This window comes from Nonomuraea sp. NPDC023979 (genome assembly GCF_040639085.1).
Taxonomy (GTDB): domain Bacteria; phylum Actinomycetota; class Actinomycetes; order Streptosporangiales; family Streptosporangiaceae; genus Nonomuraea; species Nonomuraea ceibae.
The window spans coordinates 1-110879 of record NZ_JBEZZG010000012.1 but is presented as its reverse complement, the minus strand read 5'-3'; the positions used below and the strand labels follow the sequence as shown (position 1 = coordinate 110879).

The 110879-nt window shown below is 72.4% G+C and carries 107 protein-coding genes and 1 pseudogene (1 of these 108 running past the window's edge); 45 read left to right on the top strand and 63 right to left on the bottom strand.

All coding sequences use genetic code 11. The annotated features are described in order from the left end of the window. Positions 1–571, bottom strand: the 5' portion of a protein-coding gene (locus AB0G11_RS22260) for an aminotransferase class V-fold PLP-dependent enzyme (protein WP_357587862.1). The gene continues 545 nt to the left of window position 1, outside the view; 571 of the gene's 1116 nt are visible here — the first part of the coding sequence; the start codon lies at positions 569–571; its stop codon lies off the left edge, out of view. 168 nt (positions 572–739) lie between these two features. On the opposite strand from AB0G11_RS22260, the gene AB0G11_RS22255 reads away from it, so the two are divergent. Beyond that, positions 740–1555 (top strand): IclR family transcriptional regulator C-terminal domain-containing protein, encoded by an 816-nt coding sequence (locus AB0G11_RS22255; RefSeq protein WP_357587860.1) that lies wholly within the window; start codon positions 740–742, stop codon positions 1553–1555. Between the two features lie 26 nt (positions 1556–1581). On the opposite strand, the gene AB0G11_RS22250 is transcribed toward AB0G11_RS22255, so the two are convergent. Next, a complete protein-coding gene (locus AB0G11_RS22250) occupies positions 1582–2568 on the bottom strand; it encodes a transketolase C-terminal domain-containing protein (protein ID WP_357587858.1) in 987 nt (328 codons plus the stop codon). Then, the gene (locus tag AB0G11_RS22245) at positions 2561–3523 is read right to left on the bottom strand and encodes a thiamine pyrophosphate-dependent dehydrogenase E1 component subunit alpha (protein ID WP_357587856.1); all 963 of its coding nucleotides are present in this window, start codon (positions 3521–3523) and stop codon (positions 2561–2563) included. Before AB0G11_RS22245 ends, AB0G11_RS22250 begins: the two co-directional genes overlap by 8 nt. Before the next feature lie 125 nt (positions 3524–3648). On the opposite strand from AB0G11_RS22245, the gene AB0G11_RS22240 reads away from it, so the two are divergent. From AB0G11_RS22240 to AB0G11_RS22220, 5 genes and pseudogenes are all read left to right on the top strand, one after another. Then, positions 3649–4842, top strand: coding sequence for a winged helix DNA-binding domain-containing protein (locus AB0G11_RS22240; RefSeq protein WP_357587854.1), 1194 nt, complete (start codon positions 3649–3651; stop codon positions 4840–4842). Between the two features lie 102 nt (positions 4843–4944). Next, entirely contained in the window at positions 4945–6276 is a 1332-nt protein-coding gene (locus AB0G11_RS22235; RefSeq protein WP_357588034.1) for an MFS transporter, read from the top strand. Between the two features lie 76 nt (positions 6277–6352). After that, complete coding sequence (locus AB0G11_RS22230) at positions 6353–7129, top strand: helix-turn-helix transcriptional regulator (protein WP_357587852.1); 777 nt, start codon at positions 6353–6355, stop codon at positions 7127–7129. A gap of 95 nt (positions 7130–7224) precedes the next feature. Continuing rightward, positions 7225–8415, top strand: a complete 1191-nt coding sequence (locus AB0G11_RS22225) for an MFS transporter (RefSeq protein WP_357587850.1) — start codon at positions 7225–7227, stop codon at positions 8413–8415. Between the two features lie 31 nt (positions 8416–8446). Next, positions 8447–9270: pseudogene (locus AB0G11_RS22220) on the top strand (aldo/keto reductase). Between the two features lie 48 nt (positions 9271–9318). Here the strand turns inward: AB0G11_RS22220 and AB0G11_RS22215 are convergent. Next, positions 9319–9741, bottom strand: coding sequence for a DUF6463 family protein (locus AB0G11_RS22215; protein ID WP_357587848.1), 423 nt, complete (start codon positions 9739–9741; stop codon positions 9319–9321). Positions 9742–9861: 120 nt separating this feature from the next. Next, entirely contained in the window at positions 9862–10134 is a 273-nt protein-coding gene (locus AB0G11_RS22210) for a hypothetical protein (RefSeq protein WP_357587847.1), read from the bottom strand. A gap of 187 nt (positions 10135–10321) precedes the next feature. On the opposite strand from AB0G11_RS22210, the gene AB0G11_RS22205 reads away from it, so the two are divergent. Continuing rightward, positions 10322–11272 (top strand): AraC family transcriptional regulator ligand-binding domain-containing protein, encoded by a 951-nt coding sequence (locus tag AB0G11_RS22205; protein WP_357587845.1) that lies wholly within the window; start codon positions 10322–10324, stop codon positions 11270–11272. Between the two features lie 65 nt (positions 11273–11337). After that, positions 11338–12495 carry an alpha/beta fold hydrolase gene (locus tag AB0G11_RS22200; protein ID WP_357587843.1) on the top strand — a complete coding sequence of 386 codons (1158 nt, stop codon included), beginning with the start codon at positions 11338–11340 and terminating at the stop codon, positions 12493–12495. Positions 12496–12516: 21 nt separating this feature from the next. Here the strand turns inward: AB0G11_RS22200 and AB0G11_RS22195 are convergent, their stop codons facing one another. Continuing rightward, a complete protein-coding gene (locus AB0G11_RS22195) occupies positions 12517–13092 on the bottom strand; it encodes a DUF2867 domain-containing protein (RefSeq protein ID WP_219513023.1) in 576 nt (191 codons plus the stop codon). Beyond that, the gene (locus tag AB0G11_RS22190; RefSeq protein ID WP_357587842.1) at positions 13089–15014 is read right to left on the bottom strand and encodes a fumarylacetoacetate hydrolase family protein; all 1926 of its coding nucleotides are present in this window, start codon (positions 15012–15014) and stop codon (positions 13089–13091) included. The genes AB0G11_RS22195 and AB0G11_RS22190 overlap by 4 nt, the downstream gene beginning before the upstream one ends. 57 nt (positions 15015–15071) lie before the next feature. Between AB0G11_RS22190 and AB0G11_RS22185 the strand changes: the two genes are divergently transcribed. After that, positions 15072–15644: a TetR/AcrR family transcriptional regulator gene (locus AB0G11_RS22185; RefSeq protein WP_357587840.1), complete on the top strand. Its 573-nt coding sequence runs from the start codon at positions 15072–15074 to the stop codon at positions 15642–15644. Between the two features lie 35 nt (positions 15645–15679). On the opposite strand, the gene AB0G11_RS22180 is transcribed toward AB0G11_RS22185, so the two are convergent. The 4 genes from AB0G11_RS22180 to AB0G11_RS22165 form a co-directional block, all read right to left on the bottom strand. Next, positions 15680–16960, bottom strand: coding sequence for a glycosyltransferase (locus tag AB0G11_RS22180; protein WP_219513034.1), 1281 nt, complete (start codon positions 16958–16960; stop codon positions 15680–15682). Then, positions 16953–17555, bottom strand: coding sequence for a TetR/AcrR family transcriptional regulator (locus AB0G11_RS22175; RefSeq protein WP_357587838.1), 603 nt, complete (start codon positions 17553–17555; stop codon positions 16953–16955). The genes AB0G11_RS22180 and AB0G11_RS22175 overlap by 8 nt, the downstream gene beginning before the upstream one ends. 88 nt (positions 17556–17643) lie before the next feature. Next, entirely contained in the window at positions 17644–18216 is a 573-nt protein-coding gene (locus AB0G11_RS22170; protein ID WP_357587837.1) for a hypothetical protein, read from the bottom strand. A gap of 263 nt (positions 18217–18479) precedes the next feature. Beyond that, the gene (locus tag AB0G11_RS22165) at positions 18480–19436 is read right to left on the bottom strand and encodes a LysR family transcriptional regulator (protein WP_357587835.1); all 957 of its coding nucleotides are present in this window, start codon (positions 19434–19436) and stop codon (positions 18480–18482) included. Positions 19437–19528: 92 nt separating this feature from the next. Between AB0G11_RS22165 and AB0G11_RS22160 the strand changes: the two genes are divergently transcribed. The 3 genes from AB0G11_RS22160 to AB0G11_RS22150 all read left to right on the top strand — a co-directional run bounded on the left by AB0G11_RS22160 (position 19529) and on the right by AB0G11_RS22150 (position 22119). Continuing rightward, a complete protein-coding gene (locus tag AB0G11_RS22160; protein ID WP_357587833.1) occupies positions 19529–20698 on the top strand; it encodes an MFS transporter in 1170 nt (389 codons plus the stop codon). Beyond that, on the top strand, positions 20695–21501 hold the full coding sequence (locus AB0G11_RS22155; protein WP_357587831.1) for an alpha/beta hydrolase: 807 nt from the start codon (positions 20695–20697) through the stop codon (positions 21499–21501). Before AB0G11_RS22160 ends, AB0G11_RS22155 begins: the two co-directional genes overlap by 4 nt. Positions 21502–21585: 84 nt before the next feature. Then, positions 21586–22119, top strand: a complete 534-nt coding sequence (locus AB0G11_RS22150) for a signal peptidase II (protein WP_219513055.1) — start codon at positions 21586–21588, stop codon at positions 22117–22119. Positions 22120–22135: 16 nt separating this feature from the next. Here AB0G11_RS22150 and AB0G11_RS22145 read toward each other — a convergent pair whose 3' ends face one another. Next, complete coding sequence (locus AB0G11_RS22145; protein ID WP_357587829.1) at positions 22136–22765, bottom strand: TetR family transcriptional regulator C-terminal domain-containing protein; 630 nt, start codon at positions 22763–22765, stop codon at positions 22136–22138. 66 nt (positions 22766–22831) lie between these two features. Here AB0G11_RS22145 and AB0G11_RS22140 point away from each other — a divergent pair, with 66 nt between their 5' ends. Then, complete coding sequence (locus AB0G11_RS22140; RefSeq protein WP_357587827.1) at positions 22832–23341, top strand: hypothetical protein; 510 nt, start codon at positions 22832–22834, stop codon at positions 23339–23341. Positions 23342–23381: 40 nt separating this feature from the next. Here AB0G11_RS22140 and AB0G11_RS22135 read toward each other — a convergent pair whose 3' ends face one another. Further along, on the bottom strand, positions 23382–23777 hold the full coding sequence (locus AB0G11_RS22135) for a VOC family protein (protein WP_357587825.1): 396 nt from the start codon (positions 23775–23777) through the stop codon (positions 23382–23384). After that, positions 23774–24610, bottom strand: coding sequence for a helix-turn-helix domain-containing protein (locus AB0G11_RS22130; RefSeq protein ID WP_357587823.1), 837 nt, complete (start codon positions 24608–24610; stop codon positions 23774–23776). Before AB0G11_RS22130 ends, AB0G11_RS22135 begins: the two co-directional genes overlap by 4 nt. A gap of 72 nt (positions 24611–24682) precedes the next feature. Between AB0G11_RS22130 and AB0G11_RS22125 the strand changes: the two genes are divergently transcribed. Next, positions 24683–25546 (top strand): alpha/beta hydrolase, encoded by an 864-nt coding sequence (locus tag AB0G11_RS22125; RefSeq protein ID WP_219513086.1) that lies wholly within the window; start codon positions 24683–24685, stop codon positions 25544–25546. A 46-nt stretch (positions 25547–25592) separates the two neighbouring features. Next, a complete protein-coding gene (locus tag AB0G11_RS22120) occupies positions 25593–25847 on the top strand; it encodes a hypothetical protein (RefSeq protein ID WP_357587821.1) in 255 nt (84 codons plus the stop codon). Between the two features lie 3 nt (positions 25848–25850). Here AB0G11_RS22120 and AB0G11_RS22115 read toward each other — a convergent pair whose 3' ends face one another. Further along, the gene (locus AB0G11_RS22115; RefSeq protein ID WP_219513096.1) at positions 25851–26285 is read right to left on the bottom strand and encodes a helix-turn-helix domain-containing protein; all 435 of its coding nucleotides are present in this window, start codon (positions 26283–26285) and stop codon (positions 25851–25853) included. A gap of 84 nt (positions 26286–26369) precedes the next feature. On the opposite strand from AB0G11_RS22115, the gene AB0G11_RS22110 reads away from it, so the two are divergent. Then, a complete protein-coding gene (locus tag AB0G11_RS22110) occupies positions 26370–27527 on the top strand; it encodes an MFS transporter (RefSeq protein WP_357587819.1) in 1158 nt (385 codons plus the stop codon). Between the two features lie 18 nt (positions 27528–27545). Here the strand turns inward: AB0G11_RS22110 and AB0G11_RS22105 are convergent, their stop codons facing one another. Beyond that, positions 27546–29036: a carboxylesterase family protein gene (locus AB0G11_RS22105; protein ID WP_357587817.1), complete on the bottom strand. Its 1491-nt coding sequence runs from the start codon at positions 29034–29036 to the stop codon at positions 27546–27548. A gap of 89 nt (positions 29037–29125) precedes the next feature. Here AB0G11_RS22105 and AB0G11_RS22100 point away from each other — a divergent pair, with 89 nt between their 5' ends. After that, positions 29126–29725 carry a TetR family transcriptional regulator C-terminal domain-containing protein gene (locus AB0G11_RS22100; protein ID WP_357587815.1) on the top strand — a complete coding sequence of 200 codons (600 nt, stop codon included), beginning with the start codon at positions 29126–29128 and terminating at the stop codon, positions 29723–29725. A gap of 33 nt (positions 29726–29758) precedes the next feature. Here the strand turns inward: AB0G11_RS22100 and AB0G11_RS22095 are convergent, their stop codons facing one another. Beyond that, complete coding sequence (locus AB0G11_RS22095) at positions 29759–30112, bottom strand: VOC family protein (RefSeq protein ID WP_219513124.1); 354 nt, start codon at positions 30110–30112, stop codon at positions 29759–29761. A gap of 99 nt (positions 30113–30211) precedes the next feature. Between AB0G11_RS22095 and AB0G11_RS22090 the strand changes: the two genes are divergently transcribed. Next, positions 30212–31069, top strand: a complete 858-nt coding sequence (locus AB0G11_RS22090; protein ID WP_357587813.1) for a cupin domain-containing protein — start codon at positions 30212–30214, stop codon at positions 31067–31069. On the opposite strand, the gene AB0G11_RS22085 is transcribed toward AB0G11_RS22090, so the two are convergent. The 4 genes from AB0G11_RS22085 to AB0G11_RS22070 are packed head-to-tail and all read right to left on the bottom strand — an operon-like array spanning position 31066 to position 36969. Next, positions 31066–31647 (bottom strand): TetR/AcrR family transcriptional regulator, encoded by a 582-nt coding sequence (locus AB0G11_RS22085; RefSeq protein ID WP_219513136.1) that lies wholly within the window; start codon positions 31645–31647, stop codon positions 31066–31068. The two genes, AB0G11_RS22090 and AB0G11_RS22085, sit on opposite strands and share 4 nt — an antisense overlap. Before the next feature lie 41 nt (positions 31648–31688). Next, positions 31689–32201 carry a hypothetical protein gene (locus tag AB0G11_RS22080; RefSeq protein WP_219513138.1) on the bottom strand — a complete coding sequence of 171 codons (513 nt, stop codon included), beginning with the start codon at positions 32199–32201 and terminating at the stop codon, positions 31689–31691. Then, the gene (locus AB0G11_RS22075) at positions 32198–36571 is read right to left on the bottom strand and encodes a hypothetical protein (protein WP_357587811.1); all 4374 of its coding nucleotides are present in this window, start codon (positions 36569–36571) and stop codon (positions 32198–32200) included. The genes AB0G11_RS22080 and AB0G11_RS22075 overlap by 4 nt, the downstream gene beginning before the upstream one ends. Next, the gene (locus AB0G11_RS22070) at positions 36571–36969 is read right to left on the bottom strand and encodes a YbaB/EbfC family nucleoid-associated protein (protein WP_357587809.1); all 399 of its coding nucleotides are present in this window, start codon (positions 36967–36969) and stop codon (positions 36571–36573) included. Before AB0G11_RS22070 ends, AB0G11_RS22075 begins: the two co-directional genes overlap by 1 nt. A gap of 187 nt (positions 36970–37156) precedes the next feature. Here AB0G11_RS22070 and AB0G11_RS22065 point away from each other — a divergent pair, with 187 nt between their 5' ends. Further along, positions 37157–39274, top strand: a complete 2118-nt coding sequence (locus AB0G11_RS22065) for a polyprenyl synthetase family protein (RefSeq protein WP_357587807.1) — start codon at positions 37157–37159, stop codon at positions 39272–39274. On the opposite strand, the gene AB0G11_RS22060 is transcribed toward AB0G11_RS22065, so the two are convergent. Next, a complete protein-coding gene (locus AB0G11_RS22060) occupies positions 39259–41394 on the bottom strand; it encodes an MMPL family transporter (RefSeq protein WP_357587805.1) in 2136 nt (711 codons plus the stop codon). The genes AB0G11_RS22065 and AB0G11_RS22060 overlap by 16 nt on opposite strands. Before the next feature lie 81 nt (positions 41395–41475). Between AB0G11_RS22060 and AB0G11_RS22055 the strand changes: the two genes are divergently transcribed. After that, positions 41476–42099: a hypothetical protein gene (locus AB0G11_RS22055; RefSeq protein ID WP_357587803.1), complete on the top strand. Its 624-nt coding sequence runs from the start codon at positions 41476–41478 to the stop codon at positions 42097–42099. Positions 42100–42138: 39 nt separating this feature from the next. Here AB0G11_RS22055 and AB0G11_RS22050 read toward each other — a convergent pair whose 3' ends face one another. Further along, on the bottom strand, positions 42139–42822 hold the full coding sequence (locus AB0G11_RS22050; protein WP_357587801.1) for a TioE family transcriptional regulator: 684 nt from the start codon (positions 42820–42822) through the stop codon (positions 42139–42141). Between the two features lie 91 nt (positions 42823–42913). Here AB0G11_RS22050 and AB0G11_RS22045 point away from each other — a divergent pair, with 91 nt between their 5' ends. Next, positions 42914–44080, top strand: a complete 1167-nt coding sequence (locus AB0G11_RS22045) for an erythromycin esterase family protein (protein ID WP_357587800.1) — start codon at positions 42914–42916, stop codon at positions 44078–44080. A 25-nt stretch (positions 44081–44105) separates the two neighbouring features. Here AB0G11_RS22045 and AB0G11_RS22040 read toward each other — a convergent pair whose 3' ends face one another. From AB0G11_RS22040 to trpB, 3 genes are read right to left on the bottom strand one after another with little or no spacing between them, the layout of a single operon-like run. Further along, the gene (locus tag AB0G11_RS22040; RefSeq protein WP_357587798.1) at positions 44106–44861 is read right to left on the bottom strand and encodes a GntR family transcriptional regulator; all 756 of its coding nucleotides are present in this window, start codon (positions 44859–44861) and stop codon (positions 44106–44108) included. After that, a complete protein-coding gene (gene trpA, locus AB0G11_RS22035; protein WP_357587796.1) occupies positions 44858–45673 on the bottom strand; it encodes a tryptophan synthase subunit alpha in 816 nt (271 codons plus the stop codon). Before trpA ends, AB0G11_RS22040 begins: the two co-directional genes overlap by 4 nt. Next, positions 45670–46866 carry a tryptophan synthase subunit beta gene (gene trpB, locus AB0G11_RS22030; RefSeq protein ID WP_357587794.1) on the bottom strand — a complete coding sequence of 399 codons (1197 nt, stop codon included), beginning with the start codon at positions 46864–46866 and terminating at the stop codon, positions 45670–45672. Before trpB ends, trpA begins: the two co-directional genes overlap by 4 nt. A gap of 130 nt (positions 46867–46996) precedes the next feature. Here trpB and AB0G11_RS22025 point away from each other — a divergent pair, with 130 nt between their 5' ends. Further along, the gene (locus AB0G11_RS22025) at positions 46997–47716 is read left to right on the top strand and encodes a nucleotidyltransferase domain-containing protein (protein WP_357587792.1); all 720 of its coding nucleotides are present in this window, start codon (positions 46997–46999) and stop codon (positions 47714–47716) included. Positions 47717–47797: 81 nt separating this feature from the next. Continuing rightward, positions 47798–48685, top strand: a complete 888-nt coding sequence (gene sigJ / locus AB0G11_RS22020) for an RNA polymerase sigma factor SigJ (RefSeq protein ID WP_357587790.1) — start codon at positions 47798–47800, stop codon at positions 48683–48685. Positions 48686–48710: 25 nt separating this feature from the next. Here sigJ and AB0G11_RS22015 read toward each other — a convergent pair whose 3' ends face one another. After that, complete coding sequence (locus AB0G11_RS22015; RefSeq protein ID WP_357587788.1) at positions 48711–49355, bottom strand: response regulator transcription factor; 645 nt, start codon at positions 49353–49355, stop codon at positions 48711–48713. Between the two features lie 12 nt (positions 49356–49367). After that, positions 49368–50621 carry a sensor domain-containing protein gene (locus AB0G11_RS22010; RefSeq protein WP_357587786.1) on the bottom strand — a complete coding sequence of 418 codons (1254 nt, stop codon included), beginning with the start codon at positions 50619–50621 and terminating at the stop codon, positions 49368–49370. A gap of 146 nt (positions 50622–50767) precedes the next feature. On the opposite strand from AB0G11_RS22010, the gene AB0G11_RS22005 reads away from it, so the two are divergent. Next, on the top strand, positions 50768–52213 hold the full coding sequence (locus tag AB0G11_RS22005; RefSeq protein WP_357587784.1) for an alpha/beta hydrolase: 1446 nt from the start codon (positions 50768–50770) through the stop codon (positions 52211–52213). A 33-nt stretch (positions 52214–52246) separates the two neighbouring features. Here the strand turns inward: AB0G11_RS22005 and AB0G11_RS22000 are convergent, their stop codons facing one another. Then, positions 52247–52468 carry a hypothetical protein gene (locus tag AB0G11_RS22000; protein WP_357587782.1) on the bottom strand — a complete coding sequence of 74 codons (222 nt, stop codon included), beginning with the start codon at positions 52466–52468 and terminating at the stop codon, positions 52247–52249. A gap of 182 nt (positions 52469–52650) precedes the next feature. Here AB0G11_RS22000 and AB0G11_RS21995 point away from each other — a divergent pair, with 182 nt between their 5' ends. Next, entirely contained in the window at positions 52651–53571 is a 921-nt protein-coding gene (locus AB0G11_RS21995; RefSeq protein ID WP_357587780.1) for an aminoglycoside phosphotransferase family protein, read from the top strand. A gap of 46 nt (positions 53572–53617) precedes the next feature. Here AB0G11_RS21995 and AB0G11_RS21990 read toward each other — a convergent pair whose 3' ends face one another. The 8 genes from AB0G11_RS21990 to AB0G11_RS21955 all read right to left on the bottom strand — a co-directional run bounded on the left by AB0G11_RS21990 (position 53618) and on the right by AB0G11_RS21955 (position 62259). Further along, on the bottom strand, positions 53618–54544 hold the full coding sequence (locus AB0G11_RS21990) for a hypothetical protein (protein WP_357587778.1): 927 nt from the start codon (positions 54542–54544) through the stop codon (positions 53618–53620). Beyond that, a complete protein-coding gene (locus tag AB0G11_RS21985; protein ID WP_357587776.1) occupies positions 54541–55074 on the bottom strand; it encodes a sigma-70 family RNA polymerase sigma factor in 534 nt (177 codons plus the stop codon). The genes AB0G11_RS21990 and AB0G11_RS21985 overlap by 4 nt, the downstream gene beginning before the upstream one ends. A 177-nt stretch (positions 55075–55251) precedes the next feature. Continuing rightward, positions 55252–56376, bottom strand: coding sequence for an N-acetylglucosamine-6-phosphate deacetylase (gene nagA, locus AB0G11_RS21980; RefSeq protein WP_357587774.1), 1125 nt, complete (start codon positions 56374–56376; stop codon positions 55252–55254). After that, positions 56373–57854 carry a glycoside hydrolase family 3 N-terminal domain-containing protein gene (locus AB0G11_RS21975; protein WP_357587772.1) on the bottom strand — a complete coding sequence of 494 codons (1482 nt, stop codon included), beginning with the start codon at positions 57852–57854 and terminating at the stop codon, positions 56373–56375. Before AB0G11_RS21975 ends, nagA begins: the two co-directional genes overlap by 4 nt. A 16-nt stretch (positions 57855–57870) precedes the next feature. Next, positions 57871–58713: a carbohydrate ABC transporter permease gene (locus tag AB0G11_RS21970; RefSeq protein ID WP_219507085.1), complete on the bottom strand. Its 843-nt coding sequence runs from the start codon at positions 58711–58713 to the stop codon at positions 57871–57873. Beyond that, positions 58710–59675 (bottom strand): sugar ABC transporter permease, encoded by a 966-nt coding sequence (locus AB0G11_RS21965; RefSeq protein WP_357587770.1) that lies wholly within the window; start codon positions 59673–59675, stop codon positions 58710–58712. The genes AB0G11_RS21970 and AB0G11_RS21965 overlap by 4 nt, the downstream gene beginning before the upstream one ends. Position 59676: 1 nt before the next feature. Continuing rightward, the gene (locus tag AB0G11_RS21960; RefSeq protein WP_219507088.1) at positions 59677–60990 is read right to left on the bottom strand and encodes an extracellular solute-binding protein; all 1314 of its coding nucleotides are present in this window, start codon (positions 60988–60990) and stop codon (positions 59677–59679) included. A gap of 69 nt (positions 60991–61059) precedes the next feature. Further along, on the bottom strand, positions 61060–62259 hold the full coding sequence (locus AB0G11_RS21955; protein ID WP_219507090.1) for an ROK family protein: 1200 nt from the start codon (positions 62257–62259) through the stop codon (positions 61060–61062). Positions 62260–62390: 131 nt separating this feature from the next. Between AB0G11_RS21955 and AB0G11_RS21950 the strand changes: the two genes are divergently transcribed. From AB0G11_RS21950 to AB0G11_RS21935, 4 genes are all read left to right on the top strand, one after another. Next, entirely contained in the window at positions 62391–62816 is a 426-nt protein-coding gene (locus tag AB0G11_RS21950; RefSeq protein ID WP_219507091.1) for a MarR family transcriptional regulator, read from the top strand. 259 nt (positions 62817–63075) lie between these two features. Next, positions 63076–63960, top strand: a complete 885-nt coding sequence (locus tag AB0G11_RS21945) for a LysR family transcriptional regulator (protein ID WP_357587768.1) — start codon at positions 63076–63078, stop codon at positions 63958–63960. Between the two features lie 68 nt (positions 63961–64028). After that, positions 64029–64508 carry a VOC family protein gene (locus AB0G11_RS21940; RefSeq protein WP_246645215.1) on the top strand — a complete coding sequence of 160 codons (480 nt, stop codon included), beginning with the start codon at positions 64029–64031 and terminating at the stop codon, positions 64506–64508. Positions 64509–64604: 96 nt separating this feature from the next. After that, positions 64605–65039 (top strand): PASTA domain-containing protein, encoded by a 435-nt coding sequence (locus AB0G11_RS21935; protein ID WP_357587766.1) that lies wholly within the window; start codon positions 64605–64607, stop codon positions 65037–65039. Here AB0G11_RS21935 and AB0G11_RS21930 read toward each other — a convergent pair. Beyond that, positions 65008–65652 carry a TetR/AcrR family transcriptional regulator gene (locus tag AB0G11_RS21930; protein WP_357587764.1) on the bottom strand — a complete coding sequence of 215 codons (645 nt, stop codon included), beginning with the start codon at positions 65650–65652 and terminating at the stop codon, positions 65008–65010. The two genes, AB0G11_RS21935 and AB0G11_RS21930, sit on opposite strands and share 32 nt — an antisense overlap. Positions 65653–65753: 101 nt before the next feature. On the opposite strand from AB0G11_RS21930, the gene AB0G11_RS21925 reads away from it, so the two are divergent. The 3 genes from AB0G11_RS21925 to AB0G11_RS21915 are packed head-to-tail and all read left to right on the top strand — an operon-like array spanning position 65754 to position 68164. Next, positions 65754–66719 (top strand): oxidoreductase, encoded by a 966-nt coding sequence (locus AB0G11_RS21925; protein WP_357587762.1) that lies wholly within the window; start codon positions 65754–65756, stop codon positions 66717–66719. 60 nt (positions 66720–66779) lie between these two features. Continuing rightward, the gene (locus AB0G11_RS21920) at positions 66780–67235 is read left to right on the top strand and encodes an RNA polymerase sigma factor (RefSeq protein ID WP_357588032.1); all 456 of its coding nucleotides are present in this window, start codon (positions 66780–66782) and stop codon (positions 67233–67235) included. Further along, a complete protein-coding gene (locus AB0G11_RS21915) occupies positions 67232–68164 on the top strand; it encodes a hypothetical protein (protein ID WP_357587760.1) in 933 nt (310 codons plus the stop codon). Before AB0G11_RS21920 ends, AB0G11_RS21915 begins: the two co-directional genes overlap by 4 nt. Positions 68165–68168: 4 nt before the next feature. Here the strand turns inward: AB0G11_RS21915 and AB0G11_RS21910 are convergent, their stop codons facing one another. After that, positions 68169–69362 carry an FAD-dependent oxidoreductase gene (locus tag AB0G11_RS21910; protein ID WP_357587758.1) on the bottom strand — a complete coding sequence of 398 codons (1194 nt, stop codon included), beginning with the start codon at positions 69360–69362 and terminating at the stop codon, positions 68169–68171. A gap of 1 nt (position 69363) precedes the next feature. Next, a complete protein-coding gene (locus AB0G11_RS21905) occupies positions 69364–69921 on the bottom strand; it encodes a TetR family transcriptional regulator (protein ID WP_357587756.1) in 558 nt (185 codons plus the stop codon). A 441-nt stretch (positions 69922–70362) separates the two neighbouring features. Between AB0G11_RS21905 and AB0G11_RS21900 the strand changes: the two genes are divergently transcribed. Both AB0G11_RS21900 and AB0G11_RS21895 read left to right on the top strand, forming a co-directional pair. Then, positions 70363–70902, top strand: coding sequence for a sigma-70 family RNA polymerase sigma factor (locus AB0G11_RS21900; RefSeq protein ID WP_357587754.1), 540 nt, complete (start codon positions 70363–70365; stop codon positions 70900–70902). Beyond that, complete coding sequence (locus tag AB0G11_RS21895) at positions 70899–72050, top strand: hypothetical protein (protein WP_357587752.1); 1152 nt, start codon at positions 70899–70901, stop codon at positions 72048–72050. The genes AB0G11_RS21900 and AB0G11_RS21895 overlap by 4 nt, the downstream gene beginning before the upstream one ends. Before the next feature lie 202 nt (positions 72051–72252). Here AB0G11_RS21895 and AB0G11_RS21890 read toward each other — a convergent pair whose 3' ends face one another. Further along, positions 72253–72819: a TetR/AcrR family transcriptional regulator C-terminal ligand-binding domain-containing protein gene (locus AB0G11_RS21890; protein ID WP_357587750.1), complete on the bottom strand. Its 567-nt coding sequence runs from the start codon at positions 72817–72819 to the stop codon at positions 72253–72255. Between the two features lie 192 nt (positions 72820–73011). Here AB0G11_RS21890 and AB0G11_RS21885 point away from each other — a divergent pair, with 192 nt between their 5' ends. After that, positions 73012–74184, top strand: coding sequence for an MFS transporter (locus tag AB0G11_RS21885; protein WP_357587748.1), 1173 nt, complete (start codon positions 73012–73014; stop codon positions 74182–74184). A 48-nt stretch (positions 74185–74232) separates the two neighbouring features. Then, the gene (locus AB0G11_RS21880) at positions 74233–75039 is read left to right on the top strand and encodes an alpha/beta fold hydrolase (RefSeq protein WP_357587746.1); all 807 of its coding nucleotides are present in this window, start codon (positions 74233–74235) and stop codon (positions 75037–75039) included. 256 nt (positions 75040–75295) lie between these two features. On the opposite strand, the gene AB0G11_RS21875 is transcribed toward AB0G11_RS21880, so the two are convergent. Next, on the bottom strand, positions 75296–76825 hold the full coding sequence (locus AB0G11_RS21875; protein WP_357587744.1) for an N-acyl homoserine lactonase family protein: 1530 nt from the start codon (positions 76823–76825) through the stop codon (positions 75296–75298). Between the two features lie 92 nt (positions 76826–76917). On the opposite strand from AB0G11_RS21875, the gene AB0G11_RS21870 reads away from it, so the two are divergent. Then, positions 76918–77463 carry a GrpB family protein gene (locus AB0G11_RS21870; RefSeq protein ID WP_357587742.1) on the top strand — a complete coding sequence of 182 codons (546 nt, stop codon included), beginning with the start codon at positions 76918–76920 and terminating at the stop codon, positions 77461–77463. Positions 77464–77516: 53 nt separating this feature from the next. On the opposite strand, the gene AB0G11_RS21865 is transcribed toward AB0G11_RS21870, so the two are convergent. Genes AB0G11_RS21865 through AB0G11_RS21855 form a run of 3 tightly spaced genes read right to left on the bottom strand, consistent with a single transcriptional unit; the run spans position 77517 to position 80797 of the window. Next, positions 77517–78971 (bottom strand): hypothetical protein, encoded by a 1455-nt coding sequence (locus AB0G11_RS21865; protein WP_357587740.1) that lies wholly within the window; start codon positions 78969–78971, stop codon positions 77517–77519. A gap of 36 nt (positions 78972–79007) precedes the next feature. Continuing rightward, on the bottom strand, positions 79008–79694 hold the full coding sequence (locus AB0G11_RS21860; RefSeq protein WP_357587738.1) for a response regulator transcription factor: 687 nt from the start codon (positions 79692–79694) through the stop codon (positions 79008–79010). Between the two features lie 5 nt (positions 79695–79699). Further along, positions 79700–80797 (bottom strand): histidine kinase, encoded by a 1098-nt coding sequence (locus AB0G11_RS21855; protein ID WP_357587736.1) that lies wholly within the window; start codon positions 80795–80797, stop codon positions 79700–79702. A gap of 125 nt (positions 80798–80922) precedes the next feature. Between AB0G11_RS21855 and AB0G11_RS21850 the strand changes: the two genes are divergently transcribed. Both AB0G11_RS21850 and AB0G11_RS21845 read left to right on the top strand, forming a co-directional pair. Next, the gene (locus tag AB0G11_RS21850) at positions 80923–81312 is read left to right on the top strand and encodes a hypothetical protein (protein WP_219507123.1); all 390 of its coding nucleotides are present in this window, start codon (positions 80923–80925) and stop codon (positions 81310–81312) included. A gap of 134 nt (positions 81313–81446) precedes the next feature. Next, positions 81447–82112 carry a maleylpyruvate isomerase family mycothiol-dependent enzyme gene (locus AB0G11_RS21845; protein WP_357587734.1) on the top strand — a complete coding sequence of 222 codons (666 nt, stop codon included), beginning with the start codon at positions 81447–81449 and terminating at the stop codon, positions 82110–82112. Between the two features lie 331 nt (positions 82113–82443). Here AB0G11_RS21845 and AB0G11_RS21840 read toward each other — a convergent pair whose 3' ends face one another. The 4 genes from AB0G11_RS21840 to AB0G11_RS21825 all read right to left on the bottom strand — a co-directional run bounded on the left by AB0G11_RS21840 (position 82444) and on the right by AB0G11_RS21825 (position 87111). After that, positions 82444–83226: an alpha/beta hydrolase gene (locus tag AB0G11_RS21840; protein ID WP_357587732.1), complete on the bottom strand. Its 783-nt coding sequence runs from the start codon at positions 83224–83226 to the stop codon at positions 82444–82446. Positions 83227–83297: 71 nt separating this feature from the next. Continuing rightward, the gene (locus tag AB0G11_RS21835) at positions 83298–84413 is read right to left on the bottom strand and encodes a serine hydrolase domain-containing protein (protein ID WP_357587730.1); all 1116 of its coding nucleotides are present in this window, start codon (positions 84411–84413) and stop codon (positions 83298–83300) included. 89 nt (positions 84414–84502) lie between these two features. Then, positions 84503–86011, bottom strand: a complete 1509-nt coding sequence (locus tag AB0G11_RS21830) for a serine hydrolase domain-containing protein (RefSeq protein ID WP_357587728.1) — start codon at positions 86009–86011, stop codon at positions 84503–84505. A gap of 32 nt (positions 86012–86043) precedes the next feature. Beyond that, positions 86044–87111: an FAD-dependent monooxygenase gene (locus tag AB0G11_RS21825; RefSeq protein WP_357587726.1), complete on the bottom strand. Its 1068-nt coding sequence runs from the start codon at positions 87109–87111 to the stop codon at positions 86044–86046. Here AB0G11_RS21825 and AB0G11_RS21820 point away from each other — a divergent pair. Continuing rightward, positions 87068–89971: a BTAD domain-containing putative transcriptional regulator gene (locus AB0G11_RS21820; protein WP_357587724.1), complete on the top strand. Its 2904-nt coding sequence runs from the start codon at positions 87068–87070 to the stop codon at positions 89969–89971. The genes AB0G11_RS21825 and AB0G11_RS21820 overlap by 44 nt on opposite strands. Before the next feature lie 201 nt (positions 89972–90172). Here the strand turns inward: AB0G11_RS21820 and AB0G11_RS21815 are convergent, their stop codons facing one another. Beyond that, positions 90173–90994, bottom strand: a complete 822-nt coding sequence (locus AB0G11_RS21815) for a helix-turn-helix transcriptional regulator (RefSeq protein ID WP_357587723.1) — start codon at positions 90992–90994, stop codon at positions 90173–90175. 100 nt (positions 90995–91094) lie between these two features. On the opposite strand from AB0G11_RS21815, the gene AB0G11_RS21810 reads away from it, so the two are divergent. Both AB0G11_RS21810 and AB0G11_RS21805 read left to right on the top strand, forming a co-directional pair. Next, entirely contained in the window at positions 91095–91832 is a 738-nt protein-coding gene (locus AB0G11_RS21810; RefSeq protein WP_357587721.1) for an SDR family oxidoreductase, read from the top strand. Between the two features lie 26 nt (positions 91833–91858). Next, the gene (locus AB0G11_RS21805; RefSeq protein ID WP_357587719.1) at positions 91859–92674 is read left to right on the top strand and encodes an oxidoreductase; all 816 of its coding nucleotides are present in this window, start codon (positions 91859–91861) and stop codon (positions 92672–92674) included. A gap of 129 nt (positions 92675–92803) precedes the next feature. Here the strand turns inward: AB0G11_RS21805 and AB0G11_RS21800 are convergent, their stop codons facing one another. Then, positions 92804–93730, bottom strand: coding sequence for a TIGR03564 family F420-dependent LLM class oxidoreductase (locus AB0G11_RS21800; protein ID WP_357587717.1), 927 nt, complete (start codon positions 93728–93730; stop codon positions 92804–92806). Between the two features lie 90 nt (positions 93731–93820). Here AB0G11_RS21800 and AB0G11_RS21795 point away from each other — a divergent pair, with 90 nt between their 5' ends. Further along, positions 93821–94435 (top strand): TetR/AcrR family transcriptional regulator, encoded by a 615-nt coding sequence (locus tag AB0G11_RS21795; protein WP_357587715.1) that lies wholly within the window; start codon positions 93821–93823, stop codon positions 94433–94435. Positions 94436–94567: 132 nt separating this feature from the next. Then, on the top strand, positions 94568–94807 hold the full coding sequence (locus AB0G11_RS21790) for a hypothetical protein (RefSeq protein ID WP_357587713.1): 240 nt from the start codon (positions 94568–94570) through the stop codon (positions 94805–94807). 77 nt (positions 94808–94884) lie between these two features. Here the strand turns inward: AB0G11_RS21790 and AB0G11_RS21785 are convergent, their stop codons facing one another. The 6 genes from AB0G11_RS21785 to AB0G11_RS21760 form a co-directional block, all read right to left on the bottom strand. Then, positions 94885–96507: a CotH kinase family protein gene (locus AB0G11_RS21785; RefSeq protein ID WP_357587712.1), complete on the bottom strand. Its 1623-nt coding sequence runs from the start codon at positions 96505–96507 to the stop codon at positions 94885–94887. A gap of 6 nt (positions 96508–96513) precedes the next feature. Beyond that, positions 96514–97191 carry a DUF4956 domain-containing protein gene (locus AB0G11_RS21780; protein ID WP_219507136.1) on the bottom strand — a complete coding sequence of 226 codons (678 nt, stop codon included), beginning with the start codon at positions 97189–97191 and terminating at the stop codon, positions 96514–96516. 6 nt (positions 97192–97197) lie between these two features. Next, a complete protein-coding gene (locus AB0G11_RS21775; protein WP_357587710.1) occupies positions 97198–98115 on the bottom strand; it encodes a polyphosphate polymerase domain-containing protein in 918 nt (305 codons plus the stop codon). 137 nt (positions 98116–98252) lie between these two features. After that, on the bottom strand, positions 98253–99719 hold the full coding sequence (locus tag AB0G11_RS21770; protein ID WP_357587708.1) for a HAMP domain-containing sensor histidine kinase: 1467 nt from the start codon (positions 99717–99719) through the stop codon (positions 98253–98255). Continuing rightward, positions 99716–100417 carry a response regulator transcription factor gene (locus AB0G11_RS21765; RefSeq protein ID WP_357587706.1) on the bottom strand — a complete coding sequence of 234 codons (702 nt, stop codon included), beginning with the start codon at positions 100415–100417 and terminating at the stop codon, positions 99716–99718. Before AB0G11_RS21765 ends, AB0G11_RS21770 begins: the two co-directional genes overlap by 4 nt. A gap of 567 nt (positions 100418–100984) precedes the next feature. Beyond that, the gene (locus AB0G11_RS21760) at positions 100985–101887 is read right to left on the bottom strand and encodes a LysR family transcriptional regulator (RefSeq protein WP_357587704.1); all 903 of its coding nucleotides are present in this window, start codon (positions 101885–101887) and stop codon (positions 100985–100987) included. Between the two features lie 188 nt (positions 101888–102075). Between AB0G11_RS21760 and AB0G11_RS21755 the strand changes: the two genes are divergently transcribed. Continuing rightward, on the top strand, positions 102076–102381 hold the full coding sequence (locus tag AB0G11_RS21755; protein WP_357587702.1) for a DUF1330 domain-containing protein: 306 nt from the start codon (positions 102076–102078) through the stop codon (positions 102379–102381). 313 nt (positions 102382–102694) lie between these two features. Here the strand turns inward: AB0G11_RS21755 and AB0G11_RS21750 are convergent, their stop codons facing one another. From AB0G11_RS21750 to AB0G11_RS21725, 6 genes are all read right to left on the bottom strand, one after another. After that, a complete protein-coding gene (locus AB0G11_RS21750) occupies positions 102695–103936 on the bottom strand; it encodes an FAD-dependent monooxygenase (RefSeq protein WP_357587700.1) in 1242 nt (413 codons plus the stop codon). A gap of 652 nt (positions 103937–104588) precedes the next feature. Next, positions 104589–105956, bottom strand: coding sequence for a tyrosine-type recombinase/integrase (locus AB0G11_RS21745; RefSeq protein ID WP_357587698.1), 1368 nt, complete (start codon positions 105954–105956; stop codon positions 104589–104591). 180 nt (positions 105957–106136) lie between these two features. After that, a complete protein-coding gene (locus tag AB0G11_RS21740) occupies positions 106137–106991 on the bottom strand; it encodes an alpha/beta hydrolase (RefSeq protein WP_357587696.1) in 855 nt (284 codons plus the stop codon). Between the two features lie 374 nt (positions 106992–107365). After that, on the bottom strand, positions 107366–108211 hold the full coding sequence (locus AB0G11_RS21735) for a GNAT family N-acetyltransferase (RefSeq protein WP_357588030.1): 846 nt from the start codon (positions 108209–108211) through the stop codon (positions 107366–107368). A gap of 124 nt (positions 108212–108335) precedes the next feature. After that, complete coding sequence (locus tag AB0G11_RS21730; protein ID WP_357587694.1) at positions 108336–110483, bottom strand: peptidase domain-containing ABC transporter; 2148 nt, start codon at positions 110481–110483, stop codon at positions 108336–108338. Positions 110484–110583: 100 nt separating this feature from the next. Further along, a partial coding sequence (locus AB0G11_RS21725) for a hypothetical protein (RefSeq protein ID WP_357587692.1) occupies positions 110584–110879 on the bottom strand: 296 nt, incomplete at its 5' end.

Here is a 110879-nt window from a genome sequence, read left to right as displayed (position 1 = left end):
GGTCGAGGCGGAGCGCGCCGAGCGACTGGGTCGCGTCGACGAACAGCCGCGCGCCCACGCCGTCCGCGGCCCGGCGCAGCGCGGGCAGGTCGGCGCGGTGGCCGTCGATCGACAGCACGTCGCTGACGGCGAGCAGCGCGGTGCGCGGATCGAGCGCCGCCACCAGGTCCTCGGTCCGGGTGCGGCCGTCCCGGGGCGGCACCAGCGTCACCTCGTGCCCGGCGGACTCCAGTTGCCGCCACGGGAACAGGTTGCTCCGGAACTCCTGGGCGGGCACCACGATCCGGCCGGGCGGCAGGGACTTGGCGACCGTCGCGGCGGCCTCGGCGACCGAGCCCACGACGGCGACCCGCTCCTCGGCGACACCCAGCAGGCGGGCGACCGAGCTCCTGGCGGCGCCGGAGGCGCGGTCCCACTCCTGCCAGTCGAAGTCGCCGTACAGCCATGAGTCCAGGGCCGCCTGCAGCGCGTGCGCGACCTCGAGCGCGGCGGGCGGGCTCGCCGGCGTGTCCAGCCAGACGTGGCGCTGCAACGCGGGGAAGCGCGACCGGAACTGCTCGGAGCTGAGCATGTGATCCTTCCGGGTCCGTCGGTTCTGCGGTTGGCAGTATGGCCCGCGGCCCCGCGCACCGGCCCCGGGCCGGCCCGGCCTTTTCGCTATAGTCGAAAACTCGCTTCGACGGACCCGTGACCTGCCCGCTCACGGCATAGCGTGCGGGCGACCAGCCCGGGAGCCAGCATGACCGACACCGCCCTGTCGCCATCCGCCGTCGAGGGCGACGGCAGCCTGCAAACCCTGCTGCGAGGTATCGACGTGCTGCGCGCCGTCGCCCTCGCGGACGGTCAGGCCACGGCCAAGAGCCTCAGCCGGCAGCTCGGCCTCAGCCTCGGCCGCTGCTACCACATCTTGCGCACGCTCAAGGCGGGCGGCTACGTCGTGCGGCTGCCCGGCGGGCGCATCGACGTCGGCCCGGGCGGCGCCTCCCTCGGCAGGCAACTGCGTGCCAGGTTCGAGCCCCTTCCCGAGCTGTTCGCGATCCTGGCCAGGCTGCACGCCCGGACGCGGGAGACCTCGTACGTCAGCGGCTGGCACCACGGCGTCATCACCCTGCTGCAGTTCATCGCCGGTGAGCAGGCGCTCGGCGTACGCGGCCTGGACGTCGGCTACACCGGCGACACGCACGCCCGCGCCTCCTGCAAGGCGGTGCTGGCGCACCTGCCGCACGAGCAGATCGAGATCATGTTCGGCGGGGTCGAGCTGCGGCGGCTGACCGCGCGCACCCTCGGCGACGTCGACAGCCTGACCGTGGAGCTCGGCAACATCCGCAGGCAGGGCTTCGCGCTCGACCTGGAGGAGTTCAGCGACGGCATCTGCTGCGCCTCCGCCGCGTACTTCGACCAGGACGGCGCTCCGGCGGGCTCGTACACGGTGTCGGTGCCCGCCACGCGGTTCAGGACCGCCCAGCGCGACCTGATCGCCGCCGTGCAGGAGGCCGCCGCCATCGCGACGAACCTCCTGAGCGGTCATCACCTGGCCGTGCCCGGCCGCGACTGACCGGACGCCCGCCCGTCACGTGGCCGTCACGCGGCCGTCGCGGGCGTGAACATCGAGAGCAGCCGCCCGGCCACCGTGTCACGGCCGGGGATCGCGGCCCGCTGGAGCGCGGGCGCGGCGGGGATCCGCAGGTCCTCGGTGGCGATCCGCAGCGGCGGCGCCGACAGCGGCACCCCGCGCTCGACCACCCGCGCGACGACCTCCGCGCCGAAGCCGCCGGTCAGGTTGGCCGCGTGGACCACCGCCAGGCGGCCCGTACGCGAGACGCTGTCCACGACGGTGTCCGTGTCGAACGGGTCGATCCAGCGGGCGTCGATCACCTCCACGCTGACGCCGGACGACTCCAGGACCCGGGCGGCCTCCAGCACCGTGTGCAGCATCGGCCCCCAGGTCACCACGGAGAGGTCGGACCCCGCGCGGTGGACGCGCGCGCCGCCGATCGGCGCCCGGGGCCCGTCCTGGTCGACCGGGCCCTTGAGCGAGTGGTAGAGCTCCCGGCTCTCGATGACGACGACCGGATCGTCGCAGCCGATCGCAGCCAGCAGCAGGTCGTAGGCGTCCTGCGGGGTGGCGGGCAGGCACACCCGCAGGCCGGGGACGTGCGCGAACAGCGCCTCCACGCTCTGGGAGTGCTGGGCGCAGGAACCGGGTGTCGCGCCCTGCTGGGTGCGTACGGTCATCGGCGCGGTCAGCCTGCCCCGGGAGGCGTACCGGACGTTGGCCGCCTGGTTGATCAACTGGTCGAACGCGACGAACGCGAAGTCCGCCCACATGATCTCCACGATGGGCCGCAGCCCCATCATGGCCGCGCCCACGGCCCCGCCGAGGATGGCCGACTCGGAGATGGGCGTGTCGAAGACGCGCTCGCCGAACTCCCGGCGCAGGCGGCGGGTCACGCCGTGGACCCCGCCGGGGAGCGCGACGTCCTCGCCGAACAGCAGGGTGCCCGGGTCCTCCGCGAGGGCGCGGCGCAGCGCGGCGTTGACGGCCTGGGCGTAGGTGATCTCAGCCATGCACGTGCTCCTTCACGGTGGCGGGGTCGGCCGGCGGAGCGGCGAGCGCGGTGACCGCCGCGGCCGCGATCTCGGCGCGCGCCCGGGCCTCGACCGCGGCGAGCTCCGCGTCGCCGGCCCCTGCCGCGCGCAGGGCCGAGGTCAGCACGACGATCGGCTCCGTGGCGCGGGCGGCCTCCACCTCGTCACGCGGCCGGTACGTCTGCGCGTCGCCGATGTAGTGGCCGACCAGCCGCTGGGTGTGCGCCTCGACGAGGACGGGCCCCCGGCCGGACCGGCAGGCGTCCACCGCCTCGGCGACCACGCGCCGGACGGCGCCGACGTCGTTGCCGTTCACCCACGAGCCCGGCATGCCGTACGCGGCGGCGCGCGAGACCAGGTCGTCGTCCCTGACCATCGCGGCGATCGGCGTCAGCTCGGAGTACCGGTTGTTCTCCACCACGAAGACGACCGGCAGGTCGAAGGCGCTCGCCATGTTCATGGCCTCGTGGACGGCGCCCTGGTTCATCGCCCCGTCGCCGAACACCGCGAGCGCGACCCGGCCGGAGCCGTCGTACCGGGCGGCCAGCGCGGCGCCGACGGCGATGGGGGCGTGCGCACCCACGATGGAGTTCTCGCCGTAGAAGCCGTGGCCGGGATCCGACAGGTACGCCGAGCCGGCCCGCCCGCCGTTGGTGCCCGTCTCCCGGCCCAGCAACTCGGCGAACAGCGCCGCCGGGTCGGCGCCGCAGGCCAGCGCCCAGCCGTGACCTCGGTAGGTGGCGAACACGGCGTCACGCGTCAGGTCGAGCGCGGCGCAGGCGCCCACCGGGACGGCCTCCTGGCCGATGCACAGGTGGACCGACCCGGCGATCCGCTCCTCGACCCGCAGGCGGGTGACGGTCTCCTCGAAGACCCGGATCCGCCACAGTCCGGCCAGATCCGCCAGCGCGGTTTGGGTAGGGGGATGAGGCAACGGGTCCGCCTTTCCTGGGAGTCGTGACGGCACTCACTGTGCGTCCGTCCCCCTGCCGCCTCCACCGCGCGACGGCCCGCTTTCGACTATCTGCAAATGAATCGCCCCTACGCCAGGATGGCCTCATGCGCCTCGTGACCGATGACGAGCGCCGTGCCCGGCTGGGCGTACGGCACGCTCTCGCGCCCACGGCCAAGGCGGCCTCTCCCGAGGAGGCCGCGCGTGCGGTGGTGTGCCTGCACGCCACCGACCCACCGAGCGTGCACCTGTCCTGCTGGGCACGCGTCGGCGCGCTCGACGTCGACGACGTCGAACGGGCGCTCTACGGGACGCGTTCCCTCGTCCGGCAGCAGTCGATGCGCGAGACCCTGTTCGTGTTCCCCCGTGATCTCGTGCCGGCGGTGTGGGGAAGCGCCTCGGCCCGGGTGGCCGCGATCCATCGCAACCGGCTGGTCAGGGACCTCGAACGCTGGGGCCCGGCAGCGGAGGGGCAGGGGGCCGCCTGGCTCGCGACCGCGGAGAAGGCGGTGCTGGCGCACCTGGCAGACGGCGTGCCCCGCTCCTCGAAGCAAGTACGCGAGGAGGTGCCCGAAGTCGCCGGCTTCATCGAGCAGGCCCCCGGCAAGTCCTGGGGAGGCCGGATCGCGCTCGCTCCGCGCGTGCTCACCCAGCTGAGCCTGGACGGCGTGGTGGCGCGCGCGGCCAACGCCGGAGCCTGGTACACGAGCCGCCCGACCTGGACGACGACCCGGGCGTGGTGGAGGGACGAGGTGCCCGAGGCGCTCGCGGCGCGGCAGGGCTATGCCGAGCTGGTGTCGCGGTGGCTGTGGTCCTACGGCCCCGGCACCGTCGAGGATCTCGCCTGGTGGCTCGGCGCCACCAAGTCCGCGGTCCGCACCGCGCTGGACGACATCGGAGCGCAGCGGGTTTCTCTGGCCGACGGCTCGGTGGGGTGGCTGCGCGAGGACGACCTCGCCCCGGTCGCCGCCGCCGGGCCGTGGGTCGCGCTGCTGCCGTTGCTCGACCCGACCGTGATGGGCTGGAAGGCCCGCGCCTTCTACCTCGGTGCGCACACGTCCCATTTGTTCGACAGCGCGGGCAACGCCGGGACCACCGCCTGGGTCGACGGGCGCGTCGTCGGCGCGTGGGTGCAGGATGCGGACGGCGTGGTCGAGCTGCGCCTGCTCGACGACGACGTCTCCGCGCAGGCCCGCGAGGCGTTGGCGGACGAGGCGCGGCGGCTGAGTGCGTGGCTCGACGGTCGCCGGGTGTTCGCCGTCTACCCCTCTCCGGCCATGCAGCCCGGCTTCGGGCGCTGACCCAGGCGCACATGACGTCGGCCGATGTCCTCCATGCGACATGGTCTGGCCCCGTCGCGGATTGTGGCCATCGGCGGCGGATCATAGCGTCGTCGGGTGCCGATGATCGTGTTGTGTCTTGTCCAGTTCATGCTCGTGCTCGATGACACCGTCGTGAACGTCGCTCTGCCCAGCATCCGCGATGAGCTGGGATTCAGCGCGTCCGGGTTGCCCTGGGTCGTCAACGCCTACTTCCTGGCCTTCGGCGGGCTGCTGCTGTTGTGCGGCCGGATGGCGGATCTGCTGGGCCGCCGCCGCGTCTTCCTCATCGGGGTGGCGCTGTTCGGTGTGGCCAGCCTGGCCTGCGGGCTCGCGCAGGAGCCGTGGCAGCTCGTCGTCGGGCGGTTCGTGCAGGGCGCGGGTTCTGCGATGGCCGGCCCGGCGGCCATGTCGATGATCACGTTGCTGTATCCGGGACCGGAGGAGCGCACCAGGGCGCTCGGCGTCTGGGGCGGCATCGCCGCCCTGGGCGGGACCTCGGGCCTGGTGCTGTCCGGGGCGCTGACCGACCTGCTGTCCTGGCGGGGGATCTTCCTGATCAACCTCCCCGTCGTCGCCGTGGCCCTGGTGCTGCTCCCCCGCCTGATCCCCGAGTCCCGTGCTCCGGGCCGGCGCGGCCTCGACGTTCCCGGCGCGGTCCTGGTCACCGGCGCTGCGGTGTCGCTGGTGTACGGGCTGCTGCGGGCCGGAGAGACCGGCTGGAGCGACCCGGTCGCCGTCGGCGCCGTCGTGCTCTCCGCCGCCTTGGCGGTGGCGCTCCTGGTGGCCGAGTCACGGGCGGCGGCGCCGCTGGTGCCCCGGTCGTTCCTGGCCTCGCGGACGCGGGCGGTCGCCAACGGCGCGACCCTGCTGTTCTCGATGGCGATGTACGCGATGTCGTTCCTGCTCATGATCCAGATCCAGACCGTGCTGGGCTACAGCCCGCTCCTGGCCGGAATCTCCTACCTGCCCTACGGCGCCGGCATCCTGGCGGGCATGTGGCTGTCCTCCCGCGCCTCGCTCAGGATCGGGACGCGCTGGGCGCTCCTGCTGGCGTTCCTGGTCAACATCGCCGGGCTGCTGCTGCTGTCCGGCGTGGCGGCGGGCGACACCTACGCCGCCCACGTCCTGCCCGGCATGCTCGTCCTGAGCGTGGGCAACGGGCTGAGCCTGCCCGTGCTGGCCGTGGCCGCGGTCGACGGCACCACCGAGGAGGACGCCGGTCTCGGATCGGCCCTGTTCACCTCCGTCCAGCAGATCGGCGGCGCCGTCGGGGTGGCCGCGCTGGCCGTCATGGGCTATGCGGACGGGCTCACAGCGGGCGCGGTCTGCGTGGCGCTCGGCGCGGTGCTCATCGCCGTGCTGCTGCCGTCGCGTGCCGTCAGCGGAAGCCTTCCGGCCGCCGCTCCCCGATGAGTGCCTCGCCCGAAGCGCTGGCCGCGATCCGCGATGAGGTCACACCATGTCGCCGTGGGGACATAGTCTGCAGAGCATGATCGAGGCCGGCGAATCCGCGGTCCCGGCCGCGGTGGGCGTGATCGTCGTCGGGCACTTCCCGCTGTCGTCGGGAGAGTGGATCTCCCCGCACAGCCACACGCACCACCAGCTGGCCTGGACGCGGAGCGGCGTCCTCAGCGTCGCCGTGGACGACGCGTACTGGGTCCTGCCGCCCACCCGGGCCCTGTGGCTGCCGGCGGGGGTCGTCCACCGGACCGGCGCGACCCGCGACGCGCTGCTGTGCAGCCTCTACCTCGATCCGGCGCGGTGCGCCCTGGACTGGGCGGAGCCCACCGCGGTCGGCGTCGACGGGCTGCTGGCCCACCTGATCGCCCATCTCGCCCGTGAAGACCTCGCCGATGACGCGCGGCTGCGGGCCGAGGCGGTGGTGCTGGACCTGCTGCGCCCCTTGCCTGCCCTGCCCATCGACGTTCCGCTCCCCGTGGACGAACGCGTACGCGCCGTGGCCGGCACTCTGCTCGCCGACCCCTCCGACTCCCGGAGCCTGGACGCCCATGCCCGCTCCATCGGAGTGAGCCGGCGCACCCTGACGCGGCTGTTCGTCCGTGACACGGGGATGAGCTTCGACCGCTGGCGCACGCACATGCGCCTGCGGGCCGCCCTGCCTCTCCTCGCCGAGGGCCGGCCGGTGTCGCAGGTGGCGCACACGGTGGGGTACGCGACCCCGAGCGCCTTCCTCGCGGCGTTCCGCCGGACCGTCGGCACCTCACCCGGGCGCTACCTCAACGGAGAGGCCGTTCTGGACGTTTGATCCAGCAAACTGCGTGCGTTTGCAGTTATAGCGCGTGTGCAACTATTGTTCAGGCTTGTTACATGCACAAGCAATCGTACGTAAGGGTAGCGCTCGTGCCTCTCGCACTCCTCGCCCTGGCCATCGGGGCCTTCGGGATCGGCACCACCGAATTCGTGATCATGGGCCTGCTGCCCGAGATCGCCACCGACTTCGGGGTGTCCATCCCCACCGCGGGACTCCTGGTCACCGGCTACGCGATCGGCGTCGTCATCGGCGCCCCGCTGATGACGACGCTCGGCACCAGGGTCAGCCGCAAGACGGTGCTGATCCTGCTGATGGGCCTGTTCGTGGCCGGCAACGCGCTCTCCGCGCTGGCGCCGGGCTTCGGGCTGATGCTGACCGGCCGCGTGGTGGCCTCGTTCGCCCACGGCGCGTTCTTCGGCATCGGCTCGGTGGTCGCCGCCGGCCTGGTCGCCCCGGGCAAGAAGGCCGGCGCGATCGCCACCATGTTCACCGGGCTGACCGTCGCCAACATCGTGGGCGTGCCGCTGGGCACCTTCATCGGGCAGGCGGTGGGCTGGCGTACCACCTTCGCGATCGTCGCCGCGCTCGGCGTGGCCGGGCTGCTCGGCATCGCCGCCCTGGTGCCCGCCATGCCCCAGGCCCAGGGCGCCCGCCTGCGCGGGGAGCTGCACGCGTTCCGCAACCCGCAGGTGCTGCTCGCGATGGCGATGACCGTGCTCGGCTTCGGCGGCGTCTTCGCCGCGATCACCTACATCGCGCCGATGATGACGCAGGTCGCCGGCTACTCCGGCAGCGCCATCACCTGGCTGCTGGTGCTGTTCGGCATCGGCATGTTCCTCGGCAACCTGCTCGGCGGCCGGTATGCCGACCGGGCGCTGATGCCGCTGCTGTACGCCACCCTCGGTGGGCTCGCGATCGTGCTCGCGCTGTTCACCGTGACCGCGCACAACAAGGTCCTCGCCGCGCTGTCGATCCTGCTCATCGGGGCGCTCGGCTTCGCCACCGTCCCGCCGCTGCAGAAGCGCGTGCTCGACCAGGCGCACGGCGCGCCGACGCTGGCCTCCGCGGTCAACATCGGCGCCTTCAACCTCGGCAACGCCCTGGCCGCGTGGCTGGGCGGAATCGTCATCGCCGCCGGCCTCGGCTACACGGCCCCGAACTGGGTCGGCGCCCTCCTGGCCGCCGCCGCGCTGGGTCTCGCCCTCTGGTCGGCGGCCCTGGAACGCCGCGCCCCCGCACGCGAGGCAAAGGCCGTCATGCCCGCCCCCGCCCACCACTGATCCCGTCCATCACGTAAGGAACAGAACGACCATGACCATCCCGACCGTGACGCTGAACAACGGCGTCCAGATCCCTCAGCTCGGCTTCGGCGTCTTCCAGGTCCCCGACGACGAGACCACCGCCGCCGTCACGGCCGCGCTCGAGGCCGGGTACCGCAGCATCGACACGGCCGCGATCTACGGCAACGAGACCGGTGTCGGCCGGGCGCTGGCCGCCTCGGGCCTGCCGCGCGAGGAACTGTTCATCACGACCAAGGTGTGGAACGCCGACCAGGGGTACGACGCCACCCTGGCCGCCTTCGACGCCAGCCTCGCCAAGCTCGGGCTCGACGTCGTCGACCTCTACCTGATCCACTGGCCCGCCCCCGCGCGCGCGGCCTCTACCTGGACTCCTGGCGAGCTCTGGAGCGCCTGGTCCAGGAAGGCACGATCCGCGCCGCCGGTGTCTCCAACTTCCAGGCCGCCCACCTCGAACGCCTGCTTGACGCCGGCACGATCACCCCGGCCGTCAACCAGATCGAGCTGCACCCCGGCCTGCAGCAGGCCGAGCTGCGCACCTTCCATGCCGAGCACGGGATCGTCACCGAGGCGTGGAGCCCCCTCGCCCAGGGCGCGGTCCTGGACGACCCGGCGATCACCGCGATCGCGGCCAGGCTCGGCAGGTCCCCCGCCCAGGTGGTGCTGCGCTGGCACCTGCAGCTGGGCAACGTCGTCATCCCGAAGTCGGTCACCCCCGCCCGTATCCGTCAGAACCTCGACGTGTTCGACTTCCGGCTCACGGGCGAGGACATGGCGTCGATCACCGCCGCCGACCGCGGGCTGCGCACCGGCCCGCACCCGGACGAGCTGGACTGACGGGCATGTCCGCATCCGGTGGGCCGCTGCCTTCCGGCCGCCGGGGTGTCACCGGTCCAGCCCGGCCGCCGCCTCGGTGAGCGGCCGGGCCGTGCTGGCACGGCGCGCGGCGACGAGGCCGAGCACGCCGATGGCGACCATCAGCCAGCCGCCCGTGACCGGGAACTCGATGACGCACAGCAGGGCGCCGCTGATGATCAGGTACCAGCCGACCTGGGCCGGGAAACGTCCGGTGGCGTGGGCCAGCGTCCGGGCCAGGGTGCCCAGCGCCAGGAGCAGGATGCCGGCGGCGAAGAAGTAGAGCGTGTATTCGCGCTTGTAGTAGTCGGCGGCGGCGGTGTCGGCGGCGGAGGCCCAGAAGCCGTCACCGGCCATGTCGGCCCAGGAGTTCGGCGTCGCGAGGGCGTAGGCGAAGTGCACGATCGCCAGCGCGATGATCAGGCGGGGAACCCATCGGGTCAGTGCGTTCATGTGGTGTGCTCCCACTCGTCCGGGCCAGGCGCGCAGGGTCGCGCCCGCTTACCAGGCGGACCATACCATACCGGATCGTATGGTCCTTTGCGCTGGTGAGCGGGCGCGCGCGGAGCCCGGTCAGCCCACCTGCTGGGCGCACTTGGAGAGCGCCTGCTCGGCCTCCTTGTTCCCCGTCAGGCCCTTGATGTCGTCGGCCGATTTGAGGGAGCCGTCCATGTAGCTTTGCAGGCTCTCCGCGTCACCGTATTTCAGGGCGACGTCCGCCAGGCAGGACAGGGCCGGCTCGGGCATGCCCTTCATGTCCGCCTCGGCCTTCAGCTTCTCCGTGAAGCTCGCCTTGTCCACGCCGCCGCCGCAGGAGGCGAGGCCGAGGGCGAGCGTCGTCGCCACGCATCCCAGCATGACGGAGCGTACGGTACGGGAAAAACGCATGATGCGACCTTTCTGAGGTGCGGGAAGCCACTGAATTCAAGGAGTAATTCGGCCGCCCGGGCATTTCACGGGCGGCCCCTCGTTCCTTGATCGGAAAAGGTACCATACGGAATGGTATGCCCTGCCAGGACGTACAATTCCGGCTGTGAATGGGACAATTGCGGCATCAGCGGTCAAATACGTGCTGGGCGCAAGCGAGGACCCCGAGCGGCTGGCCCGGGAGACCGGCCTGTCCGATCACGAGCTCCCCTCCCGCGTCCCCGCCGACGCCGTGGACGAGCTCTGGACACGGGCGGCGAGGCTGAACGGCGACCCGGACTTCGGGCTGACGCTCGGGCGGGCGTACCAGCCGGGCACGTTCGGCCTGCTGGACTTCCTGTTCCTGAGCTCGGACACGCTGGCGGGCGCGTTCGGCGCCGCCGTACGGAACGTGGGGGTGCTCTCCACGGGCGGGTCGTACGGCTGGAGCGAGCACGACGGGCTGGTCACGCTGAGCCGGAGCCTGCCGACGCAGAACAGGCACGCGGTCACGTTCCTGCTCGGCTGGCAGCTCGCGCTCGTCCGCGTGGCCGCCGGGAAGCCGATCACCCCGGTCCACGTCGGGCTGGCCATGCCCGCGCCGCACCGTCACGGCGACCTGGCCGAGGTCTACGGCTCCCCCGCCGTCGACTTCGGCCGGCCGGCCAACTCGCTGACCTTCCGCCGCTCCGAACTGGAGATCCCGCTGGTCGGAGCCGATCCGGTGACGGCGGCGATGCTGCGACGCCGGGCCGCGCAGCTCCTCCCCGCCGAGGAGAGCTGGCGGGACAGGGTGCGGGCCTACCAGGCGCAGCATCTCGGCGACCTGGAAGCCGCGGCCAGGCACTTCGCGATCAGCCCGCGCAGGCTCCAGGAACTGCTCAAGCGGGAGGGCACGAGCTGGCGGCGTGAGCTCGAAGCGGTCCGCGGCGACCTGGCGGTGGAGATGCTGGGCGACGGCAGCCTGCCGACGGCGGTGATCGCGCGGCGGCTGGGATATTCGGACGAGCGGGCCTTCCGCCGGGCCTTCCGCCGCACGTACGGAAGGTCGCCCCAGCAGCATCGCGGGGGCGCGTGAAAGGTCCCCCGGGCCACGCCTCCGGTCCTTACCGGCCGACGCGGCGCGGCCGTAGCTTCGCCCCCATGACGCAGAACACCACGCTGCAGCGCAGCAACGCGACCCACTATTTCTTCGGCGACCGCGACATGGACTTCATCTTCCAGTGGTCGCTGGGCGCGGCGAAGACCGGCGGGCTGGACTCCGGCGAGCTGTTCCACATCGCCTCCCGGATCGAGGACGGAGACACGGCCGGCTGGGTGGCGGAGTTCGAGGGCTTCGGCGACGCCCAGCGGGCCCTGGCCGAGCGGTGGGCCGGACAGGGCCGCAGGCGGAGCGCCGGCGAGGTCATGATGAAGGCCTACTACGCCTACCGGCAGGCGTGGCAGTTCGCCGGCCGCGGCGAGCGGTTCCTCCCGTTGATCTCCAAGTACGAGGCCGCCTTCAGGCGGGCCGTGGAGCTGCTGGCTCTCCCGATGACCTTCATCGAGGTGCCGTTCGAGGGCGCGTCGCTGCCGGGTCTGCGGATCGACGCCGGCCCCGGCACGCCCACGTTGATCGTGATCGGCGGCGGGGACACGAGCAAGGAGGACATGTACCACCTGGCCGGGCGCAACGCCTGGGAACGCGGCTACACCACGGTCATCGTCGACCTGCCGGGGCAGGGCAGCACGCCGCTGCGCGGGCTGCACCTGATGGCCGAGACCGAGCGGCCCGTCGGCGCGATCGTCGACCACCTGGTGGGGACCTACGGGCAGGACACCGCGAAGCTGGCGATCATCGGGTTCTCCGGCGGCGGCTACATGATCAGCCGGGCGCTGATGTCCGAGCGCAGGATCGCCGCCGGCGTCGCCAGCACCCCGATCCTCGACTTCGGCGCGGTGCTGCCCGTCGAGGTGGTCGAGGCGATGGCGACCGACGGGGCGATGAAGGACAGCTTCCGGATGTACCTGTGGCGCTCGGGCCTGGCCGAGCCCGTGGACTTCGCCCGTCTGCTGGCGACCTTCACCACCGACCCGGGCGAGATTCGCAGCGCGTTCCTGTCGATCGCCGGGCTGAGCGAGTCGCCGGTCCTCGTCGACCAGGCGCGGCGGTTCCACGAGGCGCTGCCGGTGGAGCGCAAGACCCTGCTGGAGTTCGACGCCGCCTCGGGCGCCGACGCGCACTGCCAGGTCAACAACCCGACCCGGCTCGCCCAGGAGGCCGTGGACTGGCTCGACGTGACACTCGGCGTACGGGCCTGACCCGGCGGGCCCCGGCGCCCGTCACGGGCTCCCGGCCCGCCAGCCCCTGCCGATCATCCGGACCAGCGCCGGGTCCACGACCAGGCGGCGGAAGGGGCGGATGACGGCCATGTACGCCCTGCCGAACAGGCCGTTCGGCTTGACCAGCACCGCCATCTGCCCCCGGTGGCCGCCCGTGCCGTCCGGGACCCAGCCGATGTGCATGACGGTGTGCACGGTGCGGTTGGCCAGCTCCGCCGCCCATTCGGCGCCGGTCAGATAGACGGAGGTGAGCGGCACCGCGCGGGGGTCCGGGCCGCGCGGGCCGTCACGCAGGTCGGCGGGCAGCCGGTGACGCAGTGACTCCACCCGCGTGCCGACGCCCGAGCCCGGCCCGTCCCAGCCGAACAGCGCGCCGAGCCTCCAGCGCAGCGCGAACAGCCACCGGCTCGGCCCGGAGAACCGGCCCGCGCCGCCCGCCATCTGGGCGACCAGCCGGTCCAGGTCGCCGGGGCCGCCGGGCGTGGGCAGCGCCCACACGTCCTCCAGCCGGAAGTCGGGTGCCACGGCGTGGATGCGCCACGGGACGGAGGTGTGGGCGGTGTCCGGAAGTCTCATGAGCGGGCGGCCTCCCATTCGGCCATCAGGGCGAACAGCGCGAACCTGTCGAGCACCGGCTGGCCGGGGCGGATCTCGCGATAGCGCTGGTAGACGTTGACCACGACCCGCTCGGCGTCCAGCCAGGCGGCGTACTGCGCCAGGTCGATCCCGAACGCCGCCTCCCGCAGGTCCAGGCCCTTGGCGTGGGCGGCGTCCGCCTGCTCGACGACGTGGCTCAGGTAGTCCCGTACGGCGCGGACGCCGGCGGCGTCGGTCACCGGGCCGTGGCCGGGCACGACGGTCGGCGCGTCCAGCGCGATCATCGTGTCGCAGGCGGCGATCCAGTTGGCGATCGGCCCGCTCCACACGATCGGCGTGCAGCCGACGAACAGCAGGTCCCCGGCGAACAGCACGCCCGCGGCGGGGACGTGCACAACCGTGTCGGCCCCGGTGTGCGCGGGGCCGAGGTCGAGCAGGCGCACCTCCCGCCCGCCCACCTCGACGCTCAGCCGCCGTTCGAAGGTCTGGTCGGGGGCGCGCAGCCGGATGCCGCCGAAGTCGTAGTCGCCGAAGCGCGCGCGCAGGTAGCGCGAGAGCGTCGGCCCGAGGTCCATCACCTGGAGGGCGGCCGTCAGCTCCGGCGGCAGCTCGGTGCGCATCTCGTGCGCGGTGCCCTCGGCGGCGATGACGCGCACCGAGCCGGCCAGCAGCTGCCCGCCGTGCGTGTGGTCGCCGTTGGCGTGGGTGAGCACGTGGTGGCTGATGGGGTGCCGGTCGGTGACGGGCCGCATGCCGTCCAGCATCGCGGCGGTGAGCCGCAGGTCGTACAGGGTGTCGACCAGCAGCGACGCGCCGTCTCCGGCGACCAGCCCGGCGTTGCTGCGGCCGTAGCCGCCGTCCGGCAGCAGCCATGCCCACACGCCGTCGCCGACCTGGTGCAGACCTTCGGTGTACGGCACGGCGGAGCGGGCCGGGTTGACCCGCGCGGGACGCGGGACGGCGGCCGGGTCGGGCCGCCGCGGCAGCGGGTGCGGGGCGGTGGCGGCGCGCACGGTCTGCCGCACCTCCCCCAGCCCGTCGGCGTGCAGCCGCACCACGTCGCCGTCCTTGAGCCAGCCGCGGAACGCGCCGAGGTCGCCGAAGTCGAGGTGTTCGAGCAGGCAGCAGCCGGGCACGGTGCCGGAGCCGAAGACGTCCCCGGGCCGGAGCTCCACGCCGCGCGAGGCGTACGAGACGACCTCGGCGAAGGACCAGTCCATGGCGTCGGTGCGGCCTTCGCCGACCACCTCGCCGTTGACCTCGGCGCGGACGCCGAGCGCGAGCCTGCCGTCCGGGCCCGTGGGCAGCTCGTCGGGGGTGACCAGCCACGGCCCGAGCGTGGTCGCCCCGTCCTTGCCCTTGGCCTGCCCGATCTTGAGCTGGCTCTCCAGCCCTTGCAGGTCGCGGGCGCTCCAGTCGCACATCAGCGTGTAGCCGGCGATGTGGCTCCCGGCCTGCTCGGGGGTCAGGTCGCGGCCCGGGGCGCCGATCACCGCGGCGATCTCCAGCTCGAAGTCGAACCAGGCGCTGCCGGGCGAGACGGGCACGTCGTCGTGCGGCCCGACGACGGTGGCGGGGTTGCCGAAGTAGAAGGCCGGGATCTCGTACCAGGTCGGTACGAGCTCGCCGGAGGCGCCCATGGCGCGCAGGCAGCCGCGCATGTGGTCGAGGAAGCACAGGCAGTCGCGGATGGACGGGGGTGTGGGGATCGGCGCCTTCAGCGTGACGCCGGCCAGCGGGACGACCTCGCCCGGCTCGGCCAGTGCCCGCTCCCTCGCCTCCCGCAGCCCGCCGGCGAGCAGACCGGCGAGCGTGACGCCGGGCGGGAGGGGGTGGACGAGGTCACCGTCGAGGACCCCGGCTCGGTCGCCGTCGGCGGTGGCATAGGTGACGAAGCGCACGATGCTCTCCTGTGTTGGCCAACATAGAATATGATTGCTAGCACACAAGGAGGGTGTGTGACAACGCGACGAGAGCAGACCAGCCACGAGAGCCGCGAACTGATCCTCACCGCGGCCGCGGAGCTGTTTGCCGAGAAGGGCTACCGGCAGACGACGTTCGTCGACGTGGCCGAGCGGTCCGGGATCAGCAGGGGCTCCATCCCCTGGCACTTCGGCAGCAAGGAGGGCCTGCTGCTGGCCGTGCTCGAACGCTCGGTGGCGGCGATCCGCGCGGGCCTCGACGCCGACGAGCCGGACCCCGGGCCGCTCTGGGAGGCGGAGGACGAGTTCGAGGCGCTGTTCACCGCGCCGACCACCAAGCTGTTCGTCACGCTCCTGGTCGAGGCGCTGGAGCCGGGCTCCCCCATCCAGAGCCGCTACGCCGAGATCCACGCCACCCTGCGCGAGCACCTCCTGCGCAGGCTGCGACGGGCGCCGCTGCCCGCCGGGGTGTCGGCGGACGCGCTGGCCGTGGTGATCGTCGGCGCGGGCATCGGCATCTTCCAGCAGTGGCTGCTGGCGCCCGACCGGGTCGACGCCGGGCAGGCGCTCGCGACGCTCCGCACGATGGTGGCCGCGCTGGTGCCCTGATCGGCGTCCCGCAGGCGTCCCGCAGGCGTCGCGGATCAGCGCCGCGACGGCCCGCCGACGGCGCGGGCCGCCAGGGACTCCAGCTCGGCCACCGCGAGGTCGGCGGCCGTCTCGGCGGCGATCTCGTCCGCCAGCCGGCGCGCCTCGCGCCGGAAGGACCCGTCGTGCAGGACCCGGCCCGCCGCGCGGGCGATCGTCCTGGCCGAGGCGCCCTTGCCCACGACCAGCCCGGCCCCGGCGTGCTCGACGCGGCGGGCGACCTCGCCCTGGTCCCGGCCGAGCGGCACGCAGACCAGGGGCACGCCCGCCGCCAGGGACTTGACGGCCGTGCCGTGCCCGGCGTGGGTGATCGTCAGCGCGGCGTGAGGCAGGACGGCGCTGTGCGGGGCCGTGGCGGTGACCAGCACGTTGCCGGGCGCGCGGACCGTCGCCGGGTCCACGGCCGGGCCGGTGGTCAGCAGCCCGCGCACGGGCAGCGTGCCGAGGGCCTGGGCGATGCGGTCGAGCAGCGCGCGCTGGTTCATGAACGTCGAGCTGAGGCTGACCAGCGCCAGCGGCGCGTCGCCCGGGGGCAGCTCCAGCTCCCCCACCCAGACGGGGTCGTCCAGCCGGGGCCCGGCGTGGCGGACGTGGTCGGGGAAGCGCCGTCCCGGGTAGTCGAGCGCGCGCGGCGACAGCACGAGGAACCGGTCGACGCGGGAGAACGCGCTGATGACCGACTCCACCGGCCGCAGCCCGTTGGCGGTGCGGGCCGCGTTGAGCGCCGGCAGGCCCTTGGCCCACGGCCTGAGCGTCATCTCCGCCACGATCCGGTCACGCAGGCGGGCCAGCGGGCCGGTGGCGGGCTTGAGGCCGGGCCCGAACGGCGGCGCCCCGGGGGTGGCGAACGGGTAGAGGGTCGTGCCGAGGGCGGCCACCGGGATCCCGGCGGCCTCACCGGCGGTGAGCGTACCCAGCAGGGAGAAGTCGGAGACCAGCACGTCGGCCGGGTGGGCGCGCAGTTCGGCCAGCGTGTCGCGGGCGAAGTCGGCCGCGGGCCCGCAGACGAGCCGGTCGCGCAGCCGGGCGAACGCGCCCATCGGCGTGCGGGCCTCGAAGTCCTTCAGCAGGTCCTGCGCCGGGTCGGTGGTGTCGCCCTGGGGCGCCGTCGTCCAGGCGACGGGCTCCGCGCCGGTGGCGGCGACCTCGTCGTGCAGCGACCTGTCCGCCAGCACCCGGACGCGGTGGCCGCGCTCGCGCAGCGCGCGGGCGACCGAGAGGGTGGGCGGCACGGCTCCGCCGCCGGACCAGGTGGCGAACAGGAAACTGCTACTCATGGTCACTCTTTCGCGGGTCGATCGAGGTCAGCAGGTCACGCATGGCGCGTTCGGCGTCGGCACGGGGCAGGCCGAGGTCGCGCCGCCACAGCTTCCACAGGCAGACGTCGGTGGCGGCGGAGTGCAGGTTCAGTGCGTGCTCGCGGGCGGGGCCGCCGGCGGGGAGCCGGTCGGCGAAGACGCGCTCCAGCCAGGCTCGGTGCTGGGCGCGGGCGTGGGCGGCGGCCCTGCCGATGGCCGGGACGCGGTCGACCTGCGCGATCCACAGCGTCACGGCGTCGCCGTCGCGCTCGTAGTCGTCGAACAGCGCCGCCACGATCGCCGCCACGTCGCCGGCCGGGGCCTGGCGGGTGTCGGAGATCCGGGCGGCGAGCCAGTCGGCGACGGCGTCGGCCAGCTCCTCCTTGCCGCCGAAGCGGTTGACGATCGTCTGCACGGACACGCCCGCCGCGTCGGCGACGTGCTGCAGCGTGACGTCGTCGTACCAGTGGCGCATCCACAGCCCCGCCGCGGCCTCCAGCACCCGCGCGCGGGTGGCCTCCACGGCGGCGGCGCGGGCTCCCATCCGGTACGGACGCCTGCTCTCGTTTTGCATGGAGTCATTACTATATTCAATTGGGTTGCCGGTCAAATGAAAAACGGGGCCCGCCGGTGACGGCGAGCCCCTTGATGCGCTCTACACCTCAGCCGAGGATGACCGTGGCGTACCGGTATCTCGTGCTGCCGTTCTCGTCACCCCAGTGCGCGCGGCCGACCATGACCTCGCCGGGGGTGCCGTGCGAGTAGTGGCTGCTCTCCTTGAGGTTCCCCGTCCACACGTGGGCCGCCAGACGCAACTGCCGCCCCTGCCAGTGGAGGGTGGCGGGCCGGTACCGCGTGCTGCCGTTCTCGTCCCCCGTGTGCCACCTGCCGGCGATCGCCTGGTCGGCGGGCGTCTCGTAGAACGAGCTGCTCTCCTTCTGCGGCTCGCTCCACGCCCCCGGCGAGACCACGGCCTGCTCCCCGTTGACGAGGACCCGGCTGCAGTAGTAGGTCGTGTAGCCGTTCTCGTCGCCGCTGTGCTTGCGCCCCGTGATCACCTCGTTGAGCGGGCAGGTGAACGCCACGCCGCTCGACTCCTTGAACGTGGAGGTGTGCTGGAGCTGGGTCGTGATCGTCACCTCCGCGCTCTGCGAGGTGGTCGCGGCCGCGGGGGCCGCAGGCAGGGCGGCCAGGGCGGCCGTCGCCGCTACAGCGGATAGCACCTTCTTGTACACGCTCTTCGTCCTCCGGTTTCGTTTCCGATGTCGTCCGGTGGGCACCGAGTGCGTGAGCTTTTCAGCGCACGCCATCCCGCGCGATCGGTGACGCCCCGTTTGTCCCGTACTGCGGGCACGGCGCCTGGAAGGCGCCGCATGGGATGGTGATCACATGCTGGCCGCTGAGGCGCCGCCGATTCGTCCGCCTGACGGGTGATCTCCGATCCGCCGCGCGGATTACCTCCCGCCGGCGCGCGCGGGAGGTCTCGATCGCGTGAGGGTCAGCCGGTGGCCGGCGTGGGCTGGCTCGCCTCGGGCTCGGGCAGCCAGGCGTCGTCGGGCGCGGCGAGCCAGTCGTGGGCGGCGGCGAGGTCGTCCACGGCCTGGTGCAGGGCGCGCAGGCCGGGATGGTCGCCGTCGGCCCGCCAGATCATCATCCACGGGAACACCGCGACCGGCTCGACCAGCGGGCGCAGCACCGCGCCGGGGATCGCGGGCTGGGTGGTCAGGGTGAGGATGGTCGCGTCACGGTCGCGGATGTGCTGGGCGAGCTCGTCGCCGCCCCGCACGTGCGGGTGCGCCATCGCCGGGTCGACCCCGAACGGCGCCAGCAACTGCAGGACGGCGTGCTCCCACCCGGGAGTCGCGTGGTCGCCGGCCCGGATGCACGGGCTGGTGCCGCGCAACGACTCCAGCGGCACGGCGGGCAGCCTGGCGAGAGGGTGCAGCTCGGGCACCAGCACCGCGATGGGCTCGTGGCGTACGGGACGCTGGCGCAGGCCCTCGAGCGCGCCCGGGCCGCGGCCGAACGTGACGTCCAGCCGCCCGTCCAGCAGCAGCGGCGACGCCGCCTCGGTGCCGTTGTGGAAGCGGGCGAAGAACTCCACCTCGGGCGCGAGCCGGCGCGCGGCGGCCAGCACCAGCGCGGGCGTGAGGCCGGAGCCGACGACGTCGACGGTGAGCGAGCGGGGTTCGCCGCGCAGCTCCAGCATGGTCGCGTCGTAGAGCCCGAGGATCTCGCGGGCTCGCGCCAGCAGGAGGCGGCCCTCCGGCGTGAGCGTCACCCGGCGGGTGGTGCGTTCCAGCAGTTTGCGGCCCACCCGGTCCTCCAGCCTGCGCACGTCGCGGCTGAGCGCCTGCTGCGCCACGAACAGGCGCTGGGCCGCCCGGCTGAAGTGCAACTCCTCGGCCACGGCCACGTAGTGGCGCAGCAGGCGGATCTCCACGTCGTCAGGCATGCCTCCTTCCTAGCCGATTGACGCATCCGGTGCGTCAATCGGCTTCGAACAGGTGTTGGACCCGGGCGGGGCGCCACCACCAGGATCGAGGCATGGCCGGACGAGGAACGATCACGCTCAGCTACGGGCTGACGGGCGTCATGAACGCGCTGTGGGGCGCCACGCTCCCGGCGACCGACGCGCGCCTGGAGCTCGGGCCGGGCCGGGTCAGCGCGCTGCTGATGGCGCTGGCCGTCGGCGCGCTCGTGGCCATGCCGGTGGCGGGCCGCCTGGCCGACCGCTGGACCGGGCGGGCCCTGCTGCGCCTCTGCGCCCCGGCGGCGGCGCTCGCGCTGACCGGGCCGGCGCTCGCGGCGGACGCGAGGACGCTGATGGCCTCGGCGGTGGTGTTCGGGATGCTGTCCGGGCTGCTCAACGTGGCGCTCAGCCTCCAGGCGGCGGCCGTCGAGCGGGCGCTCGACCGGCCGATCATGGCGGGCGTGCACGGCGCCTGGACGCTCGGCGCGGTCGCGGGCGGCGCGGTCGTCACGGCGGCCCTGCGCGCGGGCGTCGACGTGCGGGTGCTGATGGCGGCGGGCGCGCTCGCCCTGGCCGCCGCCCTGGCCGCGGTGAAGGGCGCCCCGGACGCCCCCGCGCCCCCGGCCCCGCCCGTGCCCGGCACCCGGGCGCCGGGGCGGCTGCTCCTGCTGGGCGTGATCGGCGCGGCGGCGTTCGTCAGCGAGGGCGCCGCCACCGACTGGGCCGGGCTGCACGCCACCCGCGTCCTGGGCGCGGACCCGGCCACCGGCTCGCTCGTCTACACGGTCTTCTTCGTCGCGATGACGGTCGTGCGCTTCACCGGCGACGCCCTGCGCTCGCGGCTCGGCGCCGGCCGCACGATCCGGCTGGCCGGCTCGACCGCCACCGCCGGCTACGGCCTCGTCCTGCTCGCCGGCACGCTGCCCGCAAGCGCGCGGGTGGAGTGCGCGATGGCCGGCTGGGCGCTCGCGGGCGCCGGCATGGCCGTCGTCTGGCCGGTCGTGGCCAGCCGGCTGGGCGCCGCCGACGGCGCAGCCCGCCGGCTGTCGGCCGTCACCACCATCAGCTACGGAGGTGGCCTCGTCGGCCCCGCCCTCATCGGGTACGTCGCGACGACCGCGACGCTGTCCCTCGCCCTGGTGATCCCGGCGGCGCTCGCGCTGCTCGTGGCCACCGTCGCACCACCCCTGCTGAACGCGGTCACCAGAACCGCGTCCGACACCCTGTCCAGGAGGACATCATGACCGTTTCCACGCTCCGCGTCCCGGACGCCCGCCTGCACTTCGAGGTACGCGGCCGGGGCCCGCTCGTGGCACTCGTCGGCGCGCCGATGGACGCCGACGCCTTCGCCCCGCTGGCCGGCCTGCTCGCCGCCGACCACACCGTGCTCACCGCGGACCCGCGCGGCATCAGACGCAGCGTGCTCGACGACCCCGCCCGGGACTCCACCCCCGAACTGCGCGCCGACGACCTGCACCGGCTGATCGCCCACGTGGACGCCGGACCCGCCGTGGTGTTCGGCTCCAGCGGCGGCGCCGTCACCGCGCTCGCCCACGCCCAGGCCCACCCCGGGCAGCTGCGCGGCGTCATCGCCCACGAACCACCGCTCGTCGAGCTCCTGGACGACCGCGACAAGCTGCACGCCCAGACCGACGACATGGTCGCCGCCTACCTCGGCGGCGACGTCATCGGGGCGTGGGCGGCGTTCATGGCGCAGGCGGACATCGCGCTGCCCGAGGGGGCGCTGGAGATGATGTTCGGCGGCGAACGCGATCCGCAGCACGTCGCCGACGAGCGCCGCTGGTTCGCCCACGAGCTGCGCGGCACCACCCGCTGGCGGCCCGACCTGGGCCTGCTCCGCTCCGCGCCCGGCCTGGTCGTCGGGGTCGGCGCGGAGTCGGCCGGGCAGCTCTGCGACCGCGCCTCCCGCGCGCTGGGGAACGCGCTCGGCCTCGACGCCGTCGTGTTCCCTGGCGACCACACGGGCTTCGCCGACGACCCCGCGGCGTTCGCCCCCGTCCTGCGCGCCGTCCTGGCCCGGCTCTGACAGCTCCGGGCACGTACGCATGGGTCGGCGCTTTCGATCGATACGTAAGCGAAACCGCTAGATTGGGCGGGACAAGCTCATCGGATGGCGAGGTCGAAGGTGCCGATCGGACAAGATGCCCGCAGGCCGGGACGGTACACGTGGATGCTGGCGCTGGGCGCGGTCGTGCTCGTGGTGGACCAGCTCTCCAAGTTCTGGGCGCTGTCGGCGCTGTCCGGCGGCCGGACCGTCACGGTGATCCCGGATCTGATCCGGCTGCGGCTGCTGTTCAACCCCGGCGCCGCGTTCTCCATCGGTGAGGGCGTGACGTGGGTGTTCACGCTGACGGCCGCGGCGGCCGTCGGCGGCATCCTCTACACCGGGCGGCGGCTGCGCTCGTCCGCCTGGACCGTCGTGCTCGGCGCGCTGCTGGGCGGCGCCGCCTCCCACCTGCTCGACCGGCTGTTCCGCCCGCCCGCGTTCGCGCAGGGGCACGTCGTCGACTTCATCGACTACGGCGGGCTGTTCGTCGGCAACGTGGCGGACATCGCCCTCACCGTGAGCTGCGCCCTGCTCGTGCTGCTCACTGTGCGCGGCATCCCCCTCGGCGCGGAGGCCGGGGAGCGGCCCTCCACCTGACCTCCCCGGCCGTCCCTCAGGCGCCTTCGGAGGTCAGCGCGGCCAGGTGGGCGCGGAGCACGGCGAGCATGGTGCCGGGGTCGAGCCGGTCAGGATAGAACGCGCCCTCCAGCGACAGCCCGTCGAGCAGCGCGCACAGGCGGCGGGCCTCCACCGCGACGTCCGCGCCGGGCCGCAGCCGGGCCGACCGGCGCCCGCCTTCCAGGACCTTGGTGGTGAGCGCGAGCAGCCCGTCGTACAGCTCGTCGGCGTGGGCGCGCAGCTCGGGCCGTGAGCGGGCGGCGGCGGCGAACGACAGCCAGACGACGGCCTCCGTGCGGCGCTCGTCGTCCAGCGGCAGCATCTCCGCCAGCATGCTGACGACGGTCTCGCGCCGCTCGCCCTCGCTGATCGGCGCGGCCGGGTCCAGCAGCAGCTCCGCGTGCGCGGTCAGCCGGGCCAGCAGCCGCGCGGCCATCTCCCGCATCGCGAACACCATCAGCTCGGTGTGCCCGGCGAAGTAGTGCCGCACCGAGCCGATGGCCAGCCCGGCCTCGGCGGCGACGTTGCGCAGCGAGGCCTGCTCCAGGCCGTCGCGGCAGATCACGCGGAACACGGCCTCGGCGACGGCCTGCCGCCGTTCCTCCGGGTCGACGATTTTCGGCACCCCCTCTTTATAGCACGGCCATGCTATGTTCTGATTTAGCATGGTCGTGCTATCAACGGAGGTGTCATGAGCGGAACCCTGCTCGCGGTGGTCGTCGTCGTCCTGGTCGTCGCCGTGGTGATCCGGCGGTTCCGGGGGGAGCCGCTCAACGCCCGCGACCTGTTCGTCCCGCCCGTCGCGCTCGTCGGCATCGGCACGTACACCCTGGTCGACAACGTGCGGCCGGAGGGGGCCGACCTGGCGTGGGTGGTGGCCGGAGCCGTCACGGGCCTGCTGCTGGGCGCGCTGCGCGGGCTCACCCCGCGCCTGTTCGTCCGCGACGGCCACCTCTGGCAGCGCTACACCGCCCGGACGCTGCTCGTGTGGGCCGCCTCGGTCACGGTCAACGCCGGCCTCGGCGTCCTGGCCACGGCGGCGGGCACACCCGGCCAGATGCGCCCGATGACCCTGTCCATCGGCGTCAGCCTGCTAGGCGAGGGCCTGGTCCTGGCCCTGCGCGCCCGCACCACCGGCGCCTCGTTCGCCCCCGCCAAGGACGACTCCCCCCTCGACCGGCTCACCCGCCGCCGCCCCTGACCGGCGGACCGCGGTGGGGCCGGGCAGGCGTACGGGCGGCTCAGCGCGGGTCGCCGGTGAGGATCCACAGATGGCCGAACGGGTCACGGACCCGGCCCGAGCGCTTGCCGTACGGCCGGTTCTCGATCGGCACGACCACCTCGGCGCCGTGGGCGATCATGCGCTCGCCGACGGCGTCCGGGTCGTCGACCTCGATCTCCAGGAGAACGGCGGAGCCGCCGAGGTCATCGGGTGACAGCCACCCCCACGCGGGGACGGACGGCGAGACGCGGAAGGACGACGCGCCGAGGCGGTGGTCGATCACGCTGGGCCGGCCGTCGTCCTCCCGGGGAGCGCTGAACACCTGCTCAGCGCCGAGGGCGGCCTGGTAGAACGCCGACGCGCGGTCCGGGTCGGGCACGACGAGACGGGGACGGAGACGAAGGTCGGAAGTCATGCGCCCATCGTCGGGCCGGGCGGAGGCAGGGGTATTGAAGATTTGGGAACCAGACCTTCGGCACGCAGCCACTCGGCCGGCGCGCACCCGGCCATGGCCCGCCATTCCCGGGTGAAGTGCGCCTGGTCGGCGAACCCCGACGCCGCGGCCACCGCCGCCAGGCTGACCGTCCCGGCGCGGGCGGCGGCCACGAGCCTGCCCCGGGCGGCCTCGAACCGGAGGAGCCGCTGATACTCCTTCGGCGTCACGCCCAGCCCGGCCCGGACCGTGGCGCTCAGATGACGCCGGGAGCACCCGAGCAGCCGGGCCGCCTCCTGCACCCGGCCGGTCCCGGACAGCGCCGCCAGCGTGGCCCGCAGTCCGGGGCCGCCGGTGCTCGCCCGGTGCCGGGCCAGCCCGGCGATCAGCGCGGCTTCGACCAGCGCCCGGCGGCACGGCCAGGACCGGCAGGCCGCCAGCCGCTCGGGCAGGTGCGCCATCGCCGGGGCCACGTCGGCGAGATCGGCGACCTGCCCGGCCAGCGCCGACGCCGGCACCCCCAGCAGCGCGGCGGCGCCCGGCGGGCTCAGCGTCAGCCACACGCCGCGCGTCCCGCCCTCCTGCCGCAGCTCGGCCGGGTCCAGGTGCAGCCCGGCGACCACGGCCCGGAACCGTTCGCGCGAGGCCGGCCGCCCGAGCCACGCGATCTCCAGCGCGTCCGCCTCCGGGATCGTGATCGACACCGTGGACGAGGGCAGCCCGCGATGGAGGCCGGCCGGCCCGGGGCCGAGCTCGTACGGGCTCAGCGTCGCCACGAACGGCGCCAGAGCGGCGGACCTCTGCTGAGCAGGCACGACGGTCACCCCTCCACCCTAGGGCGGCCGGGCCGCCCGTTTGGCGTGATCGCGCCGGGGAACCCACGGTGGATGTTCAACGGCTTCACTCTCGACCACGTCGACGTCGGACCGGTGACGCTGCGCGTGCGCCACGGCGGGTCGGGCCCCGCGCTCGTGCTCCTGCACGGGCATCCGCGCACCCACGCCACCTGGCACAAGGTCGCCCCCGTGCTCGCCGAGCGGTTCACCGTCGTCTGTCCCGACCTGCGCGGGTACGGCCGTTCGACCGTCCCGGCCGACGAGCCGGAGCATGCGCAGATGTCCAAGCGTGCGATGGCGGGCGACGTCGCCACCCTCATGCGAACGCTCGGGCATCAGGAGTACGCGGTCGTCGGACACGATCGCGGGTCCTACGCGGGCTTCCGGCTGACCATGGACCATCCCGGCCGGGTACGGGCCTTCGTGAACATCGGCGGCCCGCCGATCGGCGAGGTGCTCGACCGGGCCGGGGCGACCTTCGCCCGGCTCTGGTGGCACTGGTTCTTCCTCGGCCAGACCGACAAGCCCGCGGACGAGGTGATCAACCGCGACCCGGACAGATGGTACGGCGACCAGCCCGACCACGTGGCCGACGAGGCGTGGCAGGACTACCGGGCCGCCCGCCGCGACCCTCGGACCGTCCACGCCATGTGCGAGGACTACCGGGCGGGGCTCACGGTGGACCGGCGCGACGACGCGGCCGACAAGGCCGCCGGCAGGAAGATCGGCTGCCCGGTGCTCGTCGTGTGGGGCAGGCACGACGACCTGCCGGAGCTGTACGACGGCGACCCGGCCGCCCCCTGGCAGGCGTGGGCCGCCGACGTGCGGGGATGCGAGGTGGACGCGGGGCACAGCGTGCAGGAGGACAACCCCGAGGCGCTCCTGGCCGCGATCGTCCCCTTCCTGTCGCGGTAGGCAGCCCCGGCCAGCCACCCCGGAGTGGCATGCCTCGACGACGGGCATGCACCTGCCCCGGACCGGCGAGGCCCGGTTCGGCTCGGCGGAACAGGCGCTGTTCCCGCACGGGCAGAGCCGGACCGCCGACTCCCTCGTCGCGACGCTCGCCACGCGCGCCGGCATGCTCGTCCTGCCCGAACAGGAACGTGAGGCGGCGCTCGACCGGATCCGCGCCTATCTGGCGGGCAGGCCGGAGACCGCGCTCGGCGAGTTCACCCTGCCGATGCTGACCGGAGTGCTCCGCGCCAGGCGCCTGTAGAGGTCAGACCTTCCGCACCAGCGTGCTCTCGGCGTCGAGGCGGGCGCCGTCAGCCCCGGCCGGCACGATCTCCGGCACCCGGACGCCGTGCCGGTCGACCAGCGTGGAGTGGGCCTCGCCGGGCGCGAACGCGTGACGCTCCCCCCACTGCCGCAGGGTGACGATGACCGGGAAGAGGTCACGCCCGGCGTCGGTGAGCACGTACTCCTGACGACGGCCCGACGGCGCAGCACGCTGCGCGAGGAGCCCGTGGGCGACGAGCTTGCGGAGCCGGTCGGTGAGGATGTTGCGCGCGATCCCGGTGCGCCGCTGGAACTCGGTGAACGACCGCGCCCCGTCCATCGCGTCGCGGACGACGAGCAGGCTCCACCGGTCACCGACCAGGTCGAGGGTGCGGGCGACGGGGCAGGCGGGGTCGGTCCAGCCGGGGTCCTGCATCGGCGACTCCGTTCGGTTGCGGATTGAAACCATCATGCCGTACGGTCCAAACAGTTGCAATCTACTACTGATTGGGTCGATGTGATGGATGCGTGGCGGCGTGCGCTGCTGGCGGTGGTGTGCGGCGTGGCGGTGGCGAGCGTCTACGCCGCGCAGCCGGTGCTGGAGCCGATGGGGCGTGATCTCGGCGTGCCGGCCGGGCTCACCGGGTGGATCGTGGCGATCGGCCAGCTCGGCTACCTGGCGGGGCTGGTGTTGCTGGTGCCGCTCGGCGACGTGGCCGACAGGCGCCGGCTCATCGCCGCGCACCTGGCGCTCACCTCGGCGGGCGCGACCCTGACGGCCTCGGCCCCGGCCGCCTGGGCGGCGCTCGCGGGGATGGCGGTGGCCGGGGTGTTCGCGGTCGTCGTGCAGACCACCGTGGCCTACGCCGCGTCGGTCGCGCCGCCCGCCGAACGCGGCCGCACCATCGGGGTCGTCACCTCCGGCGTCGTGATCGGCATCCTGGGCTCGCGGGTCGTCACCGGCCTGCTCGCCGACGCGTGGGGCTGGCGGAGCGTCTACGCCGTGCTCGCCGTGCTGTCGCTCGGGCTCGCGGCCCTCGTCCTCCTCGCGCTGCCGGCGGAGAAGCGGCCCGCCCGGCCCGTCACGTACGGGCAGGCCGTCGCCTCGCTCGGCAGGCTGTTCACGCAGCGGACCTTCCTGACGTACGGGTTCGTGGCGTTCTTCCTGTTCGCGTCGTTTGGCGCGCTGTGGAGCGGGCTGTCGCTGCCGCTGGCGGACGCGCCGTGGCGGCTGAGCGAGAGCCAGATCGGCCTGTTCGGCGTCGCCGGGCTGGCCGGCGCGCTCGGCGCGGCACGCGCGGGACGATGGGCCGACACGGGACGGGCGGTCCCCGTCACCGGCCTCGCGCTCGCCCTGCTCATCGTCTCCTGGGCGGCTATCGCGCAACTCCCCCGGTCGCTGTGGCTGCTCGCCGCCGGGATCGTCGCCCTGGACCTCGCCGTCCAGGCCGTGCACGTGAGCAACCAGCACCTCCTCACGCTCGCGCACCCGGATCGCACGAGCGGCGTCGTCGGCGGCTACATGGTCTTCTACTCGCTCGGCTCCGCCCTCGGCGCGGCCACGACCACCGCCGTCTTCACCACCCACGGCTGGGCGGGCTCCAGCCTGCTCGGCGCCGGGTTCGCAGCCTGCGCGCTGGCCGTCTGGGCCACCGGCAGCCGCGCCCGGCCCCGATGACCGGGCACAGCCGTCCGGTTACGGGAGATCGAAGGGGGCGGGGGCGTGGCCTTCCCAGATCTGGCGGGACGCCTCTTCGGGGTAGGGCAGCGTCTCCGACTCGGTGTCCAGGACGCGGGTGAGGCGCTCGCCGGGCCGGTGGGCGGGCCAGCCCGCGTCGCCGGTGGTGACGAAGCGGACCCATGCCTCCTGGAGCTCGCGGGAGAGCGCGGCGGCCTCGGGAGTGGGCTGCTCGCCGATGAGCTGGGCGCCGACGGGGCTGTCCAGCGTGCCGAACGCCAGCGGCATGTCCAGGCTGTGGCAGGCGCCCAGGATGCCGCCGCGGACCGGCGCGGTCCAGCACAGTTCGAACAGGTACGAGGTGCCGCCGGCTGCGGCGTTCGCCTCGGCCAGCTTCTGTGACGGCATGCGGAAGAGGGCGTCGGAGTACACCGTCTCCACCAGCTCCTCCGGGCCCGCCTGCGGGAACGCGGCACGGTAGGCCCGGGCGCCGTCCGGCTGCGGGGCGAGCAGTTCCAGGGCCGCGTGGGCGTCCTCCTCGGTGAAGGCGCCGTACCGGCCGCTCATGACGCTGAAGTACCGGAACTCGTCCCGGGTGTGGCCGACGACCAGTTCGGTCCCGTCGGCGCGTGCGCCGGTCAGCGCGGGCCAGGGCGTTTCCGGGAGGACCTCGCCGTCGACGACGGGGCACAGCGCGGTGCCGGTCTCCGTGAGGCGTCCCCAGCTCTCGCGGTGCGCGTGGAGGCCGGCGTTGAAGGAGGTGAGCTCGGCGGCCAGGCGCCAGGGGGCGATGTCGCGCAGGGCCTCGGCGGTGGGGGCCGCCGCGCCGAGACGGTCCGCGAACGCGGCGGTGACCTGCCGTGCCAGCGCGGGGGTGCTGTGCAGCCCCGGCACCGAGTGGGCGATGGCCCGCCGGAACAGGCCGCGCGCGGGCTTCATCGTCAGGAGGGCGGCGACCGAGCCCGCCCCGGCGGACACCCCGCCCACGGTGACCCGGCCGGGGTCGCCCCCGAAAGCGGCGATGTTGTGCTGCACCCACTCCAGCGCCGCGATCTGGTCGAGGAACCCGCGGTTGGGCGGTGCGTCGTCGAGGAACGCGAATCCCTCCGCGCCCACGCGGCAGTTGATGGTCACCACGACGACTCCCGCCTCGGCCAGCGCCGCCGGGTCGAACATCGGGTCGCTCGACGCCGCCGAGAGGTAGCCGCCGACGGGGATCCACACCAGCACCGGCAGTCCCGCCGCGCCGGGAACCGGGGTGCCGATGTTGAGCGTCAGCCAGTCGTCGCCCTGCGGGGGCACGTCGATCGGCAGGGACAGCGGCACCACGGGGCCGAACTCGACCGCCTGCCTCGTCCCCTCCCAACGGTGCGGCGGCGCGGGCGCGGCGAAGCGGAGCGGCCCGACCGGGGGCCGGGCGTAGGGGATGCCGCGGAACACCGCGTGCCCCTGCCGCCTGCGCCCCTGCACCACGCCTTCCGTGGTCCGTACCGTCGGCTCTCCTGACATGGCGATTCCTTTCCTGGAGTGGACCCCAGGATTATGGGTCAGGTGTATTATGTCAACTGTATTGGAACAGCCCCGAGGAAGGGCCGGCGATGCCGAAACAGGTGGACCACCGCGGACGCCGCGAAGCGATCGCCCGCGCGCTGTGGCGGGTGGTGGAGCAGCGCGGCGTCACGCAGCTGACGATGCGCGTGGTGGCGCAGGAGGCGGGCATGTCACTCGGGCAGCTGCAGCACTACTTCGCCTCCCGGACCGCCATGCTCTCCTTCGCCATGGACCTCGCGTCCGAGCAGACGTCGGCACGCGTACATCAGGGGCTGGAGAAGCTCGGTGACCGTCCGCACCCCCGTGACGTGCTGCGGCTGACGCTCGCCGAAATGCTCCCCCTGCATGCCGACGCCCGCGCGACCAGCCGGATGAGCGCCGCCTACGTCCTGGAGGCGCTGCACGACGAGGCCGTGCACGAGCAGGCGCGCCGCGGCCTCGTCCAGGGGCGGGCCCTCGTCGAGCGGCTGGTCCGCCAGGCGATCGCCGACGGGCACATCGACTCCGGCCGCGACCCGGCGACCGAGACCAACCTGCTCCTCGCCCTCACCGGCTTCACCTCCCTGATCGAACTCGACGTGATCGAGCCCCAGGACGCGCTCGCCGCGATCGACGCGCATCTGGACCGGCTGTTCAGCAGTACGTGACCTGCCCCCCCCGGACACGGGGGCAGGTCACGCTCAGTGCTTCCGCTCGCCCAGGACGCAGAACTCGTTGCCCTCCGGGTCGAGGAGGGTCACCCAGTGCTGCTCGTCCTGCACGGTGTCGGCGCGCCGGGCGCCGAGGGAGAGCAGCCGGGCGACCTCGGCCTCCTGGTCGTCGGGGCGGAAGTCGGGGTGGAGCCGGTTCTTCGACGTCTTGCCCTCGGGGACAGGCACGAAGAGCAGCCCCGGCATCCGGTCCGGTTCGGGCCGGATCTCGATGATCTCCTCGGTTTCGTCGACCACGATCCAGCCGAGAGCCTGGGCCCACCAGCGTCCGAGCGCGACGGGGTCGGCGGAGTCGACGATGATTTGTTCCCATTCCAGTGCCATGGGCCTGAGCATAGACAGGCTGCTTTGACAGTGATTCGGGCGGTCTGCTAGATCTAAAACGGAATCGGAATCCGAATCCGCTTTATCGAAAGGGCCGCCATGAGCAAGGACCGCTTCTTCGTGCTGGACGCCGGGGACTCCCGGCCCGCCCGCGTGCCTCTGCCGCCGCGGGCGAGCGTCAAGGCGAGCGCCGAGGACACCCAGGGCCGCTTCTCCCTCCTGGAGCTCCGCGGCGGCGGCGACGTCCCCCCGCACGCGCACGACGACTACGACGAGTTCGTGTACGTCATCGCGGGCGAGCTCGGCGTCGACGTCGGCGGCGAATCCCGTCGCCTGACCGCGGGGATGTGCGTCCTGCTGCCGCGCGGCGTCACCCGCGCCATGCGTGACCTCGGCGGCGACGCCTCCCCCGTGCACGCGCTGCGGGTGTCGGCGCCGGGCGGCCGGGAGGGTCACCTGGAGGACGCCACCGGGGCGGACCCGCGGGACGACTGGGGCGACCCGGACCGCTGCTTCGTGCTGAAGCCGGGCGAGGCGCGTCCGGGGCGCGTCCCCGTGCCGCCCGCGTTCTCCGTCAAGGCGCGCACCGCCGACACCGGCGGGCTGTTCTCGCTGCTGGAGGTGACGGTCGCGCAGCCGGTCCCCCGGCACACCCACCTGGTCGCCGACGAGTGCGTCTACGTGCTGGACGGCGAGCTGGAGATCGAGTTCGACGGCGCGGTCCACACCGCGGGCGCGGGGCAGTTCGTCCTGCTTCCGCATGGCGTGCCCCACGCGATCCGGCCGGGCCCCACGCCGCCGCCCCGGGTCGTCCAGATCTCGTCACCCGGAGGCTGGGAGAGCGTGGTGGAGGCCCTGATCGAGCACAGGTCCGAGGTGAGCAGGGCGGGCCGGTTCGACCCGGCGGCGCTCAACCGCCACACGCGCAAGCACCACGTCGTCTACGAGGAGAGCTAGCCGGTCGGCGAGGAGGGGCGGCCGGATCGCAGCGCGTCGAGGGCGAGCCTGACGAACCGCCGCCAGTCGCCGCTGCCCGTGCGGATCACCGCCGCCAGCCCGCACACGATCATGTAGACGTCGGTCACCGTGGCGTCGTCGCGGACCGAGCCGGCCGCGCGCCCGCGGTCGAGCAGCGTGCCCGCCAGGCCCTCCAGCGCGGTCCGGCTGTCGCCCGACGGCTCGGCCGAACCCATGGCCGACTCGATCGCGCCGGACAGGCCGCGGTCCTTGGCCAGCACCTCGCCGATGCCCGTCAGCAGCAGGTCCAGCCCGACACCGGGGTCGGGCGCGGCCAGGCAGCGCTCACGGGCGAAGTCCAGGATCTCCGCGAACCGGTGCTGCGCCGCCGCCTCGACCAGCGCCTGCCGGGTGGGGAAGTGACGGTAGACGGTGCCGATGCCCACGTCGGCGGCCTTGGCCACCTCCGCCATCTGCACCTGGTCGCCGAGCTCGGCGAACAGCTCGCGGGCCACCTCCAGCACGCGTGCTCGATTCCGTTCGGCGTCGGTCCGCGACTTGCTCCGGCTGGCTGGCACGATCGCAGATTACCAGCGCCCCGGCGCTCACCCCGGCCGCGTCAGGCTCCGGCGCGGGCGTTCACGGTGATCAGTCCGGCGGTGTGCAGGCTGGTCAGGAGCGTCCAGTCGTCGGCGGGATCGAGCCACACCTGAAGGCCGGCCGGGCCGGACGGCCGAGGGAGAGGACCGGCGGGCTCGTAGAAGGCGGAGACCAGGACCAGCGGGACCGGCGCCGTCCACCGGGCGGGCGCCGGGGGCTCGTGCCGGGGGCCGAGGAGCACGGCCCGCTCCTCGTCCGTGCACGCGCCGAGCCGCCCGGCCGCGAGCTCCGCCTGCAGCCTGACCTGGAGGTCGAGGGCGAGACGGACGCGGGCGGCCGCGCGCCCGTCCTCTCCGGGCCGCTCGGCGTAGCCAGGGACGAGCATCGCGACCAGCTCGGCGGGCTCGCTCGCGTAGCCGCGGAGCCTGCCGCCCGCGTGGATCATCTCGAAGCGGTACGGCAGGCCGTCCGGTCCGACTGGTGCGGCCGGGGGCGGCTCCGCCGACGACGGGTTGGCGATGATCACGCTCATGGGGTGCCTTCCGTGGCCCAGCGGGTGGCGGCGTACAGGGCGGTGAGCTGCTCCTTGTCGGCGGCCCGCCAGAAGATCTCGTCCATCAGGCTGCGGAAGGACAGGCTCCCCGCCTCGGTGCGGTCCTGCGCCGGGTCCCGGAAGTGCCCGGCGTGGGCGCCCAGCGGGTCGGGCTCGCCCCGGTTCGGCAGGTGGTCCAGCGTCGCGTTGCGGAACGCCGCCTCGACCAGGCCGAGCGACACCTTCACCTGCGCCTGGATCACGGCGGCGTCGAGCGAGCCGTCCCACAGCCGCAGCTCGATGTGGTCCGCCGCGGAGCCCGTCATGGCCTGCATGTTCACCGCGGAATCATGACCGCTGTTGCCGTGCCGCACCGGCCCGATCTCCGCATAGCCCTCCGTGGGCACCGCGTTGGGGCGGCAGTGCTTCAGGCCCCGGTGGCTGTCCGCCTCCGGGTTGTGCGCGAGCCTGAACAGCGTGTCGGTGTGGTGACCGACGTGGACCAGCGTGCTGACGTAGTTCTCCACGATGTGGTCGAAGTCGTGCGTGCTCACGTGGACGTGCCCGCCGGTCCGGGGCCCGGCCGTGCCGCCGTGCGCCCGGATGATCTCGACGGCGGTGCGCAGGTTCGCCCAGGTCGCCGGCTCGTCGTACAGGATGGGCGAGACCAGCTCGCCCGCCACCGTGCCGTCCTGCTCCAGCGCCCACAGGCCGAGCCCGCCGTTCGCGCCCGCGCTGTAGCCCCGCTTCTTCATCGTGTGGTAGCCGTGCTGCACGGCGTCGCCGGTCAGCCCCGCCTGGTGCAGGGCGCGGGCGATGTCCTCCAGGCGCCGGGACGAGACGCCTTCCGGCAGCTCGAACTCCAGCTCCAGCCCGAACCCGCGCCCGCCCTCCCGCGCGCCCAGCGACGCCGTGGCATCGTCGAGCATGTACGGGATCACCGGCTCGCCGCTCACGGCCCGTTCCACGGCCCGGTCGTAGGCGTCACGGAACGCCGCGAAGTCCCTGGTGTACGACACTTCCGGGCGATCCGGCCAGCGCTGCCAGGCCCGGACGCGGGACTCCAAGGAGGCGACGCGCTCCCGTTCCATCGCGGCCAGCGGATCGGGGCCCGCCAGCAGGGAGCGGACGCGGCGCAGGACGGGATTCTGCTCGGGGCGCGTCTGCTGGGCCGCGTCGAGCTCGCGGCTCGCGGCCCGCAGCGCATCCCGGTGCGCCGAGGGCGGCAGGTCGTGCAGGCCGGGCGGGACGGCCGGCGGCCGGGGCGCGGCGGCTCCGGCGTCCCCGATCAGGGCGTCGAGCACCTGCTGCCGGCCGACCGGCGCGAACAGGTCGAAGCCCCGCTGCTGCACCTCGGCGGCCCGGTCCGCCAGCCGTTCGACGGAGTAGCCGAGGCCCGCGTCCACGGCCAGGCGGCGCAGCGGCTCGAACACCGGCAGCCGCGACGGCGCCTCCGAACCGGTGATCTCGGCCAGCCGGGACAGCGCCCGCGCCGCGTCGTCCGCCGGCCGCGTGACGCCGTGCTCGGCCGCGACGCGCAGCCCGTCCCACAGGTACGGGTCCCGCGTCCGGTGGGCGGTGAGCAGGTCGGCCAGCTCGCGCGGGCCGGACACCCGCGTCAGGTCGGCGCCGTGCCGGTGCGCGTCGGCGGCCAGGTGGAGCAGCTGCTCGACCGAGTCCCCCTGCCCCACCTCAGCGGCCAGCCGCTCCAGCGGCGGCGTGTCGCCCTCCTGGCGGGCGGCGAGGTCGTCCAGGAGCGCGAGCAGGCGCGCCTCCGGCTCGCTCAGGCCGGTCAGGGCGTGCCGCTCGGCCAGCAGCACGCCGTCCCACAGGGCCGGATCCTCGCGCCGGAACGCGTCCATGGCCGCCAGGAAGTCCGCCTCGCCCATCGCCCCGCGCGGGAAGTGGCCGTTCTGGTGAGCCGCGCGGAAGACCGGCAGCAGCTCCCTGATGTCGCGGATGCCGTACCGGTCGAGCACGGGCTTGGTGTAGCTCCTGACCCGGCTGGAGGTGACGGGCTCCCCCATCACGTCGATCATGATCCCGATCGTGCGCGCCTGGTCGGCGTCCGCGTCGTGGAAGGAGAACCGGAGCTGGTTCCTGAACCCCGTCCAGCGGTACGAGTCCGCCCCCATCATCCGGTCGAGCACGGCGGTCAGCGACGCGCGGTCGGTCGCGGCTTCCGGGGCCATCTCGTACCGCTGGGCGTCGCCGAACACGTCGACCAGGGCGTCGATCTCGCGATCCAGGCCGACGTCGCGGGCGAGATCCTGGACGGCGCGCGCCGGGTCCGGCCCGCCGAGGCTGCGGCTCATGTGGGCCAGGGCGCGGGCGGTCGCGTCGTCGCGCCGGGTGGTGGACAGCCGCTCGGCCAGTTGCCGGCCTTCGGCCAGGAGGACCTCGTCGGACGGGCCGCTGAGCAGCCGTTCGATCCGGTTCTGCGGGCCGGGGGTCCAGCGGTGGACGATCGCCGCGGCCTCGGCGAAGTTCCGGGGGCGGGGGTCCGCGATCGGCGAGTGAACGTCGGGCCCGTGCTGCGCCCCCGCCGGATACGCCCGATCCTGCACGGCGGTCCCGCCCGCCGCCGGTGGCGCGCCCTCGCGCACGGGGGTCGCCGGCGTGGGGGCATGATCGGCCGCGAGCATCGACGCCACCGGCCGCTCCCGCTGAGACGCCGCCCCCTCGGGCCGGTCGCGGGTGGTCGCCAGGGCCCCTGCTTCCGGGCCGGGGGCTGCCGCTTCCGGTTGGTCGCGGGGTGTGGCGGGGGCTGCCGGTTCCGGCCGGGGGGCGGGTGGGGGCGGGTTCTGGTCGCGTGCTGGTGGGGGTGCGTCCGCGCGGGGGTGTTCGGGCCGTTCCGGTCCGGGCTCGCCGCCGGTGGCGGTCTCGGGGGACGCGACGACCGTCGCCGGGATGGTGGCCGGAACCAGGGAGGCGCGCGGAAGCTCCCCCGGGCCCGCGGCATCGGCGCGGGCGGTGGTGGCCGCGCTCTGGCTGTACGGGGTCCGCTCGGCGGGAAGGCTCTGCGGGGCGCGCTCGGCCGGCAGGTTACGAGCCCGCTCCCCCGGCAGGTCCTGCGGGGCGCGCTCGGCCGGGCGGTCCTGCGGGGCCCGCTCGGCCGGGCGGGTGTGCGGGGTGCGGTCGCCGGGATGGGGCTGCGGTGCGCGGTCACCGGGCGGCTGGTGCGGGGGGCGCGTCGGCGCGGCACGATCGGCGGGGGGCAGCGGCGTGTCGTGGCGCCGGACGACCTCGCCGGCGAGGGCGCCGTTCGGGAGCACCTGCGGTCCGGCGTCGTCCGGGGCTCTGGGGGCGGGCGGCGGGGCGGTGTCGGCGTGGGCGGCCCCGGCGAGCGAGGTCTCCCCGAGGGCGGGCCGGGCGGGTGGCGGTGAATCGCCGGCCGGGTGCGCGGGGCCGCCGATCTCGCCGATGGCCGCCATCGGCAGGTAGCTCACCCGGGCCGACGCCGGGACGTCGAGCCCGCCCGCCACGCCGGAGATGAACGCGTAGCCGAGGTGCGAGGCGTCCAGCTGCCCGCTGGCCGCCAGTGCGGGGACGGCCCCGGCGGTGCCCGCCGCCCCGCCCAGCAGCGCCTGGCCGTACATGCTCTGCCCGATCGCCACGATCTTGTCGCGGACGGCCAGCTCCGCCCGGGACGCGACGTACACCATCTGCTTGCTCAGCAGGCGGGAGAGGGCGGCGTTCGCGCCGCCGAACAGCACGCCGGTGAGTGCGCCGCTGCCGGTCGACATCGCCAGCGAGGCGAGGTCGAAGTCCCCCGCCTCGCGGTCGCCCCAGAGCTGCTGGGCCACCTGCACGCCGAGGTCCAGGCCGCCCATGATCCCGGCGAACTTCAGCGTGTTCAGCAGCATGAGCCGTTTGATCGTCTGGATGCTCACCTGGGTCATCAGCGTGTGGTGCCTGATGAGCGCGAGGACGGCCGGGCCGTTGACGTAGATCCACACCAGCAGCCTGACGATCATCACGCCGAGCAGCGCCAGCGCCGCGTAGATCATCCACTCGGCGTGCTGCATCCGCACGCCGTGCGTGCGCAGGGCCTCCGCCTCGTCGCGCAGCGCCCGCTCCAGCACGTCGAGCACCGCTTCGCCGGAGACGGAGCCGGCCTCGCCGCCGAGGGACTCGAAGGCCTTCTCGAACGCCTCCTTGGCGACGCCCTCCCATTCCCCGCTGCGTAACAGCCGGGTGACCGCGCCGGCGTCCTCGGCCTTGATCCCGGCCAGCAGGTCCGCCAGCCGCTCCAGCGCCTGCGCCTCGGCGAGGAGCCCGCCGACGTCGGCCCCGGGGAACGCGCCGCCGGTCAACGGCTTGGCCAGCGGCTTGACCACGTCGGGCACCAGGCTGAGGTCCAGCCCCATCAGCGCGCGTCCCCCCGCGGCTGCGCCGGGCCGGCACCGGGGAGGAACGCGTCGAGGTCCGTGCCCTCGCCGAACAGGTCCTCGAACGGGAGGTCCGGCACGAACGGCGCCATCAGCTCCTTCATCTCGCCGGACACCTGCGTGGTCGCCCGCCCGATCTGCTCGACGAGCACGGCGGACAGCTCCGAGGGCGACAGCCTGCGGTAGACGCGGGGGTCGAACTCGATGGACCGGACCTCGCCGCGCGGGCCGACGGTCACGGTGACCAGGCCGTCCTTCGACGTGGCCGTGGCCGACAGCTCCCGGGCCCGCTCGCGCATCCTGCCGAGCTGTTCGGTTTGCTGGTTGACCTCCTGGACGAGTTGCTCCAGCAGCCGCCACGGCTCGTCTGTCGGCATGTGTATCCCTCATGTCCCCTCTGCAACATCAGTCCCACAATTACCATCGTTTCCCCGGTTTTGTGGGATTTGTCGAGTACGGGCGCGGACCGGGCCGATCCGGTGGCAGCGACGGCATGGCATCCCTCATCATGACGGTGAGCGACGGTACGCATGCGTATCGTCACCGACCTGAAGGGTGGACGCCGTGGGGGTTGAGCCGATCGTCGAGACGGGCACGCAGACGCTTCCCGGCCCCGGTCTCGATCACGAGGAGTGGCGCTTCGCCGCCGTGCTGCGTGACGAGGGCGGGGTCGAGCACCGGCTGGCGGCCGGCTTCCAGGTCCGGCGCGCCACCCGCCCCGGCGGCGGCCCGCTGGTCGCCCACGGGTGCGACTGGGCGACGTGCGTGCCTGGGCAGCCCGCGTACCGGGCCTTCACCTGGTGCGACGACGGCGGGGTCGAGCTGACGCGACAGGAGGCGGCCGACGGGTGGGACCCGCGCATCGGCGAGGCCGTCCGCGAGGCGTGCGCGGGCGGGCGGCCGATCCTTCCCGCCCGGCTGCTGCCCGGCCCGGCCCGCGTGGCGGCCGGCCGCACCGGACTCGACTTCGGCGGCGTCGCCGAGCTGCGGGCGGCCGGGGACTACGGCTGCCGCGTCGTGCTGCGCGGCGACGGCGACGAGTGGGAGCTGACCGCGCGCCCGCTCAAGCCGGCCGTGGCGGCGTCCGGCGCGGAGCTCGTCACCCGCCTCGCGGTCGAGGCGACCTGGCGGCGGCCGGAGCACCCACCGGTCCCGCTGACCGGGATCGCCCTGTACCGGCACGGGCCCGCCCCGGCGCGGGATGGCCACGCGCGGATCGCCGTGCACCTGGACAACGGGTGGGACGTGGTGGCCGCCGACGGCGGGCTGCTGCTGGTTTCGCCCGACGGCACCCGCGCCGGCAGCCCCGTCACGCTGGTCCCCGGCGAGAGCTGGATCTCCACGACGACGCTGCACGCCTACCCGGTCGTCTGGCGGATCGAGGCGCCCGGCGCCGGCCTGTCGCTGCGGGTGACCGCCTGCTTCCCGGAGCAGGAGCGCCAGGCGGCGGTCGGGCTGGGCGCCCTGTTCGACGCCGCCGTCACGGCCGACGGCGAGCTGGGCGGCGAGCCGGTGCACGGCGCCGGCTGGCTGGAGATCCAGCCCGACCACCGCATCACCGACTTCGAAGGGCACGTCGAACGGCTGCGCGACATCACCCACGCCGAGGTCGTACGCCTGTATCCCGACGAGCCCGACCCGGACGCCATCGCCACGCTGGCCGGCCTCTCCCCCGCCGGCTCCTGGCCGGTCGAGGCCGTCGCCGGGCCGCTGCACCGCGCGCTGGTCGCGCCCGTCCGCCACCTGGCCGACGCGATGGGCAAGGGCTGGCGCAGCTACGCCGCGCTCGCCGCGATGGAGATGCAGGGCGTCGACAGCCGCCACTACCGGGCGCTGGCGGCGCTCGTCGAGCTGATGCACACCGCCAGCCTCATGGTGGACGACGTCGAGGACAACGCGCCGACGCGGCGCGGCAGGCCCGCCGTCCACACGGTGTTCGGGCAGGCCACCGCCATCAACACCGGCACCCACACCTATCTGGTCTTCGACCAGGTAGCACGCCATCTGCTGCCCGGCGACCCGGACCGGCGGCTGCGGCTCTACCAGGCGTACCTCGACGGCATGCGGCGCAACCACGCCGGTCAGGCACTCGACATCGCCGGGCACCACGACGTGATGGAGCTCGCCGTGGCCACCGGTGACGCCGCCGCCGTGCTGGAGCGGGTGCGGACCACGCACCGGCTCAAGACGGGCGGGATGGTGCGCGGCGTGGGCGAGTTCGGCGCGATCCTCGGCGGCGCCCGGGGCGAGCTGCTGGACGCCGTCAGCGCGTACTTCGAGGCCGTGGGGCTGGCGTACCAGATCACCGACGACGTGGCCGACCTGCGGGCGGTGCTGGTCGCGGACGGCCGTCCTGGCGCACGCGTCGCCAAGCTCCCCGGCGAGGACATCCGCGAGGGCAAGGTCACCTACCCGCTCGCCCACGCGGTCGCGAGGCTGCCGCGCGACCGGCTGCGGGAGGTGTGGGAGATCGTCCGGGCGGGCGGCGCCGACCCGGTCGCGGCGGCCGAGGTCGCCCGCGCCGTGGACCGCTGCGGCGCCACCGGGGCGAGCCTGGCCGACGCGCGCACGGCCGTCGACCAGGCGTGGCGTCCGCTGCAGGCCCTGCTGCCGGTCAACCACCACACGGTCATGATCCGGGCTCTCGGCCTGTACGCGGCCAGCCGTCACCTGGACGAGTGACGCGCGAACGGCAGCCACCAGTTGCGGTCGCCGAACAGCCGCATGAGCGCCGGTACGAGGACCAGCCGGATGACGGTCGCGTCGATCACGATCGCGACCGCGACCGTGAGCCCGAGCTGCACCAGATGGCGGCTGTCGGCCGTGAGCAGCGCCGCGAACGTGGCGACCATGCAGGCGGCGGCCACGGTGATCGGCCTGGCGGTGTGCGTCAGGCCGTCGGCCACGGCGGCGGTGTTGTCGCCGTGGGCCTGGTAGTGCTCGGCGACGCGATGGATGAGGAAGATCTCGTAGTCGATCGACAGGCCGAACACCAGCGTGAACGCCAGCAGCGGGACCAGCGTGTCGACCTCGGCGCCGACCAGGCCGGGAAGGTGGCGGGTGGCCAGGGTCAGCAGGCCGAACGCGGCGAGGACGGCCAGCAGGTTCATCACGACGGCCTTGACCGGCAGCACGACGCTGCGGAACGTCACCAGCAGGAACACCAGCGAGCAGCCCAGCACCAGCGGGATCACGGTGCCGAGCTGGGCGGCGGTCTCGTCCATGAGATCGGCGAAGATCACCGTGGGCCCGGTCACGTACACCCGCTGGCCGGGCGGCAGCGTCGCGGGCGCGAGCCGCCCGGTGATCTGCCGGGCCAGCTCGGTGGTGGCCGGGTCGTCGAGGCTGGTCCGGGTGAAGACGGTCACCACGGTGAGGTCGCGGCCGTTGTCGACCGAGGTGGCCAGCGACACCCTGGCGTCGTCCTTGAGCGCGGCGACCAGCGCGAAGGCGTCGACCGGCGGCGTGCCGGCGGGGTGCGGCAGCACGACGGCCAGGCCCGAGGCGATGCCGTCGGCCTCCATGTGCGCCAGGCCGCGCGCGAAGTCGCTGCCCGCGAGCGCCGGCCGGTCCAGGTCGAAGCCGAGACGCACCCCGGTCAGCGGGGCGGCGGCCAGCAGCAGCGCCCCGGAGCAGGCCAGCGTGTAGGCGACGGGACGGCGCATGAGGTGCCGGGCCCAGCGCGCCCAGCCGTCACCGCCCGCCGGAGCGGCGGCGCGGCGGCGGAGCAGCCACCTGTCGGCGGCCACGAGCAGGGCCGGTAGCAGCGTGACGGCGACCGCGGCCGCCACCACGGCCGTCACGCTGACCGCCACCGCCATGGTGCGGATCATGGGCGTGCGGACGACCAGCAGCGCCGCCGACGTGAGCGCCACCCCTAGCGCGCACCAGGCCGCCGTGCGCCCGGCGGTGGCCACCGCGGCCCCGGCCGCGTCATGCCGGTCGTGCCCGGCGGCCCGCGACTGGCGGTAGCGCAGCAGGATCAGCAGCGCGTAGTCGAGGCCGAGCCCCAGCCCGACGGTGGCCGCCACGGCGAGCATGAACGTGTTGACGGTCACGCCCAGCAGGCTCGCCGCGCCCAGCAGGCCGAGGCACGTCACGGTCACCGCCCCGGCCACCGCCAGCACCGCCACGGCCGCCCCGACCGCGCCCAGCCCGGCCGCCAGCGTCAGCAGCGACAGCGGCACGGCCAGCAGCTCGGCCCGCCGGAGGTCGGCCAGGTCGGCCTGCTTGACCACGGTCAGCAGCGCGCCCTCGGCCACCACGTGCACCTCGACGCGCCCTCCGGAGGCCCGCCCGGCCGCGTCACCGGCCGCGCGCAGCAGCGACGGCAGCGCCTCTTGCCTGGCCCGCTGGTCGCCGTTGACGCCGAGGAGCGCGTACACGCGCCGCCGGTCCTGCCCCGGCACGGCGGGCAGCAGCCGGACCCCGCCCACCAGGGGCCGGGCGGCCACGGCGCGCGTAGCGTCGTGGAGGGCCCGCTGGTAGGGGCCGTCGGCGTCGGTGAGCGTCGCGGAGGCGAACACCATCAGCATCTGCTCGCCGCCGAGCTGCGGAAAGCCCTGCTGCAACAGCCGCGCGGCGTCGGCCGAGCCCGACCCCTCGACCCGGACGGCGGGCGCGGCCGAGCGTTCGACGAGGCCGGGGACCAGCACCGCCGACCCGGCCACGAGCGCCAGCCACGCGGCGAGGATCACCCGGCGGCGGCGCGCGGCCAGCACGCCCAGCCGCCACCAGAGCGAGCGACGCTCCCGGCGCTCGGCGGCCGACTCGCCGGCCGACGCGTGTGAGGACACCACCACGATGCCGCCTCCTGGTAAGCGGAGCCAAAAGCGTGTTACAAAGAGTAGTCAATCAGCTCCAGATAGTTATTGGGAGGATGCGTGTCCCAGTCACGTCCCGGCCGCGTTCGCGGTCTCGCCGTCGCGGTCGTCGTCGCCGGTCTCGCGGTGCCGTTCCTGGCCTCCACCGGCTCCGCCGAGACCGTCGCCCGGCAGGTGGCCCGGCAGGTGGCCCGCCCGGTGGCGCAACCGGCGGCGGCAGCCGCGGCCGTGCTGAAGTGCGACGTGCGCACCGCGCCCAAGCACCCCATCGTCTTCACCCCCGCGCTGCGCGACGCGGCGGCGCGGCACACCGAGGGGCAGGGCGTCCTCCTCCTGGAGAACTGCACCTCGCCTTCGGGCACGATCACCGACATCAAGTCGGGGCGGCTGGAGGTGAGCGGCAGCGCCACCGCGAGCTGCCGCGGCGTCGCCGACCTGACCGCGACCGGCACCGCCACCTGGCGCAACGGCCAGGGCACGAGCGTGGGCACCTCCACGCTCACCGCCTCGCACCCGGGCAGCGCCACCCTGGCCGACAACCTGCTGAGCGGCACCGTCGCCTCCGGCCGGCTCAAGGGCCGCACCTTCAGCGGCAGCGGCACCATGACCTCCGACCTGAACCAGTGCACGACCGCCGCCGGATTCACCCAGCTCACCGGCACGGGCCAGATCTCCTTCACCTGACCCCGGCGACCGGCCTGCTCGTCCGCCGCCCCGCCCGGGTCAGGCTTCCCGGGCGCGGAGGTAGGCGTCCAGTGCGGTGGCGGCGCTAAGCATGGCCCGGCCCCGCGCTGACAGGCGGGCCTGCCACTCGCGCAGCGTCGACTCCAGCGGGGCGACGCCTCCGGCGGCGCGGACCTGCGCGATCAGCGGGGCGATCTGTTCCAGCAGGTAGCCGCCCCGCCTGAGCTGGTGGGCCAGCCGCACGTCCCGTACGTCGGCCGCGCCGTAGACCCGGTAGCCCGTCAGCGGGTCGCGGCGCGGCCGGACGATCCCGGCCTTCTCCCACTTGCGCAGCGTGGCGGGCCGCAGGCCGAGCTTCCTGGCCAGCGGGCCGATGAACGTGTCGCCGCGCTCCTGCGGCACGGGCGCCAGATCCCGCAGCGCCGCCTCGACGGCCTGGAGCGTGCGGCGGTCGTCGAGAAGCAGCCCGTGGCTCTCGTCCACGAGCAGCAGCGCGTCCTCGACGGCCCCCCGGTTGACCGCCTGCATGATCGACGTGGCCGTCTGGTGGCCGTGCCCCGGCACGAGGGCGAGGAACGCGCGCAGCGCCTCGGCGTGCAGCGGCGTGTATGCGCGGTAGCCGTGGGCGGTGCGCCCGGCGGCGGGCAGGATGCCGGCGTCCTCGTAGTTTCTGATCGCCTGCGTGGACAGGCCGTGCTCGCGCGCCAGGTCCACCGGCCTCATGGATGCATCACCGTTTGAAGGTCCATCCCGCACAGGTCCCGGAATTTCGCGCGAAAGTTTACACCGGCTGTTCAACGATACCGTCGAAGGCATGGATTTCAAGGACATGGCCCGGCCGCTCGACGGCGCGGGCGTCTCGGCGTTCCTCCGTTCGCTGCCCGCCCCGCCCCTGCTGCTGGGGCTGGGCGAGGCCAGGCATTTCGTGAACGAGCTGGGCGAGGCGCGCAACGAGATCTTCCGGCATCTGGTGGAGCACGAGGGCTACCGGGGGTTCGCCCTGGAGAGCGACTGCCTCATGGGCCTGCTCGTCGACGACTACGTCACCACGGGCGCGGGCACGCTCGACGACGTCATGGAGCGCGGCTTCAGCCACCGGTTCGGCACGGTCCCGGCCAACCGCGAGCTCGTCCGCTGGATGCGCGCCTACAACGAGGAGCACGACGAGAAGGTGCGGTTCTTCGGCTTCGACGGCCCCCTGGAGTACTGGGCGGCGAGCCCCCGGCAGGCCCTCACCGGCCTGCACGCCCTCCTGGACGGCCCGCTCCCCTGCACCGCGGAGACCCTCGACGCGCTGCTGGGCGCGGACGAGCGGTGGTCGGACGAGGCCGCGGCCATGGACCCGTCCCGGTCGATCGGCCAGTCCGCCGAGGCCCACCGGCTACGGGTGATCGCCGACGACCTGGTGGCGCTGCTCGCCACCCAGGCGCCGGCGCTGAGCGCCGCCGACCGGGAGCTGGCGGCCCTGTACGGGCGCACCGCCGTCGGCCTGCTCCGCTACCACCACTGGATGGCCGACACGGCGCCGACCCGGTGGGCCCGGCTGTCGGCCCTGCGGGACGCGATGATGGCCGACAACCTGCGCGCCATCGCCGCCCGGGGCCCGGTCCTCGTCTACTCCAGCAATTTGCACCTGCAGCGACACAAGAGCCTCATGTCCTTCGGCGACCACGAGCTGCAATGGTGGAGCGCGGGCGCGCTCGCCGCGACGGATCTGGGCGACCGCTACGCGTTCCTGGCCACGGCCTTCGGCACGGTCGGCGACGACACCCCGTCCCCGGACACCGTGGAGGGGCTGCTGTCCACGCTCCCGTGGGAGCACGCCCTCGTCGACGCCCGCCGCTTCGCCGGGGCCGTCCCAGCCCCGGACAAGCGCGTCTCCCGCGATTTCGCCTATTTCTCCCTCGACCCGGCCCACCTCGGCCTGATCGACGGCATCGTCTTCCTCAAGAAGGCCGTGGACCTCCAGGTCCTCGACTGACCAGGCTCCCCCGGCCGGACGCCGGTCAGCTCGCGGGGCCCCAGGTGAGGGAGAGGCCGGTGGCGGCCCGTTCGGTGCGGATCTCCATCATGCTGCCGAGGATGGTGGCGTGGTCGGCCACCACGGGCGTGCCGTCGAGCGTGAACGTGACGCGGGTGCTGACGAGCACCGGGCTGCCCTCCGGCTCGTGCAGGTGGCGGGCGGCGGCGGGGTCGAGCACGCCGGGCCGCACCACCTCCGACGCCCGCGCGACCGTCACCCCGGCGTCGGCGAGCGCCGTGTAGAGGGAGACGGCGGTGAAGTCGCGGTCGCGGATCCCGTCGGCCACCGGCCGCCGCACCCATGACACCTGGTGCACGGCCGGGCGCCCGGCGAACTCGCGGACCCGCTCCAGCCGCAGCGCCGAGTCGCCGGGCCGCAGCCGCAGCTCGGCGGCGACGTGGGCGGGGGCCCGGCGCACCGCCCGCCCGGCCACCGAGGTGCGTACGTCGTGACCCTGTTTGCGCAGGTCGTCGGCCAGGCTGCGGAGCGAGTCGAGCTGGTATCCCAGGTGGGGCGGGGCGACGAACGTGCCCTTGCCGGGCTGCTGCACGATCAGCCGCTCGTCGCTCAGCTCACGCAACGCCTGGCGCAGCGTCATGAGGGTCACCCCGTAGGAGGCGCTCAGCTCCCGTTGCGGCGGCAGGGCCGTGCCGGGGGCGTAGTGTCCCGACCGGATCTTCGCGGCGAGGTCGGCGGCGATGGCGCGGTATCTCGCCTCGTGCCCGGCGTCGGGGGTCATCGGGGTCGGTCACACTCCTGGTCGAGGGCTTGCCGCAGGCTCGTGAGGAAGGCCCGCAGGTCGTCCGGCCCGGCCCCGTCGAGCACCCGTCGCATGACGGCGGCGCCGACCACCACGCCGTCGGCGTGCCGGCGGGCCTCGCGTGCCTGGTCCGGGGTGGAGATGCCAAAGCCTAGCAAGACCGGCCGGTCGCTGACGTGCCTGATCCGCGCGGTGAGCCCGGCCGCCGAGGCGGCCAGGGCCGCCCGTTCACCGGTGGTGCCCATCAGCGACACGGCGTAGACGAAGCCGCGGCTGCGCTCGCAGATCCGCGCCAGCCGTGGCCGCGGGGTTGTCGGGGATGCCAGCAGGGCCAGCTCGATCCCGGCGTCGGCGGCCACGTCCGTCAGCTCGTCCGCCTCGTGCACCGGCAGGTCGGGCACGATCAGGCCGCTGACGCCGGCCCGGCGCAGCGCGGCGCAGAACGCCTCGGGGCCGTCGTTGAGCACCAGGTTGTAGTAGGTGCTGGCGACCAGCGGCACGCCCAGGTCGCGCACCTCGGCCAGGTCGGCGAGGATGCGGCGCGTGCTCGCCCCGCGGGCCAGCGCCGCGTCGCTCGCCTGCTGGATGGTGGCGCCGTCCAGCGTGGGGTCGGAGAACGGCAGGCCCAGCTCGATCGCGTCCGCCCCGGCGTCGGCGAACGCCCGCAGGTAGCCGGTCCAGCCGGGCGTGATCCCGCCCGTGACGTACGGCATGAGCAGGCCGCGGCCGGTGGCGCGGCGGGCTCTCAGGTGGCGCTCGACCGCTCCGGCGGCCAGGGTCGGGTTCGTCACAGCAGCTCCTTCAGGGTGGAGACGTCCTTGTCGCCACGGCCGGACAGCGTCATCAGCACCGTCGAGCCCGGGGCCAGCTCGCCGTCCGCCGCCGCGCGGATCACCCAGGCGAGGGCGTGCGCCGACTCGAGCGCCGGGAGAATGCCCTCCGTACGCGCCAGCCGCACCGCCGCCGCGACGGCCTCGTCGTCGGTCACCGTGACGTAGCGGGCCCGGCCCAGGTCGCGCAGGTGGGCGTGCTCGGGGCCGACGCCCGGGTAGTCGAGCCCGGCGGCGATGGAGTGCGGCTCGACGATCTGCCCGTCGCCGTCCTGGAGGAACAGCGAGCGGCAGCCGTGCAGGACGCCGAGCCGGCCGTGGCTCGCCCCGGCGCCGCCGTCCGCCTCGACCCCGACCAGCCGCGCCGAGGTGCCGGAGAAGCCGGCGAACGTGCCGGCCGCGTTCGAGCCGCCGCCGACGCACGCGACCACGTGATCCGGCACGCCGGCCGGCAGCTCGGCCGCGCACTGCGCGCGCGCCTCGTCGCCGATGACCCGCTGGAACTCCCTGACCATCCACGGGTACGGGTCCGGCCCGACGACCGAGCCGATGCAGTAGTGGGAGTCGCCGGTCGCGCCCACCCAGTGGCGCATGGCCTCGCTGGTCGCGTCCTTGAGGGTGCGGCTGCCCGAGGTCACCGGGACGACCTCGGCGCCCAGCATGCGCATGCGGAACACGTTGAGCGCCTGGCGTTCGATGTCGCGTTCGCCCATGAAGACCGTGGCCCGGAGGCCGAGGAGCGCGGCGGCGGTCGCGGTGGCCACGCCGTGCTGCCCGGCGCCGGTCTCGGCGATCAGCCTGCGCCGTCCCATCCGGGTGGCGAGCAGGGCCTGGCCCAGCACATTGTTGATCTTGTGTGACCCGGTGTGGGTGAGGTCCTCGCGCTTCAGGTACAGCTCCACCCCCAGCGCCTCCGACAGCCGACGGGCCGGGGTGAGCGGCGTCGGCCGCCCGGCGTGCACGGCGAGCAGCCGCGCCAGCAGGCCCCGGAACCCGGGATCCGCCCACGCCTCCCGGAACGCCTCGTCCACCTCGCGGCACGCCTCCACCAGGGACTCGGGCGCGTAGCGCCCGCCGTACGCGCCGAACCGCCCCCGGGCGTCCGTCGTCGCGCCCTGCGGGACCGGCTCGCGCCAGGGCAGCAGATCACGCATGTCTAGCTCCGATCGTTCTATAACTCTTCAGTGAGTTCTAGAACAGTGTGACACCGATCGCCCTGGGACGCCACCACGGCCCCGTTAACCGGTTGCCGTCGTCGCGCCCGAGGTGCTGGAGTGGCCCTCGATGAGCACGAACAGCGGCACGGCGCCGCCCGCTCCCCGCCTCGCCGGCATCCGGTCCCGCTGGCTCACCGCCGCGACCGCGGGGCTCCGCGACGATCCCGCGGTGGCCGGGGCCGCCCTGGTCGGGTCGCTCGGCGCGGGCCGGGCCGACGACTGGAGCGACGTCGACCTGCTCGTGGTCGTCGACGATCCGCTCCTCGACGACTACGCGCTGCCCGGCCGCCTCCCTACCGGCCCCGGGACCATGACGGCCGCCTTCGACGCCCGGCAGAACGGGCCGCGCGGCACCAGGGCGTTCAGCGCGTACCAGATCATCGACGGACTCCCGCTCTGCGTCGACTGGCACATCCACCCGAGTTCGCGGGCCGGCTGGCCCGCCGACAGCACGGTCGTCCTCGACCGGCGCGGCTTCGACCGGCTCCCCGCCGCCTTCGCCGACCTGCTCGCCGCAGGCGAGCGAGAGACCCCCACGCCCAAGCGGCCGGTCGACCACCAGGTGGCGCGGCTGGTGATGATCCCGATCGCGGGCAAGCGGATCGCCCGCCGCTCGCCCGGGACCGCTCAGCTGATCGAGTTCCTCGGCGGTTCGCCGGGGGCCTCGTGGCGGGACCACCTCGCCGCGCTGCGCCGGCTGCTGGACGGCTTCACGCCGCTCGACCGGCCCGGCGACCTCGCCGCCGGGCACGCCTACCTCGACCTCGTGGAGGACACGCTGGACTGACGCCGAGGCGTACGCGGTCACCTTTCGCTGGTTGGATACGTCACCTGTTGTGATGTGACTGAGACGAGAGGAACGCGACCGATGACCTCCCCTGACTTCCTGGCCGACCAGTTCCAGGGACACCGCCCCCATTTGAAGGCCGTCGCCTACCGCATGCTGGGCTCGCTGAGCGAGGCCGAGGACGCGGTGCAGGAGGCGTGGCTGCGGCTGGCGCGTTCGGACTCGGGTGACATCGACAACCTGGGCGGCTGGCTGACCACCGTGGTCGGCCGGGTGTGCCTGGACATGCTCCGCACCCGCAAGTCCCGGCGCGAGGAGTCCTTGGAGGAGCGCCTGCCCGACCCGGTGATCAGCAGCACGGACGCCACCGACCCGGAGCAGGAAGTGCTGCTCGCCGACTCGGTCGGCCTGGCGCTGCTGGTCGTGCTGGAGTCGCTGAGCCCCGCCGAACGGCTGGCGTTCGTGCTGCACGACATGTTCGGCCTGCCGTTCGAGCAGATCGCGCCCATCGTCGACCGCACCCCCGTGGCGGCCAAGAAGCTCGCCAGCCGCGCCCGCCAGCGCGTCCGCGGCGCGGCCCCGAACCCCGACCCCGACCTGAACAGCCAGCGCCGGGTCGTCGACGCCTTCCTCACCGCCGCCCGCGGTGGCGACTTCGCCGCCCTGGTCTCCATCCTCGACCCCGACGTGGTCCTGCGCGCCGACGGCGGCGTGCTCACCGGCGGCATGAAGGTCATCCGCGGCGTCGCCGCCGTGGCCGGCCAGCTCGCCACCTTCCAGCGCATGGCCACCACCAGCACCACCCACCCGGCACTCGTCAACGGCCTGGCCGGCCTGGTCAACACCGTCGACGACCAGCTCATCTCCGTCATGAGCTTCACCATCTCCGACGGCAAGCTCGCCACGATCGACATCCTGTCCGACCCCGACCGCCTCGCCCGCCTCGACCTCACCCGCCTGGAGCCATGACTCCCGGGGCCGGCGTGGGTGCGGGTCAGGCCTGCAGGTAGTGCAGGACGGCAAGGACCCGGCGGTGGTCGTTGTCCGACGGGGACAGGCCGAGCTTGGTGAAGATCTGCGTGACGTGCTTCTCCACCGAGCCGTACGACAGGAACAGCGCGGCGGCGATGGAGCTGTTGGAACGCCCCTCGGCCATCATGGCGAGCACCTCGCGTTCCCTTGGGGTGAGCGTGCCCAGGGCCTCCGCGCGGCGGCTGGCGCCCATGATCTGGGTGACGACCTCGGGATCGAGGACGGTCTGCCCGGCCGCGATCTGGTCGAGCGCGGCCAGGAAGTCCTTGATGTCGGCGACGCGCTCCTTCAGCAGGTATCCCACGCCGTGGGCGCCACCGGCGAGCAGCCGGGCGGCGTAGCGCGTCTCGATGTACTGGGAGAACACCAGGACGCCCACCTCGGGGTGATCATGACGGATCCGGATCGCGGCTCGCAGGCCCTCGTCGGTGTGGGTAGGCGGCATGCGCACGTCGACCACGGCGACGTCGGGACCGTGCTCCGTCACGGCGGCCAGGAGCGCGTCGCCGTCGCCCACGGCGGCCACCACCTCGTGGTCGCGGGAGGTGAGCAGCATGCACAGGCCCTCCCGGAGCATCACGGCGTCCTCGGCGATCACGATGCGCATGCGCTGCTCCGTTCAGATGTGCAGGGGAAGCTCGACGGTGATCACCGTAGGTCCTCCGGCCGGGCTGTGGATGTCGATCGTGCCGTCCAACGTCCGGACCCGGGTGGCCAGTCCGCGCAAGCCGGATCCGGCGCCGATCGCCGCGCCGCCGGCGCCGTCGTCGCGCACCCGCAGGGTCAGCAGGCCGTCACGTGCCCGTACCTCGACGAGGGCGTGCCTGGCGCCGCTGTGCCTGACCACGTTGGCCAGCAGCTCCGTCGTGCAGAAGTAGGCGATGGCATCGATGGCCGGAGCCGGCCGCTCGGGCAGGTCGGCTTCGAACCGGGCCGGGATCGGGCTCCGCGCGGTGAGCGTGGACAGGGCGGTCTCCAGCCCTTGGTCGAGTGCCGGCGGGTGGATGCCGCGGATCAGGTCGCGCAGCTCGGCCACGGTCTCCTTGGTGCTGCGGTGCGCGCTGTCGACGAGGACGCGGGCGCGCTGGAGCCGTTCGGGCCGGTCGGCCCGCTCGAGCTCGTCCTGGGCCATGCCCAGGCTCATGGCCAGCGTCACCAGCCGTGCCGCGGTCCCGTCGTGCAGGTCTCGCTCGATCCGGCGGAGCCTGGCGACCGCGTCCTCCTCGGCCAGCGCCCGTGCCTGCTCCAGCCGCCGGATCCGGGTGTCGCCCGGCGCGGGCCCGAGCAGCGTACGGGCGAGCAGCCGCTCCGGAGCCAGCGCGAGATGGACGCCCCACGGGGCGAGGAGCAGCAGCGCCAGCCCGGCGACGCTCACCAGAACCGCGACCGGCCGGCCGGGAGACAGGTGCGCCAAGGCGGAGAAGTGCCCCCACAGGGGGCAACCGAGCAGGAACAGGCCACCTCCCCACAGCCCGGCGGCGGCCGCGCAGGCGGCCACGGCCGCCGGCAGCCGGAGCAGACCGTGGATGACGGCACGCCATCCCGTCACGTCACCGAGCGCCGCGCCGAGCCGGTTCAGCAGGCCCGACCCGGCACGGAACGGAGCGGGATCGGCAATCCGCACCCCGGCCCACGCCCGGGCCAGACGTCGATTGGCCGTGCCGAGCCGTCTGGCGGCCACCACGCTCACGGCCAGCATCGGCAATCCGACGAGATTCGCCGCCAGCATGACGCTCAGCAGCACGAGAACGAGATGAACCAGGCCGGCGCCGACCATGAACGGCAACAGCACCGTGTAGGCGAGCTCACGCCGCGACCGCTCCCGCACCGGGGCGGCGATCAGCACACGCCACCGCTCTGTCCGCCTTTCCACGCTCCTCCTCGCCTCACGCGCCACGCCGTCCAGCCTGACGGACACGTACGCGCGAGAACACCCGGACAGCCTCTGGGGGACATCCCGAACCGGCACGGAGGACGTCCCGGTGGTGGCCGGCCCGTCGCTGTCACAGAGTGATCACCATGACGACAACCAAGCAGCGGCTGGTCATCGGCGTAACGGTGGCGACGCTGGCGGGCATGACCCCGCCGGCCTCCGCCGCCCGGGACGCCGGGCCGGCCTGGCGGGACTGCGCCGGCCAGGGCGTGCCGGCGGGCATGCAGTGCGCCGCGATCGAGGTGCCCGTGAACTGGGCCGAGCCGGACGGGCCGAAGGTCGAACTGGACCTGGCCCGGCTGCCCGCCACCGAGCCCGCGCACCGGATCGGCAGCGTCCTGGGCATCCCCGGCGGTCCCGGGGCCGACGGGATCGACGACCTGAAGCACGCCGCGACCGACCTCGCCGAGCTGGGCCGCAGGTTCGACCTCGTCGCCTACAAGCCGCGCACCGCCGTGTGGCGCGATCGGATGCCGCCGTCCTGCATGAAGCCGGGGACGTCACTGTTCGAGCCGCGGAGCCGGAAGCAGTACAAGGCGTTGGCCGCGGCGATGACCAGGGCCTTCGAAGCCTGCCGGAAGGCGGACGGGACCGGACTGTTCGCCCACATGGACTCCCTGTCGGTGGCCAGGGACATGGACGCGATCCGCGTGGCTCTGGGCGAGGAACGGCTGAGCTTCATGGCCAACTCCTACGGAGGGGTGCCCGCCGCCGCCTATGCCCGGCTGTTCCCGCGGCGCATCCGAGCCATGTACCTCGACGGGACGATCAACCAGGTCGACGGCTGGCGGGACCAGACGCTGCGGACCCTGCCCGTCATGGAACGGGTCTTCACCAGGTTCGCCGCCTGGTGTGCGGACACGCCCGCGTGCGAGCTGCACGGGCAGGACGCCGGGGCGGTCTGGCGCAAGCTCGTCCGGGACGCCGATCGCAGACCGATCCCGGTCACGTCGTCCAAGTTCGGTAAGGGCGAGCTGACCGGGTGGCATCTGAAGAGCTTCGGCTTCTTCGGCGACCCGGGACTGGGCCATGCGCGGTGGCTGGCCTTCGCCGAGGCGGTCGACAAGGCCCGGGGCGGGGACGGGTCCGGATTCGCCGATGTCGCCCTCGGCAACGCGCGGATCTGGGCCGCCCCCGGAGCGCTGGCGATGTCGTGCGCGGACGACCGCAGCTACAGCGGCTACGCGCAGTTGCGGACGTTCCGGCGTCAGGCGGAGAAGGTCTCGCCGAACTTCGGGACGGCCTCGTTCGACGCCCTCGGATGCACCGGCTGGCCGCTACCGGTCGCCAACCCGTCCCGCCCGCTGCCGGTGCGCGGCCTACCGCCGTTCCTGGGAGCAGGCAGCACGTGGGGCGACTACGCCTGGACCGAGAGCTTCACCCGGATGATCCCGGGCTCCGTGACCGTCGGCTACGACGGGCCCGGCCATGTCATGTACCTGTCGGGCAAGAAGTGCCCCATCCGGCACGCCACCGCGTACCTGACCGATCTGCGGCTGCCCGAGCCGGGCACCACCTGCCCTGCCGAATGACAGGCCCGACTCCCGCACTGCCGTACGGCCGGGTCACCGTCCGCGTCCGCTCCGCTTCGCGTGCTTGCTGCCCCAGCCGGCCAGGAAGGCTCCTGCGACGGCGGCGGCCACGTAGCAGGCGAGCCACACCCCGAACCCTCCGGGCAGCCGGCCGAGCAACCCGGCGTTGTCATGGTCGGCCAGCAGCCGGATGGCGCCCTGAGCCCCCAGGACCAGCAGCAGCATGCCGATGATCAGCACGGTCACGTACTTCATGCGCTTCGCCTCCTTTTTGTGGTGCGTTCGAACCATAACACGCGCGTTTGGTGCGATCGCACCACAAGCGCGGCGCGCGATAGGCTGGGCCCATGATTTGACGCCGGCCCAGCGACCGGGCCCCTCCGTGCTCTCCTTCGTTCGTCGCCATGTGACCCGAATCCACGAAGGAGATCCCTTTCATGACCACGTCGGCCTCCATCGAGGTTCCCGACCAGTTCGCCGCCTCCTACGGAGCAAACGGCGCCGACGCCCGCGCCTGGCTCGCCGGACTGCCACGCCTGGGCGGCGAGCTCCTGGACCGCTGGCGGCTGCGGCCCGACGGCCCGGCCGCGTACGGCATGGCCTCGCTGGTCTTCCCCGTACGCCAGCCCGACGGGACGCCCGCCGTCCTCAAGCTCCAGCAGCTCCGGGAGGAGACCGCCGGCGCCTCCGCCGGACTGCGGGCCTGGAACGGCAACGGCATCGTGCGCCTGCTCGACCATGACGAGCAGAGCGGCACCCAACTGCTGGAACGCCTGGACGCGACCCGTACGCTCTCATCGGTGGCCGACGACGACGCCATGCGGATCCTGGCCGACCTGATGGCCCGCCTGACCTCGGTCCCCGCCCCGAGCGGCCTGCGCCGGCTGTCCGGCATCGCCGCGGCCATGCTCGACCAGGCGTCGCAGGCCGTCCCCGCCCTGCGCGACCAGGACGAGCAGCGGCTGGTACGCACCTGCGCGTCCGCCGTGGCCGAACTGATCGGCGAGCCCGGCGACCGCCTCCTGCACTGGGACCTGCACTACGACAACATCCTGGCCGGCGAACGGGAGCCGTGGCTGGCCATCGACCCCGAACCGCTGGCCGGCGACCCGGGGTTCGAGCTGCTGCCCGCCCTGGACAACCGGTGGGATCAGGTGGAGGTCACCGGCGACGTGGCTCGCGCCGTGCTGCGCCGCTTCGACCTGCTGACCGAGGCGCTCGGCCTCGACCGGAACCGCGCAGTCGGCTGGACCCTCGGCCGCGTGCTGCAGAATGCCCTGTGGGACATCGAGGACGGCAAGCCCACCCTCGAACCCGCCCAGGTCGCCATCGCCACCACCCTGCTGCACCGACGATGATCAGCACGATTGATCGCGCGGAACCAGGAGCAGCGAACTGCGATGCTCAGTGGGGGTTGGCCGTAGGTCGAGGGGCGACGACAAGTCCGACCGTGTTCGGCGTGTGGCCGCCGAACACTTCGTGCACGTACCAGTCATCAGGGACACTTTCCGGTCGCAGGACGTGCGCCGAGAAATCCCATCCGGCGCCGTCACGGGGACGCGGTTCAGGCGGGGCCTGGTGGTAGGACTCGACGATGGCACCCCGCTCCCGTAGCAGGGCCTTGACCTCGGCCACCGTGTGATTGGCCGGTTCCGCCCCTTCCAGAACCTCGCCACGCGCCACGGGGTCACCAGTGATCTCGTACCTCTCCCCAGGGCGGGCGGGGCGGCCGAAAACGAGCTCGAACGGACTGCGCAGGTCGGCGGGAATGCTCACGCCGGCCTGGCACCACATCCGGCCGCAGTCAGCGCCTTCGATCAGTTTGATGCGGTTGTCGTCGGGTTCGCCGTCGATGGCGAACCCGTCGGGATGGAAGGTCACTCTCCGCTGGGGAGCGGACACCGAGACGAGCGTGCCGACCAGGCTCGGCGAGGCGGGCTTCATGGTCAGGGTGACGTTCAGGCCGTGGGCGGCGAAGTCCTCGCGAAAGCGCCGAGGGTCGGCGTCGGGGTCCACGATCCGCACGTTGATGTAGTCGCCGTTCTCGGCGAATGCCAGCGCCTTGGCCGGTCCCACGACGAACGGCCCTACCTCCTGCGGCTGAAGGAGGACCGGCAGAGCGGTCGCCAAGCCCACCAGAACGGCCGCCACGGGAGCGAGGGCGAGCCACCGGCGCCGGATCCAGCGACGTCGTGGCGTGGCAGCGGCCGAGGCGGAGTCCCCGAGAATGGCGTCCAGAGTTGCGGTGAGATCGCCCGGCCCGGCCTGCACGTGCTGGGCTGGGTCGTGGGCCCGGAGCAAGCGGGTGAGCTGCTCGAGATCGGTGGTCACAGGCTGTTCCCCTCGAAAGACGGCTTCCGGTCGGCGATGGGTGGTGCGTCCTTGGAGAGCAGGTGGCTCAGTCGTTTACGGGCGCGGTGCAGCCGCATCGCTGCCGTCGGCCGTGAACAGCCCACCACCGCCGCCGCCTGGCGCAGGTCGAGCCCTTCCCATGACATCAACAGCAGCAGCTCCCGGTCGGCCTCACTCAAGCTGCGTAACGCGGTCAGCGCTTCCTGTCGTGCGGCAACACCGGCGGCATGGTCGTCTTCGACGTCGGAGAGCATCAGGGACCCGTCCCAGAGGAGACCGTCTCGCCGGTTGTCCCGTCGGATCGCGTTCGAGATGAGGTTCCGGGCGGTCGCGTACAGCCAGGGCAAGGGTTGGCCGGACGGGAAACGGTGGTACTTCTCCCAGGCCACCTTGAACGTCTCTGCTGCTATGTCCGCGGCCTCCACCGGACCCACCCGTCGCCAGGCATACCGCAGCACCGCCTCGTAGTGTTCATGGAACATACGGGTGAAGCCGGCCTCATCGCTCACGCTCCGTCTCCTCTGTGGCGTGCTGATGCACGATGCACCATCTACCCGGTAAATGTCGCGAGCCGGGTGAGTATCACCACGCGTGGCGCTGTTCTGCGCGCGGCATGACCAGCAGAGCGGATGCTGCGGCGCCGCCGGAGCCGGTCACCCACCCGCCGGTCTGCTGAGCCCGGCTGGTCAGGCCAGGTAGGTGGTCTGCGGGCGCAGGTGGGCGTCCAGGATGACGAGGTCGGCGCGGTGGCCGGGCTCCAGGGCGCCGCGTCCGGGGAGGTCGAGGACGTCGGCCGGGTTGGCGGTCGCCATGCGCAGCGCGGTGTGGACGGGGACGTGGGCCGCTCGCACCAGGTGGCGGACGCAGTCGGTGAGGAAGGCGGTCGACCCGGCGAGGCGGTCGGTGCCGGCCAGCCGGGCCGTGCCGCCGGAGACGTCGACGGTGCGGTCGGCGAAGGCGTAGCGGCCGTCGCCGAGGCCGGCGGCGGCCATGGCGTCCGTGACGAGGACGGCGCGGGTGCCGTCACCGGTGGCCAGGGCCAGGACGGGCGGCAGCACGTGCTGCCCGTCGGCGATCAGTTCGTAGGTCAGCCGCGGGTCGGTGAGGGCGGCGGCGACGGGGCCGGGGGTGCGGTGGCCGAGCGGGGGCATGGCGTTGAACAGGTGGGTGACGTGCCGGGCGCCGGCGTCGGCGGCGGCGCGTACCTGGTCGTAGGTGGCGTCCGTGTGCCCGATCGCGAACACGCAGTCGCCGGAGTAGGCGGCGATGAGGTCGAGCGCTCCGGGCAGTTCGGGCGCGATGGTCATGACGGTGGGGAGGCCGTCGGCGAGCTCCAGGAGGTCTTCGAGGAGGGTCCGGTCCGGTGGGCGCAGCGCCGACTCGGTCTGGGCGCCGCGGCGGGCGGGGGCGAGGAACGGGCCCTCGAAGTGCACGCCCACGAGGTTGGGCACGCCGGGGTCCCTGGCCGCCTCGCACACCGCCCGGGCGGCGGCCCGCATCAGGGGCTGGTCGACCGTCGCCACGGAGCCGAGCATGGCGGTGGTGCCCCGCCGCAGGTGGGCCTCGGCCGCCGTGCGCACGTCGGCGGGGTCGCCGGTGTAGACGGCCGCGCCGCCGCCGCCGTGACAGTGCAGGTCGACCAGGCCGGGAGCCAGGTACGCGCCGCCGACGTCCACGATCGGCGCACCGCCGGCCGGGTACGGCGAACCGTACCCGAGGGCGGTGATCCGGCCCGCGTCGGTGCGCAGCCAGCCGGGCTCGACCCGGTCGGCGAGCACCAGCCGGGCGTTCACGAAGAGCCGGGCGGTCACCCGCGCCTCCCGGTGAGCGCCTCGACGGCGGCCTCGGCGCAGACCCGGGAGGCGCCGAACGTGCGCACCCAGCCGCGGGCGGCGGAGAAGTCCAGCTGGGGGAAGCCCATGTCCAGGACGACGACGTCCGGGGTGGTGGCCAGGATGCGGTCGAGGATCGGGGCCTGCCACTCGAACCGGTGCGGGCTCCTGACCAGGATCACCACGTCGCCCGAGGCGCCGTACTGCTCGCGGAACTCCGAGATGGCCGCGTGCACGATCCCGGGGCCGTTGTACGTGCCGGCCGCCACGGTCACCTGTTCGACGGTGCGGCCGGGCGTGGCCAGCAGCGTCTCCACGTTCCCCGGCCCGCCGCCCGAGGCGGGTGAGGCGACCGGTTCGAGGCGGACGACCAGGGTGGCGTCCCCGCGCAGCAGCGGGTCCCCCGACACCCGCGCCGCCCGCCGCGCCAGCCGCAGTCCGAGCCCGCTGTCGGCCTCGCCGTCGAGCGGGCTGTCCGGGGCGCCGCGCCGGCCCATGCGCCGCAGCCGGTCGGCGGCCTGTTCGAGGCGTTCGGCGGGGAGGTCGCCGGTGCGCACGGCCTCGACGATGGCGTGGGCGGCGGTCCTGACGTCCTCGCCGTAGGCCCACGCGCCCAGGCACAGGGCGTCGGCCCCGGCGCGCAGGGCCAGGACGGCGGCTTCGCCCAGCGGCGCGACGTCGGCCACGCCGCGCATCTCCAGGGCGTCGGTGATCACGACGCCGTCGAAGCCCAGCTCGTCGCGGAGCAGGCCGGTGATCACCGGCGCGCTGATCGACGCCGGAAGCTCGTCCAGGGCGGACACCCGGGGGTGGGAGACCATGATCGAGTCGACGCCGGCCGCGATCGCCGAGCGGAACGGGTCGAGGTAGTGGTCGACGAGCTCGTCCCGGCTCAGGTCGAGGTCGGGGGTGCCGAGGTGGGCGTCGGTGCCGCTGAGGCCGTGGCCGGGGAAGTGCTTGGCGCAGGCGCTCACCCCGGCGGCCTGGAGCCCCTCGATCCAGGCGGCGGCGTGCGCGGCCACGTGTGCCCGGATGCCGCTGAAGCAGCGTACGCCGTTGGGGCTGAAGGGGTTGACGGCGGTGTCGACGGCGGGGGCGAGGTCCCAGGTCACCCCGGCCGCGCGTAGCGCGAGCCCGATCTGGTGGGCGCAGGCCCTGGTCGCGTCGAGGTCGTCGATCCGGCCGAGGGCGAGGTTGCCCGGCGTGGAGATCCCGCCGGCCGCCTCCAGCCGGGTGACGTCGCCGCCCTCCTCGTCGATCGCCAGGTGCAGGGAGGGGGAGAGCTCGCGCAGCCCGGCGGTGAGGCCGCGCAACTGGTCCTGGTCGACGATGTCCTTGCCGAACAGGACGAACCCGCCGAGGCCGGCGGCCACCGGCCCGTCGATCCAGCGCGGGATGGCGGGGCGGCCGAGAGCGGGGAAGAGTACGGCGTGTGCGAGCCGTTCGAGGTGATCCATGAGACTCCTGTCGGTGTCAGCCCTTGACCGCGCCCGCCGCCAGCCCGCCGACGAGCCGGCGCTGGAGGAAGAGGAAGAAGACGAGGACGGGCAGGGAGAAGATGGCCGAGGCGGCGATCGTCTCGCCGTAGTCGACCTGGGGCGCGGTGCTGAACGACACGAGCCATACGGGCAGCGTGTAGTTCTCCTGCGACCGCATGAGCACGTACGCGAAGAGGTAGTCGTCCCAGGCGTTGATGAACGCGAAGACCGACGTGACGACGATCCCGGGGGCGAGCAGGGGAAGCACCACCCGGCGGAAGGCCTGCAGCCGGTCGCAGCCGTCGATCATCGCCGCCTCCTCCAGCTCGACGGGCACCCCGGCGACGAAGGCGCGCAGGTTCCACACGGTGAACGGCAGGACGAAGGACAGGTACGTGAGGACGAGCCCGGGGAGCATGTCGAGCGCCCCGATGTCACGCAGCATCAGGTAGAGCGGGATGACCATCGCCGAGCCGGGGATCATCTGGACGAGAACGAGCACGGCCAGCAGGGTCCGGCGCCCGCCGAAGGCGAACCGCACGGTGGCGAACGCCGCCGCCACGGCCACGGCCATCGACAGCACGACCGTGATCAGCGACACGACCAGCGAGTTGCGCAGGAAGGTCAGGAACTCGGGCGCGGCCAGGGTCCTGGTGAAGTTCTCCGTGCTGGGCGGCCACGGCACGAACTGCGGCGTCAGCGACAGGACCTGCCCCGGCGGCTTGAACGCGGTCGCGAACATCCAGTACACGGGGAAGATCATGACGACGGCGGCGAGGACGACCACCGCGTCGACGGCCAGCCGGCGGCGGGTGCGGAAGTCGCGCAGGGCGTTCATGCCACCTCGCCCCCCTTCGTGAGACGGCGGACGTACAGGACGGCGAAGACCGACAGGAGCACGATCGTGATGACGGAGATCGCCGACCCGGCTCCGTAGTCGTTCGCGGTGAAGGCCTGGACGTAGGCGTAGACCGAGACGGTCGTCGTCTCCCCAGACGGCCCGCCCTGCGTCAGCACCCAGAACGGGGTGAAGGAGTTCACCGACCAGATCACCTCCAGGACGACGAGGACGGCGAGCACGGGCCGCATCAGCGGGAGCGTGATGCGGCGCAGCGTCTGCCACGCCCCCGCGCCGTCGATTCCGGACGCCTCGTACAGGGCCGACGGGATCTGGAGCAGGGCCGCGTACATCGTGAGGATCACGAACGGCAGCCCCTTCCAGACGATGAGCACGATGATCAGTACGAGGGCCGGGCCGGGCTCGGAGAACCAGTCGCGCGCGGTCAGGTCGCCGAACACGCCGAGCTGGGTCAGCATCCAGTTCGCCACGCCGTACTGCGGCTGGAACAGCCACTGCCAGATGAGCGCGGCCGAGACCATCGGCATGGCCCAGACCAGGACGAGGCAGACCACGAACACGAGCCTGGCCCACGCCGAGGTGCGGGTCAGCGCCCTGGCCAGCGCGAAGCCCAGCGCCATCATGGCCGCGACGCAGGCGGCGGTGACGACGACGGTGCGCCCGAGCACCGCCCAGAAGGCGGGGTCGGCCAGCACGTCGGTGTAGTTGGCCACGCCCACGAAGGGCGCCTCGCCGGTGAACAGCGAGCGGGAGTCGAACTTCTGGAACGACAGGACGACGAGCCGGACGACCGGATAGCCGAGGGTCACGGCCAGCACGATCACCGCCGGCGCGACCAGCCCGTAGGGCAGCCGGGAGCGGCGGTCGCGCGCCGGGGCGGGCTCGCGGGACTCACCCCGGTCCGGCCCGAGACTCACCGCCCCCTGAGTCTGGAGTGCCATGTCAGGAGGTCGTCCCCGTCGCGTTGAACGCCTTGGCGATGTGGGCGTCGTACTCGGCGGCCCGGGCGGCGATGTCCTTGCCTGCGGCGATGTCGGAGAAGAACTGCTCGTTGTAGCGTTCGCCGTCGAGCGTCGCCTGGCCCGGGGTCACCGGCAGCGCGTGGTTGCTCCTGACGGCCTCGGCGCCGGTCGTGAGCGCCTCGGTCACCCCGTCGGCGGGCATGAACGCGGGCGAGATCGGCATGAGGTTGAGCTTCTGCGCCATCAGCCCCTGGAACTCGCGGCCGGTGACCACCCGCAGCCAGTCCTTGGCGGCGTTCGGCCTGGTGGTCGCCGCCGAGACGCCGATCGTCGAACCGGCCACGATCGTCGGCAGCGGCTTGCCCTTCTCGTAGCCGGGCATCACGAAGTAGCCGAGCTTGTCCTTCAGCTTCGGGTTCTTCTCCAGCACCTTGTCCGGCTCCCAGGCCCGGACGTAGAGCATCGCCGTCTGCTCGTCGGCGAAGAGCTGGGTCTGGTCCGGGCTGTTGGTGTTGCTGCCGACGGACGAGGGCGTGGAGCAGGTGTTCTGGAAGTCCTTCCACTCCCGCAGCCCCTCCTGGGCCTGGGGCGTGCTCATCGCGCCCTTCCAGGTGTCGCCGTCGCGGGTGGCCACGTCGCCGCCCTTGCCGAAGACGAACGGCGCGCCGGCGAACCAGTACTGGCCCGGCATGTAGAAGCCGGAGAAGTTCTTGGTTGCGGAGTTCTTCTCGGCGAGGGTCTCGCAGGCGCTCTTGAGCTCCTCAATCGTGGCCGGCGGCTCGTCGATGCCCGCCTCGGCGAACAGGTCCTTGTTGTAGAGCACCACCTTGGTCCCGCCGTACAGCGGGGTGGCGTACAGCTTGCCCTGGTGGGTGGAGGGCTGGGCGAGACCGTCGAGCCAGGTGGCCGACTCCTCGAAGCCGGCCTTGTCCGCCGTCAGGTCGAGCAGCGCTCCCGAGTACGACTGCAGCGGGGTCTGTGTGTTGCCCATCTCGACGACGTCCGGCCCCTTCCCGGACGCCAGCGCGGTCGTGATCTTGGTGGCGATGCTGTCCCACTGCTGGATCTCGACCTTGACGTCGATGCCCGGCTGCTTCTTGGCGAACGCCGCCTTGGCCTGTTCGATGATCTCGGAGTCGCCGGGCCCGCCCGTCATCATCCAGACGGTCAGGGTGCCGGACTCCGGCCCGCTGTCACCGGAGCCGCCGCCCGCGCCACCGCACCCGGCGGTGAGTACGAGCAGGCCGGCCAGAGTCAGTGCGCCGTGGACGACGGCGGTCCTCCTGGTTCGCATCGGGGGTTCCTTCCATGGGGGATGTGAGGGGGTTCGTGGGGGTGGCTGGTTCGGGCGTCCGCAGGCGGGTCAGCCGGGATGGACGGGCGCCTCTTCGAGGGCCTTGACCGCGCGGGCCCGGTCCACCTCGATCTGGTTGATGTGCTCCTCCAGCACGCCGAGCGAGGCGTACAGGTCGCCGAGTGCGATGGCCAGCGCGCCGAGCAGGCCCGCCTGGCCGCCGAGCATGGTGCGGCGGACCCGGGTGCTGACGCCGACGAGGTCGAGCACCTCGCCCTGGACCTCGTCGAGCGCCGACTCGGCCAGGCCGTCGCCGAACCCGCCGGTCACGATGACCGTGCGCGGCTCGTAGGCCAGGGCCACGATCGACACCAGGTGGACGAGCGCGTCGCGGATGCGCTGCCGCAGGTCGCCGAAGCGCTCGGGCTCCTCCAGGATCTGCCTGGCGTGCGTCACGTCGTACCCGGCGGCGCGGGCGTGGGCGACGAGGCCGGCGCCGGAGACGAGGTCACGCAGCCGGGTCTTGGTGCCGGGGATGAGCAGCCGCCCGAACTCGCCGAGGAGCCCGTCCTTGCCGGACAGGACCTGGCCGTTCATCGCCGCCGCGGAACCGAGGCCGGTGCCCAGCGTGAGCAGCACCGCGGTCTCCTTCTCGGCCAGCGCGCCGTACTGGAGCTCGCCCACCAGGGCCAGCTTGGAGTCGTTGTCCAGCGTCGTCGGCACGGCGATGCGCTCGCGCAGGGCGTCGACGAAGACCGTGCCGTGGAGCTGCGGCAGGTTGTGCGAGCCGACGACCCGTGACCTGTCGCCCGACACCACACCCGGCAGTCCCACGGCGACCGCGCCGAGCGGGCCGTGCTGTCCCGATACCGCGCCGGCCAGCTCGTGGATGCGCTCGGCCATCCAGCCGGCCAGCCGCTCGCCGTCGAGCGCGAGCGGGGTGGGGTGCTTGGCCCGGACCAGCGTGTTGCCCAGCGCGTCGGCGACGGCGAAGCGGCAGTTGGTGCCGCCGAGGTCGATGCAGCCCACCAGGTGCACGGAGCCGTCGAACTGGACGAGAGTCGACGGCCTTCCTCTGCCGCTGGCCGGTTGCACGGCCGCGTCCCGGGCGAAACCGCGTGAACGCAGGTCGTCCACGATGCGGAACACGGTGGCACGACTGAGCCCGGTGCCCTCCACGATCTGTCCACGCTCCAGGGAACGCCCGGAGAGCAGCGTGGACAGGACCGCGCTGCGGTTGGTGGCACGAGGTTCGGTGGCAGAGTGCATTTATTTCTCTCAGCTTGAACAAAAATGTTGGCCGTGAGTGTAACCACAGGACCACGCGGTTGTCACCACCCCCGCTCTTGCGTCCGGCCCCGCTGGTTTGTAATGCAAAGCACGATGGGTAGCGTGAGCACATGACTTCCGACGCCCTCGTGGACGCCCTCGTCCGCAACACCTTCGAGGTGGTCGGCGTGCTCACCCGCATCGGAGCCGAGCACGACCTCTCGCTCACCCAGCTGCGGGTGCTGGGCATCCTGCGCGACCGCCGCCCGCGTATGACCGAGCTCGCCGCGTTCCTCGGCCTCGACAAGTCCACCCTCTCCGGCCTCATCGACCGCGCCGAGCAGCGAGGGCTGGTGGCCAGGGGCAAGAACGCCCAGGACCGCCGCGTCGTCGACGTGTTCATCACCCCTGCGGGACTGGAGCTGGCGGAGCAGGTGTACGACGAGGTACGGCGGGCGCTGACGCCGGTGACGGACCGGCTCGACCCGCAGGACGGCGATCAGCTCGCCAAGCTGCTGCACGGCCTCCACTCCCCCGGCCGGGACCTGGCGCCCTGACTGCGCCACCTCCTCGTCGTCCACCGAACCGGCGCTCCGGTTACGCGGGTCGCTCAGCTGTTTCTCCAGCAATGCCGCGCCTTCGCGGCGGGAGCCGTCCCGGGAAGCCGGAAGGCCGTCGAGCCGATGGCAGACGACCCTGGGCAGGCGTGCCGAACCAGCCGGGTCACCTCGTACAGGGCCCGCGCCGGCCGGGCCGTCGACGGATGGTCGCCGCCGGCGCCATGAACCGAGCGGGACGGTCGCTAACGTACGGGGCATGGAACGGCGCGACATCGAGATCTTCCTCACCCTGGCCGAGGAGCTGCACTTCACCCGTACGGCGGAGCGGCTGGGAGTCAGCGCAGCCCGGGTGAGCCAGACGATCAAGCAGTTGGAGCGCCGGTTCGGTGTCGCGCTGTTCCAGCGGACCAGCCGCCAGGTGGCGCTCACCCCCGTCGGCAGCGCGCTGCGGGAGGACGTGGAGGCCGGGCACCAGCGCATCCAGGAGGGCATCGCCAAGGCGGTCGCCGCCGGGCGCGGCTTCACCGGGACGCTGCGGGTGGGCTTCTCCAGCCCGCTCGTGGGCGAGGCCCTGATGGCCGCCGTCGAGGCGTTCCGCGCCCGCCATCCGGGCGGCGAGGTGCGCATCCGCGAGGTGCACCTGTCGGACGCGTTCGGCGCGCTGCGCACCGGCGAGCTCGACCTGCAGATCACCGAGCTGCCCGTACGGGAGCCCGACCTGGCGAGCGGTCCCGCGCTGCTGCGCGATCCCCGCGTGCTGGCCGTCTCCGCCAGGCATCCCTTCGCCCGGCGTGACAGCGTCACGGTGGAGGACCTGGCCAGGGACGCCGTGCTCGTGCCCGCCGACGCGCCCGCGTACCTGCTGGACGCGATCATCCCGGCGCGGACCCCCGGCGGGCGGCCCGTCCGGCGCGAGCGGGTGCTGACCTCGCGGCAGGAGCTGCTCACGCTGGTCAGCGGCGGCGCGGGGATGGCCGTGGTGGGGAACCAGGCCACGCGCTATCACGCCCGGCCGGACATCGCCTACGTGCCCATCGCCGGCCTGCCGCCGATCGAGTACGGGCCGGTCTGGCCGGCCGGCGGTCGGACCGATCGGGTGCGTTCCTTCCTCGCCCTCCTCCAGGCCGAACTGGATCGTTAACCCAGGGGTTGACGGTCGTTGCGGATCTCGTCGTTGTTGCAGGTCGGCGCCGTGGCCAGGATGGAGTCATGACCACGACGAAGGAGCACACCATGACGAACCCCATCCCCGAGGAGTACAAGGGCGGCGTTCCCTACCTCAACGTGCACGACGCCAAGGCGGCCATCGACTTCTACCGGCGGGCCTTCGACGCGGACGTGCGCATCGAGATCCCCCGCCAGGGCGGCAAGATCGCGCACGCCGAGTTCCGGATCGGCGACGCGGTGTTCATGCTGCGTGACGAGTACCCCGAATACCGCTTCCGCAGCCCGAGGACAATCGGCGGCACGCCGGTCAACCTGATGGTCTTCGTGGCGGACGTCGAGACGTTCGCCGAACGCGCCATCGCCGCGGGCGCACGTGTGATCCGGCCGGTGGAGATGCAGTTCCACGGCGATCTGCAGGTCGAGCTGGAGGACCCGTTCGGCCACTCCTGGTTCTTCACCAGCCGGGTCGCCCACATGGACGCCGCCGAGCTGCAGGAGACCGCGTCCGCGGTGAACCTCTGAGCGCGGCCCCCGGGCCGGCCCTGATCCGAGAGTAACGTCCCGCCTACTTTTCGTGATTCAGAAGGGTCGGTCCACCGCTCCCAGGAGGCTCCAGCCATGCACCTCGCCCGTGCGCTCACCCCCGCCGCGCTCCTGATCGCCGCCACGGCGGCCGCCTGCTCCCCGGCGGCCCCGTCGACCACCACGCCGGCCACCACGCCGGCGCCCGCCGTCACCGTCACCGCGACGACCACCACGACCCCGCCACCATCGGGTGACCTAACCACTGACCAGCCGGAATCCACCGCCCCCAGTCGCAGGAGCGCCCAGCGCGTCCGCCTGCCGGACGTCGTCGGCATGAACCTCCAGGCCGCCCAGGACCACCTCCAGGCCACCGGCTTCTACATCCTCAACGACAAGGACGCCACCGGCCAGGGCCGCCTCCAGGTTCTCGACCGCAACTGGGTCGTCGTCCGCCAGACCCCGGCCGCCGGCAAGCGCGTCCCCACCTCCACGCTGATCACCCTCTACGCGAAGAAGCTGGGCGAATAGCGCGGCCGCTACCCGTCCGCAGGGCGCCGGCGTGGGCGGCGGCCAGGGTCACCTCCACCGCCCGGTCGGCGGTCGTCTCGTCGACCGGGTCGGCGGTGATGAGCAGGCGCAGGTAGATCGGCGCGGCCAGGGTCTTCAGCAGCTCGGCCGGATCGGTGCCGGCGGGGAGCTCGCGGCGCTCGACGGCGCGGGTGACCACGGGTTCGGCGCGGGCGAGGCGGTCGTCGAAGACGTGGCGCCGCGCTGCCGCGATCTCCGGGAGGTGGGCCGCTCCGGTGAACATGGCGGCGAGGATGGCCTGCCCGGTGGAGCTGGTGAAGGTCTGGACGATCGAGCGTGCCAGCGCCCGCAGGTCGGTCTCGATCGCGCCGGTGTCGGGAACGGGGACGTCCATCGCCATGTGCTCGGCCAGGGCGTCGGTGAGCAGGCTCTCGCGATCCTTCCAGCGCCGGTAGACCGTCGTCTTGTGGACCCCGGCGCGCTGGGCGACGTTCTCGACGCTGAGCGCGGCGTAGCCCTTGTCCACGAGCTCGGCGAGCGTGGCGGCGTGCACGGCGGCGCGCACCTTGACACCGCGGCCGACCGGCCGGGCCGGGGGGTGATCAGACTGCATTGCAACTCCAAGTTGCGATATTCGCAGGATGGATGACAGGATGACTTTATCGCAACTTCAAGTTGCGATGAATCCGCCTGCGTCCCCTGAGGTGACACACCATGCGCAACCCTCCCCCTTGGACCTTCCACGCCATCCCCGACCAGAGCGGACGCGTCGCGGTGGTGACCGGCGCCAACAGCGGCATCGGCTACGTCACCGCCCGCGAGCTGGCCCGCCGGGGCGCGCACGTCGTCCTGGCCTGCCGTGACCCCGGACGCGGCCGGGCCGCCCTCGCCCGCATGCGGGACGAGACGGGCAGCGCCCACCTGGAGCTGCGGCGGCTGGACCTGGGCAGCCTGGCCGCCATCCGGGAGTTCGCCGACGGCTGGGACCTCGGCCGCCTGGACCTGCTCGTCAACAACGCCGGGGTGGCGATGGTGCCGTACGCCAGGACCGCCGACGGGTTCGAATCGCAGTTCGGCGTCAACCACCTGGGCGCCTTCGCCCTGACCGGCCTGCTCCTGCCGCACCTGCTCGCCGCGCCCGACCCGCGGGTGGTCACCGTCAGCAGCGAGGGCCAGCGTTTCGCCCGCTTCGACCTGGACAACCTCAACGCCGAACGCCGCTACCGCACGGCGTTCGCCTACGTGCAGTCCAAGCGGGCCAACCTGTACTTCGCCGTCGAGCTGCAACGCCGTGCCGACGCCGCCGGGCGCCAGCTCCGCAGCATGGCCGTCGCCCCCGGCCTCACCCGGACGAACGTGCTCACCGGCGGCGCCAACAGCGGCAGGGGACGGCTGTACGCGACCCTCACGCGGCTGCTGGTGCGCGCGGCCTTCCGTCCCACCCCGGAAGGCGCGAAGACCTCCCTGTACGCGGCGACCGAGCCGGATCTGCCGGGCGGCAGCTACGTCGTCCCCGACGGCGTGCTGCAACTGCGCGGCGAGCCCACCCGCCGGACCCGCGAACGCGCCGTCCGCGACACCGCCACGGCCGCCCGCCTCTGGCAGCTCTCCGAACGGCTCACGGGCGTCACGTACGCGCTGTCCACCACGGCGGCTCCGCTGCCGGGAAATGGTCTGTGACCATCGGGCGTATCGGCTCGTCCTCAATGACGTGACTGTCGTTCAAGCCCGGAGGCCCCCATCATCGAGGAGCTGTACCGCGAGTACTGGCCGCTCGTGTGCGGATTCCTCCAGCGGCGCACCCGAGACCCCCATCTGGCCGAGGACCTCGCCCAGGAGACGTTCATCAAGGCCACCAGGGCGTTGTTCGGCTGGCGTGGTGAGAACCCCGGCGCGTGGCTGCTCGCCATCGCGCGCAACGTCCTCATCGATCACGCCCGGCGCCGCCGCCTGGAGCTGCCGTTGCCCGATCCCGGCGACCTGGCGGTGCCCGCGCTCGACGTCGCCGCCGTCGACGTCCGCGAGGCCCTGGACCGGGTGCCCGAGCAGCACCGGAGGCTGCTCCTGCTGGTCTACATCGAAGGGTTCTCGCTCGTGGAGGTGGCCGCGATGACCGGGAAGAGCACATCGGCGGTGAAGACCGCGATCTGGCGGGCCCGCGCCGCCTTCGCCGACAGCTACGGAGACGACGCATGACCGAGCAGCCCGAACCCCTGCTGATCCCCGAGTTCGACCCCAAGGCGACCCGGCGCGCGATACGCCGCGGCATCCGCAGGACCGCCGTGCTCGTGCTGGGCGTCCTCACGGCGCTCGCGCTGGTGGCGACCCTCGGTTCGGCGCTGATCCAGACGCGCGGCGACCGGGAGGGGCGGATGGTCCACGTCCTCGGCACCGCGCTGCAGATCGCCAAGCCCGCCTACACGGTCACGTCCTGGACGTGCTGCCGGACGGAGCCGCTGTCGATGTCCTTCACGGTGACCGCCGCGCCGATGCGCGCGCACGGCGGGTTCGGCCTGCAGAGCCGGCCGGATTTCACCGTACGGCAGAACCTGTTCGGCGGGGTCGAGGAACTGCCGTGGGCGCAGCTGGCGAACACCACGCTGACCCAGGCGCTGTTCAACATGGGCACCCAGCTCCAGCGCAAGCCGGACATCCGGCAGGTTCTGGCGAGGTTGCCGCAGGACATGAACGCTCTCGCCGTGGTGGAGTTCGAGCGGCCGCTCACGGCCGACTCGCTGGTCGGCTTCGCCCGGCAGTACGGCGCGTGCCCGGAGAAGGTGGTGTACGAGGCCCGTCCAGGGGCGGCGCCCATCACCTGGGGCAGCGACATGACCACGTTCCTGGGCGTCGCCCCGGAGAGCCAGGTGACCAGGTGCAGTGATCTTCCCCCGGAGGACCTGGCGGCCTTCCGATCCTGGGTGAAGACGCTGAGGCAGCACGACGAGCCCAATCTGCGCCGGTTCGACCTGACCCTGGCGCGGCTGCGCAAGGCGTCGGGCGAAGGGCTCGCGTACGGCTACGTCGACCAGCTGGTGACCGTCAAGCAGCTCAGGAAGATCATCGAGGATCCGCAGGTGCGCGCGGTGCGGCTGGCCGACGTGACCTTCGAGCTCGAACGCCCCTGACGCGTCATGCGGTGAGGTGCTCCGGGCGGACGCCCAGGCCGATGAAACGCCCCAGGAGGTGGCGCAGCAACGGCAGCGTCCGGAACGCCGTGAGGACCGGCGGCACGTGCCGGGTCGTGTCGTCGCCCAGGTCCTTGGGGTAGAGGTCGCGCAGGATGCCGAGCTGGAAGGCCTGGGTGATCCGCGCGGCGCGTGCTCTGCGTGCCTGCACCCGGGCCAGGTCGGCGTCCTGCGGCGCGCCGCCCCGGGCGAGAAGCGGGCCGAGCAGGTTGGCGGTGGCTACCGCGTCCTGCACGGCCAGGTTGATGCCCACGCCGCCCGCGGGCGACATGGCGTGGGCGGCGTCCCCGATGCACAGCACTCCTGGCCGGTGCCAGCGCGACAGCCGGTCCACCCGGACGCTCAGGTGGTGCACCGCCTCCCAGTCGTGGATCTCCTCCACGCGCTCGCGCAGGGCGGGGGCCAGGTGCGCCACCCGGCCACGGAACGCCGGCAGCCCGGCGGCCCTGAGCTCGTCGAAGGCGCCGGCCGGGATCGCGTAGGCGAGCTGCCAGTAGTCGCCACGGTCGATGGAGATCAGCGCCCCCTTGCCGCCCTGGAAGAACGGCACGTCGTCCCGCGGGTGGCGGGGCAGGCGGAACCAGAGCACGTCCATGGGCGGCGAGGCGCTGACCGGGGTGAGGCCGGCGGCGGCCCGTACGGTGGAATGGCGGCCGTCGGCGCCGATCACCAGGTCGGCCCGCACCTCCACGGGACCGTCGGCGGTGTCGGCCAGGACGCCGGTCACCCTCCCCCGCTCGGTGAGCAGTCCCGTGGCCCGGGCGCGGCGCAGGAGGCGGAAGGAGGGGTAGGCCGTGGCCTTCCCGGCCAGGAAGTCCAGCACGTCCCACTGCGGCATGAACGCGATGTAGGGGCAGCGCACGTTCAGCCGGCTGAAGTCGGCGAAGGTGACGTCCCGGCCGCCCAGGTTGACCGTGACCTGCGGCATCCTGGTGTGCGGGAGGTCCAGGAACTCCTCGATCCAGCCCAGCTCGGCGATCAGTTGCAGGGTGGAGGGGTGGACGGTGTCGCCGCGGAAGTCGCGCAGGAAGTCCGCGTGCTTCTCCAGCACGATCACCTCCACGCCCTGACGGGCCAGCAGCAGCCCGGCCATCATGCCCGCGGGGCCGCCCCCGACGACGCAGCACTGTGCGCGCATCTCATCCTTCTTCCGGAAAAAGCAGCCCGACCAGGGCCGCGACGTCGATGGGGGTGCCCAGCCGCCGGTTGACGGCGACGGCGGCGAACAGGCTCCTGGCGGCCGTGGCCGTGTCGTGCGGGCGCAGCTCGCCGGCCTCGACGCGTTCGAGCAGGAAGTCGCCGATGAGTTGCTGGCCCTCGCCCACCAGCGCCGCCAGCGGCACGCGGGCCTGGGCGGAGCTGAAGAACACCGCCATCAGCTCGGCGTTGTCGGCCAGCAGCCGGTCGAACGCCGCCAGCGTCTCGGCCAGCACCACGACGGCCGGCCGCGGGTCGTTCTCCTGCTCGGCCCGCAACTCCCGCAGGCGCGGCAGGAAGCCCCGCTCCGACAGGAGCGTCTCCACCATCGCCTCCTTGCTGTCGAAGTAGCGATACAGCAGCCCCGGCGTCACCTCGGCGGCCTGGGCCACGTCCTTGACCGTGGCCCCGTCCACGCCCTTGTCGGCGAACACGCGCAAGGCCGCGTCCAGCAGCCGCTCCCGGCGCCATGCCGCCTGCTCACTTCGCGTCCTGGACACTGCCCCACCTCATTGAGTAAACGTTTATTCAACGTAGCACCCGCACCAAGAAAACGAAAAGGGCATCCGGTAGGCAAAGGGCAGAGTCCCCGTTCAAGGGGCCCCGGGCGCCGATTCCGGGCCGCCTGCCGGCGTACCGGGAGACGATCAAGGTGGTGGTGGTCGGCGACGAGCGGCTCGGGCCGGCGCTCCTCCGGACCGCGAGCGGCCTGGAGGTCGCAGGAGAGGCGGCGACCGCCGAGGAGGCGGCGGGCGGGGGCGGCCGGGCTGCTGCCATGCGACACCCCGCCGGCCCGGGTGCTGCCGGCGGTCCGGGCTCGCGGCAGCGAGGGCGTGGTCCAGGTGCGGACACCCTGGGGCGTGCCCGAATCGGGATGTAAGAAAGCCTTCCTTCGGACCACTTGCTCTGTGAACGTTCGTCCCTGACCGAAGGAACCCGGCTTGCCAAACCCACCTGAGCGCTTCACCGCGCTCTACAACACCTACCAAGCGCGGGTGTACGGCTATGCGGCGAGTCGCGCCGGGCACCAACTCGCGGAGGAAGTGGTCAGCGAGACCTTCCTGGTGGCCTGGCGGCGTCTGGACAGCATCCCCGAACAGGCGCCGCTGCCCTGGCTGCTCCGCGTCGCTCGCAACATCCTGCGTGACAACTACCGGCAGGCCGCACGGCGCGAATCCCTGGAAGCCGAACTGCGCAGGTGGACCGACGAGGCGGCCACCGACGTGGGCGAGCACGCCACCGAACGCGTCGCCGTACTCCGCGCTCTGGCCGGCTTGTCCGAGGCCGACAAGGAGATCCTGACCCTGACCACCTGGCACGGCCTGTCCACCACGGAAGCGGCCACGGTGCTCGGCTGCACCAAGGCCGCCTTCTTCGTCCGCCTGCACCGGGCGCGCCGCCGGCTCCAGACGGCGGTCGAATCCACCGGCACCACCACACCCCGCAAGCCCGTGACCGTTCCAGGAAGGAACCTGCGATGAGCCGCAAGCCCGACGCGATGGACCTGCTCGCCCTGGCCCGCCCGGCCTCGCTGGGCCGCGGATCACCCGTCTCCGCTGACGACCTGCTGCTCAGGGCCACCGCCGAGGCGCCACCAGCACTCGCGCGCCCGGGCCGTCCCCCGCGGTCCCGCCTGGTGGTCCTGTGGGCGCCGCTGTCCACGGCCGCGATCGTGGCCCTGGTCCTCGCGGTGGTGACGAACCTGGCGCCGGGCACCGCCGTGCTCACTCCGCCGAGAACCAACCAGGAACTGTACGACCTGGCCGACAGGATCGAGAAGCTGCCCGCAGCCGGCGGCGCCTACTGGCGGGACGTGCGAATCGACGGCAAGAGCCTGTCCGTCCGCGGCTACAAACTCATCGTGACCGGCCGCCGCGAGACCTGGCAGCCGCGCGATCCCGCCGATCCGGTGCTCACGCAGGTATGGCGGCAGGACAGCGCCCGCCCGGCCACGGCCGCGGACGAGCGCGCCTGGCGGGCGGCGGGCGCTCCCGCCCAGGTCAAGGGGCACTGCGAGACCAGCGGGCCGTGCGAGCCGATTCCGGTCGCCGACGAGCCGGAGGACTGCACGTACAGCCTGAGCCTGAATCCCGCGGGAACCTATCCCGACACCTCGGTCAGCGAGTTCACCATGGCGGACCTGGCCGCGATCCCCACCGATCCGGCCCAGCTCGTGAAGCGGTTCCGCGCCTATCACGAGACCTGGAACGGCCGCGGCTTCACTCAGCCGTTCGAGGAGTTCCTGCCGATCACCGCGAACCTCCTGAGCATGCCGCTCAGCCCCGCCCAGCGCGCCGCGATCATCCGCGTTCTGGCCGGCCTGCCGACCACCAAGGTCGTGGGCACGGTGACGGACCCGCTGGGCAGAAGGGGCATGTCCGTGGACTTCGGCGGTGCGGGAGGCTCCCTGGTGTACTCCGACAAGCCGCGCAAGGAACTGCCGGTCTACGACAGGCACATCCTCGACCCGGCGACGGGGGTGACGCTGGCGCGCGTCTCCCACGCGGCCCGCACCGCCCTGGGAGCGACCAAGGGAGAGATCATGGGTTACCAGGCTCGCGGCCCCGAATCGGGCTGGACCGGGCCGCCCGCGTCCCCGCCGAAGGGATGCGGGAAGAGCCGCCGCTGACCTCCCGCTCGTGCCGATCCGCCGGTTGGTCTCGGCCGGCGGGCACAGCTTCCGGAGCGCCCGCAGGCCGCCGGCTCCTGCTGCCTGCTCGGAGCCGACGTCGTACGCCGCGCCCCGCCCCCAGAGCTTCACGCCTGTGGCCACCTCTGCCCGTTTGACGGGAGGGCTGCATGGACGAGGTTCTCGGCGGCGCGGCGTCAGGCTATTTCGGTAGCAGGTGCGACACGAGCGAACGCGCCCATTCGGGCGAAAGGGGCTGGTCGGTGAAGACGGCCCGGTAGTAGAGGGGGGCGAGCAGGGTCTCTATGGCGCGTTCGATGGTCGGAACCTCGTTACCCCGCGCCTGCTCCCGTTCGATGATGGCTTCGAGCTGTCGCTGCCGCTCCATGCGGCACACGCCGGCGCCTTCCCCTCCCGTGCCGACGATGGCGCGTACGAGCGCGAGAGTGTCCGGGTCGCTGAGGTCCCTGGCGAGGTCGTACGCATAGCGTTCCAGGTCCTCGCGGAGGCTGCCGGTGTCGGGGACCACGACATCGCCGGAGAAGCGGCTGGTCGCCACGTCGGCGAGCAGCTCGCCGACGGAGCCCCAGCGGCGATAGACGGTTGTGGCGTGCACCCCCGCGCGCGCGGCGATGACCGGGATCGTCAGCGCGTCGCCGGCCTCGTCGGCGAGCAGTTCCTTGACCGCCTGGTGGACGGCCGCCCGGACCCGGGCTGAGCGACCTCCGGGCCGGCTGTCGGTGCGCGGTGGAGAGCTCTGAGCTGGCATGTCTCCATTATTGCATCGATCACTGCTTTTAATTCGCAGTAATCACTGCGTTTGTGGTACGTTTCCAGCCACTAACGCAACGATCACTGCGAGGTCCCAGTGTCTGTTGATTCCTGCGATACCGCGTCCTCCTGCACCGCCCCTCCTGCCGCCGGTCCGCACCGCCGGCCGTGGAGGGGCGCCTTCTCGTCCGTGGCCGCCGTCCTGGTGCTGTTCCTGGCCGCTTCCAGTGCGCCGTCACCGATCTACGTGATCTACCAGCAGCAGTGGCGGTTCACGGCGTGGGTGCTGACCGTGGTCTTCGCTCTCTACGTGTTCGGCCTGCTGGCCTCGTTGCTGGTCGTGGGAGCGCTGTCGGATCATCTCGGTCGCCGGCCGGTGCTCGCGGCGGCGATCGGGCTGGAGGCGGTCGCGCTGCTGTTGTTCCTGGTCGCGGGAGACGTGTGGGTGCTGTCCGCCGCCCGGGTGCTGCAGGGTGTCGCGACCGGGGCGGCGACGACCGCGCTGAGCGCCACTCTGGTCGATCTCGAACCGGAGTCGGCTCGCGGCCGGGCGGGCGTGGTCACGTCGGTGGCGCCGTTGACCGGGCTGGCTCTGGGCGCGGTCGGCAGTGGTGTGCTGGTGGAGTTCGGTCCGGCGCCGACCCGGTTGATCTATGCGCTGCTGCTCGGAGGCATGGTTGCGGCGGGGGCGGTCGTCGCCCTGCTGCCGGAGACGTCGCTGCGCAGGCCGGGAGCGCTGGCCTCCCTTCGCCCCCGGGTGGCGATGCCCGCACACCTGCGCGCCGACATCGTCCCGCTGGTGCCGGCGATGATCGCCACCTGGGCGCTGGCCGGCATGTATCTGTCCCTCGGCCCGTCGGTCGCCGCGGAGCTGCTGGGGCTGCGCAGCCATCTCATCGGCGGTGTCGTCGTGACGTTGCTGGCGGGCACCGCGGCGCTCGCGGTCGCCCTGCTCCGCTCCCGCCCGGCGTCCTCGCTGCTGGCTCCCGCCGCGGCGCTGCTCGGGCTCGGCACGTTGATCTCGCTCGCCGGGGTGGCGGGCGATCTCGTCTGGCTCGCCGCGGCCGGCACCGTCGTCGCGGGCATCGGCTTCGGCGGGTCGGTGCTGGCCACGTTCGGCACCTTCGCCCGGATCGCCAGGCCACACGAGCGCGGCGCGGTCTTCGCTCTGGCGAACGTCATCAACTATCTGGGCAACAGCGTGCCCGCCGTGCTCGGCGGCATCGCCGTCACCGCCCTGGGACTGAGGTCCGCCACCGTGATCTACGCGCTGGCGATCGCGCTGATCACCTTCTCCGCCTTCCTCCTGCGCCTGAACCAGCTACGGCTCCAGTCCCGCATGGCCCCGGTCCCCTGCGACTGAGGCCCCGACGAAGACATCCCTGCAAATCTCGCGAAATGAGGACGAAGCATGACAACTAAGCACAGGATCAGGCAGGACCGGGAGGTCCGGCGGCCCGGTGGCACGACGATCCGCTACACGGCCAGCGGTCCGGCGGGAGGACCGGCCCTGGCTCTCATTCATGGCTGGGCGTGCGACCGCGGCGACTTCGACGCCGTAACCGACCATCTGCCCGACGACCATCGCGTGCTGGCGATCGACCTCGCCGAGCACGGCGAGTCGCGGTCGGCGCGGGAGGTCTGGACGATCGAAGAGTTCGCCCGCGACGTGGCCGCGGTGCTGGAGGCTGAGTCGGTGGACAGGGTGGTCGTGGCCGGGCATTCCCTCGGCGGGGCGGTCGCCGTCGAGGTGGGCCGGCTGCTGCCCGGCAGGGTCTCGCACGTGGTCGCGCTCGACGCCTTGCACTATCTGTCCCTGTTCCCGGCGATGAGCGAGCAGCAGGCCGAGGCGATGCTGCGCGTGTTCAGGGAGGACTTCGCCGCGGGCGTCCGGGGCCTGGTGGAGGGAGGCTCGCCGATCGGGACCGACCCGGCTCTCAAGGACGCGTACTTCGAGAAGATGGCAGCCGTGCGTCAGCCCGCCGGGCTGCGTTCCATCGAGGGCCTGGTGCGCTGGGACATGGACGCGGCGCTGCGCGAGACGGAGCAGCCGATCACCGTGTTCGCGATCCGTGACCTCATCACGCAGGATGCGATCGACCGCTACGGTGACCGGCTCGACATCGTGCTCGTCGACCTGGGCAGCCACCACTTCCCGGTGGAGTCGCCGGCAGACACCGCGAAGCTCCTGGCCGGGGTGACGCCCTCCCCTGCCTGACCCTTGCCGAAACCCGCCCCGCCTGCACGCCTTCACCCGCGTGACGCGTTCCGGCGGCGCCCCGAGGCGTTCCTGCCGAGGAGGGGGCGCGTCAGGGGGCCGCAGCAGCCGGTCGGCTTGGCGGAGGACGGCCCGCAGGTACTGGCGGGTGGCGGCGGGGCCGGCTGGTGTGTCCGGGTCGATGAGCATGCGGTACATGGCCGCCCCGACGATCATGTCGATCACGGTGTCGAGGTCGGCGTCGTCCGCGTGGAGGTCATCGGAACTCCACTCGCCCCAGGTCGGCGCCGGACGGGGGCGGCACAAAGTGGGGGGTGTGCCCGGGCCGCAGCCGCCAGCCGGGGGTGAGGACGCTCTCCATGTACCGGCGCAGCTCCCGTACCCCTTCCTCGCCGGGCGTCCCGTGGGCGAACGCGGAGGCGACCAGGCCGGACTGGTAGCGGGTGTTGTCGTGGGCGAACAACGGCACGGTGGCGGGGTCGGCGGCCAGCAGGCTCTGGATGCGCCGGGCGGCCTCGAGCTGGCGGGTCGTGTCGACGCCGCCGATGGTCATCTGGCGGACCTGGTCCGTGGCCAGGTGGGGCAGGGTGTAGAGCGTGTCGCCCATGAACAGCACGCTGCCGGAGTCCAGGCGCAGCAGCACGCACATGTGGCCCGGCGAGTGGCCGGGGGTGGGGAGCAGGACGAGGCTGCCGTCGCCGAAGTGGTCCTGGGCGGCGGGGAACGGGCCGAAGGCGCCGGAGTCGAAGGCGGGGAAGGACAGGTTGTCCTTGACCAGGTCGAAGGAGTACGGGTAGACCGTGCCGTGCTCCCAGTCGCGGCGGTCCAGCACCACCGTCGCCTGGGGCAGGCCGCGCAGCCCGCCGGCGTGGTCGTCGTGGACGTGGGTGAGGAACACGGTGGTGATCTCCCTCGCGTCGTAGCCGAGCCGGGCCAGACGTACCCGCAGGTCCTGATCGGGGGTCAGCCTGTACTCGTCGCGCTGGGTCAGCAGGCGCGAGACCATCTGGTTGTGGTTGTAGTACCCGTCGTGATCGTGGGCCTGTTCCCAGTTGACGCCGCTGTCGACCAGCAGGAGGCCGTGCCGGGGGTGGTCGATGAGGTAGGCGAACACCGGCACCGCGATCTGCGCCTTGTCCACCAGGGTGCGCAGGTAGCCGTTCAGCCCTTCCCAGCCGTCCAGACCGCCGTAGAACTGGCCGTACGTGACGATGGTGTCGCCGGTGTGAATCGGGAACACCCGTACGGCGCCGTCGTCGATCCGCCGCCGCGCGCCCGGGGCGCGCACGGCCGCCCGCCGCTCCTGCTCGCCCCGCGCCAGCACCTCGCGTCGCTGCCGTTCCACCCGATCGACGGACAGCACGCCCAGCGCTCCCAGCACCAGCCCGGCGCCGCCTGACAGGAAGGCGCGCCTGGTGCTCCGCGCCTCCCGCCCGCCCGCCGCCCGGCGCCCGCGCAGGAAGGCGGCCGCCGCCCACACCAGGCAGGCGACGGCGGCCAGGGCGAGCAGCACCGGCAGGTCCGTGACGTAGTAGACGACCGCGAGGTAGAGCCCGAGGGTGCCCAGACCGGCCAGGACCCCGAGGTACGCCGGCACCCGGCGCCGTGTGGCCGGCCGGCCGAACACGCCGGGCCACAGCAGCCCGACCACCGCCCCGGCCAGCAGCAGTCCATAGGCCACCAGCAGCGGCACCGGCACGTCCTTCATCCGCAGCACGACCAGCCACGCGGCGCCGACCGCGAACGCGGGGGCGAGTAACCCGATCTTGCCCAGAACCTTCAGCATCTCGGCCACCTCCAATTTGTATACGCATACGGATGCGTTTACATAATAGGACTGCCGTAAGCCCTGGTGCGCCCAGCAGGGACAATCAGGGCATGGGCGATTCGATCGAGGTCGTGGACCATGACCCGGCCTGGCAGGCGGAGTTCGCCGCGATCGGGAAGACGTTGCGCGGGGCACTCGGCGACGGCGCCCTACGGGTGGACCACATTGGCTCGACGTCGGTGCCCGGCCTCGCCGCCAAGCCGGTCATCGACATCCAGGTCTCGGTACGCTCGCTGGAACCGCTGGACGCGTACAGGATTCCGCTGGAGCGGCTCGGCCTGACGCATCGGGCGGACAACCCCGAGCTGACCAAGCGCTACTTCCGCGAGGCCCCGGGCAGCCGCCGCACCCACGTTCACGTACGCGAGCTCGGCAGCTTCTCCCAGCAGCTGCCCCTGCTGTTCCGCGACTACCTGCGCGCCCATCCTGACGCCGCGGCCGAGTTCGCCGAGGTGAAGCGGCGGTGCGCGCGGCAGTTCCGTGATGACCGGCACCGGTATGTCTCCGCCAAGGAGCCCTTCGTCTGGGACATCGTGCGCCGCGCCGACACGTGGGCCCAGCGCGTCGGCTGGCGGCCGGGCCCCAGCGACGCCTGACCCGGCCGACGCCACCACCCCGCGGGGCATGGACGGGCACCCGTGACGCCGGCTCACTGCTTCTGACCAGGTAAGACCGGCCCGACCTGGCGGGTGCGGAGCCTGGTGAGCGCGACGATCAAGAGCGCGATCGAGGACCAGGCGGCCCAGTCGCCCAGGCTGGTGTAGACGGTGGAGGCGCCCTGCCGCGGCAGCGCCGCGTACACCGTGTTGACCGTGCTCACCGTGCTCACCGTGCTCACCGTGTTCACCGTGTTCGCCGTGTTCACCCCGGGCTCGCCGCTGCGGCCCTCGGCCAGCACCCGCCCTCGGGTGTCGCTCACCGTGAGGAACCCCTGGCGGGCCGCGCGAGCCACCGACAGCCCGCTCTCCACGCCGCGGACCATCGCCATCCGGCTGTGCAGCCAGGCGTCGTCGTCGAAGTCCCAGGCGGGCGCGAGCAGCGCGGTGGCGCCGGCCTGGCGGTACTGCCGCACCAGCCACGGGAAGTCGAGGTCCTTGCAGATGATCAGCCCCAGGGTGGTCCGGTCGAGGAAGGCCAGCGCCCGTCCAGGGGTGAACTCCGACTCCAGCCCGGGTATCAGGTGGTGTTTGTCGTAGCGGACGCCGGTCGGGGTGGCCAGCGCGGTGTTCGTCCGCGTCGCGCCGGCGCCGCGCGCGACGCCGGTGACGACCTCGACCCCCGGCCCGGCCGGCGGCAGCCGAGGGGTGTCGGCCTCGAACGTCTTCTCCGGCAGCACCACGATCTCGGCCCCGCGGGCGGCGGCCGCGTCGACAGCCTGGCCGTAGCGCTGGAGCAGGTCGCGCCCCTGCGGGGAGTCCAGCTCCGCGGTGTCGCGCGGGTGGTCGGTGGAGATCAGCGCGACCGTACGGTGCCCCTCGCCGTCCTGGCCGGCGCCGAGCCGGGTGAAGCCGTACGCCGCGACCAGCGCCGCCAGCGCGCCCGCGGTCACCGCGACGTGGAGCCGGTGCGTCGCGCCGGGCGCGAGCAGCGCGGCCACGGCGGCGGGCGCGAACAGGAGCAGGAAGGTGATCCCCCACACTCCCGTGACGGACGCCGTCTGCAGGACGGGCAGCACGTCGGCCTGGGTGTAGGCCAGGCTCCACCAGGCGCCGTGCGGACCGGCCCGCGCCATCAGGTATTCGACGCCGACCCACAGCGCCGGCACGGCGAGCGCGGCCGTCAACGGCCGCCGCCGCGCCAGCAGCGAGCGGTGCAGCAGCACGCCGAGGCCGTACAGCAGCGCCGGCCCGCCGAGAAGACCGGCCGCCACCAGGGCGGGCATCTCGATCGTCCCGGCGAAGTACGGCCACAGCTGGAGCTGCCCGCCCAGCCAGGCCAGGGCGCCCGAGGCGAACGCGAGCCAGGCCCCCACCCGGGGAGCGGCGACCAGCACGGGCAAGGGAGCGAGCCAGGTCAGCCAGGCCACGGGGTGCAGGCCGGTGCCGAAGTGCAGCAGGACAGCCGAGGCCAGAGCCGCGACGAGCGGGATCAGGGCACGTCTCATGGCGACGATGTTGCTGGAGGCGACCCCGGTGGCGCGTCAGTCCTGAGTATGATCCCCGAGGTCACTCTCACCGGCGACCACCAGGCCGCATTCGTAGGCGAACACCGCCGCCTGCACCCGGTCCCGCAGGCCCAGCTTCGTCAGGATGCGGCTGACGTGCGTCTTGACCGTGTGCTCGGTGACCACGAGCGTGGCGGCGACCTCGGCGTTCGACAGGCCGCGGGCGACCAGCCTGAGTGTTTCGCGCTCCCGCTCGGTGAGCGCCTCCAGCCGTCCCGCCAGGCGCGGCATCGGGTCGTGGGCCGGCCGTCTGACCAGGCTCTCCAGCAGCCTGCGGGTGGCGGCGGGAGCCAGCAGCGCCTCACCGGCGGCGACGGTGCGCACCGCGTGCGCCAGCTCGTCGCGGCGGATGTCCTTGAGCAGAAAGCCGCTCGCGCCCGCGCGTACGGCGTCGTACACGTACTCGTCCAGGTCGAACATCGTCAGCACCAGCACCTTCGCGGAGGTGGTCGCGCAGATCTCACGGGTGGCCTCGATGCCGTTCCGGCCCGGCATCCGCACGTCCATCAGGACGACGTCCGGACACAGCCGCCCGGCCAGCGCGATCGCCTCGTCGCCGTCCGCCGCCTCCCCCACCACCAGCATGTCAGGTTGAGCGCCGAGGATCAGGCCGAACCCGGCCCGGAAGAGATCCTGGTCGTCGGCGACGAGCACGCGCAGCATGTGCGCTATTCAAGCGGAAAGACGGCCCTGACCACGTATCCGCCGGCCGGTCCCGGCCCGGCGGTGAGGGTCCCGCCGCACGCCGCCGCGCGTTCCCGCATGCCGATCAGGCCGTAGCCGCTGCCGCCTCGGGCCGGGCCGCCGCCCTCGTCGGCGAGCTCGACGACCAGCTCCTGCGCGGTCCATCGCAGTCGCAGCCGTACGGCGTCCACCCCGGCGTGCTTGCGCACGTTGGTGAGGGATTCCTGGACGATCCGGTAGACGGCGGCTTCGAGGCCGGCGGGCACCGGCCGCCGCTCGCCCTCCACGGCGATGTCCACGTCCAGGCCGCTCCGCCCGGCCAGCGAGGCGAGCCCGTCCAGGCGCGGCTGCGCCGGCCCGAGGTCCTCCCCCGCCGGGACGGCCGAGGTGCGCAGGGCCGCGAGCAGGCCGCGCAGCTCGGTGAGCGCCCCCCTGCCGGTGTCGGCGATCGCGTCGAAGACGGCCTCGGCCCTGGGCGCGTCGCTCCGGACGACCACGGGCCCGGCCTCGGCCTGCACGACCATCAGCCCGACGGCGTGCGTGATGATGTCGTGCATGTCCCGGGCGATCCGCGCCCGCTCCTCGGCGACCGCAGCGACGTGCTCCTGTTCGAGGCGGCGTGCCCGTTCGGCCAGTTCCGCGGTACGTGACCGGCTCGCCCGCGCGCTGGTGCCGAGCGCGTACGCGGCCACGAAAGCGATGCCGACCAGGCGGAACGTCTCGCTGTCCTCTCCCGGCAGCGCCAGGGACACCCCGACGATGGCGGCGATCGCCGGGATCGCGGCCAGCCGCTGCCACGCGGGGCTGCGGTCGGCGATGGTGTGGACGGCGACCAGCGGGCCGAACGGCAGGAACGGCTTCTCCCAGAAGACCATGACGCTCATCGCGGCGCCGACCAGCAGCGCCACCGTCATGGGTGCGCGCCTGCGCCAGTAGACGGGCGCGGAGGCGGCCACGCCCAGGGCGACGATCCACCACGCCTTCGGGCCGGACACCAGCAGCGGGCCGAGGGTGGCCGCGGTGGTGACCGCCGCGATCACACCGTCGCCCCGCCGACCGGACAATCCACCGATCCAGGCCATCGGCCCATTATCGATCCCGAGCGAACGCCCGCGGAAATGAACCGAGCACGGGCCTGCGGCTCCTGTGTGATCATTGGCGAGTGCGACCTACGGGTAAGCCCTCCCGGCCATCCGTTCTGAAATGGGTGCTCATCGGGGCGGCCATCGGCGCCGCGCCTTTCCTCCTGCTGTACGCCGTCGTGGCGGTCCCCCAGTGGATCACCGATCATCGCTTGGCGAGCTTCGAGGAGCGAGCCCTCGAACATCCGATGCCGCCGGGCACGACGTTCGCCGGGTCCGAACCTCAGGAGCCCCTGAACGGGGACTCCGGCGACTGCTGGGTCGGCTTCACCTTCAACCTCCGCACCGAACGCCCGCCCGAGGAGATCAAGCGCTACTACGAGGCGGCTCCCTTCATGCGGGCTGACACGCACTTCTCCGAGCCGAGCGTCATCGTCCTGCAGAAGTCCGCCGGCCACGTGTCGGTCGCCGTCGATATGATTTCCTCCGGCACCTGGGACCTCCGCTGCTGGTGAACGCATCGCGCGGCCGTGGCCCCGTACCGGCAAGTCACCGATGATTTCGCGCCCTGGCGGAGGTCTTCACCTTCGCCCTTCCTGACCGACCTGACGCGAGGACTCCTGTGACTGACGAGAAAAGGCCGTCCGACATGACCGATCCGGCACCGGAAGCACGCGGCAGCCGCGCGGCTGACCTCTGGCCGCTGGTGCGTGCCGAACGAGCGGCTCTGGCGGGCGACCTGGCGGGACTGACCGCCGAGCAGTGGGAGACGCCGTCGTTGTGTGCCGGGTTGACGGTGCGGGAGGTGCTGGCGCACCTCACCGCAGGGGCGAGCCTCAACGGCGTGCGGTGGCTGGCGGGGGTGATCCGCTACCGGTTCGACTTCGACAAGCAGGTCGCCATGCGGCTGGCCGAGCAGCTGGGCGCGACCACGGCCGAGACGCATGACAGGTTCCGCCGCGTCATCACGAGCACCACCAAGCCGCCGCTCCCGGTCATCGCGATGCTGGGTGAGACGGTCGTGCATGCCGAGGACATCCGGCGGCCGCTGGGCATTCGCCACGACTACCCGATCGAGACCCTCACCCGGGTGGCCGAGTACTACCAGGGCTCGGACCTGGTCGTCGCCGCCAAGAGACGGATCACCGGCCTGCGGCTCGTCGCCACCGACGGCCCTTTCGCCACGGGCTCCGGCCCGCTGGTGTCCGGCACCACGCTGGCGCTGGTGATGGCCACGACCGGACGCTCGGTGTTCTGCGACGAACTTGACGGCGACGGCGTCGACATCCTGCGCGACCGGCGCGACATGACCTGACCCGGGGTCCGGCGGTCACGGCAGGTTGCCCAGGGCGTACCGGGTGGCGCTCCGCCTGCGCCTCGCTCGGCAGCGTGCACGGATCCACCTGCACAACCGCCTCCGCCGTCCCCCTGCCAGGCGACGCGGACGGCGTCCCACCGGCGGACGTACTGAGGACGGCCGTGCCGCCGGGCCCTCCAGCACCGCCCGGGGCCGCCCGCAGCAGAACCCCGCCCGTCACCAGCGCCGCCACCGCGCAGCCGCTCCGGGGCGATGTAGCCGGGCGAGCCCAGCAGCATGCCCGACCGGGTGAGCGTCGCCTGCCCCTCGACGATGGCGATGCCGAAGGTCAGGGCAGAAGCCGTTGAACATCCTGAAAAATCCGCTCGGTGGCGGCGATCGCCGCCTCGTCGAGATTCTGGATGAAGCCGTGCTCCAGGCCCTCCTCCCGCCTGCTTGTCACCGCGACACCGGCTTCGCGCAGCCGCCCGGCATAGGCTTCGCCCTCGTCACGCAGGGGGTCCCGCTCGGCGGTGATCACCACGGCGGGCGGCAGGCCGTGCAGGCTGGGCGCGCTCAAGGGGCTCGCGGCCGGGTCGGCGGGGTCGGGCGTCCAGCAGGAGATCGCCTCGCGCAGGAACGCCGGGTCGAGCCCCCACCCGCCCTGCTCCCGGACGCTCGCCGACGCGAGCGTGAGATCGGTGTTCGGACAGATGAGCACCTGCGCGGCGGGCAGCGGCTCCCCGGCGTCGCGCAGCCGCAGGCAGGCCATCGTGGCCAGGTAGCCGCCGGCGCTGTCCCCGGCGACGGCCCACGGCTTCGCCCAGCGCAGCACCTCGACCGCGTCGTCGATCGCCGCCGGGTAGGGGTGCTCGGGTGCGAGCCGATAGTCGACGGCCAGCACCTCCACGTCGCAGGCGGCGGCGATCCGGCGGCAGATGCGATCGTGGCTGTCGAGGTCGCCCAGGATGAACGCGCCGCCGTGCAGGAACACGATCATCGGCCGGGGCCCGTCGGCCGGCCGGTAGTGGCGCAGCCTCAGCCTGCCGGGGCCGCTCAGGTCGCTGACGTGCGGCAGGCCGGGTCCGGGGACGCGGGTACGCGGAGCGCGCAACGCATTGAGATCAAGCACAGCCTGACATCCTTCCTCATCGGCTGAGTCACGGAGGGCACGGGTCTCCTGGATGCCACCGGTGTCCCGGTCTAGCCGATCGCGCGCAGCACTGCGGCGATGAGCCGGTGGTTCTCCAGCGCTCCGCCACCTCCGCCGGCGGCGAAGCGGTTGCGCGTGTAGCTGTAGGCGATCCCGTGGTGGGGGTCGGCGAACGACTGGGCGCCCACGGCGCCGCTGTGCCCGAACGCGCCGGTGCCGAGCTGGGGATAGCGAACCCCTTGGGCCTCGAACCCCAGGAGGAAGTGGTCGGGCTCACCGGTGACCAGGTCGGCGCCGGTCGAGTGTGGTCCGGTGAACTCGGCCAGGGTCTCAGGGGTCAGCAACGGTGGCCGGCCGTCGACCTCGGAGATGGCCGCGGCGTAGAGCGTGGCCAGGCCGCGGGCGTTGCCGACGCTCCCCGAGGAGGTGGGCCCCAGCGCGCGCACGGACCGGGTGTTGGCGAATTCCACCAGGTCGGTCGGCGGGGTGGCGTTGAGGTTGAAGGCGATCCCGGTCAGGCTGTCCGGCGCGGGAGCGCGCTGCCCGTCGTCACGCGCCGCCCGCACCGGCACGTAACGCGGCTCCAGGGCCTCGGGCAGCCCCAGGTAGAAGTCCAGGTCGTACGGGGTTCGCACCCGCTCGGCGTAGATCTCCTGGATCGACCGGCCGGTCACCCGGCGCACCACCTCGCCGATGAGCGCGCCGATGACGAAGGCGTGGTAGCCGTACGCGCTCCCAGGCCGCCAGTAGGGCCGCTGCGCGGCCAGCCGCAGGGCGAGCAGCCGGTCGTCGGCCAGCTCCGCCGCGCTGAAGCCGCCGTCCACGCCGATCAGCCCCGCACGGTGGCCGAGCAGGTCTCGGAGGGTGAGGTCGCTCTTGCCCGCCGCGGCGAACTCCGGCCAGTGCGCGGCCACGGCCTGGTCCAGATGCAGCACGCCGTCCTGGACCAGCAGTGCGACGACCAGGTAGGCCGCGCCCTTGCCGGACGAGTACAGCGCGAACAGGGATTCGCCGCGCACTCCCGGCCCGGCCCACAGGTCCACCACCTGCCGGCCGGCCAGCCGTACGGCGAGCTGCGCGCCCAGCCCGGGTTCGGCGGTGACGACTGCGGCGAACTCGTCCCTGACGTTCTCGAAGCCGTCGGCGACGGTGCCTGTGACCGTCATGGTGTCCACTCTCCTTCACCTGGCCTTGGCGACATTGAGGTGCCCTGACCGCTGGCGCAGACCAGCGGTCAGGGTGATCGAGGCGCCGGCTACTGAGCCGATCCGGCCTGGCCGCTGCCGAACACCTCGGCGACCAGACGCTGCGTCGCCTGCTGGAATGCCGCGCCCATGGACATGTCGGCGTCGTCCACGTAGTTCAGCGCGGCGGTCAACGTCCTGCCTCCGCCGGGTGTGCCGTACATCAGGGCCGCGTGGCCCGCCATGCCGCCGTTGTGCGTGATGACCGTGCCGCCGCCCGGCGTCTCCTGGACGAACACGCCCAGGCCGTAGCCGGCCTTGGACTCCGGCGTGCACATCTCGGCCAGCAGTTCGGTCGGCAGCAGCTTGCCGCCCAGCAGCGCGGTGACGAACGTCTGCAGGTCTCGGATGGTGGAGATCATGTCGCCGCCGCTGGAGATCCAGGAGGGGTTGTGCCGGGTGACGTCGACCGTCCGGGCCTGGCCGTCCTCCTCGTAGCGGTAGTAGGCGTGCGCGTGCGGGGCGGGGATGTCCTGCTCGGTGGTCGGCTGGACGGTGCCCGTCAGGCCGAGAGGCCCCAGGACGAGGCGCCGCATCTCCTCGGCGACCGAGCGGCCGGTGACCTTCTCGATCAGCAGCCTGGCCAGCACATAGTTGGTGTTGGAATAGCTCCAGTCGGTGCCCGGCTCGAACCTCGCCGGCTTGGTCAGCGCCAGTCGTACGAGCTCCTCCGGCCGGTAGCTGTGGAACCGGTTGTCCACCCACGCCTTGCCAGCGGGGGTGGCGGGGATCCCCGCCACGAACGTGCCGTCCTCGAAGTACTCGCCGGTGAAGTTGAACACCCCGCTGGTGTGCTGCAGCAGCATCCGCACGGTGATCCGCCGGTCCAGCCCGAACTCGGGCAGATAGTCGTCCACCGGGGTGTCCAGGGCGATCTTGCCCTCGGCCACCAGTCGCAGCACCACGGTGGCGGTGAACGTCTTGGTGTTGCTGCCGATCCGGACATGCCCGTCGATCGGCGGCGCTTCGGTCCCGGCGAGCTCGCCCGCCCCGGCGCTGCCTGCCCATTCGCCTTGCTCGTCACGCACCCGCAGCGTCACTCCGACGAAACCGGAGTCGACCATCTCCTGGATGAGCTTCCGCAACTCCGGGCGATCCTGTCCGGGCGGCGTGGCCGGAGCGGCGTCCAGAGCTGCGGTGATCTTGCGGGCCATCTCTGCCACGGTGGGACTGGGCTCGCCCTGGTGGGTGCGGGCGGCTGCCTCGACGGCGACGAGGACGGTGCGCCGGAAGTTGCCGGCCTCTGCCGCGGCCTGCTCCTTCAGCAGGCTCATGGAGGCGTTCAGGGCCGGCAGCACCTGATCGGCCAGCTCGGCCACGGACCTGCCGTACTTCACACCCTTGGGCGCCTTGGCGAGCACGTGCCCGACCAGCCCGGTCGCGGAGGTCAGGGCGAGGGAACCGTCGGTCCCGGCCTGGTGCGCCGAGCCGGCGGCGCCGACGGCGGACATCAGCGAGACGGCGCCCCACGCGGCGATCCGCAGGGTGTTCTTGTCCTGCTCGGTAAGGGTGACGGACATGATGGTGTGCTCCTTCGATGCGTTACGGAAAATCAATGGGATGGGCGGATGGTGCAGCCGAACGCCTTTGCCGCCTCTGCGCCCTTGGCCTGGTTCTCGGTGACGTAGGGGCGTAGTTCACGTTCGTAGGCGGGGAACGCGACGGTGTGGTCGCCGTCCGTCTCCACCAGGCGGGCCGCCAGCAGGCGGGCCCCGATCAGGGCCTGGGAGGCGCCCATGCCCGCCATCGGCGCCGCGCAGTAGCCGGCGTCGCCGACGAGGACGACGCGGCCGTGTGACCAACGGTCCATGACGATCTGGCAGGCGGAGAAGAAGGAGAAGTCGCGAGCCAGCCGCATCTCCTCCAGCAGCCGTGGCACCAGCCATCCCGCGCCGGCGAAGCGCTCGCGGACCAGGCGTTCCTTCGAGCCGCGGCCGAGCCTGTCCACGTCGGCCGAAGCGGTGGCGAACGACAGGCTCACGGTCATCCTGCCGGGGTCGCCGCAGCTGAACACGTGGACGGCCCTGCCTGGCCCGCTGTACAGCAGGCCCTCGTGGTCGAGGCCCAGCCGGTTGGCCGTGGTGAACCCGACACCCGACATGCCCAGGTGCTGGACGAAGTCGCGGTCGGGACCGAAGACGTGGCGGCGAACGCCGGAGTGGACGCCGTCGGCGCCGACCACCAGGTCGAACCTGCGCCCGGCCGCCCGTTCGAACTCGACGCTGACGCCGTCCTCGCCCTGGTCGATCGCGGTGATCGAGTCGTTGAAGACGTAGCAGACGTCGTCGGCGGTGATGCTGTGCAGGATGCGCGTCACATCGGGCTTGAGCACCGTCAGGTCGCCGGCGAGCGTCTCCCCGGGAACCTCACCGATCCGCTTCCCGTCACCGTCGACGAGCGTGATCGCTCCCAGTCCCGTGGCGTGATCGCGCATCTGCGACAGCAGACCCATGCCGTCCAGGACGCCGATCGCCTGCCCGCGGAAGTCGACCGCGTACCCGGTGCCGTGCAACGCGGCGGCGCGCTCCACCACGGTCACCGCGTAGCCCTGCCCGTGCAGCCAGTACGCCAGCGACATGCCCGCGACACCCGCACCTGAGATCAGCGCGTCTCCGCTCATGTGTCCTCCTGTCCTGTACGTGCCGCGGCCTGGAGAAATACTGAGCGAGGGCGTTGATACATTCGCCCATATGGTCTCTATGCGCTTCTCGCTCCTGGGCACAGTGGAGGTGAGCGCTGACGGGCATGTGCTGGGCGGAGCGCCCCGGCATCGAGCGATGCTCGCCTACCTTCTGCTGAACGCGGGAAGCACGGTGAGCACGGACCGGCTGATCGAGGCGATGTGGGGGCCGACCCCACCGGAGACGGCCAAGGCGCAGGTCCAGGCGTCGGTGATGGCGATACGCCGGATGCTGCGCGCGGCGCAGGCCGAGAACGTCGTGCAGACGCGTCCCGCCGGCTATGCCGTGGTGACGGAGCCGGGTCAGGTGGACGTGCACGAGTTCAGGCGGCTGGCCGCGGGCGACCGCGAGGAGATCCGCCAGGCGCTCGGGCTCTGGCGAGGGCAGGCGCTGGCCGACGTGCAGGCCGACTTCGTGCCCGCCACCCGGGCCCTGCTGGAGGAGCAGCGGCTGACGGCGCTGGAACGGCTGGCGGAGCTGGAGCTGGAGGCCGGGCGGTATGCCGTGCTGCTGGACGAGCTCGCCGCGGAAGTGGCCGGCCACCCGCTGCGGGAGCGCCTGCGCGGACAGTACGTGCTGGCGCTGCACCGATCGGGACGGCAGGCGGAGGCGCTGGCGGCCGCGCGTGACTACCGCACGACGCTGGCCGCGCAGCAGGGCCTGGACCCCAGCCGGGAGTTCGCGGCCGTCGAAGAGGCGGTGCTGAGAGACGACCGGCCCGCGGTGGTGAACTTCCTGCCGTACGACGTGCCCGACTTCGCCGGCCGGGACGCCGAGCTCGAGCGGCTCGCCCAGCTGCCCGACGGGGTGAGCGTGGTCGCGATCGACGGCATGGCGGGCATCGGCAAGACCACGCTGGCCGTACACGCGGGACACCTGCTCGCCGAGCGCTTCCCCGACGGCGCGCTCTTCGTCGACCTGCAGGCCCACACCGCAGGCCGGGACCCCGTCGATCCCGGCGACGCGCTGGAGATCCTGCTGCGCCAGCTCGGCGTCCCCGCCGAGCGCGTACCGCCAGGGACCTCCGAACGCGCCGCGCTGTGGCGCGCCGAACTGTCGGGGCTGCGCGCCCTGGTCGTCATCGACAACGCCGCCGACGCCCAGCACGTCAGGCCGCTGCTGCCCGGCGGTTCGGGCAGCATGGCCGTGATCACCAGCCGGCGCAGGCTGACCGACTTGGACGGCGCCCACGCCATCTCCGTCGACGTGCTCTCGGAGCGTGACGCGGTCGAGCTGTTCACCGGCGTCGTCGGGCCGCGCGCGCGGGCGGAGCCCGCAGCCGTCGCCGAGGTCCTGAGCCTGTGCGGGTTCCTTCCGCTGGCCGTGCGCATCGCCGCCGCGCGGCTGCGCCACCGTCCCCGGTGGACCGTGGACTACCTCGCCGTACGGCTGCGCGACCAGGGCCGCCGCCTGGCCGAACTGGCCACCGCGGAACGGGGCGTCGCGGCCGCTTTCGGACTGTCGTACGAGCAGCTGAGCGCCGACCATCGCCGCATGTTCCGCCTGCTCGGTCTCCACCCCGGCCAGGACATCGACGCCTACGCGGCCGCCGCGCTGGCCGGCCTGACCGTTACGCGTGCCGAGTCGCTCCTGGAAGACCTGCTGGACACCCACATGCTCCTCCAGCAGGAACCAGGCCGCTACACCTTCCACGACCTTCTGCGCGACCACGCCAGGTCAGCCGCCGTTCTGGAGGAACAGGACGCCTCCGCAAAGGCCGCCCTGACCAGGCTCTTCGCGTTCTACACCCACCTGACGGGCATGGCCGCCGACCTCAGGTACGCGGACAGGGTTCTCCCAGCTCCGCACGAGCCCGCCCCGGGCCTGGAGACCCCACCCCTGTCCGACCGCGCCGACGCCGCGGCCTGGCTGGACACCGAGCTGCCCGCCCTCCTGGCCGTCGGCGCGCACGCGGCGGAACACGGCTGGCACACGCAGGCCTTCTTCCTGTCCACGACCCTGTTCCCCTTCCTGGAGGAACGCGGCCGCCGCGGCGCCGCACTCACCCTCCACCTGCAAACCCTTTCAGCGGTACGGCAGGCAGCCGACCTGTGGAGCGAGGGCCGCACCCTCGCGGACCTGGCCAGAACTCACCACGCCCTGGGGAACGTGGCCCAGGCCGTCCAGTACGCCCACGAGGCGATCAGCACCTGCCGGGCGGCCGGCGACCCGGAGGGCGAAGCGGTGGGCCATCACTTCCTGGGCCACTCGCTCGAACGCCGAGGCGACGTCCACGGCGCCCACGACCACTATCGACAGGCACTGGAACTGTTCCAGAAGGCGGACAACCGCGTCGGCACGGGGGTCCTCCTGATCGACATGGGCGAGACCTACAGGCAACTGGGCAAGCCCGACCTGGCCCGCGACTACCTGACGCAGGCCCAGCGGATCAACCACGAGATCGGCAGCCAGGCAAGCCTCTGGAACGCCCAACTCGCCCTCGGCAACCTCCACACCGACCAGAGCGAGCACGACGCCGCTCGCCGCGCCTTCGAACGCGCCTACGCGATCAGCCGCGACCTCGGCCCGCACCTGCAGGCGGAGACCCTGAACGCCCTGGGCGCCGCCGCACGAGCCATGGGCGACCACCATCAGGCCCTCATCGATCACGACGCCGCACTCGCTCTGGCCACGGAGATCGACGATCCCCACGAAGCCGCCCACGGCCACCTCGGCCTGGCCAAGGCCCGTCACGCCCTCGGCCACACCGCCCTGACCCGTACTCACGCCCAGGAGGCGGTCCGCCTGCTCGAAGAGCTCGACAACCCCGCCGCTGACACCGCCAGAGCCCTCCTGTGACGATCTGGCTTACCTGTTCGGAAGGCCCGCCGGCACCGCGCTGACTGCTCACGTCCAGGCCCGTCCCTGTAGGAGAAGCTGACCGCGGACCCCGGCGGCGGCTCCCCGCTGTCACCATCGCGAGCATGCCGCGCACCACCACCGCGGCCGGCTGGCCTTGCGGCACCGGCTGCGCACCTCTTCCGGATTCCGGTGGCGCCCCTATTGGTCGGCGGTTGCGGCGAGGGTGCCGAGCAGGGCGAGCGCGTCCGCGCTCGCAGAGCCGGGCTCGGCGTGGTAGACGACGAGCTGCTGCCCGGGTGCGGCCCGTACGTCGAAGGCATGCATGCGCAGGGTGAGTTCGCCGACGTCGCGGTGGCGGAAGGCCTTCACCTCGGCGCGTTTGCCCCGGGCCTCGTTCGCCCGCCACAGTTCGGCGAACTCGCGACTGTGCGCCAGCATCGAGCCGAGCACCTCGCGTACGCGCGGATGGTGCGGGTCCTGCCCGTACAGCAGCCGGAAGCCGGCAACGGTGTTGACCGCGGCGGCCTCCCAGTCCTTGTAGAACCAGCGCGCGTCCGCATCGCGGAACAGCTTGTCCAGCAGGTTCGCCCCGCCACGGAACTCTTCGAAGAGCGCGTAGCCGAGCCGGTTTCCGGCGAGCACGTCGTACGCTCGCCCGAGCACCAGCGCCGGGTTGTCCGGCCAGCCGTCCAGCAGTTGCAGCAGCTCGGGATCCGCGCGCTCGGGGGTGGACCGCGCGGGCCGCGGGGTCAGCCCGGCGAGCCGGAAGAGATGCGAGTGGGCGTCGCCGTCGAGGCGGAGTGCGGTCGCCAGCGCGTTCAGCACCTGCGGTGACGGGTTGCGTTCCCGCCCCTGCTCCAGCCGCACGTAGTAGTCCGCGCTCACACCGGCCAGCAGTGCGACCTCCTCACGCCGCAGCCCCGGCACCCGCCGCCGTGACCCGGCGGGCAGGCCGGCGTCTTCGGGGCGTACGCGTGCCCGCCTGCCGCGCAAAAAGTCACCTAGATGCCGCTCGGTCATACGTTCAGCGTAGGAGGGAACGGGCGGCCCAGGGTGGGTGCGGGACTCCCATGCACACGGCGGCCTGTGGCGGACCAGCAGGCTGCCCGAGTCTCGAAGCATGACAGAGACATCGGAACAGAAGGTCGTACTGGTGACCGGCGCGAGCAGCGGCATCGGCGCGGCCACCGCCCGCACACTCGCGACCGCCGGACACCACGTGGTCCTCACCGCCCGCCGCACCGACCGGATCAAGGCGCTCGCCGCCGGCCTGTCCGCGGCCGGCCACTCCGCCGAGGCCCGCCCGCTCGACGTCACCGACAGTCCCGGCTTCCACGAGGTGGTCGAGGAGGTCGTGAACGCGTACGCCAGACTCGATGTGCTGGTCGCGAACGCCGGAGTCATGCTCCTGTCCCGGCTGGACGCACTCCTGGTCGAGGAGTGGGACCAGATGCTGAACGTCAACGTTCGCGGCCTTCTCCACGGCATCGCCGCTGCCCTGCCGATCTTCCGCCGCCAGGGAAGTGGCCATTTCGTCACGGTCGCCTCGATCGGCGCCCACCAGGTCGTGGAGACCTCCGCGATCTACTCCGCGACCAAGTACGCCGCGTGGGCGCTCACCGAGGGGCTGCGGCTGGAATCCGAGCCGGGCATCCGGGTGACCACCGTTTCCCCCGGCGTGGTCGACACCGAGCTGGCCGACCATATCACCGACCCGCTCGCCGCTGAGGTCATGCGCACGTACCGAGCCGCCTCGATCCGCCCCGAGGACATCGCGAACGCCATCGCCTACGCCCTCGCCCAGCCCTCCGACGTCGACGTCAACGAGATCGTTCTTCGTCCGTCCGCGCAGCGCTGACGGACTTGTCTCCCAAGGACGGCAAGATGAGCAAGACCTGGTTCATCACCGGCGCTTCCCGCGGCTTCGGGCGCGCGTTCACCGCCGCGGCACTGCAACGGGGCGACCGCGTGGTGGCGACCGCGCGGAACCTCGCGGCCCTCGACGACCTGGCGGCCGAGTACGGGGCGGACCTGCTGCCGCTCCGGCTCGACGTGACCGACCGCGCCGGCGTCACCGAAGCGGTCCGGCACGCCCACGCGGAGTTCGGCCGGCTCGACGTGGTCGTCAACAATGCCGGATACGGCCACTTCGGTATGGTGGAGGAGCTGTCGGAAGACGACCTCCGCGATCAGATGGAGACCAACCTGTTCGGTGCGGTCTGGGTGACTCAGGCGGCAGTGCCGCTGATGCGTGCTCAGGGAAGTGGCCACATCGTGCAAATCTCCTCCATCGGTGGCGTGGGCGCCTTCACGAACCTGGGCGCCTACCACGCCTCCAAGTGGGCACTTGAGGGGATCAGCGAATCGCTCGCGCTCGAAGTCGCCGCCTTCGGCGTCAAGGTCACCCTGGTCGAGCCGGGCGGGTTCGCCACCGACTGGGCGGGCGCGTCGGCCCGCCGCTCCCCGGCACTGCCGGAGTACGACGGCGTACGCGAGGCGGCCGCCGCACGCCGCAGTGTGCAGCCACCGGGCCACCCCGACGCCGCAGCCCGGGCCCTGCTGGAAGTGGTGGATGCCGCCGAACCGCCGCTGCGGGTGCTCTTCGGGGCCGCCGCACCGGGGATCGTCACCGCCATCCATGAACGGCGGCTCGCGGATTGGAAGCAGTGGGAGCGGCTGGCCTACGACGCACAAGGATGACCGGCCCAGCCCTCGGCCGAGGCAACCCCGGGTCCTTCGTCAGCACAGCGCCACATGCCGGCCTGCGTCTCTGAGTAGATCCGACCGTGGAGCTGTTCGGTCTGCTCGACGACTCAAGGACCATACGGGTCAGCTCTGGTGGCGCTCGGCTCGGCCCAGGGCCGCGAGCACTTCGATGGTGCGGTCCTGTTCCTGCGGGCTGCCGAAGGGCGCGGCCAGGAAATCGGTCGCGCCTGCGTCATGAAGCCGTCGCAGTTGGCGTGCGACCTGGGTCTCGTCCCCGACGATGACGACATCCTGGGGGCCGGCGGCTTGTTCCCGGTCCAGGACCGCCCGGTACTCAGGAACCTGGCCGGCCAGACCGAACTGTTCGGCGATCCGCCCGCGAACACCGTGTTCGTCGTTGGTCACGCTGACCAGCAGCCCGGCGACGACGCGCGGCGACGGGCGGCCCGCGGCGTCGGCAGCCTTGGTGATCGAGGGCACGATGTGGTCGCCCAGGGTTCGCGGGCCGGTCATCCAGGTCACGGTTCCGTCGGCGAGCTCCCCTGCCAGGCACAGCATCGCGGGGGCCAGAGCCGCCAGCAGCACCGGTGGCGGCGTCGTACCCGCGACGCCCACCTGGCCTGCGGCCGTCAGGGTCTCGCCCTGGTGGGTGACCGCCTCGCCCCGCAGCAGCGGACGCAGGATCGACAGGTACTCGCGCATCCGGGCGGCGGGGCGGTCCGCGGGCAGGCCGTACATGCCGGTGACCATCCTCGAGATTCCCGCCCCGATGCCCAAGGTGAGCCGGTTGCCCGTGGCGGCCTGCACGCTGAGCGCCTGGCTGGCCAAGACGAGGGGATGGCGCTGCGGAACGGGCACGACCGCCGTTCCCAGCTCGATCTCCGGAACCTGGACACCGGCTACGGCCAAGGCGGTCAGGGCGTCCCAGCCGAACGCCTGAGACGCCCACACATGGCTCATCCCGTGTTCGGCAGCACTGCGAACCTGGCGGGCGAGCTCGCCAGCCGTCGCCGGTCCCCGTAGATCGCCAACGGCCAATCCGATTTTCATCCTGCCGCTCCCATCATTGCCGGAGAGGTTCTCCGCTTAGGCTCGGCTAGAGTACGGAGAACCTCTCCGCTTATCAACCCAGGGACATCCATGACCCTCAGTCCTGGGGACGGTCGCCGCCCGCAGCGTGCCGACGCCCGCGACAACCGTGACCGGCTCCTCCAGGCGGCACGGGCGGTGTTCACCGAACAAGGTCCCCGCGCCTCGCTCAACAAGATCGCCCAACGGGCGGGCGTCGGACCCGGCACCCTCTACCGCCACTTCCCCAATCTTCAGGCGCTCCTCGTTGCGATCATCGGCGCGGACGTGGAGGTCGTCTGTGCCCAGGGCCGTGAACTGCTGGAGCATCCGTCACCCGACGAGGCGCTGCGCATCTGGCTACGCGCGATCGCCCGCCACGCGACCGCCATGCGGGGCCTGGTCGCGACCCAGATGATCGCCCAGCCCACCCCGGAGACCAGCACCGCCTTGACCGCCTGCCACCAGGCGATCCACGCCACGGGAGACGCCCTGCTCAGCCGCGCGCAGCAACACGGCAACGCCCCCGCGCAGCTCGACATCGCCGACCTCCTCATGCTCACCAACGCCATCGCCTGGGCCAGTGAACAGACGCCCGCAGACACTGGTCGCCTCGACCGCCTCCTCGGCTTGATCAACACCGGTGCCCCCGGCGGCGAGCAGCATACGAACGAAATGCCGCGGTAGACGGCGCTCAGGACTTAGGTAAGCGTGGATGACCGTTCCCGCGCGCTTGGCCTGCGGAATCATGTGGCTTCTGCTGAAGATGATGGGCCGCGTCCCCAGGTTCGAGGCGGCCTTCACCTCGGTGACGGGTGGGTGAGCAAGCTCATTGATCTCTATGTCGCGGTGGCGGCACTGGAGCGCGACCGGCTCAGCCACGTGGCCCAGAACTACCTGTCGGCCGAGACGTTCTCGCTGGCCAACGCTCCGCTGAAACCTGCAGGAACGCCCTGGCCGGGAAATCGGAGGAGCCGTACCGGCCGATCTCGGCCCTGCGGAGTCCGGGAACTGCGCGACCCGGCCGAACCCGAGTGGGACGAGCGACGCAGGCGGTGATGGCCGCTCGGAGTCTGTCTGCGGAAGTAGGGCGCGGGGCCGCACGTTGTCCCCGCGCCCTTGAGAAGCGCCGGCGATCAGGTTCCGCTGATCGCCTTGTCCGAGCCCAGGCTCTCGGTCCGCGTCTGCAGGAACGTCCGCAGTGTGTTCGCTTCGGTTTCGATCGCGGCCGTGTCGGCTCCATTGTTCAGTTTGTATGAGCTGACCAGGTTGTCGAGCAGCTTGGAGGCGCTGCCATCGGCCAGGAGTTTGTTGTACAGGTTTCTGTACTGCTTCTCGTAGACCTTCTTGAAGGTGGCGTTCTTGAGGAACTTCTCCTTCAGCGGGTGGCCCATGGTCATGCCGCCCCTTGGCCGGTCGCCCTGCGGGGGCTGGCCGTTCTGGCGAGGGCGGCCACGGCCGAATCCCATGCTGATGCTGTCGTGGACGCCCGCCGTGGCATCGCCGTTGAAGGCGAGGTTCAGATCCCACGTGATGACGGTGAACTTCTTGCTGCCCGAGTCGTACCAGAGGTAATAGTTCTTGCCCGGCCCGGCCATGTCGTCGAAGTTGACCATCAGGTTCTGCAGGGCCAGATAGCGGGCGAACGACTCCACGTCCAGCCGGTCGGCGAGGCCGGCGGTGAACTCGGCGTCGGAAGCTTCGTTCACCCATTTGACCAGGTCGATGACAGGCTGAAGGTCCTTGCCGCCGATCTTGTTGATCTGCTTGAAGTCGTTGACGTATTGGGTCTGGTCCTCGCCCTTGTAGGTGAAGGAGCCGGTGGCCAGCGACTTGTACAGGACGCCGTCGCCCAGGTCCTCGGCGTAGCCCTCGTCGAGGTACTCCACCAGCAGGCGCGGCGTCGAGGAACGCCCGTTCACGTTGAAGGAGCTGTACGTGGAGCGCTGCGTCGGCTCGCCGGCGGCGCCGACGACCGAGATGCCGAGCGCCTCGCTGAGCATCGTCGTCGAGCCCGTCGCTGCGGGTCGCACAGCCACCTGCGTGTGGCCCTGGTAGCGGCGGCCCTCGACGAACTCGTCGAAGCTGATCAGCCAGGGCAGCTTCTCGGGCTCCTCCGCCTTGAGCTGAGCGCCGAACATCCCGCCGCCCGGCCGCCCGTTCGTTTCCGGCTGCCCGTTCGTCATCGGCTGTCCGTTTCCCTGCGGCTGCTCACCGCCAGGCGGCTGAAACCCGTCCGGCGGCTGGAAGCCTTCGGGAGGTTCGAAGCCCTCGGGAGGTTCGAAGCCCTCGGGAGGTTCGAAGCCCTCGGGCGGCCGTCCGCCGGGGAAGCCGCCCCGGCCGCTGCTGCGGGACTTGCCGTTCCAGGTCAGGCCCATGAGCGTGGAGTTGCCTTTGAGCCGGACGCCTACGCTGGGGATGCGGGTCCCGTCGATGGTCAGATCCGCCTCGACGTACTTCTTCTCGCCACTGGCGTAGTACTCGGTCAGCATGTCCTGGTACGCCGCGTCGGTGAAGGTCAGCTTCACCTCGTGCCCGACCGTGGTGTCGAACAGGTCCTTGGTCCCGGTGAGGTTCGTCGTGACGGTGTCGGCCGAAGCGGTCCGGGCGGTGGTCACGTACGGGCGGATCGTCCCGCTGCCGAACACGCCCCAGCACGCGGCCAGGAAGGCGGTGCACAGCGCGACGAGCTTCCAATTGTGCCGGAGCTTGATCGGGATTCGGTGGCGTAGCCGTCGCCGGTTGGTGGGATGGGTCATGGCCGCCTACAGGTCGGTCTGGTCGTACCCGGTGAGCACGGTGACGGACTGGCCGTGGTTGCGCTCGCGCAGAGCCGAGATGAGGTCGGCGGGCTCACTGCCCTTCTTGATCCTCACGGTGTACATGAGCTCGGTGAGCGCGCCGCCGCGGATCGATTCCATGCTGACCAGTTCGAACTCGTCGGTGTGCCGCACCAGCACGTCCTGGACCGTGGCGGTGAAGTCCTCGTCGGCCGGCACCTGCACCTTGACCACCTGGCGGCGCACGTTGAGCGCGAACCAGTCGAACCGCTGCATGAGCATGATGATCAGCGAGATCGCCACCGCCGCGACGATCGCCAGCAGGTAGAAACGAGTGCCGACGGCCATGCCGACGCCCATGACCAGGAAGATGAACCCGACGTCGCGGGTCTCCTTGATCGCGTTGCGGAACCGCACCACGGACAGCGCGCCGACCAGGGCGAACGCCCGCGCGATGTTCGAGCCGACGACGAGCATGATCAGCGAGATGAGCATGCCGAGGATGACGAGCGTCTGCACGTACGACTGGCTGTAGGAGACGTTGCGGTGCGTCGCCCGGTACACCCAGCCGATCATCGCGCTCAGCACGAACGACAGCGACATCGCGATCGCGATGTCGGCCACGCTGAACGTGCCGGACAGATCCTGGAAGGAGAAGTCCATCAGGGGTCAGGCCTCCATGTGAGCCATCGACCGCTCGCGGCCGGGAAGATGATCGTTGCCGGGCATGTGATCGTTGCCGGGAATGTGGAAGACGGAGCGCGGCGCCAGCCCGTAGGCCTCGATGCTCTGGCAGTACTTGGACACCCGCACCACCTGCAGGCTCCGCTTGGCGGTCAGATCGGTGAGCCAGTACGGGACCCGCTCGTTCGCCTTGACTTCCATGATCGCTTTGCGGGCGGGGACGATGAGCCGGTTCTCCGCGTCGGCGCCGAAGTGGAAGTCGCGGTCCCGGCCTCTGATGCGGCGGTCGAAGGTGACGCGCAGCCCAACGTCGGCATCTCGCCCCATGTAGGCGTGGCGGGTGTAACCGGTCATCGCGGTGGCGCGCAGCTCCAGCCGGGAGACCAGGTCGAGCACCTCTTCCAGGAAGGCCCGCTGGGACGGCTCGTGGTCGACCATCTGCCGCCCGTCGCACAGCCGCAGCGCGTCAGCGTACGGCAGGCGTACCCGGCGCTTCTGGGTGACCCGGTTGACGCGCTGCTTGATCTCGACGAACACCGGGGTGTCCGGCGCCGCCGCGAACCGGTCGCCGTAGTGGCGCACCCGCAGCTTCCTGCGGAACTTCAGGCCCTCGATCTTCTCCCAGTAGAAGCGAAGCTGCCGGGTGTCGTAGTAGACGCTCCAGATGTTGTAGCCCTCGTCCGGGCAGTGCCGGTCGCGGTCGAGCCGGTTCTCCAGTTCCTCGCGCAGTTCGTCGACCCGGTCCGCGTCGATCAGGTATTTGATCTCGTACCGGTTGAACGCGTGCAGTTTGCTCGGGGCGCGCAGCCGATGGCCGGCATCGCCTTCCGGCAAGACGCTCGAAGCGGTGCATTCTCCGGTCTGACCTTGGAAGACGTCTCGCTTGCGGAATCTTCGCAGCATGTCCCTCCTTCGGTGTCAGAGCACATCTGACAGCACGAAGCTGGGAATAGTGTGTGAATCGCCCGCCAATCAGAGATGAACAATCTGTTCCCATCCCTGCCGTTTTGGCCTGGCTGATATGCGAATTCGCGGCAGGCTCAGCCGTCCTGAGACCGGTACAAAGGCAACAGGACGCGGAACGTCGCTCCCGCGCCGGGCGCGCTGCGCGCCTCGATCCTGCCCGCGTGCGCCTGCACCAGCGCGGCGGCGATGGCCAGCCCCAGCCCGGTGCCGCCGTACGCGCGCGAGCGGCTCGGGTCCGCGCGATAGAACCGGTCGAACACATGGGGCAGATCGTCAGGGGCGATGCCCTGTCCCTCGTCGCGCACCTCGACCAAGGCCGCTTCCGTATCCGCGGCAGGTCCTGTTCCCGCATGCACGACCCCGTAGGGTGCGGCGTCGCCGGCGGTCCGTCGCCTGACCGTGACGCGCACCGTGGTGCCCGCCGCCGTGTGGGTGATCGCGTTTCCCACCAGGTTGGCGATGACCTGGTGCAGGCGGTGTTCGTCGCCGCGTACGAGCACCGGGTCGTCGGAGATGTGCAGATGGATGGGGCGCTCGCGGTCACGGGCCTGGGCGGCGTGCACCACATCACCCGCGAGGACCCGGAGGTCCACCACAGTGGGCTCCAGCGTGGGTTCCTGATCCAGGCGGGCCAGCAGAAGCATGTCCTCGACCAGTACGCCCATCCGTTCAGCCTCGCCCTCGATCCGGCCGAAGAGCCGCTCGGCCGCCGGGTCCCGCGTCCTGTGCCCGTGGTGGTACAGCTCGGCGAAGCCGCGGATGGACGTGAGCGGCGTACGCAACTCGTGCGAGGCGTCGGCGACGAAGTGACGCAGCCTCCGCTCGGACTGCTCCCGCTCGCGCAGCGCGAGGGCCAGGCGCTCCAGCATCACGTTCAGGGTCCGGCCCAGCCGGCCGGTCTCGGTGCGCGGATCGGTGTCGTCGACCCTGCGATCGGTGTCCCCCTCCGCGATCGCCTCCGCTGTACGCTCGATCCGGTTCAGCGGACGCAGGCCCAGCCGCACCACGAACCAGGCGACCGCGCCCAGCAGCGACAGCACCAGGACGCCGGCGGCCAGCTCGATGACCAGCAACTGCCGCACGGTTTCCCGGTTGGCCGCCAGCGACATCGACACGGCCACCCGCCCGCCGCCCGGCACGCTCGCCACGAGCACACGCCACTCCTCCGAGCCGGTCCTGCCGGCCACCGTGACGGGACGAGCCGGCAGCGCCGTGGCTTCCTGGGCCGTCAGGGCGGGCCCGTCCGAGAGGCCGGGCGGCATCCGCCGCACCACGCTTCCGTACGCGTCGTAGAAGGTCATCCGGAACTGTGTCGGCAGCTCCATGTCCCCGAGACGCCGAGGAGGCGGCGCCGTGGGCGGGGGGCGCCGGCCGAGGGTGAGGACCAGTTCGGTCAACTGGGTGTCCACCCGAGCGAGCAGCACCCGATCCAGGAGCAGCACACCCGCCACGGCGAAGACGGCCAGACCGGCAGCGCACAGGCCCAGCAAGGCGGCCAGCAGCCGATGCCGCAGTGACCACGAACGCCGAACCAGCCTCATGAGGAATCCTGCAGGCGATACCCCAGCCCACGCAACGTGTGGATCAACGGCCGGCCTTCCGCGTCGATCTTCCGCCGAAGGTAACTGATGTAGGACTCGACGATCCGGCTGTCACCGTCGATGTCGAAGTCCCACACCCGCTCCAGAATCTGTCCCTTGCTGACAACCCGCTCGGCGTTGATCATCAAATAGTGCAGGAGGCTGAACTCCGTCGGCGAGAGATGGATGGCCCGCCCCGCCCGCCGCACCAGATGAGCCTCCTCGTCGAGCTCCAGATCCGCATAGCGGAGAACCCGGTCGTCGACCTCTTCCAGCACGGGCCGGACCCTGCGCAGGATCGCCCGCAGCCGCAGAACCACCTCCTCCAAGCTGAACGGCTTGGTGACGTAGTCGTCCCCGCCCGCGGTCAGGCCGGAAATCCGGTCCGACACGGCATCCTTGGCGGTGAGGAAGAGCACCAACGGACTGTCCTGCGCCTCCCGCAACCTGCGAGCGACCGTGAAGCCGTCCAGGTCAGGCAGCATCACGTCCAGCACGATGATGTCGGGCCGCTCGGACGCCACCGCTTTCAGCGCCGCCCGTCCACTGGACGCGGTTCGCACGTCGAAACCGTTGAGACTCAGCGCCTCGGACAACAGCTCCCGGATGTTGGGCTCGTCGTCAACGACCAGGACTTTCGCGGGCACGGACTCGTTCATGGGTACGTTCTACGGTACCTGTGTAAGAGCAGCCTGAAAGGCCACGACCCGAGCGTGCGAGGCGCGAAGTCGGGCCGCGTCCCCACTCCCCACAATCTCATGTACGTTGCCGCCAATGCCTTCCTCGCCACCCCGCACGCCGCCTACGCTCGGCCATCGACCGCGTCATCGCGCTGCTCGCCGAGATCGGCGCCATCACCTCCTGGCTGCTCCGGTGCCAGACCACGAAGCACTGGGCCGCCCCGCCAGCCAGCCTCGGCCGACGCCGAACGCCGCAAGGAAAGCGCGAACGGACCCGCGCGGTCGCCAAGACCACCATCCGCCGGCTGCTGTCCCGCCGCGAAATCAGCTAGATGATGTCCCGGAGGCAGCGGTGGCCCAGCCGCCGAGAGCTCGGGCTGGGCGAGGACGTCGCCGCGGTGTACGACTCGGACACGACCCCGGGGCCGTCATCGGATGCTGATCCGCCGGTGTTCTGAGGTCGGATCGGGCATTAAGCCAGTCCGCCGGGCGCAAGGTCTTCGGCCTCGCCACCGCAGGCGTCCGTCTTGCTTGACCTCGTGCGCGTCAGTCCGGCAGCCAGTGCAGCTCGTGCGCCAGCGTTTTGGCGACGGCACGGATGCGACGGTGCAGCGGCGATTGCTCGCGCGGAAGGACCAGGTGGATCGTCAGGCTGGGCGCTCCCCGCAGCGGTCGCCAGGTGAGACCGGGCGGTGCTGCCGCGACCGCGGCTTCTCCGGCCGGGGCGAGGGTGACCCCGTCGAGCAGGTCGCGCTGAGACATGTCGAAGGAGACTGCGGGCGTGTGGAATCGAGGGTGTGGCCGGATGTCTCGGAACAGTGCGGACAGCTGATCGTGGACCACGGGGTTGGCCGCACGATCCGGGAGTCGCAGCGGATACGCGGCCGCGTCGGCGATCTCGATCTCCGGGTGTTCGGCCAGCGGATGGTGCTGCGCCAGCTGGACCCCGACGCGCATACGCCGCAGCAGGAACCGGCGCACGCCACGGCCCAGCTGTTCACCACGGGTGATCCCGGCATCGATTCGGCCATCGGCGACCGCGAGGGAGATCTCCGGTGTCGCCATCGGTACCGCGCCGACCTCGAGCCCGCTGTTGCCGCGAACCAGCCTGTCCACCAGGGCCGGTACCGTCTCGGCCCCGGCGCTGAGGCTGTATCCGATGCGCAGCGTGCCCAGCTCACCGGCCGCCGCGCTCCGGGCGGTGTCCCATGCCCGGTCCAGCGCCGCCAGCGCGGGTGGCGCGGACTCCGCCAAAGCCGCACCGGCCGTGGTCAATGCGACGCTACGCGTGTTGCGGACCAGCAGGGCCGTACCGAGTTCCGCCTCCAACCGGCGCATCCGGGCGCTGAGTGCGGGCTGTGCGATACCGATCCGTGCGGCCGCGCGGGTGAAGTTCAGCTCCTGCGCCAGTACCAGGAAGTAGCGCAGGCTCACCGTATCCGGCGCCACGTGCCCTCCCCGCCGATTGATAACGGTTCGTTCTGAGTCTATCCCGTACCGGTCTTTCCCTCGGCCGCACACCAAGCCCTAACCTGCGCATATGACGATGCAACCGGCCGCAGTACCCATCGCCGGGATCGATCGATCTGCATGTCAATGCGAAGTCGGACGTGTCCGGCCCAACACAGGAGGTTTCCATGGCCAAGGGCTACTGGGTCAGTGTCTACCCCGCTATTTCCGACCCTGAGGGGCTGACTGCCTACGACAAGCTGGCCGGTCCGGCTGTCCAGGCTGGAGGCGGGCGCACCATATCCCTCCTCCCGTCCCAGGGCGGTCGAGTCGTCGCCCACGAGGCCGGAATTGCGCAACGCGTCGTTCTGATCGAGTTCGACAGCTTTGATCAGGCCGTCGCGGCATACGAGAGCGAGGCGTACCAGAAGGCGCTGGTGGCCCTCCCTGACGGCTTCGAGCGCGACTTCCGCATCATCGACGGCATCGACTGACCTCGACGGCCTGCATGAGGCCACGGGCAGCCGCCGTGTCCTGCTCAACCTCATCGACCAGGGCCTGGCCTGGCAGCTCCCGCCCATGCGCTCGACCGGCCCCGGCCGGCCGCCGATAGCGGGAAGACTTCCTCCATCGCAAGGCTGGCCGGCTACCGCGGCCTGTTCGACTCCCTGGTCACGGTGCTGTCCAACCGGCTGACCGAACCGCTCAACCTCCCCGGCGATCGCCGGGCCGAAAGCTACCGTTCCCGCAGGCGCCGCGTCGTCGTCCAACGGCAGCCCGGTGCCGTGCGGCGGGCTACTCCATGTCCTAGCCGCCCGCGAGGTCGCTCCGGCCTGCTGATGCGGCGAGCGACGGCGAGTAGTCGTCGAGGGTCATGGCGTTGTGCAGGCGTGCGCTCTTGCTGGCCAGGCGGAGAAGTGCGCGCCGGGGCCGGGCGGGCAGGGCGGAGATCAGGCGGGCGCCCTGGGCCAGTCCTCGTACGCCGAGGCGGGAGGCGGGGATCAGGGTTTTGGCCGCGCTGAGCGCGGCCGCGTGGCTGCCGCGCACGTGCTCGGCCATCGCGTGCTCGTAGGCGGGGAAGGCGCGCTGGTGGTCGCCGCCCGCTCGCGCCAGTTCCCCGGCCAGTACGTACGCGCCGACGACGGCCAGGCTGGTACTGCCGCCGACGGCCGGGCCGGGACAGTAGCCGGCGTCGCCGACGAGCGTCACCCGGCCGCGCGACCAGGTGTCCATGCGGACCTGGGTGATCGAGTCGAAGTAGAAGGCCGGGGTACGGTCCAGCTCGTCCAGCCAGCGGTCCACCTCGGGGTGCATGCCGTCGAACGCGCCGCGCAGCAGCTCCTTCTGCCGGGGCACGTCGCGGTGGTGGTAAGCGAGCTCGTGTTCACTACGGAACAGGAGCAACGCCCGTGCCTCGTCGAGGTGTCGCGCGCCGTACATGCCGGCGGTGCGGCCCACGCCGACGTGCATGAGGAGCTCTCCGTCGAGGCCGAAGGAGTGAGGCAGGGTCAGCACCCCGAAGTAGGCGCCGATGAAGGCGCCGAAGCGGGACTCCTCGCCGAAGACGAGGCGGCGCACGTTGGAGTGCAGCCCGTCCGCGCCGACGACGATGTTGAAGCGGCGCGGCGTGGCGCGCTCGAACTGTACCTCGCCGTCGGGCGAGATCGCGGTGATCGAGTCGCCGAAGAGGTACTCGACGTGGTCGCGGGTGGCGTCATAGTAGATCTCGCTCAGGTCGTCGCGCATGATCTCCAGGTGCCGGTCGGAGGTGGCGTTGAAGATCTTGGACAGGTTCACCCGGACAGGGCGCCGGGCGCCCTCCTGGTGAATGGTCATCCGGTTGGTGCCGGTGGCCCGCTCCTCGACGCGCGCGATCAGGTCCATCTGCTGCGAGATGTTCATCGCGGGCCGGAACAGGTCGACCGCGTGGCCGCCGGTCTTGCGCAAAGCCGGCGCGCGCTCGACGACGGTGACGGAGCAGCCGTGCCTGGTCAGCCAGTACGCCAGGACCGGACCGGCGATGCTGGCGCCGGAGATGAGAATCCGCATGGCATTCCTGCTTGTCATTCAGCCCACCCGTACGTCGTGGAGCGCGCGGTCGACCGGCCGTGACCGCCCGTCGGAAACGTTCATGAGCCCACTGTCGCCGCCGGTACGCGCCGGTGGCTTGGACAAATGTTCCCCTCTACCGCCTGGCCGGTGGGCTGAAGCACGGCCTCGAGAATCGCGGCGGACCGCCGCATACAACTCGACCTTGGACTCGGGCTGCACCAGCGCCACCTCATCCCGCGAGCACATCAATGCTCGCACCACAAGTCCTCGGGCGCTGTTACTTCCCAGCGACATCACCTTGCAGCGGAAACGATCGCTGTCACCTGTCATCGACAGAACCAGACGTGAAATGGACGCGGGACCACGTGTCCTGCTGTGTGGAAGTCAGCGGCCAGGCCATGCGGCGGGATGTTCAGCGTCGTCAGCGCTCTTCGTTGGTTGGATGATGGGCATCGTGACGCACTCGGCGAAGTGGAGGTCGCACGCTGATCCCCTACGCCGAAACTGTCGGTGCCCGTTCGTGACATCTCGGTCACCAAGACGGGCAACGGCCAGGTTTCGGGTCGCGCCGAGACAGCAGGAGTGCCGGCCTTGGCGTGGGTAGAGGACCCGTGCCAGGAGTGTGCCGCGGTCGGCCGACACAGCCTGCTCAGCGTTTACGTCGCGACGGGTCGCCGGTCTTGCGGCGTTTTCCTGCCAGCGGCTGTGCTCCCCGATGGCGCGGAGGCCGGGGCCGGCGAGCGCGCGCGGTGGCATCCTCCCCGTTCGTCTCATCGACTGCCACCGTGACCTCGGTGGCCTCGCCGGGACCGGTGGAGGGTTGTCCGGTGAGCAGGTCGGTGAGCCGGTAGGCGGCGTGGCCGTCCAGTGCGCTCTGGCCGCGGTCGTAGCGCTGGGTGGTGACCGGCGAGGCGTGCCCGAGCAGTTCCTGGACGTCTTCGACGGCGACTCCCGCGGCCCGGAGCAGGGTGGCGGCGGTGGCGCGGAGCATGTGCGGGGTCAGCTTCGCGAGGTCCAGCCCTGCGGCGCGGGCGGCGCGGCGCAGCGCGGTCTGCTGCCGCCAGCGGTCGAAGCTGCGGCCGTCGGCGCGTAGCAGGAGCAGCTGGTCGGTGCGGCGGCCGGCCAGCAGCGGCCGGAGCAGCTCCATCACCTCGGCGGCCAGCGGCACGACGACCTGCCGGCCGCCCTTGAGCCGGAAGGCGATCACCCAGTGCCCCGCCGAACGCTCGATCCGTCCCGCCGTCAGCCCTTCCAGTTCAGCGGCGCGCAGCCCGAGGGTGGCCAGCAGCATCACCGCCGCGGCGTCGACCGGATGACGCTGGGCGATCTGCTGCGCACCGCGTACGAGGGCGGCGGCCTCGTCGAGGGCCAGTGCGGGGGTGGTGCCGACTTTGCCGACCTCTGGCGTCTCCACGAACGTAGCGGGGCTGTGGCTGATCACGCGGCGGCGCACCGCATAGCCGTACAGCGATTTCAGCGTGGAGATGTGCCGTTTGACGGTGGCGGCGGCCAGCGGGCCACCGCCCCGGCCGAGCACCGCCGCATGGCCGCCGCCGGTGCCCAACTGCTCGGCATAAGCGACCAGGGCGTCCTCGCTGACCTGCCACAGCCCGGCGCCGGGCGCGGCGGCGGCCCACCAGCGTACGAACTTGGCCAGGTCGGCCAGCCGGGCGCGGCGGGTCGCGGCGGTCCTGCCCGCGCGCAGCCACGCGGCCACCGTCGGCCAGCTGGCCCGTTGCCCGGGGGCAGGCGTGTCGTCGGTGCGCGGCAACGCGTCGATGAGGTCCACGTCGGCGCCGGGCACCTCGCCGCCGTCCCTCGGCCGACGCCGGGGACGCAGCCCGGCGATGTCACCGACCGAGTCCACCAGCGGCGCGGGCGGCGGCAACGGCGGCTCGGCCGCCTGACCGACCCCGCCGACCACTCCCCCGCCGCCGTGACCGCCTGAGCCGGCAAGCGTCGCGCCCGCCCCGGGACGCCACACCGCGGTGGGCACGAGCACGTCGTCGCGGCTCATACGCCTCCTTCGAGATCGAGGCGCTCCGAGGGGGCCTCTCCGGTGTCCTGACTCAAGAGAAATGATGCCGGGTGTAACATGCCTGCCCAGAATGCGGGCGCTGGGCTGTGGCCACCACAACCGCACACCCGGGCTCCCGTCAGGGTCGTGACGAGCCTGATCGTGCCACATTGATCCTGATCAGCGTCCGTCGGTGTTCGGTCGTGGTGGGCTCGTGAAGAACCTGTGCAGTTCCCTGGCCACCAGGGGCGGATTCCCGCCTCTGTTCCTGTTGCCCGAGCCGCCGTGGTTGAGCTTGGCGAACTCGACGCGTTCCGCGTCGGGCAGCACGCGTTTCAGCTCGTCGAGCGCGCCCTTCAGATAGGCCGGGCTCTTGCCCCCGCCCATGAGCAGGACGTCGGCTTTGATTCCGGCGAAGCGCCGCCACTGGTCTGTCGTCTCGATGATGAGTTGGGCGTCGTAGTGAAAGGTCGGGACGAGTCGCAGCATGTCGCCGAGCATGAGCCGGACGATGGGCTTGAGCAGCCATCCGGGCGGGGCGTGCCGGAACAGCTGAGTCTCCTTCGTCGCGATGACCAGCGCTTCGGCGTGGTCGCCCGCCTCGATCTCCCGGTCGAAGCGGGGTAGCCAGTCGGTGGCCAGCGACCCGTTGATCGACAGCGGCGGCTCGTAGACGGCCACCTTGCGTACTGTCGGCAGGTCAAGCGCCGCCTGCAGGCAGATGATGGCGCCCGAGCTCAGGCCGAACAGCGCCTTGGCGCCTGTCGCGGCGAGCAGCGCTTCGAGGTCCTCGACCTCCCTGCGCAGGCCGTAGTCGGCCCCATGGGGGCCGCTCAGCCCGCGGCCGCGCCGGTCGGGCAGGTAGACGGTGAACTCGCCGGCCAGTTCCTCGGCCAGCTGCACGTGGCTCCCCGCCGACTCCATGCCGCCGTGAACGAGGACGATCGGCGGGCCGCTGCCGAGCCGCTGGTAACCGATGGTGGTTCCGTCTGAGGAGGAGACGGAGCCCGTGGTGCCTGACGTGTTGACATCCATCGCGGTCATCCCTTCGGACGTGCCTCGACCGGCCCCCAGGATTGCCACTCTAATGCGATATAACGCGATGTGGGCGAACGCTCACTCTGTCCCAGCCGCCAGCGACATGCGCACGTCGCGACCCCCGCTCATCGAGCCCGAGAGGGACGGGGCGCCTCGGAGAAGCCCCGTGCCGCATCAGTTTGCCTGGGCCCAGTGAGAGTTCTCATTCTTCTGCCAGTAGCTGATCCTCATCAGGTGGCCAGTAAGCACAATGGAGCTTCATGGGAGTCGATCCTGGCATCGGGGGCGGAGGAACGTACGGCCAAGCGCGAGGCGAACGACCATGGTCCTCCAGCGTTGCCGCGCTCATGCGCCTGCGCGCTGCCAGAGGGTTACTCGTAGCGTGCGCGTCGGGCGATGGGGGTGAATCCCAGCCCGCTGAACAGTGCGGCCGACGCGGGGTTGTTGACGTTGATGTCGAGGAGGACATGCGTGTCTCCGGCTGCGCGGAGCCTCTCCAGCGCGGCCAGCGCGAGCATCCGGCCGATCCCCTGACCGCGCCGTGCGGGAAGCGTGCCGATCTGGATCAGGAAACCTTGAGCGCAGGTCACGAAGCCGAGAAGATCTCCATCGTGCCGGCGTGCCACCAGCGAGCAGTGGGGGCGGAAGTCGTCGTCGACGGTCCAGTCGATCCATTGCTGCTGTGACCAGCCGGGAAATCCGGGCCGGTCGGCGAAAGACCGCTGGTACGCCTGAAAGAAGAGGTGGCGCGTGTCCTCTGCCCAGGGCTGGACGGTGATACCGGCGGGGATCGCGGTCGCTGGAAGTGCGTGCAGGTCGAGGCGCATCACGTCTTCGGCGAAGCTCTGGCGCAGGCCACGCGAGGCGAACAGGGCATCGGCGTCAGGTGTAAGTGACTCCATCTCCACGCTGACGCGCTCTCCTCGGCCCCGGGCCAACTCGAGCAGCCGATCCAGCAGTTCCGCCCCCAATCCTCTACCGCGGTGTTCTGGATCGACCCATCCGGTGATGACAGGGTCCTGGCGCACCAGACGCACGCATCCAGCAGCCAGCAACCGGTCCTCACCGAACACGCCGACGCTGATCATGTCCAGGCCATGGCGTCGCCCCAGAAGATCGCCCCAAGCCTCCTGCTCTCCTCCATCCCGCGCCGTGCATCGGCCCGCAAGATCGGCTATCTGAGTGAGATGCTCCGGCGAGAGTGCCGACCACGTCATGTTCACATTGGCTCCAGATCGGTAAACAGCATCGCGGTCACGGTGGTGCCTAATCTGGGCCCGTACGGGGGGCCGCGTCTACGGCGCCGTCGAGGGCTGAGACTCCGCCGGAACAGGCGCTGGTTCAATGGCCCGGACCACGTGACATATCGGCCTGGGTCGCGACGAGTTCGGCGTACTTCCCGGGCACGCTGATCAGTTGGTCGTGGGTGCCGCGCTGGACGATTCGGCCCGCGTCGAGGACCAGGATGAGGTCAGCGTCCCTGACCGTGCTGAGCCGGTGAGCGATGACGATCCTGGTCTGCGGCAGCCGAGCCAGGCGGGCTTCGATGGCGGCCTCGGCGGCGCTGTCGAGGTTGCTGGTGGCCTCGTCGAGGAGAAGCACCCGGGGCCGGGACAGTACGGCGCGGGCCAGCGCCAGTCGTTGCCGCTGGCCGCCGGACAGGCCGCCGCCCTCGGTCAGCATGGTGTCGTACTTCATGGGCATGGACATGACGTCGTCGTGCAGCGCGGCCAGCTCTGCCGCCGCGACGATGCGCTCCAGTGGGGCGTCGGGGTCGTTGAGCGCGATGTTCTCGCGGATGGTGCCGTTGAACAGGGACGGGTCCTGGGTGACGACGCCGAACTGCCGGCGCAGGCTGCGCGGGTCGAGTTCGCTCGCGGGTACGCCGTCGTAACGGATCTCGCCCTCCACCGGGGTGTGCAGCGCCAGCAGTACCCGGGCCAGCGTGCTCTTGCCCGAACCCGACGCGCCGACCAGCGCGACCTTCTGGCCGGGGCTGATCGACACCGATATGCCTCGGAGGGACCACGGGCCGTGCCGGTCGTGCCGGAAGCCGATGTCGCGCAGCTCGATACGGCCGCGCAGCCGCAACACCTCGATGCCCTCGCCGGGCTCCGGGGTGGAGATGAGGATGTCGGAGAGCCGGTCGAAGTGGGCGCCGGCGAGCTGGAGACTCTGCAGTGAGGTCATCAGCGAGCCGAGCGGGGTCAGCGCGGCCAGGGCGATGGCGTTGAGCGAGACCAGTGCGCCGACGGACAGTTCACCGTCGAGCACCCGCCAGGCGCCGATCCACAACAGCCCGAGCGGTGTGACCACGCGGATCGCCGACACCACGGCGTCCAGGAAGCCGTGGGTGAGGCCGGCCCGTACGTCCGCGTCGAGCTGCTGGGCGAAGTGACCCGACCACTGCTCGACCGCCCTGCGCTCCGCGCCCGACGCTTTGAGCGTCTCGATGCCGCTGAGCGTCTGGATGAGGGCGCCCTGCGACTTGGCCAGGGCCGCCAGTTCCCGCTGGGTCAGCAGGTGTACGCGCCGGGACATGGCCAGCAGCAGCAGCGACTGGAGCAGCACCACGCCCGTGAGCGCCGCCCCGAAGACCGGGTCGCGGACGAAGATCAGCACCAGATACCCGATGGCGAGTGGCCCGTCGAGGACCGCGGTGATGATCTGGCCGGTGAGCAGTTCGCGCAGGGTCGAGACGCTGGAGGCGCGGGTGACCAGGTCGCCGGTGCCCCGCCGGGTGAAGTACGTGTAGGGCAGGGCTACCAGATGGCCGACCACCCCCTCGCTCAGCTCGCGGTCGGCACCGGCGCGTACGGTCACCAGCAGCGCCGCCCGCAGGTAGCCGAGCACGAGCTGGGCCGCCCCCGCGATCAGTACCGCCGCGCCGAGCAGCGGCAGCAGGGCGGCGGCGCGCTGCGGCAGTACCGTGTCCAGCAGCAGCTCGGAGAACAGCGGCAGGGCCAGGCCGACCAACTGCAGCAGCAGCGAGGCCGCGATGACCTGCGCGAGCAGGCCGCGCCGGCGGGCCAGCAGCGTCCGTACGAACTGTCGCCGCCAGGCGTCGGCCGGCGCCGGGCCGCGCCGGAATCCCGCGCCCGGTTCGAAGAGGAGCAGGACGCCGGTGAAGCCCGCCGCGAACTCCGCCTGGCTCAGCCGTCGCCGCCCCTGGCCGGGGTCGACGAGGTCGACGCGGCCGGCGGCCCAGCGCTCGACCACCACGAAGTGGTTGGATTCCCAGTGGGCGATGGCCGGGAGCGGCGCACGGGCGACCTCGCCGGGGGCGAGCCGTAGCGCCTTGGCGGCCAGTCCGTGCTCGCGGGCGCCCGCCACGACGGCGCGGGCGCTGAGGCCGTCCCGGCCGACGCCGAGGCGCTCCGCCAGCTCGGTGACCGTCGTCCGGTGGCCGTGATGGCCCAGGACCATGGCCAGGCATGCCGCCCCGCACTCGGTCTGCGTGTTCTGGAGCACCACCCGCAGCCGGCTCACCGGACGCCCACGATCAGTACCGCCACCACCCCGCCCGCCGCCGGCACCGCCACCGCGAGCCAGAGCAGTGCGAACGACGGGCCACGGCGATCGCGCGCGGTCACAGCCAGTGCCATTCGACGTCGGCCTTGGCCCGCAGTCCGGCCAGGTACTCCGCAAGGCCCGCACGACCGGCGGCGGCGAGGGTGCGCGGGTCGGCGGGGTCGGCGGGACGGCGTTCGCGGACGACGCCGAGCAGGTGGCTCCTCCCGTACGGGACCGGCCCGACGACGGTTCCGGCGGGGGCGGTGCGCAGCGGTTCGGGCAGGTCGAGGGCGGGGCCGTCGGCGGTGGTGACGGTGATCCGGTCGCGGCCGGCGAGCGCCCGGGTGAGGGCGGCGACGGGGTCGGGGGCGC

Excerpts from the sequence above, each read along its gene's own strand:
- AB0G11_RS21970 (WP_219507085.1), bottom strand. The coding sequence starts at position 58,713 with ATGAACGCCCTGCGCGACTTCCGCACCCGCCGCCGGCTGGCCGTCGAC.
- AB0G11_RS21735 (WP_357588030.1), bottom strand. The coding sequence starts at position 108,211 with ATGACGTGGTCGGCACTCTCGCCGGAGCATCTCACTCAGATAGCCGAT.
- AB0G11_RS21865 (WP_357587740.1), bottom strand. The coding sequence starts at position 78,971 with ATGAGACGTGCCCTGATCCCGCTCGTCGCGGCTCTGGCCTCGGCTGTC.
- AB0G11_RS21950 (WP_219507091.1), top strand. The coding sequence starts at position 62,391 with ATGACTTCCGACGCCCTCGTGGACGCCCTCGTCCGCAACACCTTCGAG.
- AB0G11_RS22075 (WP_357587811.1), bottom strand. The coding sequence starts at position 36,571 with ATGGGGCTGGACCTCAGCCTGGTGCCCGACGTGGTCAAGCCGCTGGCC.
- AB0G11_RS21745 (WP_357587698.1), bottom strand. The coding sequence starts at position 105,956 with ATGAGCCGCGACGACGTGCTCGTGCCCACCGCGGTGTGGCGTCCCGGG.
- AB0G11_RS21870 (WP_357587742.1), top strand. The coding sequence starts at position 76,918 with ATGGGCGATTCGATCGAGGTCGTGGACCATGACCCGGCCTGGCAGGCG.
- AB0G11_RS22155 (WP_357587831.1), top strand. The coding sequence starts at position 20,695 with ATGACCGTTTCCACGCTCCGCGTCCCGGACGCCCGCCTGCACTTCGAG.
- AB0G11_RS22235 (WP_357588034.1), top strand. The coding sequence starts at position 4,945 with ATGATCGTGTTGTGTCTTGTCCAGTTCATGCTCGTGCTCGATGACACC.
- AB0G11_RS21780 (WP_219507136.1), bottom strand. The coding sequence starts at position 97,191 with ATGGACTTCTCCTTCCAGGATCTGTCCGGCACGTTCAGCGTGGCCGAC.
- AB0G11_RS22025 (WP_357587792.1), top strand. The coding sequence starts at position 46,997 with ATGAGCACGAACAGCGGCACGGCGCCGCCCGCTCCCCGCCTCGCCGGC.
- AB0G11_RS21875 (WP_357587744.1), bottom strand. The coding sequence starts at position 76,825 with ATGCTGAAGGTTCTGGGCAAGATCGGGTTACTCGCCCCCGCGTTCGCG.
- AB0G11_RS22120 (WP_357587821.1), top strand. The coding sequence starts at position 25,593 with ATGCACCTGCCCCGGACCGGCGAGGCCCGGTTCGGCTCGGCGGAACAG.
- AB0G11_RS22125 (WP_219513086.1), top strand. The coding sequence starts at position 24,683 with ATGTTCAACGGCTTCACTCTCGACCACGTCGACGTCGGACCGGTGACG.
- AB0G11_RS21855 (WP_357587736.1), bottom strand. The coding sequence starts at position 80,797 with ATGGCCTGGATCGGTGGATTGTCCGGTCGGCGGGGCGACGGTGTGATC.
- AB0G11_RS22005 (WP_357587784.1), top strand. The coding sequence starts at position 50,768 with ATGACGACAACCAAGCAGCGGCTGGTCATCGGCGTAACGGTGGCGACG.
- AB0G11_RS22105 (WP_357587817.1), bottom strand. The coding sequence starts at position 29,036 with ATGTCAGGAGAGCCGACGGTACGGACCACGGAAGGCGTGGTGCAGGGG.
- AB0G11_RS22180 (WP_219513034.1), bottom strand. The coding sequence starts at position 16,960 with ATGAGTAGCAGTTTCCTGTTCGCCACCTGGTCCGGCGGCGGAGCCGTG.
- AB0G11_RS21750 (WP_357587700.1), bottom strand. The coding sequence starts at position 103,936 with ATGCGGATTCTCATCTCCGGCGCCAGCATCGCCGGTCCGGTCCTGGCG.
- AB0G11_RS22240 (WP_357587854.1), top strand. The coding sequence starts at position 3,649 with ATGCGCCTCGTGACCGATGACGAGCGCCGTGCCCGGCTGGGCGTACGG.
- AB0G11_RS21740 (WP_357587696.1), bottom strand. The coding sequence starts at position 106,991 with ATGGATGTCAACACGTCAGGCACCACGGGCTCCGTCTCCTCCTCAGAC.
- AB0G11_RS21765 (WP_357587706.1), bottom strand. The coding sequence starts at position 100,417 with ATGAACGAGTCCGTGCCCGCGAAAGTCCTGGTCGTTGACGACGAGCCC.
- AB0G11_RS22110 (WP_357587819.1), top strand. The coding sequence starts at position 26,370 with ATGGATGCGTGGCGGCGTGCGCTGCTGGCGGTGGTGTGCGGCGTGGCG.
- AB0G11_RS22200 (WP_357587843.1), top strand. The coding sequence starts at position 11,338 with ATGACGCAGAACACCACGCTGCAGCGCAGCAACGCGACCCACTATTTC.
- AB0G11_RS21960 (WP_219507088.1), bottom strand. The coding sequence starts at position 60,990 with ATGCGAACCAGGAGGACCGCCGTCGTCCACGGCGCACTGACTCTGGCC.
- AB0G11_RS21825 (WP_357587726.1), bottom strand. The coding sequence starts at position 87,111 with ATGAGCGGAGACGCGCTGATCTCAGGTGCGGGTGTCGCGGGCATGTCG.
- trpB (WP_357587794.1), bottom strand. The coding sequence starts at position 46,866 with ATGCGTGATCTGCTGCCCTGGCGCGAGCCGGTCCCGCAGGGCGCGACG.
- AB0G11_RS21945 (WP_357587768.1), top strand. The coding sequence starts at position 63,076 with ATGGAACGGCGCGACATCGAGATCTTCCTCACCCTGGCCGAGGAGCTG.
- AB0G11_RS22080 (WP_219513138.1), bottom strand. The coding sequence starts at position 32,201 with ATGAGCGTGATCATCGCCAACCCGTCGTCGGCGGAGCCGCCCCCGGCC.
- AB0G11_RS22175 (WP_357587838.1), bottom strand. The coding sequence starts at position 17,555 with ATGCAAAACGAGAGCAGGCGTCCGTACCGGATGGGAGCCCGCGCCGCC.
- AB0G11_RS21925 (WP_357587762.1), top strand. The coding sequence starts at position 65,754 with ATGCGCAACCCTCCCCCTTGGACCTTCCACGCCATCCCCGACCAGAGC.
- AB0G11_RS22070 (WP_357587809.1), bottom strand. The coding sequence starts at position 36,969 with ATGCCGACAGACGAGCCGTGGCGGCTGCTGGAGCAACTCGTCCAGGAG.
- AB0G11_RS21785 (WP_357587712.1), bottom strand. The coding sequence starts at position 96,507 with ATGACCCATCCCACCAACCGGCGACGGCTACGCCACCGAATCCCGATC.
- AB0G11_RS21880 (WP_357587746.1), top strand. The coding sequence starts at position 74,233 with ATGACAACTAAGCACAGGATCAGGCAGGACCGGGAGGTCCGGCGGCCC.
- AB0G11_RS21895 (WP_357587752.1), top strand. The coding sequence starts at position 70,899 with ATGAGCCGCAAGCCCGACGCGATGGACCTGCTCGCCCTGGCCCGCCCG.
- AB0G11_RS21835 (WP_357587730.1), bottom strand. The coding sequence starts at position 84,413 with ATGACGGTCACAGGCACCGTCGCCGACGGCTTCGAGAACGTCAGGGAC.
- AB0G11_RS22135 (WP_357587825.1), bottom strand. The coding sequence starts at position 23,777 with ATGACTTCCGACCTTCGTCTCCGTCCCCGTCTCGTCGTGCCCGACCCG.
- AB0G11_RS22255 (WP_357587860.1), top strand. The coding sequence starts at position 740 with ATGACCGACACCGCCCTGTCGCCATCCGCCGTCGAGGGCGACGGCAGC.
- AB0G11_RS22050 (WP_357587801.1), bottom strand. The coding sequence starts at position 42,822 with ATGAGGCCGGTGGACCTGGCGCGCGAGCACGGCCTGTCCACGCAGGCG.
- AB0G11_RS21810 (WP_357587721.1), top strand. The coding sequence starts at position 91,095 with ATGACAGAGACATCGGAACAGAAGGTCGTACTGGTGACCGGCGCGAGC.
- AB0G11_RS21795 (WP_357587715.1), top strand. The coding sequence starts at position 93,821 with ATGACCCTCAGTCCTGGGGACGGTCGCCGCCCGCAGCGTGCCGACGCC.
- AB0G11_RS22160 (WP_357587833.1), top strand. The coding sequence starts at position 19,529 with ATGGCCGGACGAGGAACGATCACGCTCAGCTACGGGCTGACGGGCGTC.
- AB0G11_RS21800 (WP_357587717.1), bottom strand. The coding sequence starts at position 93,730 with ATGAAAATCGGATTGGCCGTTGGCGATCTACGGGGACCGGCGACGGCT.
- AB0G11_RS22040 (WP_357587798.1), bottom strand. The coding sequence starts at position 44,861 with ATGACCCCCGACGCCGGGCACGAGGCGAGATACCGCGCCATCGCCGCC.
- AB0G11_RS22115 (WP_219513096.1), bottom strand. The coding sequence starts at position 26,285 with ATGCAGGACCCCGGCTGGACCGACCCCGCCTGCCCCGTCGCCCGCACC.
- AB0G11_RS21845 (WP_357587734.1), top strand. The coding sequence starts at position 81,447 with ATGACCGATCCGGCACCGGAAGCACGCGGCAGCCGCGCGGCTGACCTC.
- AB0G11_RS21965 (WP_357587770.1), bottom strand. The coding sequence starts at position 59,675 with ATGGCACTCCAGACTCAGGGGGCGGTGAGTCTCGGGCCGGACCGGGGT.
- AB0G11_RS22250 (WP_357587858.1), bottom strand. The coding sequence starts at position 2,568 with ATGGCTGAGATCACCTACGCCCAGGCCGTCAACGCCGCGCTGCGCCGC.
- AB0G11_RS21995 (WP_357587780.1), top strand. The coding sequence starts at position 52,651 with ATGACCACGTCGGCCTCCATCGAGGTTCCCGACCAGTTCGCCGCCTCC.
- AB0G11_RS22045 (WP_357587800.1), top strand. The coding sequence starts at position 42,914 with ATGGATTTCAAGGACATGGCCCGGCCGCTCGACGGCGCGGGCGTCTCG.
- AB0G11_RS21975 (WP_357587772.1), bottom strand. The coding sequence starts at position 57,854 with ATGGATCACCTCGAACGGCTCGCACACGCCGTACTCTTCCCCGCTCTC.
- AB0G11_RS22215 (WP_357587848.1), bottom strand. The coding sequence starts at position 9,741 with ATGAACGCACTGACCCGATGGGTTCCCCGCCTGATCATCGCGCTGGCG.
- AB0G11_RS21955 (WP_219507090.1), bottom strand. The coding sequence starts at position 62,259 with ATGCACTCTGCCACCGAACCTCGTGCCACCAACCGCAGCGCGGTCCTG.
- sigJ (WP_357587790.1), top strand. The coding sequence starts at position 47,798 with ATGACCTCCCCTGACTTCCTGGCCGACCAGTTCCAGGGACACCGCCCC.
- AB0G11_RS21930 (WP_357587764.1), bottom strand. The coding sequence starts at position 65,652 with ATGCAGTCTGATCACCCCCCGGCCCGGCCGGTCGGCCGCGGTGTCAAG.
- AB0G11_RS22165 (WP_357587835.1), bottom strand. The coding sequence starts at position 19,436 with ATGCCTGACGACGTGGAGATCCGCCTGCTGCGCCACTACGTGGCCGTG.
- AB0G11_RS21940 (WP_246645215.1), top strand. The coding sequence starts at position 64,029 with ATGACCACGACGAAGGAGCACACCATGACGAACCCCATCCCCGAGGAG.
- AB0G11_RS22000 (WP_357587782.1), bottom strand. The coding sequence starts at position 52,468 with ATGAAGTACGTGACCGTGCTGATCATCGGCATGCTGCTGCTGGTCCTG.
- AB0G11_RS21755 (WP_357587702.1), top strand. The coding sequence starts at position 102,076 with ATGGCCAAGGGCTACTGGGTCAGTGTCTACCCCGCTATTTCCGACCCT.
- AB0G11_RS22140 (WP_357587827.1), top strand. The coding sequence starts at position 22,832 with ATGAGCGGAACCCTGCTCGCGGTGGTCGTCGTCGTCCTGGTCGTCGCC.
- AB0G11_RS21935 (WP_357587766.1), top strand. The coding sequence starts at position 64,605 with ATGCACCTCGCCCGTGCGCTCACCCCCGCCGCGCTCCTGATCGCCGCC.
- AB0G11_RS21910 (WP_357587758.1), bottom strand. The coding sequence starts at position 69,362 with ATGCGCGCACAGTGCTGCGTCGTCGGGGGCGGCCCCGCGGGCATGATG.
- AB0G11_RS22230 (WP_357587852.1), top strand. The coding sequence starts at position 6,353 with ATGATCGAGGCCGGCGAATCCGCGGTCCCGGCCGCGGTGGGCGTGATC.
- AB0G11_RS22195 (WP_219513023.1), bottom strand. The coding sequence starts at position 13,092 with ATGAGACTTCCGGACACCGCCCACACCTCCGTCCCGTGGCGCATCCAC.
- AB0G11_RS22015 (WP_357587788.1), bottom strand. The coding sequence starts at position 49,355 with ATGCGCATCGTGATCGCCGAGGACGCCGTGATGCTCCGGGAGGGCCTG.
- AB0G11_RS21860 (WP_357587738.1), bottom strand. The coding sequence starts at position 79,694 with ATGCTGCGCGTGCTCGTCGCCGACGACCAGGATCTCTTCCGGGCCGGG.
- AB0G11_RS21805 (WP_357587719.1), top strand. The coding sequence starts at position 91,859 with ATGAGCAAGACCTGGTTCATCACCGGCGCTTCCCGCGGCTTCGGGCGC.
- AB0G11_RS21815 (WP_357587723.1), bottom strand. The coding sequence starts at position 90,994 with ATGACCGAGCGGCATCTAGGTGACTTTTTGCGCGGCAGGCGGGCACGC.
- AB0G11_RS21820 (WP_357587724.1), top strand. The coding sequence starts at position 87,068 with ATGCCCGCGACACCCGCACCTGAGATCAGCGCGTCTCCGCTCATGTGT.
- AB0G11_RS22150 (WP_219513055.1), top strand. The coding sequence starts at position 21,586 with ATGGCGAGGTCGAAGGTGCCGATCGGACAAGATGCCCGCAGGCCGGGA.
- AB0G11_RS21890 (WP_357587750.1), bottom strand. The coding sequence starts at position 72,819 with ATGCCAGCTCAGAGCTCTCCACCGCGCACCGACAGCCGGCCCGGAGGT.
- AB0G11_RS21915 (WP_357587760.1), top strand. The coding sequence starts at position 67,232 with ATGACCGAGCAGCCCGAACCCCTGCTGATCCCCGAGTTCGACCCCAAG.
- AB0G11_RS22095 (WP_219513124.1), bottom strand. The coding sequence starts at position 30,112 with ATGGCACTGGAATGGGAACAAATCATCGTCGACTCCGCCGACCCCGTC.
- AB0G11_RS22090 (WP_357587813.1), top strand. The coding sequence starts at position 30,212 with ATGAGCAAGGACCGCTTCTTCGTGCTGGACGCCGGGGACTCCCGGCCC.
- AB0G11_RS21775 (WP_357587710.1), bottom strand. The coding sequence starts at position 98,115 with ATGCTGCGAAGATTCCGCAAGCGAGACGTCTTCCAAGGTCAGACCGGA.
- AB0G11_RS21830 (WP_357587728.1), bottom strand. The coding sequence starts at position 86,011 with ATGTCCGTCACCCTTACCGAGCAGGACAAGAACACCCTGCGGATCGCC.
- AB0G11_RS22100 (WP_357587815.1), top strand. The coding sequence starts at position 29,126 with ATGCCGAAACAGGTGGACCACCGCGGACGCCGCGAAGCGATCGCCCGC.
- AB0G11_RS21770 (WP_357587708.1), bottom strand. The coding sequence starts at position 99,719 with ATGAGGCTGGTTCGGCGTTCGTGGTCACTGCGGCATCGGCTGCTGGCC.